Origin of the sequence: Rhizobium sp. SL86 (genome assembly GCF_026672545.1) — a bacterium.
GTDB lineage: Bacteria > Pseudomonadota > Alphaproteobacteria > Rhizobiales > Rhizobiaceae > Neorhizobium.
Genome location: NZ_JAPPRJ010000001.1, coordinates 1737309 through 1852651, shown reverse-complemented (window position 1 = coordinate 1852651; position 115343 = coordinate 1737309). Strand labels below are relative to the sequence as shown.

Genomic DNA, 115343 nt, shown 5'->3' with positions numbered 1-115343 from the left:
CGATACCGAAACCGGCCGGCAGATCGCCGATCTTCTGTTTTCCAAACAGAAGGAACGCGGCACGACGCTGCTGCTCGTGACCCATGACAACGGGCTCGCCGCGCGCTGCTCGCGCCAGATCCGCGTCCGCTCCGGCGAGATTGCCGATGACAGCGCCACGAAACCTGCGCCGAAAGCGGCTCTGGCATGAGCGCCGTCGTTCCGCGCCTTGCCATTGCGCTGCGGCTCGCCCTTCGCGAACTGCGCGGCGGTTTGTCTGGCTTTTACATCTTCCTGGCCTGTATCGCGCTCGGAACCGGTGCGATTGCCGCCGTCAATTCCGTGTCGCGCGCCATCACCGGTGCCATTGCCTCGCAGGGTCAAACGCTGCTGTCAGCCGACGTGCGCTTCGAACTCGACAACCGCGAGGCCACGGCCGAAGAACTGGCCTATCTGCGCAGCCTCGGCCAGGTATCCGTCACCACCGGCCTTAGATCCATGGTCCGGGTGCCGGACGGATCGCAGCAGACGCTGGTGGAGGTGAAGGCCGCCGATTCCGCCTATCCTCTGTATGGTGCCGTCACCACGGAGCCGCAGCAACCGCTGACCGAGATGATGGCCGAAGACAACGGTGTCTATGGCGCCGTGGCGGCGCCTCTGCTGCTGGAGCGGCTTGGCATCCCGGTCGGTAGCGAACTTCTACTCGGCAATGCGCGGCTGAAGATCACCGGCACGCTCGTCAGCGAACCCGACGCGATTTCGGAAGGTTTCGGCTTTGCGCCGCGCCTGCTGATGAGCCGCGACGCCCTGCGGGCCTCCGGCCTCATCCAGACGGGCAGCCTGGTGGAACATGCCTACAAGATCAAGCTCGACGACCCGCTGGCACGCCGCACGCTGGCGGCTTCCGCCAACAAACAGTTCCCTTCGGCCGGATGGTCGATCCGCACCGCTGATCGCGCGGCCCCTTCGCTCACCGAAAATGTCGACCGATTCTCGCAGTTCCTGACGCTGGTCGGCCTGACCGCGCTGATCGTCGGTGGGGTGGGTGTGGCCAATGCCGTCCGGGCTTTCCTGGATTCCAAACGCACGACGATCGCGACCTTCAAATGCCTTGGCGCACCCGCCTTCGTCGTCACGATGATCTATCTCTTCCAGATCCTGCTGATCGGCGGCGTCGGCATTCTCTTCGGATTGGTGATCGGCGCCATTGCCCCGTTCGTCGCTCTCGGTTTCCTGCAGGGGGTGCTTCCGGTACCGGCAGAGGTGACCTTCTATCCGTCGGCGCTTGGCCTTGCCGCGCTGTTCGGCATCCTGACCACCTTCGCCTTCGCGATCCTGCCGCTCGGCCATGCGCGCGAAGTGCCGGCAACCGCTCTTTTTCGCGAACAGAGCTTTGACCAGACCCGTCTGCCCTCCTGGCCTTATCTGTTGGCTGGCGGCGGCGCGCTGGCGGCGCTTGCAGCGCTCGCCATCTTCTCCGCTGAGGAGCGCTTCATCGCGGTCGTCTTCCTCGCCTCGGTGGCCGGTGCCTTTGTTCTGCTGCGTCTCGTTGCGGCGGGAATATCCGCGCTCGCCCGGCGCAGCCCTCGCGTGAACTCGCCCGCCCTGCGGCTTGCGATCGGCAACATCCATCGTCCCGGCGCCCTCACCTCCTCTGTGGTTCTCTCGCTCGGGCTGGGGCTTGCCCTGCTCGTCACGCTCGCGCTGATCGACGGCAATCTGCGCCGTCAGCTGACCGGGACGATGATGCAGAACGCGCCGAACTTCTTCTTCGTCGATATTCAAAGCAACGAGCGTGAAGGCTTCACCGATGTCGTTCGGCGCTCCTCGCCGGAGGGCACGATCAATCTGGTGCCGATGCTGCGGGGCCGCATCATTGCCTTCAACGGACAGGACGTGACGCAGATGAACGTGCCGCCCGGCGGACGCTGGGTCCTGCGCGGCGATCGGGGCATCACCTACGAGGAAAAAATCCCGGAAAACGCCAAGGTGACCGAGGGAGAATGGTGGCCGGAAAACTACAGCGGCGAACCGCTGGTGTCCTTCTCGGCCGAGGAGGCCGGAGAACTCGGACTGAAGATCGGCGACACCGTGACGGTCAATGTGCTCGGCCGCAACATCACCGCCCGCATTGCCAATTTCCGTGACATCGAGTGGGAATCGCTGTCGATCAACTTCGTCATGGTGTTTTCGCCCAACACCTTCCGGGGTGCGCCACATGCCTGGCTTGCCACGCTGACGGATGCGAACGCGACACCGGCACAGGAAGGCGAGATCCTGAGGGCCGTCACCAACGCCTACCCGACGATCACGACGGTCCGCGTGAAGGATGCCCTCGATATTGCCGAACAGCTCGTCGGGCAGCTGGCAACCGCAATCCGTGCCGCCGCCGCGGTGGCCCTGGTGGCCTCCATCCTCGTTTTGTCGGGCGCGCTGGCCGCCGGCAATCGGGCGCGCACCCATGACGCGGTGATCCTCAAGACGCTGGGCGGCACCCGTGCCATGCTGATCCGCGCCTTCAGCTACGAATACCTGATCCTGGGACTGGCGACCGCGATCTTTGCGCTGGTCGCCGGGGGTATCGCGGCCTGGTTCGTCGTCAGCCGCATCATGAACCTGCAGGCGAGCTTCATGCCGGATGTGGCGGGAGGAACGATTGTCATCGCCCTGGTGCTGACCGTCGGCATCGGCCTCCTCGGAACCTGGCGCATCCTCGGACAGAAGGCGGCACCCGTCCTGCGCGAACTGTGAGGTACAGGCCCAATCCCTTGCGGGGCCTGCAGGAACCGCCAGCATTAAATCTTTGTCACCTTGTCGATTCGCACGCGATTCGGGCCATTGCTACTTGAAGCCGTGGATATGACGGCGCATATTCAAGGCATGCTTGCTGAGGCTCCGCAGCGGCGCCAGGGCCAATCGGGCTCGACACCGTAGCAACATCGGAGCTTTGAGAGGACACCATGTCTGACCGCTTTAACTACCAGACGCGCGCCCAGACCGGCGCGATGATCGATGAAGGCCTGCGCACTTACATGCTGAAGGTCTATAACCTGATGGCGCTCGGTCTTGCCATCACCGGCCTTGCCGCCTTCGGCACCTGGCAGCTTGCCGTCGAGGGTGGACAGCTGACTGCATTCGGCACGGCGCTTTATGCGAGCCCGCTGAAGTGGGTGGTCATGCTCGCCCCGCTCGCGATGGTCTTTTTCCTGAGCTTCCGGATCAACCGCATGTCGGTCTCCGCCGCGCAGACGACCTTCTGGGTTTATGCCGCGCTGATGGGCCTGTCGCTGTCGTCGATCTTCCTGGTCTTTACCGGCCAGAGCATCGTGCAGACCTTCTTCGTGACGGCCGCCTCCTTCGGCGCTCTGTCGCTCTACGGCTACACGACGAAGCGTGACCTGACGGCCATGGGCTCGTTCATGATCATGGGTCTCTTCGGCCTGATCATCGCCTCGATCGTCAACATCTTCCTCGCCTCCTCGGCTCTTGGTTTTGCCATCTCCGTGCTCGGCGTACTGATCTTCGCAGGCCTCACCGCCTACGACACGCAGAAGATCAAGGAAATGTACTATGACGGCGACGATGCTGCCGTGATGGGCCGCAAGGCAATCATGGGCGCGCTGACGCTGTACCTCGATTTCGTCAACCTGTTCATGTTCATGCTGCAGTTCCTCGGCAACCGCAACAACTGAACCGGACGACAGACTCCACATGGAAAGGCGGCTCTCGGGCCGCCTTTTTTCATTGCATCCGAACTGCGCCGCCAATTGCAGCAATCACGGGATTGTCATCCGGGCAATCGAGGCATAGCTTCTGCCATCCTCTGATTTGACGCGCAAACCTCCATGACATTCCTTCTGCGCGACGCAACCGCGTCGGACCTTCCAGCCATCACCCAAATCTACCGCGACAGCGTTCTTACCGGCACAGCAAGTTATGAGCTTGATCCGCCGGACGAAGCCGAGATGCGCGCCCGCTTCGAGGCCATCCGCTCCAAGCACTATCCCTACATTGCCGCGGTTGGCATGGATGGCACGCTTCTTGGTTATGCCTATGCCTCGGCTTTTCGCACACGGCCGGCCTATCGCTGGCTGGTGGAGGATTCGATCTATCTTGCGCCCGAGGCGCGCGGACGCGGGATCGGCAAGGCTCTGCTGAATGAACTGGTAACCCGCTGCACGACGGCGGGATTTCGCCAGATGGTGGCGGTGATCGGCGGCGCCAGCGAGGCGTCCTGCGCCCTGCATGCAGCACTCGGTTTCCGTATGGTCGGCACCATGACCGGCACCGGCTTCAAACATCAACGCTGGCTGGATACGGTCTTTATGCAGCGTGAGCTTGGTGAGGGCAACACGACACCACCGGGCGAACTCGCCGCAGACAAGGCGATGACCGGCTGACGGTACGCCCCGAAGAACGACCGCTCACTCAACGAGCTTCAGGACCTTGTCGAAAACCTTAAGCACCTGCGGCAGTTCGTGGCCACGCTTGAGGATCATGCCATGTGTGTTGAGCACGCTGTAGGCGCCCTGTTTGGCGGCAAGCTTCGGGTTCTTTTCGATGCGGTAGAGCGGCATTTCGCCCGACCGCTTGAAGATGGAAAACACCGCCTTGTCCTTCAGGTGGTCGATGGCGTAGTCCTTCCACTCGCCCTCCCCCACCATGCGACCATAGATCCTGAGGATCGCATCCAGCTCACGGCGATGGAAGGTGACGGGGATCGGATCGAGGTTCTGTCGGTATTGACCGAGATCGACGACAACGTTTCCCGAGGACGTACCCGGCGCGTTTAAATCCGGCTGATCAGTCATCAAAGCTCCCAAGCCTTGTAACACTTCCATGACAGTGTGCCCGACTGGGGGCAAAATGCAAGCGACGAAGGTGAAACGCCGGAAGGTTCGGGACGCTCCCGAGAGGGCGGTATATAAATCCGACAATCTTTCCGGTTTTTGCCCGAATTCGAACAAACAGGCGCCGGATTCGCAGGGCAGTCTCGGGACATCCAGTTGGCGCACCGCGCCAGACCGGTCCGGCCCTTGGCGTTGACCTTACCCCCAGCCCCCATCGCCGAGGGTCGGACCTTTCATTCTCAGATCAATCATGCCGCTTGCGGCCGGCCATCACCAACGTGGCGCCGAGAATGGCTGCCGGCTCGCCCTTGGGGCTCGAGGTCTGCAGAAGAACGGCACACCCGTCCTTCTTGGAGCGGCCGAGGGTCTTCGCGGGAAGAGTGATCTTCTGCGGTGTCCCATCCCACATACCGACGGTCTGCACGTCGTAGACGCTGTGCCAGTATTCCATGGTGCGGCCGCTGTTTTCCCCGCGCTGCACCTCCACCTCTTCCTTCTTGGTGAAGTAGGCGATGACGATATCCGCACGCCCCTGGCCGGCCCCGATGTCGATCACCATCTGGTCGTCCTGCATGCTGATGCCGACCGGCACCGTCATGCCTTCACCCTTGTCGGTGAGATCCTGCACCAGCATGTTGATGGCGGGCAGATCCATGCCCTTCACATGCTGGCGGCCATTGATGATGGCCTGCGGAGTATAAACACCACTGCGGCCCATCGAATGCGCATAACCATACTGGCGTTCGGTATTTTCCTTCGAACTCAGCGTGTCCGTCCAGCCCAGATAGTTCCAGTAATCGACGTGATAGGACAACGCCACCACATCGCCCTGCTGCACGAGTTTCTTCAGCGCCGCATCCGCCGGCGGGCAGGAGGAACACCCTTGCGAGGTAAACAGCTCAACGACGCCCTTCGGCGACCGGACATCCCCTGCCCATGCGTTGCCGCAGAACATCAGGGCCATCAGTAGCAAGGGGCCACATCGGGCTGGCAGCAGGTGGGAATTTCCGAGGAACATCACAAGTCTTCATTGCACGAGGCGATTTGGATCGGGATCAACCTAACCCGTCCCGGTCATCAATCGGAAGTCACAAGCGGGTGAGACCCGACCGGCGGCAAACTTGCGCATAAAAAAGCCGCCGGGCAAGTCTGCCCGGCGGCTCCACAATCAGTTTTTCACAAATCAGGCAGCGAGATCGCGCAGAACGGTCTGCAGGATGCCGCCATTGTTCATGTAGATCACTTCATCCAGCGTATCGATGCGGCAAAGGATCTTGATCTCCTTCACCGAACCGTCGGCATAGGTGATCTTGGCAGTCTTCCATTCGCGCGGCTTGATCTCGCCATCCAGGCCTTCGATGGTGACGGTCTCGTCACCCTTCAGGTCCAGGCTCTGCCAGTTCATGCCGTCCTCGAAGACGAAGGGCACGACGCCCATGCCGACGAGGTTCGAACGGTGGATACGTTCGAAGGACTGGGCAATGACGGCGCGCACGCCAAGCAGGTTGGTGCCCTTGGCAGCCCAGTCACGCGAGGAGCCGTTGCCATATTCGACGCCGGCGAAGATGACGAGCGGAACGCCCTCGGCCTTGTACTTCATGGCAGCGTCGTAGATCGACATCTCTTCCTTGGACGGATAGTGGACGGTGTAGCCACCTTCCTTGCCGTTCGGGCCGAGCATGAAGTTGCGGATGCGGATATTGGCAAAGGTGCCGCGCATCATCACTTCATGGTTGCCGCGGCGCGTGCCGTACTGGTTGAAGTCGGCAACACCGACGCCATTCTCCATCAGGTAGGCACCGGCAGGCGAAGCCGCCTTGATGGAACCGGCCGGAGAAATGTGGTCGGTGGTGATCTTGTCGCCGAACAGGCCGAGAATGCGGGCGCCTTCGATGTTGGAAACGCCGGAGCCGGTCTTGCCCATGCCCACGAAGTAAGGCGGGTTCTGGACATAGGTCGACTTGTCGTCCCAGGCATAGGTCTGGCCGGCGGGCACCTGCACGGCCTGCCAGTTTGCATCGCCCTTGAACACGTCGGCATACTTCGACTCGTAGAGTTCGCGCGTGACGTATTTCAGGATGAATTCCTGAATTTCGTGCGAGGTCGGCCAGATGTCCTTGAGGAAGACCGGGTTGCCGTCCTGGTCGTTGCCGATCGGCTCCTTGGTCAGGTCCTTCTGCACCGTACCGGCGAGCGCATAAGCGACGACGAGCGGCGGGGATGCCAGGTAGTTGGCCTGGACGTCCGGAGAGATACGGCCTTCGAAGTTACGGTTGCCCGACAGAACGCCAGCGGTGATCAGGCCCTTGTCGTTGATCGTCTTGGAGATCGGTGCCGGCAGCGGACCGGAGTTACCGATGCAGGTGGTGCAGCCGAAGCCAACCAGGTTAAAGCCCAGCGCATCGAGCGAGGTCTGCAGGCCGGACTTGGCAAGGTATTCGCCAACCACCTGTGATCCCGGTGCGAGCGAGGTCTTGACCCAGGGGGCAGACTTCAGACCCTTGGCCACCGCGTTGCGGGCCAGAAGGCCAGCCGCGATCAGGACGCTCGGGTTCGACGTGTTGGTGCAGGACGTGATGGCAGCGATTGCCACGTCACCGTGACCGAGATCGAAGTCGGTACCTTCGACAGCGTAGCGGCTGTTGAGCTGACCCGGCTTCTTGTAGTCGTTTTCGAGAGCGGTGGCGAAGTTCGGCGCAATGGTTTCCAGCGGCAGGCGGCCTTCCGGACGCTTCGGGCCGGCCATCGACGGCACGACGTCACCAAGATCCAGTTCCAGCGTATCGGTGAAGACGAGGTTCGAGCCATCGCCTTCACGCCACATGCCCTGCGCCTTGGAATAGGCTTCGACCAGTGCGATCCGGTCCTTGGTACGGCCGGACATGGTGAGGTAGTTGATGGTTTCGCCATCGACCGGGAAGAAGCCGCAGGTGGCGCCGTATTCCGGACCCATGTTGCCGATGGTGGCGCGGTCGGCAAGCGACATCGAATCCAGGCCCGGGCCGAAGAATTCGACGAACTTGGAAACGACGCCCTTCTTGCGCAGCATCTGCACAACGGTCAGAACGAGGTCGGTCGCGGTGACGCCTTCCTTCACCTTGCCGGTCAGCTTGAAGCCGATGACTTCCGGCAGCAGCATGGAGACCGGCTGGCCGAGCATGGCGGCTTCGGCTTCGATGCCGCCCACGCCCCAGCCGAGAACGCCGAGACCATTGATCATGGTCGTGTGGCTGTCGGTGCCGACGCAGGTATCCGGATAAGCGATGGTTTCCCCGTCTTCTTCCTTGGTCCAGACGGTCTGGCCGAGGTATTCCAGATTGACCTGGTGACAGATGCCGGTGCCGGGCGGCACGACGCGGAAGTTCTTGAACGCCTGCTGGCCCCATTTCAGGAAGCGGTAACGTTCGCCGTTACGCTCATATTCCAGCTCGACGTTCTTGGCGAAGGCCGTCGGCGTGCCGAATTCGTCAACGATGACCGAGTGGTCGATGACCAGGTCGACGGGGACGAGCGGGTTGATCTTTTCCGGATCACCACCGAGTGCCACCATGGCGTCGCGCATGGCAGCCAGGTCGACAACGGCGGGAACGCCGGTGAAATCCTGCATCAGTACGCGGGCCGGACGATAGGCGATTTCGTTTTCGACCTTGCCCTTGTTGCTCAGCCATTCCGCGACCGCCAGGATGTGCTCCTTGGTGACCGACTGACCGTCTTCGAAACGCAGCAGGTTTTCCAGCAACACCTTCATCGAGAAGGGAAGGTTCGAGACGCCGGGCAGGCCATTGGCCTCGGCCTTCGGGAGGCTGTAGTAAACGTAGTCCTTGCCGTCCACGGTCAACACGGACCGGCAATTAAAGCTGTCGAGAGATTTTGTCACGGAAACAACCCCGCTGATATTAAGAGCCAACACGCGCGTGCGGACGCCTATGCACTACATGCACATCAGGATGCGGGTACGACCATTTCCGCTGTCCGCACGAGAAGAGTGAACTTCAGGTCCGGCGCAAAGTGAAAATCACGCCGGCCGCTGGCGTGGTTGCGAAGCTTATAGATAATTTCTAAGAACTGTTCCAGACCGTGACAGTGCCGTTCGGCAGATTTTTTTGTAGGCTTTCGGCGAATGGCAAACAAAGGCTAACCACATGCGGCTGACCGCCGAACACCTCTCGGCCCGACGCGGCGAGGATCTGATTTTCTCTAACATTTCCTTCGACTTGGAGGCGGGCCAATCGCTCGTGCTGACAGGCCGCAACGGCAGCGGAAAGTCGACCCTTCTGCGGGTCATCGCGGGCCTCATCCGGCCGGCCTCCGGCCGCCTGTCCTGGCATGACGACACCATGCCGGAAAGCCTGCCGCCGGCGGAAGTCAGCCATTATCTTGGCCACCGCAATGCAATGAAACCGGAACTGACGGTTGCAGAGAACCTCGCCTTCTGGCGGGATTTTTTGGGCAGCCGACCGGGCGGCCAGCCTCTTTCAATCGCGGATGCCGCCGAGGCGGTGGAATTGTCCGCCATCCTGCACCTGCCCTTCGGTTATCTTTCCGCCGGCCAGCAACGGCGCATGGCATTCGCCAAGCTTTTGGTCGCCCATCGCCCCATCTGGATCCTCGACGAACCGACAGCCGCCCTCGATGTGGCCGCCGAAGCACTCTTCAGCCGGCTGATTCGCAACCATCTTGAGCAGGGCGGACTGATTCTCGCCGCCACCCACCAGCCGCTCGATTTCGAGGCGAATCACCGGCTGGAGATGAAGGGCTTCGCGTTTGCGGGGATGGAGGGCGAGGCATGATCGCGAGTCGCGCGCATTCAGGGTTCCGCATTGCCCCTCATCTGCCTACCGATATCTTCTCTTCGTTAAGACGAGGCTTGTCGCATTTGAAACAAAACCCCTCCCCAACCCCTCCCCACAAGGGGGAGGGGCTTACCCTGCCACATCGCCACGTCGTGAGGAGGCAGAACGGCTCCGCGCGGTATCTCCCCCCTTGTGGGGGAGATGGCCGGCAGGCCAGAGGGGGTTTTTTTTCCTATGCAATAGCCCTGCCGTCACAACGGGGAGAAGAACCCTTGCCGCAACGGCTCAGTCCCCCCTCTCCCCGCCTGCGGGGAAAAGGCTGGGGTGAGGGGCAAGCAGTCAGAAAGATTCCCGCATGACCGCCCTCCTGCTGCGCGACCTGAAACTCTCCATCCGCGCCGGCGGCGGGGCTTTGATCGGCATCCTGTTTTTCCTGACCGTCGTTGCCGTCATCCCCTTCGGCGTCGGGCCGGACCTCAATCTTCTGGCGCGCATCGGCCCGGCGATCGTCTGGATCGGCGCGCTGCTCGCCGCCCTTCTGGGGCTCGACCGCATGTTCCAGACCGATCGCGACGATGGCTCGCTCGATCTCTTGTTGATGCAGGAACCTCCGCTGGTGTTGACCGTGCTCGTCAAGTGCCTGGCGCACTGGATCGCCAACGTGCTGCCGCTCGTCATCGCCTCGCCGCTGCTCGGCCTGTTCATGAACATGAACGAGGTGGCGATCGGTGCCGCCATGCTGACGCTTTTCGTCGGTTCGCCGGCGCTGACGCTGATCGGCGCGGTCGGGGCGGCAGTTGCCGTCACCCTGCCGCGCGGCGGTCTGCTGGTCTCGATCCTCGTGCTGCCGCTCTGCATTCCGGTGCTGATCTTCGGTGTCAGCGCCACCTATGCGGCGGTGGAAGACCCGGCGCCCTTCCTGCCACCCTTCCTCATTCTCACCGCCATCACGATGTTTTTTGCCGTGCTCGGTCCGGTGGGTGCCGCGCTGGCGTTGCGCAACGCCGGGGATTGACTAGAATCAAGTTCTGGCCGCTGGCCTTGCTTTAGAAGGACGCCATGACCGAAAGCCTTGCCATCCGCAAATTCAGCGACCTTGCCAACCCGACGTGCTTCCTGGCGCTTGCCGAGCGCGTGCTGCCCTGGCTTGCCGCGCTCTGTTGTGTGCTTCTCGCCGTCGGCCTGTTTCTTTCCTTCACCACGGAGGGCGACTACCAGCAGGGTGATACCGTGCGCATCATGTATATCCATGTGCCGGCGGCCTGGCTGTCGATGATGTGTTATTCGGTCATGGCGCTCTCGGCGATCGGCACGCTGGTCTGGCGCCACCCGCTGGCGGATGTCAGCCACAAGGCCGCAGCGCCGCTCGGTGCCGCCTTTACGCTGATCGCGCTGGTGACCGGCTCGCTGTGGGGCAAGCCGATGTGGGGCACCTGGTGGGTGTGGGATGCACGCCTCACCTCCGTCTTTATTCTCTTCCTGATGTATCTCGGCCTGATTGCGCTGAACCGGTCGATGGACGATCCTTCGCGCGCAGCTCGGGTCTCCGCCGTGCTGATCCTCGTCGGTTTCGTCAACATTCCGATCATCAAGTTCTCCGTCGACTGGTGGAACACGCTGCACCAGCCGGCGAGCGTCATCCGCCTCGACGGCCCGACCATCGACCCCGAATTCCTCTGGCCGCTGCTGATCATGGCGGTGGCCTTCACGCTGCTCTTCTTCTGCCTGCACATCATGGCCATGCGCAACGAGATCTGGCGCCGGCGCGTTGCCACCCAGCGCCGGCTTGCCGCCCGCATGGCCGGCCGGGGAGACTGACGATGACCCATGCCTTCTACATTGTGACCGCCTATGCCGTGACGGCCGCCGTCGTCCTGTCCCTCATTGCCTGGACTTTTTTCGATGGCCGCGCCCGCCGCCGCGAACTGGCGGAACTGGACGCAAAGGGCTTGCGCCGACGGGGCACCGCGGCGCCGGGCGGAGCCCCCTCGCCATGACGATCGAGAGCGAGACCCAGCCGAGACGCCGGGCCACCCGCATTCTGGTGCTGATCCCACTTGCTATCTTTGCGGGGTTCGCCGCCATCGCCGGAAAAATGCTCTACGATCAGGATGTGAACGGCCTGGATGTCTCGACCATCCCCTCCGCCCTCATCGGCAAGCCGGCCCCGTCACTGTCGCTACCGCCGCTAGACGGCTCGCAGACACCGGCGCTGACCGACGCTGCCATTCGAGGCAGGCTCACCCTCGTCAACGTTTTTGCCTCCTGGTGCGTGCCCTGCCGCCAGGAGCATCCGCTGCTGACGGAACTGGCAAAAGACCCGCGCCTGACGATCGTCGGCATCAATTACAAGGACCGCAACGACAACGCGCTGCGCTTCCTCGGCGAACTCGGCAATCCTTATGATGCAATCGGCATCGACCCGAACGGCAAGGCGGCGATCGACTGGGGCGTCTACGGCATTCCGGAAAGTTATCTGGTCGGCCCGGACGGAAAAATTCTCTACAAGCGCGTTGGCCCGTTTGACGAGCGAAGCGTCGTGCAGGATCTGCTGCCGGCGATGGAGAAGGCGACGATCAAGCCGTCAAGCTGAGAATCAGCCTGCTTCCCTTGTCTTCGTCTGTGTATCACTGTATGATACCAACAATGGAGGCAGCGAATGATCCGGTCGTTCCGGGACAAGCGCACCGAAGCAGTTGACGCCGGAACCATTCGAAAGGGTTTTCCAGCCGAGCTTGTGCGTCGTGCACAGCAGTTGTTGACCCTGATCGACGCGGCACGGTCTCTGGATGATCTTCGTTCCCCGCCTGGCAATCGACTCGAGAAGTTATCGGGTGATCGCGAAGGCCAGCATTCGGTGCGCATCAACGCCCAGTGGCGGATCTGTTTCATCTGGAAGGACGGCGATGCGGAAGAGGTCGAGATCGTCGATTACCACTGAAGACGATGGATTAAGGCAGGAGGCATAAGATGACGCTCAGCAAGGCGCCAGCCATTCATCCGGGTGAGATTCTCCGAGATCTGTATCTTGAACCCCTGGGCATGTCGCCCTACGCACTTGCCAAGACGCTGAGGGTTCCGCGTACACGCATCGAACGGATCGTGGCGGAGAAGATCGGCATCAGCGCAGATACGGCATTGCGGCTTGCCAAGTTTTTCCGGACGACGCCCGAACTTTGGCTCAATCTTCAGTCCACTTACGACCTCAAGAAACAAAGCGCAGAACTTGGCCCCGAATTGGCGCAGATTCCCGAACTGGGCGAGGCTGCATAGCAGGGATTACAATGCGCCCTGCCACGTCTTGATCGCCTCCACCGGCCAGACCAACATCAGGACGTTGAGCGTGAGATTGTCGCGGATCAGCCAGCCGGTGAAGATTTCAAAGAGGATCGCGACGGTGACCGTCAGCCAGACCGGCATACGGGCGGCAAACAGGAAACCGAGCGCCATGAACACGGTGTCCATCGCCGAATTCAGGATGCTGTCACCTTCGTAGCCGATCGCCATGGTGGCGGAGCGATAGCGGTTGATGATGATCGGTGAGTTTTCGAGAAGCTCCCAAGCCGCCTCGATGAAGGTGGCGAGCGCCAGACGCTTGCCGAACGAGGCCTTGCGCAGCACCAGCCATCCCAGTCCGTAGAACAGGAAACCGTGGATGATGTGGCTGGGCGTGTACCAGTCGGCCAAATGCTGGGAATTGCCCGGCGTGTTCACGCCCGGCTCGAACAGCTTGATGGTGCCGCAGGAGCAGATCCACAGCCGGCCCATCCAATGTTCCGCGATGATCTGCACCAGAAGAATGACGAGGGCGACCGTCAGCCAGAAACGACCGCTGCCGGCGGCACGCGGTTCGGCGGCCAATCTCACTGGCCGTCCTCGTTCTTCTGGTCGAGCGAATGTTTCATGATGAGCGGCATCTGCGCGAGCGTGAAGGCGATGGTGATGGGCATCGTGCCCCAGACCTTGAAATTGATCCAGACGGCATCGGAGAAATTGCGCCACACCACTTCGTTCAGCACGGCGAGGAACAGGAAGAAGATGCCCCAGCGCAGCGTCAGTTTCTTCCAGCCTTCCTCCGTCAGCTGGAAGGCGGCGTTGAAGACGTAGCCAAGCAGCGACTTGCCGAACATCAACCCCACCAGCAGCGACACACCGAAGAGCGTGTTGACGATGGTCGGTTTCATCTTGATGAAGATTTCGTCCTGCAGCCAGATCGACAGCCCACCAAAGATCAGCACGACGATGCCGGAGACAAACGGCATGACCGGCAGGTGCTTGAAGACGATCTTCGAGACGATGAGCGACAGGACGGTGGCCGCCATGAAAAGGCCGGTGGCGACCAACAGCGGCCCACCGAGCACGGACAGCGCCGGAAAGGTCTGCAGCAGCCACTCGCCGCGCAGATTGCCAAAGAAAAAGACCAGCAGCGGGCCGATCTCCAGCGCAAACTTCAGGCCCGGATGCTGTTTTTCCGCGCGGGTCGGCACTGTATCGCTTTCGAGGCTCTGCATGGGCTCTGTCTTATCTTTCCGTTGATCTGTCGCGATGCAAACGCTGTATCTGTGGCATCAATGCGTCACGCCCGCAATCGCGCGGGCAAAATCCTCCGCCTCGAAGGGTTCGAGGTCATCGATCCCCTCGCCGACGCCGATGAAATAGACCGGCAATTTATGTTTGGCGGCGATCGCCACCAGAATGCCGCCGCGCGCCGTGCCATCGAGCTTGGTCATGATCAGGCCTCCGACGCCCGCCACGTTGCGGAAGATCTCGACCTGTTGCAGCGCGTTCTGACCGGTCGTGGCATCGAGCGTCTGCAACACCGTATGCGGGGCATCCGGATCGAGCTTGCCGAGCACGCGGACGATCTTTTCGAGCTCGGCCATCAGCTCGGCCTTGTTCTGCAGACGGCCCGCCGTATCGATGATCAACACGTCGCATTTCTTCTGGCGCGCCTGCTCGAAGGCATCATAGGCAAGCCCCGCCGCATCGGCGCCGAGCTTGGTGCCGATGAACTCGGATTTGGTGCGATCCGCCCAGATCTTCAGCTGCTCGATGGCAGCCGCGCGGAAGGTGTCGCCCGCCGCCAGCATCACCTTGAGGCCGGAGCCCGAGAGCTTGGCCGCCAGTTTGCCGATGGTCGTCGTTTTACCCGTGCCATTGACCCCGACCACCAGGATGACATGCGGCTTGTGGGAAAGATCGAGTTCCAGCGGTTTCGCCACCGGCTTCAGCACCTTGGTGATTTCCGACGCCATGATGCGCGACACGTCTTCGCCGGTCACATCCTTGCCGTAACGCTCGGACGACAGCGTGTCGGTGATGCGCATGGCGGTTTCGACGCCGAGATCCGCCTGGATCAGCAGGTCTTCCAGCTCCTCCAGCGTCGCCTCGTCCAGCTTGCGCTTGGTAAAGAGCGCCGCAATCTGGCCGGTCAGCTGAGCCGAGGTGCGCGAAAGGCCCTGGCGCAGGCGCTGGAACCAGGAGAGTTTCGGCTCCGGCACGGCTTCGACGACCGGCGCCTCGGCCTTGCGAGTGGCGAAACCTTTGGGCAGTGCGGGTTCGGCAACGGGCGACGATGCTTCGGCTGCAGAAGAGGAAACGGCAGCGGACGCCTCACCCCCCTCTGTCCTGCCGGACATCTCCCCCTCAAGGGGGGAGATCGCTTCCGAGTTGCCGGCTTCCCCAACCAAGTCCCGAGCCGAAGAACCTAGCTCTCCCGACTGTGCATCAACAGGCGCAACGTTCGTAAGGGATTGGCCCTCGTGCTGCGAGTCGATCTCCCCCCCTGAGGGGGAGATGCCCGGCAGGGCAGAGGGGGGTATGGCGGGCACATCGACAGAGGTCTCAGCAACAGCCTCTTCTTCCGCCTCGGCCTCCAACAACGACAGAGGAACCATGCCGAGATCACCCGGCATGTCAGCAGGCGCAAGAAGCACAGGCTCCTCATCGTCCAGATCATCATCCGCCGGGCCGCCCGCCGTGTCCATTTCGACATCGGCCACCGGATCGACGGCGGAGACCGGCAAGTCTTCGGAGCGGCCATGCGGCTCGGTCTCGGCAGAAAGCGCAGCGCGTTCTTCCGCGGAAAGCCCTTCCGCCTTCTCGCCCTCCGCCGGCTTGTCCTTGCCGAACGAGAAAACCTTCTTGATGAACCCCAGCGCCATGAATGATCCGTTCCGTCACGCCGCCGCGGCAGCGATGACCTGCATTGTCAGATGTTTGCCATTGTGGCCGGTCACGGTGACCGGCACCAGATCGCGCGGTGAAAGACCGGGAGCCGCGACCAGCGAAAAATTCTCGGTATGGGCAAAGCCGCTCATTTCGACCAGGATCGTCTGCCGTGTGCCGATCATCCGGTCAAGATGGGCCGCAAGCAGCGCCTCTCCCTGAACGCGAAGCCGTGCCGCCCGTTCCTTGACAAGCGCCCGGTCGAGCTGCGGCATCCGCGCCGCCGGTGTTCCCGGTCGCGGGCTGTAAGGAAAGACGTGCAGGAATGACAGACCACATTGTTCGGCGTGCCGCATAGCGTTACCGAACATCTCTTCGGTTTCCGTCGGGAAACCGGCGATCATGTCCGCACCGAAGCTGATGTCTGGCCGAAGCCGGCGCACCTGTTCGACGAAGGAAAGCGCATCGGCGCTCGAATGCCGCCTTTTCATGCGCTTCAGGATCATGTCGTCGCCATGCTGCAGCGACAGGTGCAGATGCGGCATGAACCGCGGCTCGTCGGCCAGAAGATCGAGGAGATGGCGGTCCGCCTCGATGCTGTCGATGGAGGACAGTCGCAGCCGGAGGATCTCCGGCACCTGCTTCAGCAGCGTCTTCGCCAGCAGGCCAAGGGTCGGGGTGCCCGGTAGATCGGCGCCGTAGCTGGTGGCATCGACGCCGGTCAACACGATCTCGCGGTAGCCTGCCGCCACCAGCTTTCGGGCCTGATCGACCACGGCCCCCATCGGCACCGAGCGGGAATTGCCGCGCCCATAGGGAATGATGCAGAAGGTGCAGCGATGGTCGCAGCCGTTCTGCACCTGAATGAAGGCCCGCACATGCCCGTCGATGTGCTTGACCATCTGCGGCGCGGTGGCCTTGACGCTCATGATGTCGTTGACGCGCAGCTTCTCTTCCGCCGAAACCCCGAAATCCGGCAGCGCGCGGTAGGAGGCGCTTTTCAGCTTTTCCTCATTGCCGAGCACCGCATCCACTTCCGGCATCGCGCCAAAAGTTTCGGCCTCCGTCTGCGCTGCGCAGCCCGTCACGATGATGCGTGCATGTGGGTTTTCGCGCCGCGCCCGGCGGATCGCCTGACGCGCCTGACGCACGGCCTCCCCCGTGACCGCGCAGGTATTGACGAGCACGGCATTGTTCAGCCCCGCCTTTTCCGCCTCGGCCCGCATGACTTCGGATTCGTAGGTATTCAGGCGACAGCCGAAGGTGATGATCTCGACGCCGCTCACCGCGCCAGAGCCTCGGCCTCGTTGTCCCGCTCGAAGCGGCCGGACGTCGGATCGAGCCGGCCGGACCATTCCCATTCGGCAGGACCGGTCATGACGACATGGTCATCGGCGCGCCAGTCGATCGAGAGCTTGCCCCGGTTGGGGCTGGAGGCGACGATGATGTCCACCGTACGGCCGGTCCGGCCGGTGCGGGCACCGGAGACGCCAGCCGCACAGGCCGCCGAGCCGCAGGCGAGCGTCAACCCTGCACCGCGTTCCCAGGTGCGCGTCACCATCTCAGTCGGCGAAATCACCTGGGCGAGCGTGATGTTCGCCTTTTCGGGAAACATCGGATGGTTTTCGAGAAGCGGCCCGAACCGCTCCAGCTCGAAGGTCATCGGGTCGCGATCGACCCAGAAGACCGCATGCGGATTGCCCATCGACATGGCCGTGGGCGAATGCAGGATCGGGGCGTCGATCGGGCCGATCTGCAGTTCGATCCGGCTCGTGTCGTAAAACTCTTCCGACAGCGGGATCTTGTCCCAGGCAAAGACGGGCTTGCCCATGTCGACCGAGATCGTGCCATCGGCATGTTCTTCAGCATTCAGGATGCCGGCAATCGTCTGGAAGGTGAAGGCCTTGCGGCCCGTCTCGGCAGCCAGCGCCTGCACCACGCAGCGTGTGCCATTGCCGCAGGCCTGCGCCTTCGTGCCATCGCAGTTGAGGATGTCGATATAGGCATCCGTGCCGGATGCCTTCGGATCGTGGATCGCCATGATCTGGTCGAAACCGGTCGCCGGATCGGCGGCAAGGGCAATGGCCGCATCCGGCGTGACACGATCGGCGCGGCCGCGCATGTCGACGACCAGGATCTTGTTGCCAAGCCCGTTCATCTTCGCGAATTCGACCATCTGCGCCATGCTGGAACCACCTGTCTTGCGGATCAACCGCCGTTTTCAGCCTATATGGCGGAAAATCCCGTCTATTTCCAGTGTGGATGCGGAGCTTGGCCCCTCTCCGCCTCCCCGCACGTTGCAGCGCGGAGAGGGCTCGGATCAACGACAAGGAAGGCTTCTGCTACTTTTCGCGTTTTCGTTGAACGCAGGGTGCCATGACGCACAGCAGTTCGAACAGGATGTTGGCACCGGCAAGCGCCGTCATGCCAGCCAGATCGAAGGGTGGCGCCACCTCCACCACATCGGCACCAACGATATCGACGCCTGCCAGAAGCCGCACAAGCTGCTGCGCCTCGCGGGTGGAAAAACCGCCGATTTCCGGCGTGCCGGTTCCCGGTGCCATCGACGGATCGATGCTGTCGATGTCGAAGGTGACATAGGTTGCGCCGTCACCCACAATGGCGCGCGCTTCCGCCATCACATCGACAGCGCCGCGTTCGACGAATTCTTCCATGTAGATGATGCGGATGCCCTGGCTCTTTGCCCAGTCGTGATCGGTCGTGTCATAGATCGAGCCGCGGATGCCGATCTGCACCATGCGTTTCGGATCCAGAAGTCCTTCCTCGATCGCCCGACGGAAAGGCGTGCCATGTGTATATTTGTTGCCGCCGAAATAGCTGTCATTGGTGTCTGTATGCGCATCGAAATGCACCATGCCGACCGGCCGGGACTTGGCCACGGCCCGTAAAACCGGAAGCGTCGTCAGATGATCACCGCCGACCGAGAGCGGCAGCGCGCCGGCTGAGACGATGGCGGCAATGCCGTCCTCGATCCGCCGCAGGCCATCCATCAGATCGATCGGATTGACCGAGACATCGCCGACATCGGCGACATTCGCAATGGAAAACGGCTCGACGCCCGAAACGTGATGGACGCGGCGGATGAGGCTCGACTGGTTGCGCACCTCGCGCGGTCCGTGGCGGGCGCCTGCCCTGTTCGTCGTGCCGCCATCCCACGGAATGCCGACCAGCGCGATATCCAGGCCCGCAGCAGAGGAGACCGCCGGCAGCCGCATGAAGGTGGAATGGCCGGCAAAGCGGGGAACTTCAGCCGCATCGACGGGCTGATGGAAGGACGCAGTCATGGGAGGCTCCGGATGAGGACAGGCGATTGCCACCGCAGTGCAACAGAACCAGCCGCATCTGTAAATGCCCGATTGCGACGGAGGATGCCGTCAGGCATCCGGCACGTCGAAGACCTCGCCGGGACGCAAGGGCCGGAACCGCTCGGGCTTGATCTTTGCTGCCGTCAAAGCATTACCGAGCGCTGCCAGCGGCTCCTCGATGCCCTCGTCGGTCAGCTTCACAGTGCCCCAGTGATGGCCGATGGCGTAAGAGGCCTTGGCAAGCTGCATACCGGCCACCGCCTCTTCCGGGTTCTGGTGCTGCGCCTTCATGAACCAGCGCGGCTCGTAGGCCCCGATCGGCAGGATCGCCAAACGGAAACCACCATGTTTTTCCGCCGCCTGCGCATAGTTGATGCCCTCATGAAACCCGGTATCGCCGATATGGTAGATCTTGCCGGCATGGGTTTCGATGACGAAGGCAGCCCACAGCGCCATACGACGGTCATTCAGACCGCGCGCCGACCAGTGATGGCAGGGTTCGCAATGCAGCGTGACATTCTTGCCGACATAGGTCTTCGCGCCCCAATCCATAACGGTGATCTGCGGATCATCGAGCTCCGGTCCGAAGATCGCATCATTGCCAAGCGGCGTGATGAACTGCGGGCGATGTATCTCGTGCAGTCTTTTCAAGGTCGCAAGGTCCAGGTGGTCGTAATGGTTGTGCGTGACGATGACGATATCGATCGCCGGCAGATCCTCCAGCCGGATACCGGGTTGGTTGACGCGTTTGGGGCCGGCAAACGAAACCGGACTGGTACGCTCCGACCAGACGGGGTCGGTCAGGATGTTGAGACCCGCCACCTGGATCAACATCGAGGCGTGACCGACCATGGTCACCACAAGCCGGTTTCCCGTCACCCGCTTTTCCGGCACAGCGGTGGGAAACGGGCTCGGATAGGCCTCAGGCCAATCAACGCTCTTGCCGTTGAAGCGCCAGCGCAGGAGGTTCATGAAACCTTTCGGCTCTTCGCCGCCGGGATTAAAGAAACGTGTGCCATCGAAATGATCGGAGACAGGACCCGTATAATATCGATTGGCTGCCATGGCTCTCCCTGCCGCAAGCCCGCCGCCGAAAAGCGCGAGACTGCCGATTGCTGACCATTTCAAGAAGTTGCGACGTTTCATGAGACTTCTATAGGGAGCGATGGGTGTGGCTTCAACCGGCCCTACGCCCACCATCGGCCCGGGGATCAGCCAATCACGCGGGCGTGATGTCCGTTCTGGCAAAATCATCGCCAACAAAGAGCAGTGGCACATTCAGCGCCTTGGCGGTGGCATAGGCGAAACAGTCACCGAAATTCAGGCGGGCGGGATGGCCGGTCGCACGACCATAAAGTTGCGCAGCACGAAGGGCTGCCCCGTGGGCATCCGCAGCAATCGGGACACAGACGGCCCCAATTTCGTCGAGAAATGCAGCGACGATGTCCTGGATCTGCGCGATCAGGTGTGGCGGGGTGGGTACGTTCTCACCGAGAGACGTGATCTTATGCTTGCGGGCCAATGCGACAACCGTCTCGAACACGACAAGCGATGAAAAAAAGAGCGGCCCCTCATGCGTTTCAATTTTTGCCAGAAGCGCCGCCGCGGGAGACTCATCTCCGATGATCGCCACGAGAGCAGAGGCGTCGAGGAACATTACATCTCCCAGCCTTCGTCCATATGCGCCTTGTGGTCATAGGTCGGATCGCCGGGACCGAGTTCGGCAATCGCACGCTGGTACTTGCGGACTCGTTCCGTCAGCGATGCCTTCTCGTTGTCCCGTTTCAGCTCGTTCTCCAGCGCCAGCCGCACGGCGTCGGTCTGGCTCTTTGCACCGACACGCTGCATGAGTTCGTTGGCGAGGGCAATGACTTGCGGATCGCGGATAGAGAGTGTCACGGGGCTCAAACTCCCACCATATGGGGCCATAACGCGCATTCTAACACAGAGAAAACAACGCGACAAAGCATCCAGAACTCGCAAAAACCCTTGTCAGCCTTGACTCCGCCGCCCTCTTCGGGTTTAAGCGGCGCGATCTGCTGAAAGTTGACGAGACTTTAGCCACCGACCGGGACCCGTAAAGGTATAAAGAGATCCCGGAGGTCAACACCCGACAGCGCGTTGCGCCCTCGGGTGCTTTTTGGCTTTGCGTCTTGTTTTCCGGCGGCAGAGAACCGACGTTTCCGGTTTCCCCGGCCAACGTCTAGAAGGAAGAAACGATGTTCGAAAACCTCCAGGACCGCCTTGGTTCCATCTTGAGTGGACTGACCGGCCGTGGCGCGCTCTCCGAGGCGGATGTCTCGGCAGCCCTGCGCGAGGTTCGCCGTGCGCTGCTCGAAGCGGACGTGGCGCTCGAAGTCGTTCGCGCTTTCACCGACCGGGTGCGCGAAAAGGCCGTCGGCGCGGAAGTCCTGAAGTCGATCAAGCCGGGCCAGATGGTCGTCAAGATCGTCCATGACGAACTGATCGAGATGCTCGGCGCCGAAGGCGTGTCCATCGATCTGCATGCGCCGGCCCCCGTCGTCATCATGATGGTCGGCCTGCAGGGCTCGGGCAAGACCACCACCACCGGCAAGATTGCCAAGCGGCTGACGGAGCGGGACCGCAAGAAGGTCCTGATGGCCTCGCTCGACACCCGCCGTCCGGCCGCCCAGGAGCAGCTGCGCCAGCTGGGCCAGCAGACCGGTGTCGATACGCTGCCGATCATTGCCGGCCAGTCCCCGACCGATATCGCCAGCCGCGCCGTGCAGGCGGCAAAGCTCGGCGGCCATGACGTCGTCATCCTAGATACCGCCGGCCGCACGCATATCGACGAGCCGCTGATGGCTGAGATGGCCGAGATCAAGGCCCGTTCGAAGCCGCACGAAATCCTGCTGGTCGCGGACTCGCTGACCGGTCAGGATGCCGTGAACCTTGCCCGCAATTTCGATGAACGCGTCGGCATCACCGGCCTCGTTCTAACCCGCATGGACGGCGATGGCCGCGGCGGTGCAGCCCTTTCGATGCGCGCCGTCACCGGCAAGCCGATCAAGCTGATCGGTGTCGGCGAAAAGATGTCGGAGCTCGAAGAGTTCCACCCGCGCCGCATCGCAGACCGCATCCTCGGCATGGGCGACATTGTTTCGCTCGTCGAAAAGGCGGCGGAAAATATCGACGCCGACAAGGCGCGCGCCATGGCCGAAAAGATGGCCAAGGGCAAGTTCGACCTGAACGACCTCGCCGACCAGCTGCGTCAGATGCAGTCGATGGGCGGCATGGGTGGCATCATGGGCCTGATGCCGGGCATGGGCGGCATGAAGGACAAGCTGGCGGCTGCCGGCCTGAACGACAAGATGTTCGCCCGCCAGATCGCCATCATCCAGTCGATGACCAAGGCCGAGCGCGCCAATCCGGACATCCTCAAGCATTCCCGCAAGAAGCGCATTGCAGCCGGCTCCGGTACGGATGCCGCCGAGATCAACAAGCTCCTGAAAATGCATCGCCAGATGGCCGACATGATGAAAGCCATGGGGGGCAAGGGCAAGGGCGGCATCATGAAACAGATGATGGGCGGTCTTGCCGGCAAGATGGGGCTTGGCGGCATGGGTGGAATGGGCGGCATGCCCGACCTGTCGAAGATGGACCCGAAGCAGCTGGAAGCGCTGGCCAAGCAGGCCGAAGCCGCCGGCCTGAAGCCGGGTTCGATGCCGGGCCTGCCGGGTGGTGGTCTGCCGGGCCTCGGCGGACCGAAGCTGCCGGGTCTCGGCGGTCTTCCGGGCCTGCCCGGCATGCCGAAAAAGAAATAAGTGGGGAGGGGTTAAGGATGATCGATCCGAACGTGAAGGAACAGCTCGGCAAATATCGCCAGTCGATCGACAACATCGATGCGGCGCTCGTGCACATGCTGGCCGAACGGTTTCGCTGCACCAAGGAAGTGGGCATCCTGAAAGCCAAGTTCGATTTGCCGCCGGCAGACCCGGCGCGCGAGGAATACCAGATCGAGCGGCTGCGTCGCCTCGCAAACGACGCCCAGCTCGATCCGGATTTTGCGGAGAAGTTCCTGAACTTCATCATCAAGGAAGTCATCCGCCATCATGAAGCCATTGCCGCCGAACATGGCGGCGTCATCGAAAAGACCGCCTGACGGCGGCCTCAACAACAGCCGGACCGTCGAAGAGGACGGCCTGAACAGAAAACCGAAGGAGTTAGAAATGTCCCTGAAGATCCGTCTCGCCCGTGGTGGTTCCAAGAAGCGCCCGTATTACCACATCGTCGTTGCCGACGCCCGCGCCCCGCGCGATGGCCGTTTCATCGCAACGATCGGTTCCTGGAACCCGATGCTGGCCAAGGACAACGCAGACCGCGTGACGCTCGACGCCGACGCCATCAAGTCCTGGATTGCCAAGGGCGCACAGCCGACCGACCGCGTTCTGCGCTTCATGGCAGAAGCCGGCCTTGCCGAGCGCGACGCCCGCAGCAACCCGACCAAGGCACAGCCGGGCAAGAAGGCCGTTGAGCGCGCCAAGGAAAAGGCCGCCAAGGCTGCCGAAGCCGCTGAAGCTGCTGCTGCAGAATAATCAGCCCGCACACGGCTTTCGATCCTGGAACGGGTGGCATGGCGACATGCCGCCCGTTCTTCTGTTTTCAACTCAACTGTTTTCAAGCCCTGCGATAGACTGTAGAGCATCGGCGAAACCGGAACAGGGAGCGATCATGGCGAAGCTGGAGAACCCGATCCTGATGGCAACGATCGGCGCGGCACAGGGCCTGCGCGGCGAAGTGCGCGTGCGCGCCTTCACGGCCGATCCGCTCGCACTCGGCGACTACGGCAACCTGCACAGCGAAGACGGCCGCACCTTCGAGATCCTCGAACTGCGCGAAGCGAAGAATGTCGTGATCGTCCGGTTCCGCGGCATCAATGATCGCAATGCCGCCGAAGCCCTGAACGGCCTCGAACTCTTCATCGAGCGCGACAACCTGCCCGACGAGGAACTGGACGACGACGAGTTCTATTACGCGGACCTCGAGGGTCTGGAAGCGGTGGATGCCGACGGCAACAGCTACGGACAGGTCAGTGGCGTCTTCGATTTCGGCGCCGGCGACCTTCTCGAACTGAAAGGCGCGGGACGCCGCCCGACGCTTATTCCCTTTTCGGAAGCCGCCGTGCTGGAGATCGATCTGGAAGCCGGCAGGATCGTCGTCGATCCGCTCGCGGCCGGGCTGATCGACCCGCCGGGCGAGGAAACGGGCGAAGCCGGCCCAAAGAGCGACAAGCCGAAACGCAGCCGGAAACCGAAGGGCGAAACGGAGTGAGTGCTGCCGTGCCCTTCCGTGCGACCATCCTGACGCTTTATCCGGACATGTTCCCGGGCCATCTCGGCCATTCGCTGGCCGGCAAGGCCATGGAGCGCGGCGACTGGTCGCTCGATACCGTGCAGATCCGCGATTTTGCGGAAGACCGGCACCGGACGGTGGACGATACGCCGGCCGGTGGCGGCGCCGGCATGGTGCTGAAACCGGATATCCTCGCAAAAGCGATCGATTCCGTCGCGGATGACAACCGCCCCCGCCTGCTGATGAGCCCACGCGGCAAGCCCCTGTCGCAGAAACGCGTGCGCGAACTGGCCGAAGGGAATGGTGTCGTCATCGTCTGCGGCCGCTTCGAGGGCGTCGATCAGCGGGTCATCGATGCACGCCGGCTGGAAGAGGTCTCGATAGGCGACTACATCCTCTCCGGTGGCGAACCGGCGGCCCTCACGCTGCTCGATGCGGTGGTGCGCGTGCTGCCGGGCGTGATGGGCAACAGCGCCTCGGGAACCCACGAAAGTTTCGAGACGGGCCTTCTCGAACATCCGCATTATACGCGGCCGCAGGAATTCGAGGGCATGGTAATCCCCGCCGTCCTGACCTCCGGTAACCATGCGGCGATCGAGAAGTGGCGGCATGACCAAGCGGTGGCGCTGACCAAGGAGCGCCGGCCCGATCTTCTCGCCAGACCAGATTAACCAGTGACGAAGTAATAGATCGTCAGAGCCACACCGACCGCCACCACGATCATCCGCATGATGCCCTGCGGCACCCGGCGGGCGAGCCAGACGCCGGAATAACCGCCGGCGGCAACGGCCGGGATCATGATGATCGCCTCAGGCCAGGCGACAACGCCGCCGCTGACGAAGACGACGATGGCCACGGCGGCAATCACGGTCGCCAAAAGATTTTTCAACGCGTTCAGGTGATGATAGCTGCCGCCCGTCGTGAGGCCGAGCACCGCCAGCATCATGATGCCCATGCCGGCGCCGAAGAAACCGCCATAGATCGATGTGACGAACTGGCCGACGAGGCTGGAGAGGGAACTGGCGGACCGCTCCTCGGAGGCCTTCGGCTTCAGGAATGGACCGGCGGCAAAGATGGCGGTCGCACCGGCCAGCAGCCAGGGCACGAGTGCCCGGAAGGAGGGGTTGTCGAGCGCCAGCAGGATCAGCGCACCGCCCAGACCGCCCAGCGCGGACACAATCGTCAAGGCGATGGCGCTACGCCAACGTTTCGTAATTTCCTGCCGATAGGCGAGCGTCGATGTGATGTAACCGGGAAACTGGACGATCGAGGACGTGGCATTGGCGGAGATCGGCGGAATGCCGGCAAGCGTGAGCGCGCCGAAGGTCAGGAACGTGCCGCCGCCGGCAATCGCATTCACTGCACCCGACAGAAAGCCTGCCGCAAACAGCAGACCGATCATTGCCAATGTCATATGGTGTCCTCCCAAACGCCTGGAAGAGCACATATCGGCCAAGATGATCCGCGACAAGGGTTGAAGAGCCGCATCTTTTCGTCAGATTCGCGGACCGCGCGGGGTGACAAGCGTGACAGTTTCGTGTAATGGCGCACGCGGAAATGGGAAAAACTCCCGTTGACCGAAACAAAGAATGGCGAACCCGCTCCTGCCGAAAAGGCACGTATCCGAGGAAACCCAAGGATTACGACGTTGAGCGCTCTGGCTGTTTCAGAAGAACTCAGAGGTTAACATGACCAACATCATCGCTCAGTTGGAAGCCGAACAGGCTGCCAAGATCGAAGCCAAGCGCAAGCTGCCGGAATTTTCTCCGGGCGACACGCTGCGCGTCAACGTGAAGGTAACGGAAGGCAACCGTACCCGCGTTCAGGCCTATGAAGGCGTCTGCATCGCCCGTTCGGGCGGCGGCATCAACGAAAGCTTCACCGTTCGCAAGATTTCCTACGGCGAAGGCGTCGAGCGCGTATTCCCGATCTTCTCGCCGATGGTCGAGAGCGTCGAAGTCATCCGTCGCGGTAAGGTTCGTCGCGCGAAGCTCTACTACCTGCGCGACCGTCGCGGCAAGTCGGCTCGTATCGTCGAAAACACCAACACCCGCGCCCGCAAGCTCAACGAAGCCGAACGCGCTGCCGCTGCTGAAGAGCGCGCACGTATCGAGGCTGAAAAGGTTGCAGCAGCACAGGCTCTCGCCGCCGAAAAGGCAGCAGCCGAAGCCGCTGAAGCCGCAAAGGCAGCGGAAGCTTCCGCAGAATAAGCATTCCTTCGGGATTGCAGTCAAAGGCGGGCCGAAAAGCCCGCCTTTTTTCATGGTGCCGTCACATCCCGCAGCAGGGCGGGAAGATCGTTCAGGATGGCCGCACGTGCTCTGGCGCTTGGCGAATCCGGCTGTTTCCTTTCGTCCTGGATCAGTTGGGCGAACGCGATTTTGCGGTTCCCCTGTTCCGCGACGCCAACGAACCATCCCCAAGGACGTGCATAGTCAAAATCGCCCGTCGCTGAACGGGGATAGGCCATGCCGGTTTTCCCCTTCACCTGCCAGCCCGGTGCGGAGATCGGAAATGTCTCCATGGACGCGAGCGCCTTTTCCATCGCCTCCGGTTTCACCGGAAGCGTGCGCTTGGCGAGCCTTTGCAGGAACGCCACCTGCTCCTGCGGCGAGATCTTGAGCGAGGACGCAATCCACGCACGATCAAGCCCGTTGTTCTTTGTGGCATCTCCGGAAAAATCGGCGTTCCCATAATCGAAGCTGCGCGCATAATCCGTCAGTGTCTTTTCGCCCAGCGCATGTGTGATGCGCTGCGAGTACCAGACCACGGAATATTTCAGCCACCGCTCGGGATCGGTCGGTCTTTTCCATTCCGCTCCGCCCCAATCGGGATCGCCCTTTTTGAAATCGAACACCGGCTCCTGCGGCGTTTTGAGAAAACCCGAATCGAAACCGATGACGGCCAGCGGGATCTTGAAGGTGGAGGCGGGTGTGACGCGTGTCGCGCAATCCCCCTCCTGTTTCAGCACCTTGCCGCTTCCGGCATCGGCGACCAGGGTGCACACAGTTTTCGCCTGTGCGGGCATGACCGCAGCACTCGTCAGAACTGCGGCCATGGCCAGATGATTACGCATGAATTCGTCGCTCCTCTCATACTTGCAGGCCTGTTTCGCCGGACAAGGTGACGAGAAAGCGACGCAGCATCACATTTTTACGGCGGAATCCCAATGTTCGTCGGCTTTGCCATCGACGATCCGCCAGGTGTCGTACCAGGTGGTCGTGTAGGTTTTCGACGGATCCTTGGGGTCCTTTTCCGTACGCACCGTGGCGACCGTCACGAGATCACCTTCCGCCTGCACGAAAACGACCGGGCTCTTCAGCTTGTCCTGAATGGGCGTCGGCTGGCGTTTCAGCACCTTGGTGAAGAAGTCGATCACGCCCTGCCGACCGGAGGCGGCATTGGGATTGTGCTGAATGTATCGTTCGGTGAGATAATCACCGGCCTTGTCCCAATGATTGGCTTCCAGCAGGTCTCGGAAGATCCCGTAGGCAACCTGCTTGTTGGCGTGCAGCTTCGGATCCGGGCTGGTGAAGAGCGCATCGACATCGGGAGCGGCAACAACGGCTTCCTGGGCAAAGGCAGAGGTTGCACCAAGGGGACCGATCAGTGAGCTTGCGATAACGAATGCGGAAAAAAGGGCCTTCATGGGACATCTCCAGAACGAGGGATGCCGGACGATAGCGGTGTGGGTCGACCGAAGAAAGGAGGCACTTTTAATGCCTATGGTATCCTAGAAGGTACCGACCCCGGCATGCGATGCCGGGGCCTTGAAAACTCAGACGGCGGCGGTTCGCCTGCTGGCCAGCATTCGGCCGACCACGATGACCAGCACGCCTGCAGCCGCCAGACACGCCGCCAGGAAGAACATCGGCGCAATCGTGCTTCCCGTCACGTCGCGGATCCAGGGGACGACGTTCTGTGCCACGAACCCACCGAGATTGCCGACGGAATTGATCGCCGCAATGCCGGCGGCAGCACCCGCCCCCTTCAGGAAACGTCCAGGCAGGCTCCAGAACACCGGCTGGCCGGCAAAGATGCCGGCGGCGGCAATGCACAGAAGCGCGAACTGAATCACCGGTGCCGTAATGACCGCAGACAGCACCAGGCACAGCGCACCGACAAAGGCCGGCCCGAAGATGTAAGGCGTCTTGTACTCCGTGCGATCCGCCATGGTCGGCACGATCCAGAGCGCCAGCGCCACGATCACCCAAGGAATGATGTTGATGAAACCGTTGACGGTGTTCGACACACCAAAACCCTGCACGATGGTGGGCAGCCAGTAGCTCAGCCCGTAGGCCGCCAGCGGAAAGCCGACATAGCACAGAGACATCAAAAGAACGCGGGGATTGACCAGCGCCTTGAAGCCGCTGTCGGCATGTTCGTCCATTCCGGCGTTTTCCGTTGCCAGACGGTCGCGCAGCCATTGTTTCTCGGGCTCGGTCAGGAACTTCGCCTTGTCCGGCGTATCGTCAAGGTAGAAATAGGTGGCGATCCCGGCCAGCACCGCCGGAATGCCCGTGGCGAGAAACACCCATTCCCAGCCGGCAAAGCCGAGAAAACCGTCGAGGTCGAGCAGCATGCCACCGACCGGCGCGCCGATCGCATTGGCGAGCGCGCTGAAGATCATGAACAGCCCCACCATGCGGCCGCGATAGTCCTTCGGGAACCACAGCGTCAGAAGATAGAGCACGCCCGGAAAAAAGCCCGCCTCCGCCACACCCAGGAGGAAACGCAGGATGTAGAACATCGTGGCGCTTTGGGTATAGGCCAGCGCAATGGTGATGATGCCCCAGGTGACCATGATGCGCGCGAACCAGATGCTCGCACCGAAACGATTGAGGAAAAGATTGCTCGGCACCTCGAAGATGAAATAACCGATAAAGAACAAGGAGGCGCCGAGCCCGTAGGCATATTCGCTGAGGCCCAGCGCATCGACCATCTGCAGCTTTGCATAGCTGACGTTTTGCCGGTCGATATAGGCAATGAGATACAAAAAGCCGAGAAATGGCATGAGCCGCCACGTGATCTTGGCGATGAGTGCGCGTTCAGAAACCAAGCCGGTTCCTCCACAAATATAGGTCAGGTCCCCACCCGCTCCGGATGCAAGTAGGGGCCGGCTCTTCCACGGCAAGAGCAGAGACCGGCCTGCCCGCGTTTGTCCGACGCCCGGTGAAGACCTTGCCAAGATCGGTATTTCCGTGACAATCGGCACCGCCACACATTCAGGAGAGATCCATGATTGCCCGCCGCTTGCTGCTTGCCGGCCTTTCCGCGCTGTTCTGCCTGCCCGCCACCGTTTACGCTGCGGGCGCCGGTCTGCCCGACCTGAAGGGACGCCAGATCACCGTCGTGACCGAAAACGCCTATCCACCGCTGCAATTCGTCGACCCGAAGAGCGGCAAGCAGATCGGATGGGAATATGATGCGATGGAGGCGATCGCCAAACGCCTGAACGCCACGATCAACTACCAGAACACCTCCTGGGACGCGATGATCCAGGCGGTCTCCGACGGGCAGTACGACATCGGCATGACCGGCATCACCATCAAGGAAGAGCGCAAGGAGAAGGTGGATTTCTCCGACCCCTACATGCGCTCGCAGCAGTTCATGCTGGTGCGCGGCGACGAGAAACGCTTTTCCGATGCCAAGGGATTTGCGGCGGTCGACGGCGCGCTGATCGGCGCGCAGCCGGGGACCACTCCCTTCTATACCGCCGTCTACGAAGTGCTGGACGGCAACGAACAGAACCCGCGCATCAAGCTGTTCGAAACCTTCGGCGCGACCGTGCAGGCGCTGAAGACCGGTGACGTCGACATGGTGCTGACCGACGGCACCGCCGGCAAGGGTTACGTGGACGCCTCCAATGGCGGGCTGAAGCTGGTGGGTGATCCGCTCGGTTCGGAAGATTTCGGTTTCATCTTCAAGAAGGGGTCGGATCTGGTCGCTCCGGTCAATGCGGCGATCGCGGCCTTGAAAGCGGACGGCACCTTCGAGGCGCTGAACAAGAAATGGTTCCTCGACTACAAGATGGGGCAATGACCCGCGATGGCATCCGCATCGCGCGGTAACGAAAGCCACGATTTTCCCTGGTGGGCCGTGGCCTTCGGGGTGATGATGGCGGTGGTTGCCATCATCATTGCCGTCAACGAACTGTACGGCCAGGTTTTCCTGGTCGTCTCGAAGGGCATCGCCATCACCATCGGCGTGGCGCTCACAGCCTTTGCGCTTGCAACCGCCCTTGGGCTGGCGATCGCGCTGGCGGGCCTTTCCGACCGTCTGTGGCTTCGCCAGGTGGCGCGCTTCTACGTGGAAACCATCCGCGGTATTCCGATCCTGGTTCTGCTGTTCTATGTCGCCTTCGTCGGCGCACCGGCCATTATTGCCGGCTATAATGCCGCCGCTGCATCGCTGATCGAGATGGGTCTCCTGCCGAGCCTGCTGGTGCGCGATTTTTCGCTGATGGGACGGGCGATCATCGCGCTGACGATCGGCTACAGCGCTTTCATCGCTGAAATCTTCCGCGCCGGTTTCCAGTCCGTCGATCAGGGACAGATCGATGCCGCCAAGGCGCTTGGCCTGACGCGTTTCCAGCGGTTCCGGCTCGTCGTCTTCCCGCAGGCGCTGAAGGTGATTTTCCCGCCGCTCTCCAATGATTTCGTCTCGATGGTAAAGGACAGTTCGCTCGTCTCGGTGCTGGGCGTCTCCGACATCACCCAGATGGCCAAGGTCTATGCCTCCGGCTCATTCCGCTTCTTCGAGACCTATTCCATCCTCGCCTATGTCTACCTGATCCTGACGATCGGGCTGTCGATGATCCTGAGGCGCGTGGAAAAGCGCCTCAGGACGACCTCCGGGCGGTAGACCTCAGTATTTTTCCGGTACGTACATTTCGGCCGGCACCGGATGGCGGATGTAATCGGCATTACGGACGCGCGCGGGCAGCTCGATCGGCTCCTTCGGCACGTTCTCGTAGGGGATCTGCGAGAGCAGATGCGCGATCATGTTGAGACGCGCCCGCTTCTTGTCCACCGCCTGCACCACCCACCACGGCGCTTCGGGGATATGGGTGCGCTCCAGCATCTCTTCCTTGGCGCGCGTATAATCCTCCCAGTGAACCCGGCTTTCCAGGTCCATGGGCGAAAGTTTCCACTGCTTCAGCGGATCGTTGATGCGCATGCGGAAACGGAATTCCTGCTCCTCATCGGTGATCGAGAACCAGTATTTCAGCAGGATGATGCCGGACCGCACCAGCATGCGCTCGAATTCCGGCACGTCGCGGAAGAATTCCTCGACCTGTTCCGGCGTGCAGAAGCCCATGACGCGTTCGACGCCGGCGCGGTTGTACCAGGAGCGGTCGAACAACACCATTTCACCGGCCGACGGCAGATGCGGGACATAACGCTGGAAATACCACTGGCTGCGCTCGCGCTCGGTCGGCGCCGGCAGGGCCACGACGCGGGCAACACGCGGGTTGAGCCGCTGGGTGACACGTTTGATCGCCCCGCCCTTGCCGGCGGAATCGCGCCCCTCGAACAGGACCACCACCTTTAACTTCTTGTACTGCACCCAGTCCTGCAGCCGCACCAATTCGTGCTGCAGGCGGAACAGCTCGCGGAAATAGATTTTTCGCTCGAAGCTGGGCTCGGACAATCCCTGGTCGACGAGATTATCGATCCGCTCTTCTTCCAGCTGCAGCTCCAGCTCCTCATCGAAACTGTCGATGATTTCTTCCTTCAGCCGGTCTACATCGTCATGCATCGATGGCGCCATGAAACGTCTCCTCAAGTCTTCCCGATGATGAAACACGACTTGGCGAAATCCGTGTGACAGCAAGACGACAATGCGACAGAGACCACACGGACAGGCTTCGCGTACCGGGTTTCGAGTGATTGCCGCGATGACAAAAAACTGCTAAGCATCGCCCCATGGGATCAAAATTCGGATGCCTCGCGAACCACTACATCGTCCTGCAGGACCATAAGCGTCTGCCGGCTCGATTTTTCGCGCGCATTTCCGGTGCTCTGAACAGCCGACTTCGTTTCGCCTGAGCGTTTCGTCGTGCGGCAGCCGATGCTGCCGAATTCATATCCCGCATTTTCCAAAATCAGATGGATGGCAGCCATGAGCGCACCGCGTACTCTTTACGACAAGATCTGGGACGACCACGTCGTTTCGACGGATGAAACCGGCACCTGTCTTCTCTACATCGATCGTCACCTCGTGCATGAGGTGACGAGCCCGCAGGCCTTCGAAGGTCTGCGTCTGGCCGGCCGCACCGTGCGCGCTCCGCAGAAAACGCTGGCCGTTGTCGACCACAACGTGCCGACCACGCCGGACCGCCATATCGGCATCAAGAACGAGGAAAGCCGCATCCAGGTCGAGGCGCTCGCGCAGAACGCCAAGGATTTCGGCGTCGAATATTATTCGGAAAAGGACAAACGCCAGGGCATCGTCCACATCGTCGGGCCGGAACAGGGTTTCACCCTGCCGGGCATGACGATCGTCTGCGGTGACAGCCACACCTCGACGCATGGCGCGTTTGGCGCTTTGGCCCACGGCATCGGCACGTCCGAAGTCGAGCATGTTCTCGCCACCCAGACGCTGGTGCAGAAAAAGGCCAAGAACATGCTGGTGCGTGTAGATGGCAAGCTGCCGGAGGGCGTCACCGCCAAGGACATCATCCTTGCCATCATCGGCGAGATCGGCACGGCAGGCGGCACCGGCCATGTCATCGAGTTTGCCGGCGAAGCGATCCGTTCGCTCTCCATGGAAGGCCGCATGACGGTCTGCAACATGACGATCGAAGGCGGCGCCCGCGCCGGCCTCATCGCGCCGGACGAAACCACCTTCGACTACATCAAGGACAAGCCGCGCGCGCCGAAGGGCAAGGCCTGGGACATGGCGCTCGACTACTGGAAAACGCTGCATTCGGACGAAGGCGCGCATTACGACCGCGTCGTCGTGCTCGACGCCGCCAACCTGCCGCCGATCGTATCCTGGGGCTCCTCGCCGGAAGACGTGATTTCCGTTCAGGGCACCGTGCCGAACCCGGATGACATCCAGGACGAAACGAAGCGCACCTCCAAGTGGCGTGCGCTGGAGTATATGGGCCTGAAGCCCGGCACCAAGATCACCGATATCGCGGTTGACCGCGTCTTCATCGGCTCCTGCACCAATGGCCGCATCGAGGACCTGCGCGCCGCCGCCAAGGTGGTCGAGGGCCGCAAGGTTGCCGCCACCGTCTCCGCCATGATCGTGCCGGGCTCCGGCATCGTCAAGGAACAGGCAGAAGCCGAAGGTCTCGACAAGATCTTCAAGGATGCCGGTTTCGAATGGCGTGAACCGGGCTGCTCCATGTGCCTGGCCATGAACGACGACCGCCTGAAGCCGGGCGAACGTTGCGCTTCCACCTCCAACCGCAACTTCGAAGGCCGCCAGGGCTACAAGGGCCGCACGCACCTCGTCTCGCCCGCCATGGCCGCAGCGGCCGCCGTTGCCGGCCACTTCGTCGATATCCGCGAGTGGAAATAACCGGTTCGGTTGTTTCTCCAACGCATTCCAGAACGCCGGGTCCGAAAGGGCCCGGCGTTCGTCATTCAGGCAAGACTTACAGAACCCGCACCCGCGTGCCCCTTTCGGATATGCGGCAAAAGCCGCAGCATGTCGCGCAGATGAAGCGCGATGCAGCCGGCGGTCGGCTGGTAACCCGGCTTGATGAGGTGGAAGAAGATCGCCGAGCCGCGATGCCGCTTGCGGCTCGTCACGTTCCAGTCGAGCACGAGGCAGATGTCGTAAAGCCCGTCAGCGCGACACATCTCCTCATGGCTCGGTTTGAACGGGGCGCGCACCAGACGGTTATAGGCGGGGTGTTTCGGCTCATCGCACCAGAGCATGGTTTTCGCCGTCCGGCGAAGAGAAAGCGGGCTTTTGACGGACTTCAGACGGTCGCCACGCACGAAGCCGGAGAGAACCGGCATTGAGGCAATCGGGGTCGCGCCATCGCCCTCGCGCTTGAAGGCGGTGCGGCCTTGGCGACCGATCGCGGCCGGCAGCGTCAGCGGCCCCATGATCACGAAGGCGCGAGAGGAATGTGATGGTGCGGCGCGCACCGTGATCGTCTTTCCCTTGCGCAATGGCCTTGTTCCACCCATTTCTCTCACACGGTTTTGCTCTGGACGCGATTTTATTTGAATTCATAGCACAATCGGACTTAGATCGAAGCGAGGCACCGCGAAAGCGGGCCAAGGAGAAAGGCGAAAAACGGCATGGCAGCGCGCACCGTACTGCTGGTGGATGACGATGATGATCTCCGCGAAACGCTGATGGAACAGCTTTCTCTGTATGAGGAATTCAGCCTGGTGCAGGAGCCGAACGCCACGAAGGCGATGGCGACCGCGAAATCCCGCCAGGTGGATCTGCTGATCATGGATGTCGGTCTGCCGGACATGGATGGCCGCGAGGCCGTGAAGCTGTTGCGCAAGGGCGGGTTCAAGGCACCGATCATCATGCTGACCGGGCATGACACCGATTCCGACACGATCCTTGGCCTGGAAGCCGGCGCGAACGATTATGTCACCAAGCCTTTCCGGTTTGCCGTGCTGCTCGCCCGCATGCGGGCACAACTGCGCCAGTACGAACAGAGCGAAGACGCGACCTTCACCGTCGGACCCTATCTCTTCAAGCCGAGCCAGAAGCTTCTGACCACCGAAGACGGCAAAAAAATCCGCCTGACGGAAAAGGAAGCGGCGATCATCCGTTACCTCTATCGCGCCGGCCAGAAGGTGGTGACCCGCGACGTGCTGCTGGAAGAGGTCTGGGGTTACAATTCGGGCGTCACGACGCATACGCTGGAAACGCATGTCTACCGCCTGCGCCAGAAGATCGAACGTGACCCCTCGAATGCCGAGATCCTGGTGACCGAAAACGGCGGCTACAAGATCGTTCCCTGATAGCGTTCAATGACCGGGCTGCCGGTTTCCCGGCAACCCCCATCCGGCCCCGAGCGGGGCACTCGATAAGGACCCCGCATGGCACTCAGCGACGATATCCGGCTCCTCTCCGCAGTGCCGTTGTTCCAGGGGCTGGACGATGACCAGTTGCGACTGGTGGCGTTCGGAGCGGAGCGGCGGAATGTCGGCAAGGGCCAGGCGCTGTTTCGCGAACACTCGCCTGCCGAATGTGCCTTCGTGGTGGCCCGCGGCCGGTTCGACCTCTACACCGAGGGCCGCGACGGCATCGCGGAACTCGAACGTTCCGTCGGCCCCGGCACGCTTCTGTCCGAACTGGCGCTGGTGACGATGGTGGAACGCAAGTTCACCGCGGTTGCCGCCGATGACGGCGAAGTCTTGCGCATTCCCCGCACCCTCTTCCACCGTCTGCTGGAGGAATATCCGGCGGTCGCCCGACTGCTCGAGGCACGGATCAAGGAAAACCTCGTCAATTTGGCGAAGGCCGCTGCGGCAATGCAGGGACGGTTCGCCTGACGCACGATCGCGCAGGCGAAAACCAGCCCTGGTACGGACAACTCAAGACGCGATCCGCAGGATGACCGTCAGAGTTTGACTGCGGAGTTGCCTCCGTCGGCAAACAGCGCGGAACCGGTCACGAAACTGGATGCGGGTTCGGCCAGGAACAGCGCCGCCTGCGCGATTTCCACGGGTTGCGCGATCCGCTTCATGGCGTGCAATCCGGCAGCCCAGTCCTTTTGCGCCTGGTCGCCGGCCATGCCGGTATCGGTTCCGCCCGGCAGAAGGGCATTGGCCCGGATGTTGCGGGCGCCGTAATCCGCAGCGATCCCCTTTACGAGCCCCATCAACCCGGCCTTGGCGGCCGCGTAGGCGGCCATGCCGGGCAGTCCGACGCTCGTCCCGACAAAGCTGGACGTGAAGATGATCGAGCCACCGCCCCGCTCCAGCATCGCAGGAATCTGATAGCGACTTGCCAGAAACGCAGCGGTCAGATTGGAATTCAGGGTGTGATGCCACTCGTCGGCGTCGATCTCCGCCAGCGGCTTCATCGCGCCGACTGTGCCCGCATTGTTGAAGGCGATATCGACGCCGCCGAAAACATCGGTCGCAACGGCAACCAGTGCCTCGTGCGTCTCGGGCAGGCTGACATCACCCGCAACGAAGCGCACCCTGCCGCCTTCGGACTCGATGTCTTCGGCAATTGTCTTCAGGGCGGGCAGGCCGCGCGCGTTCAGAACAATGCTTGCGCCTTCTGCGGCAAACAACCGTGCTGCCGCCGCGCCAATGCCGGACGATGCGCCGCTGATGATCGCCACCTTGTCTTTCAAACGTCCCATAAGAGCCTCCTTCGGTTCGGGAGGCCGAGACATAAAAAAGCTTTACCGGGATCGACACCCGATTCCTGCGCGTGTCATGCGCCGCGTTCCGCTCACATCCGGAACGTTGCCGTCACCGGCACATGGTCCGACGGGCGGTTCCAGCCGCGGGCTTCCTTCAGGACCTCGATCTTCTCCAGGAGCGGCCCGAGATCGGGTGACGACCAGATATGGTCGAGGCGGCGGCCGCGATCGGCGGCTTCCCAGTCCTTGGCGCGGTAGCTCCACCAGGTGTAGAGCTTTTCCGACGCCGGCACATGCTGGCGCATCAGGTCCAGCCAGCCGCCCTTTTGCATCACTTCGGTCAGGCCTTCGGTCTCCACGGGTGTATGGCTGACGATCTTCAGCATCTGCTTGTGTGACCAGACATCATGCTCCAGCGGCGCGATGTTGAGGTCACCGACCAGGATCGAGGACACGCCGGGCGCCGAGGCCTGCAGAACCTTCATTTCCTCGACGAAATCCAGCTTGTGGCCGAATTTCGGGTTGATGCTGCGATCCGGCTCGTCGCCGCCGGCCGGCACATACAAATTGTGCAGGCGGATGCGCCGTCCGCCCCGTTCGAAAATCGCCGAGATGTGGCGGGCGTCACCCACGCCGCAATAGTCATGCCGGTGGTCTTCCGTCAGCGGCACCTTGGAGAGGATTGCAACGCCGTGATAGCCCTTCTGGCCATGCAGGATGATGTGCTGATAGCCCATGACCTGCAAGGGCTCGAGCGGGAATTCCTCTTCCCGGCACTTGATTTCCTGCAGGCATAAAATGTCCGGCTGTTCGCGGACGATGAACTGCTCGACGATCGGCAGGCGCAGGCGCACCGAGTTGATGTTCCAGGTGGTGATGGAAAAGCGCATGAAAAAACCTCGACGTGATGCGCCGAGGTTTAAAGGCTTTCAGGCTCAAAGGGCAAGCTCAGAACTTGTGCACTTCGTCGTAGGGGATCTTGAAGACCTTTTCGTCGAAGCGAACGCCGTTCTGCACGTTGTAGATCATCACCGAGGTTTCCTTGTTCTGCAGGTCGGTGATCGTCCACTGGCGCAGGTCATAGGTCTTCGGATCGAACATCATGGTGATCGTGCTGTCGCCAAACACCGTCTTGTTGCCCAGCACGATGGTGGTGAGGTCGGATTCCTCTCGCACGCCGCGCACCATGTTGTCGGAGAGATCGATACGGTCGGCCAGGAGCAGGCTGAGCGGCGTCTTCGACAGCGGATAGAGATCCCAGGTTTTCAACTTGAGATTGCCGATCACCACATTGCTGCCGTCAGCGATGACGCGGATCGGCGACGGGTCCTCGAAATTGAAACGCAGCTTGCCCGGCCGTTCGATGAAGAATTTTCCGCCGGTCTGTTCGCCGCGCGGCCCGAACTGCACGAATTCACCCATCATCGTCTTCACCGACGAGAAGTGATCGGCGATCTTCTGGGCGGCGGCACCGGGTGCACCTTGCGCCAGCGCCGGAAATCCGGTCAGGCCGGCTGCGGCAAAGCCTGCAAGCCCCGCCAGAATGCTGCGACGGCTGACGGGAACGGAACGCGAAAGCGTGAGGTCGTTCATGGTTCAATCTCCTTTGGGCTTGCTATGCCCATCAAAGGCGGCGTCTTCGTGACGGAAACGGCAAGAGGCGGTTATCGTTCGATGATATCCGATTCCGTCGGCACGAGGATTTCGCGCTTGCCGGCATGGTTGGCGGGTCCGATGAGACCCTCCTGCTCCATGCGTTCGATCAGCGAAGCCGCACGGTTGTAACCGATGCCGAGCCTGCGCTGGATATAGGACGTGGAGGCCTTGCCGTCACGCAGCACGATCGCCACGGCCTGGTCATACGGATCGTCGGACTCCGACAGGTTGCCGGTGCCGGCGGGACCTGCGCCATCACCGTCCTCGTCATCATCCGCGGTAATCGCCTCGAGATATTGCGGCGCCCCTTGGGTCTTGAGGTAGGCGACGATGTCCTCCACCTCATTGTCGGAGACGAAGGGTCCGTGTACGCGCTGGATGCGTCCGCCGCCGGCCATGTAGAGCATGTCGCCCATACCGAGCAGCTGTTCGGCACCCTGTTCACCGAGGATGGTGCGGCTGTCGATCTTGGAGGTGACCTGGAAGGAAATGCGCGTCGGGAAGTTCGCCTTGATCGTGCCGGTGATGACGTCGACAGACGGACGCTGCGTCGCCATGATGACATGGATGCCGGCGGCACGCGCCATCTGTGCGAGACGCTGCACCGCGCCTTCGATATCCTTGCCGGCCACCATCATCAGGTCGGCCATTTCGTCGATGATGACGACGATATAGGGCATCGGCTGAAGGTCGAATTCTTCGGTCTCGTAGACCGCCTCGCCCGTCTGGCGGTCGAAACCGGTCTGCACGGTGCGGGTCAGCACCTCGCCCTTGGCAAGCGCCTGTTCCACGCGGCTGTTGAAGCCATCGATGTTGCGCACACCGATCTTCGACATCTTCTTGTAACGTTCCTCCATCTCCCGGACCGTCCACTTCAGCGCCACGACAGCCTTCTTCGGGTCCGTGACGACAGGGGACAGGAGATGCGGAATGCCGTCATAGACGGAGAGTTCCAGCATTTTGGGATCGATCATGATCAACCGGCACTTTTCCGGCGACAGCCGGTAGAGCAGCGACAGGATCATGGTGTTGATGGCAACCGACTTACCCGAACCCGTGGTACCGGCGACGAGCAGATGCGGCATCTTGGCAAGATCGGCGATTACCGGCTCGCCGCCGATCGTCTTGCCGAGCGCCATCGCAAGTTTGGCCTTGGTGGTGTCGAAATCGCGGCTGGCGATCAGCTCGCGCAGGAACACCGTCTCGCGCGTCTGGTTCGGCAGCTCGATGCCGATGGCATTGCGGCCGGGCACCACGGCGACACGCGCGGCAATCGCGCTCATCGAACGGGCGATATCATCGGCAAGACCGATCACGCGCGACGACTTGATGCCGGGCGCCGGCTCCAGTTCGTAGAGCGTGACGACCGGGCCGGGGCGAACATGAATGATCTCGCCGCGCACGCCAAAATCCTCCAGCACGCCTTCCAGCATGCGGGCATTCTGTTCCAGCGCATCGGCAGACAGCGTCGCATCGCGGGCAACCTGTCGCGGCTCTGCGAGAAGATGAACGGACGGCAGCTGGAAACCTTCCGGATCGATGAACGATCCCTGCGCCTCGCGTATCACCCGCTGGCCGGGTTTTGGCGCGGAGGCCGGCGCGACAACGCGACCGGAGGCCTTGCCGGCGAGAGAACGTGCACTGCGCGGGGCAACATCGAAGGGCGGTTCATCATCCGACAGAAGACCGCTCGGCAGCGGGGAGCGCGCATCGGCAAGGTCGTCGTCCTCATCCTCGTCATCGTCGCCCAGGCTGAGCGGCGGCGGGGAGAGACGGCGGCGGGCGGCCATCAGATCCGACATCGGGCTGTCGAGGGACGGCTCCAGGCGGCCGGGCTGGCGCACCTTCGCCCTTACCGGCTCGTTCAACGTGCCGAACTCATCCTCGTTGAAATCGTAAGGTTCGTCGTGGTCGTCGCGCAGGGCCGCCTTCGGTTTGATGCGCATCAGGCGGCGAAAACGCGCCTGGGCGATGTACCAGTAATGCGCCAGCGCACCGAGCGCCAGAAGCCCGGCAAAACCGCCGTCATCATCCTCGTCGTCTTCGATCGGAGACGGCTTGGCCTTGCGTCGCATGGGGGCCGGCATCTCGTCCTCGTCATCCGCCTCCTCTTCCAGCTCCTCATTGTTGAGAAGCCCCGCGGCAAACAGCAGGAAGCCGGCGGCGGGGGCAGGCCGAAGACGATGCCCAGAACGATCGCGGCAATGCCCGTGGGGTAACTGCCGATGAACAGGCCAGGAAAACGCAGGATCATGTCGCCGATCACGCCGCCGATGCCGTTCGGGATCGGCCAGGTCGGCGGCGCTGGAAAACAGCCGAGCGTGGCGGAGGCGAGCAACGTGCCGAACAGCCAGGCGCCGAGCCGTGCCGGAAGACGGGTGACCTTGCGCCCGACGATGAGGGCCAGCGCCCAGGACAGCACCGGCAGCAGGGCCACGAGGCCTGCCAGACCGAGAAACTGCATCATCAGATCAGCAAATACGGCACCGGGCTGGCCGAGCACATTGGTCGGCGCATTGTCGGTCGCATAGGAAAGGCTCGGATCCTGCACGTTCCAGGTGGCGAGTGCGGCCACCGCCAGGGCAAGTGCCATAAAGACGGCGAAACCACACAACGCCAGCACCTGACGCAGCGCAAAGGCCACCAGCGCATGGCGGATGGAATGCTGCGCCATGGCGGCCGAAGTGCTTCTACCCATTCTGTTTCAGCCCGAACTTTTCCGTTGATGCCGCGGTATCCACGCAAGGTCGCAAAGACCACGCACAGACACCCATATTGGAAAAGCCTAACCAAACGAGGTTAACGCGGCTTTAACCACGTGCCTGAGGCAAATCTTTACCAGCGATGAAAAAGGCCCGGCATGACAGCCGGGCCCCTCGGGAGGAAATTCGGATGATCGGGGCCGGCAGCCTGCACTGCCGGTTTTGGTCCAGATCAGGAGTGGTAGGCAGCTTCGCCGTGCGAGGCGAGGTCGAGACCTTCGCGCTCGGCTTCAACCGGTACACGCAAGCCGACGATGATGTCGACAACCTTGTACAGGATGAAGGAGCCGATACCGCACCACAGCAGGGTCACGATCACAGCGTAGATCTGCGTCATCACCTGGCCGCCCATCGTGACGCCTTCGGCATAACCGATGCCGCCGAGCGAGGCGGAGGCGAAGACGCCGGTGGCGATGGCGCCGAACAGGCCACCAACACCGTGAACGCCGAAGACGTCAGCCGTGTCGTCGTAGCCGAACTTGTTCTTCACCACGGAGACGAAGAAGTAGCAGAGCGGCGAAACGAGCAGGCCCATGACGATTGCGCCCATCGGACCGGCAATACCGGCAGCTGGCGTGATGGCGACGAGACCGGCGATCATGCCCGACGCTGCGCCCAGCATGGAGGCCTTGCCGCGCGTGAAGGTTTCGACGATCGACCAGGATACAACGGCAGCGGCCGTGGCGATGAAGGTGTTGACGGTTGCGAGCATCGCACCACCGGAGGCTTCCAGGTTGGAACCGGCGTTGAAACCGAACCAGCCAACCCACAGCATGGCAGCACCAACGAGCGTCAGCGTCATGGAGTGCGGAGCCATCATGTCCTTGCCGTAGCCGGTACGCTTGCCGACCATGTAGGCGCCGATCAGGCCGGCAACACCGGCATTGATGTGGACGACGGTACCACCGGCGAAGTCAAGCGCGCCCCAGCCGAAGAGGAGACCGTTTGCGTCCCAGACCATGTGGGCGATCGGGAAATAAACGAAGGTCACCCACAGCAGGCAGAAGAGCACGGCGGCGGAGAACTTGATGCGTTCTGCGAAGGCACCGACGATGAGGGCCGGCGTGATGGCGGCAAAGGTCATCTGGAACAGCATGAAGATGTATTCCGGAATGACAACGCCCGCGCTGAAGGTGGCAGCCGTGCTGTCCTTCGTAACGCCAGCGAGGAACATCTTGGCGGTGCCGCCGAAGAAGGCATTTTCCGAACCGCCGAAGGCGAAGGAATAACCGTAGATGACCCAGACCAGCATGATGCTGGCGCCGATGATCGTGCACTGCATCAGAACCGACAGCATGTTCTTGGCGCGGACCAGACCGCCGTAGAACAGGGCAAGACCCGGGATGAGCATGAACAGGACGAGGATGGTGGACAGGAACATGAAGGCGGTATCGCCCTTGTCCGGCACAGGCGCGGCAGCCGCAGCGGGGGCGGCATCCTGGGCAAAAGCGATGGCCGGAGCCATCACGGCTGCCGAGGCAGCACCCAGGCGTCCGATCATGGACGAGAACTTGGAAAACGACATTGCGGAAAACTCCCCTGATCAGCCGTGCTTAGAGCGCTTCGGTATTGGTTTCGCCGGTACGGATGCGCACGGCCTGCTCGATCGAATAAACGAAGATCTTGCCGTCGCCGATCTGGCCCGTCTTGGCAGCAGAGGCGATGGCATCAACGGCCTTCTCCACCATGTCGGAGCCAACCGCGATCTCGATCTTCAGCTTGGGCAGGAAGCTGACAGCATATTCCGTGCCACGATAGATTTCGGTATGTCCCTTCTGGCGCCCGTAACCCTTTACTTCGGTCACGGTCAGGCCCTGGATGCCGACAGCCGTGAGGGCTTCACGCACCTCATCGAGCTTGAATGGCTTGATAATGGCCATCACGATTTTCATGTGGTTTCCCATCCTTTGTTGTCTCGGCGCGGGGGCCGACTCTCCTGGCCGCTGGCAGATCGGTGAGCAGCGACTAACCTCGTACATTCAAGGGCCGTGCCAGATTCTCGCCACAAAATAAGTTATTGAAAAATAAACGCTATTAACAATGTTACTAACAGAAATGCAAATGGGCGCCATTTAAGCGCCCATTTTATGTGCAATTTTTCAATTTTGCTCAAATCTCAAGCATCTGCACGTTTGCGAATCAATCCCTCCTGAGCGACCGATGCCACCAGTGCGCCGGAGCGGGTATAAAGCGCGCCGCGGGTCATGCCGCGCGCGCCGGATGCGCTCGGACTGTCCTGCGCATAAAGCAGCCAGTCATCAAGGGCACAGGGACGGTGGAACCACATTGCATGGTCGATGCTGGCCGCTTGAACAGCGGGATCAAAGATCGTCGTTCCGTGTGGGTAAAGCGAGGTGTCGAGCAACGTCATGTCGGACAGATAGGCAAGCACCGCCGCCTGGTAATGCCTGTCATCGGGCACGACCCCGGTGGTCCGCACCCAGATCTGTTGCTCCGGCTTCAGTTTCTCCTCGGAGACATAATGCACGAGATTGACCGGCCGGATCTCGACCGGACGTTTCTGCCCCCAGTAACGCTTCACCATCTCCGGCGCATGGGCAAGGAACATCTCCTGGAACTGCTGTTCCGACATCAGTTCCTCGGGCTGCTTGATCTGAGGGATCGTCGTCTGGTGATCGTAACCCGGCTCCTCGATCTGGAACGAGACGGACATGGCGAAGATCGCCTTGCCATGCTGGATCGCCGTTACCCGGCGGGTGGTGAAGCTCGATCCATCCCGCAACCGCTCCACCTGATAGATGATCGGCACCTTCGGGTCGCCCGGCAACAGGAAATAGGCATGCAGCGAATGCACGAAGCGATCGTCGGTTGCCGTCCGTTGCGCCGCCATCAGCGCCTGGGCGATCACCTGCCCGCCGAACACCCGCTGCCAGCCGACCTGCGGGCTGACGCCTCGAAAGAGGTTTTCCTCAAGTCGCTCAAGATCGAGCGTCTCGATCAATTGCTCCATGGGCGAGAACAGTCGGTCGGCCTGCGGCATTTTTAACAAACTCCGGCGGTAGGAAGCGTCTCACCGATGCTCTATATGTCCCAAGGACCATTCTCAAGTGCAGCAGATTTCAAGAATAGCGGGAGACGAGCAATGCTGGATATGGTGATCGTGGGCGGCGGCTATGTCGGCCTGTCCGTGGCCGTGGCGACCAAGCAGGCGGCACCGCACCTGTCGATCGAGGTGATCGAGGCGGCACCCGAGCACGTCTGGGAAAAGGATGAACGCGCCTCGGCGATCATCGCGGCCGCAACCCGCATGCTGGAGGTGATGGGCCTGTGGGACCAGATCCTTGAGGACTCGCAGCCGATCAACCGCATGATCGTGACCGATTCGCGCACCTCCGACCCGGTCCGTCCCGTCTTCCTGACCTTCGACGGAGAGGTGGAAGAAGGCCGCCCCTTCGCCCACATGGTGCCGAACGTCTCGATGGTGCGGGCACTGCGCGGTGCCTGTGAGCGTCTCGGCATCCGGATCCGCCACGGCGTCTCCGCCACCGGCTTTGCCGCCGGCTCCACCGGCGCAACGCTGACGCTCTCCAACGGCGAAGCGCTTGAAAGCCGCCTCGTCGTCGCCTGTGACGGCGTTCGATCGAAATTGCGCGACATGGCCGGCATCAAGACCGTGCGCTGGGATTACGGCCAGTCCGGCATTGTCACCACGGTCGAACACGAACGGTCGCATGAAGGCTGTGCAGAGGAACATTTCCTGCCGTCCGGTCCGTTTGCGATCCTGCCGCTGAAGGGCAACCGTTCTTCGCTGGTCTGGACCGAGCGCACCGAGGACGCCAACCGGCTGGTTGCCTCCGATGACCTGATCTTCGAAGAGGAACTGCAGCGCCGTTTCGGCCACAAGCTGGGTGCCCTGACCGTCGTCGGTTATCGCAAGGCGTTCCCGCTCGGCCTCACCCTGTCGCGCGCCTTCGTGGCACCGCGACTGGCGCTGGCCGGCGATGCGGCGCACGGCGTACATCCGATCTCCGGCCAGGGGCTCAATCTCGGTTTCAAGGATGTTGCGGCGCTGGCCGAAACCGTCGTGGAGGCCGATCGGCTCGGCCTCGATATCGGCGCACTCAACATCCTGGAACGTTACCAGGCCTGGCGCCGCTTCGATACTTTCCGCATGGGCGTGACGACGGACGTGCTGAACCGGCTGTTTTCCAACGACATCACGCCGATCCGCATCGCCCGCGATTTCGGCCTCGGCGTCGTGGAGCGCCTGCCAAAGCTCAAGTCCTATTTCATTGGCGAAGCGGCCGGCACAAAGGCGAAGGACGCACCGCGCCTGCTGCAGGGCCAATCGATCTGAGGAAGACGAGGGAACGCCGGAGAGATCAGTCCTCGATCCGGCGGGCCTCCGATTCGAGCATGATCGGGATGCCGTCGCGGATCGGATAAGCGAGCCGCGCGCTTTCCGAGATCAGCTCGTTTGTCTGCCGGCTGAACACGAGCCGTCCCTTGCCGATCGGGCAGACCAGCAGTTCCAAAAGCTTCGGATCGACCTTGGCAAGCTTCTCGTCCATCACGGGCCTTACTGAAGAATGGTGTCCGAATCGCCAAAACCGCGCGCCAGCACGATTTCGGTGATGGCAATCAGCGTTTCCGAGCGGGTCTTTAAATCCGGGGCTTCGAGAAGCGCCTGCTTTTCCGCCGGCCCGAAAGGCGACATCATCGAAAGAGAATTAACGAGCGTGCGGTTTCCGGCCCTCTCCACCGCCTCCCAGTCTGCCTCCAGCTTGTTTGCATCGAGATAGGCGCGGAAAACGCGCAGGAGTTCGTGGCGGTCGACCGATCCTTCGTCTTCGTCGCCGGAGAGATCCGTCAGAAACGGCATAAAACGGACGGTGCGATAGGGATGCCCCTCGCCGACCTCTTCCATCACCCGGAACCGGCAGACACCGGTGAGCGACGTGATGTAGCGGCCATCGCCGGTTTCCGCAAAGGAGGTGATGCGGCCGATGCAGCCGACGGCGCTCAGCTGCGGGCGTGCATTGTCGCCCGTCTCGTTCAAGGCCGGCTGAACCATGCCGATCAGCCGGGAACCGGCGAGCGCGGCATCGAACATCGCGAGGTAACGCGGTTCGAAGATGTTAAGAGGCAACTGGCCACCCGGCAGCAGCAGGGCGCCGGACAGCGGAAACACAGGAATGCTTTCGGGCAGGTCTTCACGCTTCAGATAACGTGCATTGCCGACTTGCATGATCTCTCTCCACCAGCAGCGCCGCCCTCGGCAGCCTGCCTCTTATGTGGTGTATTGCAAACGGTTCACAAGGCGGTCGATCAGCCCGCCCCGCAATCACCGGAACAGGGTCACGAAAACAGGATGGACGACAACCGGCGCCGCGCCGAGATCGTTGCCGGATCCTTGGGACCCCAGGTCTCGAAGAACTCCAGCAGCTGACGCCGCGCGCCATCGTCGTCGAAGGTACGGTCCTTCTTCATGACCAGCAGAAGATGTTCGGCGGCTTCGTCGCGCTTGCCCTGAACATTCAGGATCTTCGCAAGTTTCATCCGCGCTTCGTGATGATCGGGATTGAGGGCCAGTTCGTGTTCCAGGGCGACGGGATCGCCGAACTTACGCGCCTCTTCGATCTGCTGCAGCTTCAGCGCGATCGCCTGGATCGGCGCCTGGCTGGCAATCTCCTCCGGCAGCGAGTCCAGCATCTGCTTGGCCCGTGCCGTCTCGCCGAGCGCAATCAGGCAATCCATCATGCCGGCCGCGGCCTTGGCGTTTTCCGGATCCGCCTGCAGGATCGCCGCAAACAGCTGTGCCGCGCCATCGGTGTCACCGGCGGCAAGAAGGCCCTGCGCCTCATCGATCGCCGCCTCGATTTCGGCCGCCTGGTCGGCGCCGGCGGGACCCGCGATCTTGTCGATGAACTGGCGGATCTGGCTTTCCGGCACAGCACCCATGAAACCGTCCACCGGACGGCCATTGACGAAGGCGATCACCGCCGGAATGGACTGGATGCCGAGCTGGCCGGGGATCGCCGGATGGTCATCAATGTTGAGCTTGACGAGCTTGACGCGACCCTGGCCCTCATTGACGACCTTTTCCAGCGCCGGTGCCAGCTGTTTGCAGGGCCCGCACCAAGGCGCCCAAAAATCGACGAGAACCGGCTGGCGGCGCGATTCCTCCAGCACATCCTTGGTAAAAGCGGCCGTGGTCGTATCCTTGATCAGCCCGGCTGCGGGAGCCGAAGCCGCGGAACCGGCACCATAGCTCATCGTTCCGCTCATCTGGCCGCCGTAACCGCCGCCATAGGGATTGTTCGTACCGCTCATGGATGTCTCCCGGGACTGCTTCTCGTCATTCTCGTTCAGCGCAAAGATCGTATGTCAGTCCGTGACTTTCAAGACAAGCGGATCATGGCCCGTCGCCTTCAGAAAACGAAGGAGATCGTCCCGACCGATGGATGTGGTGGCGTCGTTCGTCAGCGGATGGCCGTTGATGATCTCGTGGCGCATCAGTTCTTCATCGAGCACGAAGGTGACCTTGCCACCCGTATCGTTGATCGCACCGAAGACCGTGACCGAGCCCGGAACAACACCCAGATATTCCATCATCTTCTCGGGGCTGCCGAAGGAAACGCGGCTGGAGGCGCCGATCAGCTTGTGCACCGTCTTCAGGTCCACCACCGCGCGCTCTTCCACCGTCAGCACGAAGAACTGGTCCTTCTTGTCCTTGACGAAGAGGTTCTTCGTGTGACCGCCGGGGATTTCGTCCCGCAGGCTTTCCGATTCCGAGACGGTGAAGACCGGCGGGTGGTTTTTCGTCGTGTGCGAGACCCCAAGCTCGTCCAGAAACCGGAACAGCTGCACGGCGGTTTTCGGTTGAGACACGGCCGGTGCCGAAAGAGGGGTCGAAAGGGTATCGGTCATGATGGCGTCTGGCACTTTCACAGCTGGCATGCCCATCTGGCATGGTGGTCGGCGAGGTTTGGCAAGGCGGCGATTATAGGGACGGCAAAGCCTGAACCACAAGCCGCAGAACGGCACGCCGTGGCGCAGACACACGGCCTGAAATACCCGCACAAAGACGACCGGACGCGGCGCCGATTGATGGGTTCCAAATTTTAATAAGCAAAAACAATGCACTACGGGAAAAATCCGCGAATTTTGATTTTCGTGTCATTTCCCTGTTGCATTCAAAAATGAGTTAGGCCATATAGCCCCCGTCGCCGCAACGCAGCGACCCACGGTTCAGCTCACTACCCCGAACCGATGGATTGATGAGCGGGTGTAGCTCAGGGGTAGAGCACAACCTTGCCAAGGTTGGGGTCGAGGGTTCGAATCCCTTCGCCCGCTCCAGTTTTCCAAAATCGCTTCATAACGTGAAAACTGAGGACGCCAGTCCGCGTCAACGCTCTTCTAAATTTTCGACAGACCGCACGGGCGCCGAAGCGCCCGCACGACGTTGTGTCACACTCTCAGTCCGGCATTGGTCCGACATAGCGGGACTGCGGACGAATGAGCCGGCCTGTCTGCTCCTGTTCCAGCACATGCGCCGTCCAGCCCGCCATGCGGCCGGCGGCAAAGACATTGGTGAAACTGTCGCGCGGAAAGCCGACCGCTTCCAGCACCAGCGCGGTGTAGAATTCCACATTGGTCTGCAGCGGCCGCAGCGGTTTCTTTTCCTTGAGCAGCGCGAGCGCGGCAGCCTCGACCTTGCCGGCAAAGGCAATGCGGCCAGCCCCATCCTGAAGGGCCGCCACCGCCGCCTTCAGCACATCGGCGCGGGGATCGCGTACCCGATAGATGCGATGGCCGAACCCCATCAGCCGCGCGCCGCGCGCCAGTGCGTCCTCAAGCCAGCCGGTGATGTTTCTCTCGCTGCCGATCGCGTCCAGCATATCGAGTACGGGGCCCGGCGCGCCGCCATGCAGCGGCCCCTTCAAGGCACACAGACCACCAACGACGGACGAAAACATGCCCGCCTTGGTGGAGGCGATCACCCGGGCGGCGAAGGTGGAGGCGTTGAGGCCATGGTCGGAGACCGTCACCAGATAGGTATCGAGTGCGCGCACCTTGTCGGCCGTCGGCGTTTCGTTGCGCAGCATGCAGAGAAAATCCTCCGAATGGCCACGGGTTGCATCGGGCGGCACCGGCGCTAGCCCCTTGGCCTGGCGGATGATCGCCGCGGTGAAGACCGGAACGGCAGCCACGGCGAGCACGGCATGCGGCGCGCGGGCCTCATCCGGTAGTGCTGCGAGAAGCAGCCGCAGAGCCTCAACGGGACTTAAGGCCCGCAGCCCCGGCAATAGCGGCTGCATCAGGGCAAAGGCCTTTTCGCGCGCCTTGCCGAGCGCGGTGCGGATTTCCGGCGCCTCCATCGGCATGGGCAGAAGATCCCGCCACAGTAGCGCGAGCACCTCCTCGAAGGTTGACGCAGCGAGATCCGCGAGCCGATGGCCGGCAATCACAAGCTCCCCCGCCTGCCCATCCACATGGCTGAGCCGGGTTTCGGCGGCAATCACATCATCCAGACCCGGCGCACTGTGCGCTGCAGTCAGCACGGCCGCGGTTGCGGTTTTCGTCATGGCACATCTCCTCAAGACATCCTGAAAGCTTGAGAATGTTGCGATGCATATATATGGTCAATCTTGATTCATTCAATCAATGTCAGATGATCATGAGCCAGACCGACAAGTTCCTCGATGCGGAAGAGGCCGCCGCCGCGCTGGGTATCAACCGGGCGACCCTTTATGCCTATGTCAGCCGCGGCCTCATCCAGGCGACGGGAGCCGGCGACGATCCACGCCGCAGGCTCTACAGTGTCCACGACATCGAGCAACTGAAGAAGCGCAAGAGCGTCGGTCGCCGTCCGAAGGAAGCCGCCGCGACCGCCCTCGACTGGGGACTGCCGGTGATGACCTCGGCGATCACCCTGATCGACCAAGGCAGGCTCATCTATCGTGGTCAGGATGCGTTGCAGCTGGCCGAGACGGCATCGCTGGAAGATGTTGCGCGACTGTTGTGGGACTGCGGACCGGCCAACCCCTTTGAAGACCGCAAGGCGGCAGCCGACCCCTGGGACGCGGCACTGCTTGGTGCCACCACATCCCTGCCCCTGACGGAGCGCTGCCAGGCACTGCTGCCTTTCGTCGCTGCTGGGCGCATGACCGCCTGGCGGCGCGACAGCCGCCGCCTCTGGCCGGGCGCTGCAGCGCTTGTCCGCAGCATGGCCGCCGCCTGTCTTGGCGTGCAACCGGATACGGCACCCCTTCATGCCTTCCTGGCAAAACAGTGGTCGCTCGAGGCACACGGCGCCGATCTTATCCGCCGCGCGCTGGTGCTGCAGGCCGATCACGAGCTGAACGCCTCCGCCTTTGCCGTCAGGGTTGCCGCCTCCACCGGTGCCTCGCTTGGCGCCTGCCTGAATGCTGGTCTTTCGGCGCTGAGCGGTCCCCGTCATGGCGGCATGACAAGCCTCGTTGAACTCCTGTTCGACGAATTGGAGAAAGTGGGCGATGCCGCAGAAGTGGTGGAGGCCCGTCTTCGGCGCGGCGACAGCATTCCGGGCTTCGATCACCCGCTTTATCCGGACGGCGATCCGCGCGCGTACGGCATCCTGCCGCACCTGCCGCAGGAACGTCTGCGCGGCGATCTTCTCACCGTCATGGAAGAGACGGCCGGCCAGCACCCCACCTGCGATGTGGCGCTGGTGGCGCTCAGGCGAAGTCTCGGTCTTCCGCGCGGATCGGCGCTCGCGCTCTTTGCCATCGCCCGCACCGTCGGTTGGATCGCCCATGCCCTGGAGCAGAAGGATGACGAGCGGTTGATCCGCCCCCGCGCCCGTTACATCGGCCCGATGCCGGCCTGATCCAATTTTTTTTGAAAAAATCGTGCGCGCCACGGAATAAGGTGAACCTCTGCTCCGTATATTGGGGCATGAGCGACAAGAAGCATCCTTTTGATGTTCTGAACCAGCTGGCGGCGCTGCGGCGTTACGCCCGTTCGCTCGTCCGCAACCCGGACGATGCGGAAGACCTGGTGCATGATGCGCTCGTCAAGGCCTATGAGCACAAGGGCACCTTCCGTACGGGCGCGAACCTGCGCAACTGGCTGCTGTCCATCGTTCACAACACCCATATCGATCGGTTGCGCAGCCGGCGCTCTTCCGAGGCCCGCAACAAGGCCGCAGCAGAGCTCAGCGACACCGTTCATCTCGCAGATCCGGATCAGTCGATCCGTCTGAAGCAGCTGCGTGAGGCCTTTTTTGCCCTGCCGGACGAGCAGCGCGATGCGCTGCATCTGGTCGCGATCGAAGGCCTCTCCTACCAGGAGGCCGCCGATGCGCTGTCCATCCCGGTCGGCACGCTGATGTCGCGCGTGTCGCGTGCCCGGGCGCGGCTGCGCGAATTCGAAGAAAACGGCCGCCGGCTTCCCGCTGGCAGCGGCCATCTGAAAATCATCGAAGGGGGACGCGATGACACCCGTTGATCCGATCCAGCCCGCGGATGTGGAAGCCTATGTGGACGACCAGCTGGATGCCGGCCGCCGCATCGAGGTGGAAGCCTACCTCTCCGAGAATCCGGATATCGCCGCCCGCGTGATGGCCGATCTCGCGATCAAGGGAGAGCTGAGGCTGGCGCTCGCCGAAGGCCACCAGCGCCACGGCCGACCCGAGACACGCGAAGCCGCCCGCCGCCTGCAGTCGGCGCTGTCCAGGGGGCGCATCTTTCGCTCGTTTCAGAGGCTGGCCGCAACGGTTGCGCTGATCGCCGTCGGCTGGGGGCTCAGCCAGCAGTTGGGGCCATTCACCGTCTCCAAGGTGGAAGCCTCCGTGCCGCCGCCCGCCTTCGTGGAAGAGGCCTTGCGCGCCCATGGCACGTCGGTTCTTCGCCAGACCATGCCGTCGCAGCAGGAATCCTCCGCTTACGATCCGGCGGAAATCCGTTCCGCAACGGCGATCGTCATGCCGGGGATCCCGAAGGACTGGCAGGTCAGCGACGTGCAGGTCTTCCCCTCCGCCTTCGGGCCGAGCGTCGAGATGGCGATCGTTCGCGACAACGATATCCGCCTGTCCCTGTTTGCGGTGCGTCCTGGCAGCTTTGCCGTGCTGCCGGTCTCGCTCGTCAGGCAGGAACAGGTGCAGGCCTCCTACTGGCAGATCGGCGACGTGGCCTATGCGCTTGTCTCCGACACCGAGGATGCCGTGAACCTGAAGGTCGAGGCCGAACAACTGGCCAAGACCCTTTACTGACACGCAAAGACAACAACCCTGTTCACCTGCAAGAGGAGCACATCATGAACCCCCGCTTCGGATACAATCCGGCGATCCAGTCCCAGGCGGCCTTCGATGAAGGCCTGCGCCAGCACATGCTGCGCATCTACAACTACATGGGTCTTGGCCTCGTCATTACCGGCCTCGTCGCCTTCTTCGTCGCATCGACCCCGGCGCTCTACGTGCCGATCTTCTCGACGCCCTTGAAGTGGGTGGTGATGCTGGCCCCGCTCGCCTTCGTCTTCTTCTTCTCGTTCAAGATCCAGACGATGTCCGCCTCCACGGCACAGATGACCTTCTGGGCCTTCTGCGCGGTCATGGGCCTGTCGCTTGCCTCGGTTTTCCTGGTCTTCACCGGCGCCAGCATTGCCCGCACCTTCTTCATCACCGCCACCATGTTCGGCGCCACCAGCCTCTACGGTTATGTCACCAAGCGTGACCTGTCGAAGTTCGGCTCCTTCCTGATGATGGGCCTGATCGGCGTGGTGATCGCTTCGGTCGTCAACATCTTCCTGGGCTCCAGCGCCCTGCAGTTTGCGATCTCGATCATCGGCATCTTCGTCTTCATCGGCCTGACCGCCTGGGACACGCAGAACATCAAGGAACAGTATGCCGAGAACTTTGACCAGGAGAGCCAGCAGAAGCTCGCCGTCTTCGGTGCGCTGTCGCTCTACCTGAACTTCGTCAACATCTTCCAGCTTCTGCTGAGCCTCACTGGCCAGCGCGAAGAATAACCAGTCCAGTCTCATCCAAAGGAGGACATGATCCATGGACTACAACGACCGCCAGGCGATCGAGGGTTTGTTCGGCAAGCTCTCCCACGTGGAGAGCCAGTCGGGCCCACGCGATGCGGAAGCGGATGCCTTCATCCGTGATCGCATCGCCAGCCAGCCGGGTGCACCCTATTTTATGGCGCAGACGATCGTTGTGCAGGAGCAGGCGCTGAACGAGGCACAACGGCGGATCGAGGAACTGGAATACCAGCTGTCCTCCCGCCCGGCCTCCGGCGGCGGCTTCTTCTCCAGCCTGTTCGGCAGCAATTCCCAGCCGGCACGCCCCGCCCCGCGCGGCATGTCGAGCGGCATGTCGAGCGGCATGGCGGGTGGTATGGTGGGTGGTATGGCAACGGGCGCTCCGGCAGCCCAGCCCTCCCAGCCGCAGGCAGGCCCGCGCAATCCCTGGGGCCAGCAGCAGGCGCAGGGTTTTGGCCAGGGTTACGGCCAGCCGGCCCGCGGCGGCGGCTTTCTCGCTGGTGCGGCGCAGACGGCGATGGGTGTTGCCGGCGGCGTCCTGCTCGGCAACGCGATTGCCGGCATGCTCTCGGGTGACGAAGCCCAGGCCGCCGAAGATCCGGGTGCCGCAGACACCGGCGCCGAGGATGCCGGTGCCGATGTAGGCTTCGAAGAAGACATGTTCTGATCTAGGTTGAGCGAGGGCCGTCCGGTCTTCGCGACCGACCCCCATGATCACCGATGCTGCGGCTCCCGAAACATGTTTCGGGAGCCGTTTTGTATCCACCGTAACGAAATGGCCATGTTTTTATGGCATCACCGACATCATGATTGACCAGTCTGAACTCTGTCCGTTTGCCGGGTAAGCGATGGCACTCCTTTCCGAACCATCGACACCGGCGGATGATGCCCCCTCCCCTGATGACGAACGGGCAAAACCGAAAAGTTTTTCAGCGATCCTGCATGATCTCGCCCATGACGATGCGCGCGAGCGCATTCAGGTGGCGGATCTTCTGGCCGCGATGAAGGACCGCGCCTTCGGCGCCCTGATCTTCATCTTTGCCATGCCGAATGTCTTGCCGACCCCGCCGGGGACTTCGGCCATTCTCGGCATTCCGCTGCTGTTTCTCGCCGCGCAGATGGCGCTCGGCCAGACACCGTGGCTGCCGAAGCTGATTGCCGGCCGCTCCATGCTGCGCAGCGATTTTGCGGTGATGGTCGCCAAGGCAAGCCCCTGGATCGCCCGGGCGGAACGCATGCTGAAACCGCGGCTGACGACCCTCTCGACGCCTGCGGCCGAACGGCTGATCGGCTGTTTCTGTCTCGTGCTGGCGCTCGTGCTTGCCATGCCGATCCCGCTTGGCAACATGCTGCCGGCGCTGGCGCTGTGCATCATCGCCTTCGGCATTCTCGAAAGGGACGGCGTCTGGATCAGCATCGGCGTTGCGATCGGCATCGTATCGTTGTTCCTGGTGGCAGGCGTGATCTATGCCATCATCAAGAGCGCGATCTTCGTGCTGGCCCGGGTGTTTGCCTGATCAGAGCGAAAAACCGTTGAGGCGTTCCGCCAGGCGGTCGATGCCCGCCACATCCGCATTGGCAAAGGCAAAGCGCAGATAACTTTCCTGCTCAGCGCCGAAATAACCGCCCGGTATGCAGGAAACACCGGCCTGTCTTGCCAGCGCTTCCGCAACGGTTGCCGATGCGGTTCCGGTAAACGGATGGCGCACAAAGGCGAAATAGGCGCCGACAGCCGCAAGCTGCCAGTCCGGTACTGCCGCCATGACCCGCTTCAGGGCATCAGCCCGCCGCAAAATCTCCTGACGGTTCTCTTCGCGCCAGTCGGAGAGGATCGGCAGCGCCTCGGCAACCGCGGCCTGGGCCGATCGCGGGGCGCAGATCTGCAGATTGTCCATGATCTTCGCAACCTGGGCAATAAAGGCGGGACCGGCCGTGATCGCCCCCAGCCGGTGACCGGGAATGCAGAAACTCTTGGAAAAACTGTAGAGCGAGACGACGAAATCGTCCCAGCCATCCAGACGGAACAGACCATGCGGAGAAGACCCTGCGATGGGCAGGAAATCGCGATAGGTTTCATCGAGGATCAGCCAGATGCCCTTCGCGCGGCAGAGATCGGCAATCGCCGCCAAGAGGTCCGGCGGATAAACGGCGCCCGTTGGGTTGTTCGGCGAGACAAGCGCCAGCGCCTTCACATCCGGCCGCAGCGCCTGCGCGATCGCCTCGACGGTCGGCAGGAAGCCATTTTCCGCCGCACATTCCACGAAGCGGGTGCGGATGCCGAGCATGGCCAGTGTCGTTTCGTGGTTGAAATAATAGGGCTCCGTCATCAGCACCGCATCGCCGGCACCCGCCACGGCCATCGCCGCGCAGATGAAGGCCTGGTTGCAGCCGGAGGTGATGTGGATGTTTTCGGCAACAAGCTCTGCGCCATACACCTCCGACACATGCGCCGCATAGGTTTCGCGCAGTACCCGCTCGCCCTCGATCGGCCCGTAACCCGTATAGGCCTTGGACGAGGCCGCCTTGCCCAAAATCTCCAGCATGGCCGGATGGGCCGGATAACCCGGTACCGCCTGCGACAGATCGATGAGCGGTCCCTTTGCCCCATCATAAGCACGCGCCCAGGCCTGCACGGAGGGCACCGGCGGCGGAGAAATGCGTTCGATGAGCGGATTGAAGGGCGGCGGCGAGAACATCATCAGGAATGACCGGAAAATCCAAAACTCGCGTGACTAACGGTGGACGTCCGGCAATTGTCAATTGATTTCCGGCAAGCGCTCGACGGATACTGCGCAAACCGAGGGCAGGCTGATGGCATGCACAATACGCATGCAGGACCCTGCGGCATGGCAGATGGAGCACAGACATGGGTTTCGACGCGGAAAAACTGGCGGCCTTGCGGGCCAAATACAGCGAGAGCGCTGGCGGCGAGATCTTCGATCCGGCCTTTGCCAAAGTGGGCGAAAAGATCTTCAAGAACGGCACACGGGCTGCCCCCTATGCCGGCGTTCCGACCTTCCTCTCTGCTCCTTACCTGCCTGTTGAGGCCGACAATCCCGATTTCGAGGACCTGCAGGTGGCGATCACCGGCGTTCCGATGGATCTCGGCGTGACCAACCGGCCGGGCTCGCGTTTTGGACCGCGGGCGCTGCGCGCCATCGACCGCATAGGCCCTTACAATCATGTTCTGGCTTGCGCCCCGGTGCATGAACTGCGCGTGGCCGACATCGGCGACGTGCCCTTCCGCAGCCGCTACCGGCTGGAAATGAGCCATGACGACATCGAAAAGCGATTCAACCAGATCGTCGATGCCGGCATCATCCCGCTCGCCGTTGGCGGCGACCATTCGATCACCCATCCGATCATGAAGGCGGTCGGCAAGAAGGCGCCGCTCGGCATGATCCATATCGACGCCCATTGCGATACCAGCGGTTCCTTCGACCAGACGAAGTTCCACCATGGCGGCCCCTTTCGCAACGCCGTCCTGGACGGCGTGCTGGACCCGACCCGCACGATCCAGATCGGCATTCGTGGCTCGGCCGAATATCTCTGGGAGTTCTCCTATGAGAGCGGCATGACGGTGATCCACGCCGAGGAGGTGACGGGGCTCGGCATTCCGGCCATCATCGAAAAAGCCAAGGCGATTGTGGGCGACGGCCCAACCTATCTCTCCTTCGATATCGACAGCCTGGACCCGGCCTTCGCCCCCGGCACCGGCACGCCGGAAGTGGGCGGCCTGACCACCCGCGAGGTGCTGGAACTGATCCGCGGCTTCAAGGGCATCAACCTGGTCGGCGCCGATGTGGTGGAGGTAGCGCCGCAATACGATTCGACGCACAACACCGCCCATGCCGGCGCGCAGGTGCTGTTCGAACTCTTGAGCCTGATGGTGTTCAGCCCCGCCATCCGCGGCAGGGACTGAGATATTCCCCCTCCTGTCCGTGAACCGGGCAGGAGGTCTTTAGCCGGCTCAGCTGCGGGAGAACACGTAGTCCGTTTCCTGGCGCAGAACCTCGCCGGGACGCAAGACAGCACTCGGGAAACCCTCGTGATTGATGGCATCCGGCCAGATCTGCGTTTCCAGGCAGAGCCCCGCATAGGGACCGTAGAGCTTGCCCGACAGACCCGGCACCGTCGGCTTCAGCTTGAAGCCGCAATAGAGCTGCACGCCGGGCTCGGTGGTGCGCACCTCCAGCGAGACACCGGAATTGACGCTGCGCACCAGAGCCACCGACCGCTTGGCGACACGCTCGTTCGACAGGCAATAATTGTGGTCGAAGTCCACCTGAGCACCCTCCGCATCGCTGCGGCGCATCGGCCCCAACTGGCGAAGATCCATCGGCGTGCCGGCCACGGCAATCTCCTTGCCGGTCGGCACCTGGTATTCGTCGAGTTCCAGATAATGATCGGCAGCAATCATGATGTCGTGGCCGAGAATGTCCTCGCGGCCATCGAGGTTGAAATAGGTGTGCTGGCAGATATTGGCGAGCGTGGGCTGATCCGTCACGCTCTCGTAGATGACGTTCAGAACGCCGTCATCCTTCAGCTCATAGGTCGCCGTCACCGCGCAATTGCCGGGATAACCGCCACGACCGTCCGGGTCGGTCACCTGCAGGATGACCTTGTTCTCGGCATGCGCGATGATGGTCCAGTTGGTCTTGCCGAGTCCGTCGCTGCCGCCATGCAGATGCGTGTTGCCGTTCTGGTTGAGGTCGAGCTGGTAGGCCTTGCCGTCCAACGTGAACTGGCCCTTGCCGATGCGGTTGGCAACCCGGCCGGGTGTCGCACCGAAATAGGAAGAGTATTTCGGATAGTCTTCGAATGTGTCGAAGCCCAGCACCAGCGGCGCCTCATGGCCGTCAAGGCGCAGGTCCTGGATCACCGCGCCCCAGGTCATGACATGTGCGGTCAATCCGCCGCCGGAAATCTTCACCCGGTAAACGGTTTCGCCCTTGGCAGTGGTGCCGAAGATTTCGCCCTGCGTCGTCATGGCTGATGTCCTGTCCTTGCGTGTCTTGAGGGCGCAAACTGCGCGATTCCACCCGGTTAATCAATCCGCCCCGACACGCTCAGCGCGAAAGGGCGCGGGTTGCCTGCTCAAGCCCTTCGAGCGTCAGCGGGTACATGCGGCCCTCCAGCAATTGCTGCATCAGAACGGCGGAATGGGTATAATCCCAATGGACCTGCGGCACCGGATTGATCCAGGCCACGCGCTGGAAATGCTCGGCCATCCGGCGCATCCACAGCGCCCCCGGCTCCTTGTTCCAGTGCTCCACGGACCCGCCGACATGGGTGATCTCATAGGGGCTCATCGTCGCGTCACCCACGAAGATCACCTTGTAATCCGACCCGTAGCTGCGCAGCAGATCCTGGACGGCGAACCGTTCCGAACGGCGGCGATTGTCGCGCCACACGCTCTCGTACAGGCAGTTGTGGAAGTAGAAATGTTCGAGATGCCGGAACTCGGCGCGCGCGGCGGAAAACAGTTCCTCGACCACCATCACGTGATCGTCCATCGAGCCGCCGACATCGAAGAACATCAGAAGCTTCACGGCGTTGCGCCGCTCGGGCCGCGTCTGCACGTCGAGATAACCGTGCTCGGCGGTCGAGCGGATGGTACCGGGCAGGTCAAGCTCGTCGGCTGCCCCCTCGCGCACCCAGCGGCGCAGGCGCTTCAGCGCGACCTTGATGTTGCGGGTACCGATCTCGCGGCTGTCGTCGAAATCGCGGAAGTCCCGCCTGTCCCAGACCTTTACCGCCTTGCGGTGGCGGGACCCATCCTGGCCGATGCGGACGCCTTCCGGATTGTAGCCATAGGCGCCGAAGGGGGAGGTTCCGGCCGTGCCGATCCATTTCGAGCCGCCCTGGTGACGACCCTTCTGCTCCTCCAGCCGCTTCTTTAGCGTCTCCATCAGCGCCTCGAAACCGCCGAGCGATTCCACCAGTGCCTTTTCCTCCGGCGTCAGGTGTTTTTCCGCCAGCTTGCGCAGCCATTCCCCGGGCAACGTCTCCACATCGGCGCCATCGGCGGACGACAACGCGGCCAGCCCGCGAAAATGCGAAGCAAACACCTGGTCGAAGCGGTCGATATGCCGCTCGTCCTTCACCAGTGCTGCGCGGGCCAGATAATAGAAGGCCTCCACGTCGAAATCGACCAACCCCGCCTGCATCCCCTCCAGCAGGTCCAGGAATTCCCGCAGCGTGACGGGAATTTTGGCTTCCTTCAATGCGAGGAAAAAGGGGATGAACAAGGCAGCGTCCTTCAGCGGGTTCCGATCTGCTCCAGGTCGTAGGGCGTCGTCTGGTAGATCTCGTTGATCCAGTTTCCGAACAGCAGATGCGCGTGGCTGCGCCAGCGGTTCTGCGGTGGCAGCGTCGCATCATTATGCGGAAAATAGTTGTGCGGCATCTTGATGGGAATACCGGCATTGACGTCGCGGAAATATTCATCCGCCAGCGACGTAGAGTCATATTCCACATGGTTGAACATGTAGAGCCGGTTGCCGCGCTTCTCATGGACGAGGCAGACCCCCATTTCCTCGGATTCCATCAGGATTTCCAGCCCCGGCACCTTTTCGATATCGGCGCGGCGGACCTCCGTCCAGCGCGAGACGGGCACCTGGAAGTCATCGGAAAATCCGTTGAGATAGATCGAGGACGGGCAGAGATTACGGTGGCGATAAACGCCGAACGCCTTTTCCTTCAGCTCGTGTTTCGGCACCTTGTGAAAATGGTAGATGGCGGCCATCGCGCCCCAGCAGACGTTCAGCGTCGAATGGACGTTCGTCTCCGTCCAGTCAAAGATCTGCTGCATCTCGTCCCAGTAGGTCACGTCTTCATATTGCAGCGTCTCGACCGGCGCGCCGGTGATGATGAAGCCGTCGAACTTGCGGTGTTTCACCTCGTCCCAGGTCTCGTAGAAGGACAGAAGATGTTCTTCCGAGGTGTTCTTCGCCTTGTGGCCGCCGACGCGCACCAGCGAAAATTCCACCTGCAGCGGCGAGGCGCCCACCAGGCGCGCCATCTGCACTTCCGTCTTGATCTTGTTCGGCATCAGGTTCAACAGGCCGATCTGCAGCGGACGGATATCCTGCCGCACGGCCATCGTCTCGGTCATCACCCGGACACCCTCGTTCACCAGTGTCTGGAAGGCGGGAAGCGTATCTGGAATCTTGATCGGCATGGCTTGCACTCGACAAAAACAAAAAAACCGGTGGCGATAGATCGCGACCGGTCCGTGGAAGGTTTCTTTCTCTTCTCGCGGCCCTTTAGCGACTTGTTTAACGTGGCTGCAAGCCGGCCGGCCAAATCACCACGATGAGCTGCTTAAATAGGCTCTTCTTCCGTCAAGGTCAATCCGCGACAAGACGCATGATTTAGAGGCAGCTAACGCTCCCGCCGCGCCATAAAGGCCATGCGCTCGAACAGATGCACATCCTGCTCGTTCTTCAACAGCGCGCCATGGAGCTTGGGAAGGGCATTCTTCACGTCAGCGCGCAGATCATCCGGATCGACATCGTCCGAGACCAGCAGGCGGATCCAGTCGAGCGCTTCCGAGGTGGACGGCTTTTTCTTCAGGCCCGGCATCTCGCGGATCTCGTAGAACTGGGTGAGCGCGGCGCTGACCAGCCGCTGTTTGATGCCGGGATAATGCACCTCCACGATGCGCGACAACGTCTCGGCATCGGGAAAACGGATGTAGTGGAAAAAGCACCGGCGCAGGAAAGCGTCCGGCAGTTCCTTCTCGTTGTTGGAGGTGATGATGACGATGGGGCGCACCTTCGCCCGCACCGTCTCTCCGGTCTCGTAGACATGGAATTCCATGCGGTCGAGTTCCTGCAACAGGTCATTGGGAAACTCGATATCGGCCTTGTCGATCTCGTCGATCAGCAACACGACCTTCTTGTCAGACGCAAAAGCCTGCCACAGCTTGCCGCGGCGAATATAATGCGAAACCTCGTTGACGCGCGGATCGCCGAGCTGGCTGTCGCGCAGACGCGAGACCGCGTCATATTCGTAGAGCCCCTGCTGCGCCCTCGTGGTGGATTTGATCGTCCATTCGATCATCTCGAGCCCCAGCGCTGCCGCCACCTGCCGTGCCAGTTCGGTCTTGCCGGTTCCAGGCTCGCCCTTGACCAGAAGAGGCCGCTCCAGGCGGATCGCAGCGTTGACCGCCACCATCAGCTCCTTGTCGGCAATGTAATCGGCCGTGCCCGTAAACTGCATGTCCTGCCCTGATCATCTGGTATCCGTGATGCCTGGAAGGTAAAGAGCCGGGGCCTCTTTCGCAAGCCGCGCGGCAGGCGCCGGACAGGCAGACGCAGAAACCGCGCGCTAAAGATACCGCTTGTGTTCTGCCGGCGTTCTGTCAGGCTGCGAACAGCATCCCCGGATGCTTCGAAGCGCGCTCCGACACCCGGATTGACGACCGGCGCTGGCCACGTTCCGATCTTTCGAACGATTACCGCAGGCAAGCGCGGAGGGATGGATTGCACCGTCCACGCTCCAGCGTCACCGATCGCTGTCGGTGGCGGCGGTCTGATGAGATTTCATTCAAAACACAACGATGCCGGACACGGCAGCCGCTCAGGCTGCTCGAACCGGCCACCAGCAAGGGAGGCCTCCATGGCCAAAGGTCAGGTCCGTTCCAACCGCGAAGCCCGCAAACCGAAAAAGGACAAGGAAAAGCCGTCCACCGCTCCGGTCAGCAGCTTCACCACCCAGATCAAAAGCGCCGAAGCCTCCAGCCCGAAAAAGCGCTGAGCGGCCGCGTGACCACCCGCGCAGACGACCGACCCCGGCGGCCGGTCGCCTTTTGCCGTGTTTTGATCAGCCCTGCCGCTCGATCGGCCTTTTGCTTTTGAGCGAAGATGCGCTAAGGGCAGGGGCATGAACACCTCATCCTTCTCCATCCTTCTGGGCGGCAACCTTGTCCTCACCGAGCGCCTGCAGGCTCTGGTCGAAGGGACACGGGCGATTGCCGCCGACAGCGGCATGCGCCATGCCGCCACGCTCGGCCTTCTGCCGGAACTGTGGGTCGGTGATTTCGACAGCAGCGATGCAAGCCTCGCCGCCCTTTATCCGACGGTGGAGCAGCGCACCTACCCGGCAACCAAGGCGGCAACCGACGGCGAAATCGCCGTGGCCGAAGCCATCGCCCGCGGCGCGACACGGCTGGTCTTTGCCGGCGCACTCGGCGGTGAACGCTCGGATCACGCCCTCCAGCATTATCTGAATGCGCTCGGTCTGGTGGAGGACGGGTTCGAGGTGGTGCTGACATCCGGTGATGAAGAAGCCTATCCCATCGTCGAGGAAAGCCAGCTGGACCTGGAGCTGCCGAAAGGCGCCCTCTTTTCGGTGCTCGGTTTTACCGCGCTGGAAGGGTTGACCATCCGCAACGCCCGTTATCCGCTCACCAATTTTTCGCTGACCTTCGGCTCGTCCCGCACCATATCCAATGTGGCGGAAGGCCCGATCTCGGTCTCGCTGAAACGCGGCCGCGCCATTCTTCTCGCGCGCCCCTATGATTATTCCGGAGCCTGACGGACCATGGCACCTCCCATTCTGAAACTGGACGATATCCGGCTGAGCTTCGGCGGCACGCCGCTTCTGGACGGCGCCAGCCTGCAGGTGGAACCGGGCGACCGGATCTGCCTCGTCGGCCGCAATGGCTCGGGCAAATCGACGCTGATGAAGATCGCCGCCGGCCTGGTGGAAGCGCAGTCCGGCGAAGTGTTCCGGCATCCCTCCTCCACCATCCGCTATCTCGAGCAGGCGCCGGATTTCGCCGGCTTCTCCACCGTGCAGGCCTATGCGGAAGCGGGGCTCGGGCCAGGTGATGATCCCTACCGCGTCACCTATCTGCTCAACCATCTGGGACTGACCGGTGAGGAAGACCCACGCCAGCTTTCCGGGGGCGAGGCACGCCGCGCCGCACTTGCCCGTGTCATGGCCCCCGAGCCGGACATCCTGATGCTGGACGAGCCGACCAACCATCTCGACCTGCCGACCATCGAATGGCTGGAAGGCGAGCTGCAGAAAAGCCGCAGCGCGCTGGTGCTGATCTCGCACGACCGTCGTTTCCTGGAGCGCGTCTCCACCGCCGTCGTCTGGTTGGATCGCGGCCTGTCGCGTCGGCTCGACCGAGGTTTCGGTCATTTCGAGGAATGGCGCGACGAGGTTCTGGAAGCCGAAGAGCTGGAACAGCACAAGCTCGGCAAGCAGATCGAACGGGAAGAGCACTGGCTGCGTTACGGCGTGACGGCGCGGCGCAAGCGCAACATGCGCCGCCTTGGTAACCTGCAGAGCCTGCGCGCCGAATATCGCGGCCATCGCGGCCCGCAGGGCACCATTCAGGCCGCCGTGACCGAAGGCCGGGAAAGCGGCAAGCTGGTGATCGAGGCGGAGGCCATCACCAAGCGCTATGGTGAGCGCCAGATCGTCGCCCCCTTCTCGATTCGAGTACATCGCGGCGATTGTATCGGCCTCGTAGGTCCGAACGGCGCCGGCAAGACGACGCTTCTCAAGATGCTGACCGGCCAGCTGGAGCCGGATAGCGGTTCGATCAAGCTCGGCACCAATCTGGAGATCGCGACGCTCGACCAGAAGCGCGAGGATCTGAACCCGGAGGATACGCTCAGCCATTACCTGACGGACGGGCGCGGCGAAAACCTGCTGGTGAATGGCGAACAGCGCCATGTGGCAGGCTACATGAAGGATTTCCTGTTCCAGCCGGAGCAGATGCGCACCCCGATCAAGAACCTGTCCGGCGGCGAGCGCGCCCGGCTGATCCTCGCCCGGATCATGGCCAAGCCCTCCAACCTCTTGATCCTCGACGAACCGACCAACGATCTCGACATCGAAACGCTCGACCTGCTGCAGGAGATCGTCGCCGGTTACAACGGCACCGTGATCCTCGTCAGCCACGACCGTGATTTCCTCGACCGCACCGTGACCTCGACGCTGGCACCCGCCAACCCGGACGCGCCGGACGGCCGTTGGATCGAATATGCCGGCGGCTATACGGACATGATGGCGCAGCGCAAGGGCGCGCTGGAGGAGAAGCGCCGGGCCGAAAAGGCCAAGGCCGAAGCCTCCCAATCGGCCGCTCAGGCGTCTGCGCCGAAGGCCCAGGCCAAACTCTCCTACAAGCAGAAATTCGCGCTGGAAAACCTGCCGAAGGAAATGGAAAAGGCGGAGAAGGAGATCGCTGCGCGCGAGGCAAAGATGGCCGATCCCAACCTCTTCACCAAGGACCCTGCTGCCTTCAACCGGATCGCCAACGAGCTGGAAAACCTGCGCAACCGGGTGGCCGCCATGGAAGAAGAATGGCTGGAACTGGAGATGCTGCGTGAAGAACTGGAAGGTTAAGCTAACGCAACGTTAATATTAACAATGTGTTAGCAAGACACAAACGCATCTTGTAACGGAACAATTCCGCCTGATCCTCGTTCGACTGACAATCCGGCTCTTTATGAAACAGATGAGGCCGGAGCGTTTCAACAGAGGGCACACCATGTCGGCAAATGTAGCGAGTCGTCGCGTGGAACAGGAAGCCAGGGATCAGCGGGTGCTGATCGTTGAAGATGAGTTTCTGATCGCACTGGATGTGGCAGACGTCGTGGAAGGCATGGGGCTGACGGTCGCCGGCCTTGCCACCGGTCTGCAGAAGGCGCTCGCGATGGCGGCAGATGCCGACATCGCACTGGTGGACGTCAATCTTGCCGATGGCGCCACAGGCCCGACGATCGCGCGGGAGCTCTCCGAGCGGTTCGGCATCACCGTCATCTTCATGACCGCCAATCCGGAACAATTGAAGGGCAAGACAGACTGTTCGCTCGGCGTCCTCACCAAGCCTGTCATGCCACAGGTGATCGAAGAGACGATTGACTATGCGCTGGCGAGCCGCCGGGGCGGCATTGCCGCTGTTCCGCATGGCCTCAAGGTATTTGCACACACGCACCATTGAGCCCGCGCCACGCAAGACGGTGAGCGGGCGCTTGCCAAGCGTGCCCGCCCCCGTTACATCTTTGCCTGCTCTAACGGGGTGCCGCATGTGCGGCTGAGAGGTGTTTCACCAACCCGAAGAACCTGATCCGGTTAGCACCGGCGGAGGGATTAGACGGCTCGAATCAAGCGCCTATTCCCCTTTTTTGGATCAATGAGGAGGCGCTGATGCGCAAACACTTCGCTTTTTCCCTGGCTGCGCTGATGCTCGCGGCCCTTCCCCTGACAGCAACGGCCCAGGACAAGAAGACGCTCACCGTCTACACCTATGAAAGCTTCGTCGCTGAATGGGGTCCGGGCCCCAAGGTCAAGGAAACCTTTGAAAAGACCTGCGATTGTACGCTGAACTTCGTGGCCGTTGCCGATGGCGTGGCGCTGCTGACGCGTCTGAAACTGGAAGGCGCGTCCTCCGATGCGGATTTGGCGCTCGGCCTCGACACCAATCTTATCCAGGAAGCCAAGGATACCGGGCTGTTTGCGCCGCACGGCATCGATACCAGTGCGGCAAAGGTGCCGGGCGGTTTCAAGGATGATGTCTTTGTGCCCTTCGACTACGGCCACTTTGCCGTGATCTATGACAGCGAGACGATCAAGACCCCGCCAAGCAGCATGAAGGATCTGGTGGAGGGCGATCCATCGCAGAAGATCGTCATCCAGGATCCGCGCACCTCCACGCCCGGCCTCGGCCTGCTGTTGTGGGTGAAGTCGGTCTACGGCGACAAGGCGCCGGAGGCCTGGGCCAAGCTCAAAGACCGCATCCTGACGGTGACGCCCGGCTGGTCGGAAGCCTACGGTCTCTTCACCAAGGGCGAAGCGCCGATGGTGCTCTCTTACGTCACCTCGCCCGCCTATCACATGATGGAAGAGAAGACCGAGCGCTACAAGGCGGCGAAATTTTCGGAAGGCCACTATATCCAGATCGAGGTCTCCGGCATGCTGAAGGCCACGAAGAACAAGGCCCTCGCCGAACAATTCCTCGCCTTCACGCTCTCACCGCAGTTCCAGACGATCATTCCGACGACCAATTGGATGATGCCGGCTGCCGCCACCGCCGATCCGCTGCCGGAAGCTTTCGGAAAACTGGTCGAACCGTCGAAGACCTTCCTGATGAGCCCGGAGGATGTGGCAAAGAACCGTCAGGCCTGGATCCGCGAATGGCTGACCGCCATGAGCATGAACTGATCGATAAAGCTCGATCATGCTGACCAGGGCCGAACAGACACGAGGGCTTGCCGCGGGTGCGGCAAGCCTTCTGCTGATCGGGCTTTTCGTCACGCTGCCTACCGCAGCCCTGCTGATGACGGCGCCGGACGGCCTAGGCCAGACGCTGTTTGATGCCTATACGCTCAGTATCCTGCGTTTCACCCTGCTGCAGGCGGTGCTCTCGACGTTTCTGTCGGTCCTCCTTGCGGTGCCCGTCGCGCTATCGCTTGCCCGTCGTTCCCGTTTCCCGGGGCGAATCTGGATCATCCGGCTGATGGCAGTGCCGATGGGCCTGCCCGTTTTGATCGGCGCGCTCGGCCTAATCGGCATCTTCGGGCGTCAGGGACTGCTGAACGATCTGCTCACCTCTGCCGGGCTGCGGAACCCGGTCAGCATCTACGGCCTGACCGGCATTCTGATTGCCCATGTCTTCTTCAACCTGCCGCTTGCCGCGCGCCTGATGTTGGCCGGTCTGGAACGGCTTCCGCCGGAAACCTGGCGGCTGTCGGCGAGCCTCGGCCTGTCCTCCTGGTCCACCTTCCGTTTTGTCGAACGCCCGGCGTTGGCCGCCGTCATTCCCGGCGCGGCAGGGCTCATCTTCATGCTCTGCGCCACCAGCTTCACGCTTGTGCTTGTTCTCGGCGGTGGTCCCGCCGCCACAACGCTCGAGGTGGCGATCTACCAGTCGCTGCGCTTCGACTTCGACCCGCCGCGGGCTGTGATGCTGGCACTGCTGCAGATCGCGCTCACCGCCATCATCCTGCTGGGGCTCGGCCGGTTCGCCACCACTGACCGCTCCGCAGGTGGTGAGGGACGCGCGCCAAAACGGTTCGACGGACGGGATCCGGCGGCGCTCGCCTGGGATACGCTCGTCATCCTGCTCGCCACTCTCTTCCTGCTGCTGCCGCTCGCCTCCATTGTGGTGTCCGGCTGGCGGGCCGATCTGGGGCGGCTCATCACGATGCCGGCCTTCCGTCAGGCGGCACTCACAAGCCTGTCGATCGCCCTGACCGCCGCCCTCCTCTCCCTGCTGATGGCCGGCGGCATCATCAAGGCCAGATCCGCCATTGCCGACAGACGACATCAGTCGAAACACCTCGCTGCCTTTTCGACAGCGCTGGCGACCCTGTCATCGCTGGTGCTCCTGGTCCCCCCGGTGGTGCTTGGAACCGGCTGGTTTTTGCTGATCCGTCCTTTCGGCCAGGTCACATCCTTTGCGCCCTTCCTGATTGCGGCAATCAACGCGCTGATGGCACTGCCCTTTGTGATGCGGGTTCTGGAGCCGGCGGTCGAGACGCATGTTGCCCGTACGCGCCGACTCTCCGCCAGCCTCGGCATCGGCGGGATCTCGCGGTTGCGGCTGATCGATTGGCCGGGTCTGCGCCGACCGCTGTTCATGGCGCTCTCCTTCGCCATGGCGCTGTCGCTCGGCGATCTCGGCGCCGTCGCCCTCTTCGGCTCCAATGATCTGACCACCCTGCCCTGGCTGATCTATAGCCGGCTTGGCAGTTACCGCACACATGATGCGGATGGCCTCGCCTTGATCCTCGGCGTGATCTGCCTGATCCTGACGGCGCTCGGCACCGTCGGACACAAGGAAAAACAATGAAGACCACGCCCGCGGTACAATTGGACACGGTGACCCTGAAGCTTGGCCAGGCAGACTTTTTTTTCGACTGCACGCTTGCGGCAGGACAGGTAACGGCGATCACCGGCCCCTCCGGTTCCGGCAAATCCACCTTTCTCAATCTCGTTGCCGGCTTCGAGACACCGGATGGTGGCAGGATCCTGCTGGAAGGCCGCGATGTCACCGGCAGCCATCCGGGCGAACGACCACTGTCCCTTGTCTTCCAGGACAACAACCTGTTCGCCCATCTCGACCTCTTCACCAATATCGGACTTGGGCTGGATCCCGGACTGAAACTCAGCGCCGCTGAGAGACAGGAGGTCTCGGATGCCCTCGCGCGTGTCGGGCTTGCCGGCTATGAAAAACGCAAACCCGGAACACTCTCCGGCGGAGAACGACAGCGCGCGGCCTTTGCGCGGGCGCTCGTGCGCAAGCGCCCGCTCCTCCTGCTGGACGAACCCTTTGCCGCGCTCGACCCGGCGCTTCGCCTTTCGATGGCCGATCTCCTGGCCGCACTGCACCAGGAAACCCACAACACGATCCTGATCGTCACCCATGACATTGAGGAAGTGCGCCGCCTGGCCGATGAGGTGATCTTCATCGACGCGGGAACGATTCTTTTCCATGGCGAAAAACGGATCTTTCTGACACACAGGGACGATGACGCGATCAGCAAATTTGTCCTGCCTTCATAAAGCGTAAACCGATCCGCCACATTTTGGACGTGTGACAATGGCATGCCGCAGTGCGAAAGTGGGCGGGACGATTGTTTGCCGGAACTGCTGTTCTACTTTAGGGGTGAACAGGGCATAGGCGAGCCAGTGCAGCCATCCGCATGAACCAGACAGGAGACAGCGGCGGGAAGGCATTGGCCGCGCATTGCGCCGGATGGCGGGCTTGGAAGAATGACGGTTCCGAATGAACGGGCGAACATGACAGAACGCAGCGGTAAAGGCCGCAGCTTCACGCTCCGGGCCGGAGAGCCTCGGCGGATCGGCCTGCGTTCCATGGCAGCGCTTCTGGCTGCCGCGACCCTTCTTTCCGGCTGCCAGTCGATCCTGGAACAGACCTATCAGGCGGACATCAAGCCCTCCTCCACGCCACAGATCGTCGAGCAGGTGCAAAAGAACGATCCGCGCGCCCAGATGGGCGCCCGCGAGCACCCGCGCATCGTCGCAAGTTATGGCGGCGAATATCATGATGCGAAGACGGAACGGCTGGTCGCCCGCATCACCGGTGCACTGACCGCCGTTTCGGAAAACCCGAACCAGTCCTATCGCATCACCATCCTGAATTCGCCGGCCATCAACGCCTTCGCCCTGCCGGGCGGTTATCTCTATGTCACCCGCGGCCTCCTGGCGCTTGCCAATGATGCCTCGGAGGTCGCTGCCGTCCTCAGCCACGAGATGGCGCATGTCACCGCCAATCACGGCATCGAGCGACAGAAGCGTGAAGAAGCGGAGGTCATCGCCAGCCGCGTGGTGGCTGAGGTGCTCTCGAGCGATCTCGCCGGCAAGCAGGCGCTTGCCCGCGGCAAACTGCGCCTTGCCGCCTTCTCTCGCCAGCAGGAACTGCAGGCGGATGTGATCGGCGTGCGCATGCTCGGCGAAGCCGGATATGATCCTTATGCGGCGGCCCGGTTCCTGGATTCGATGGCCGCCTATGCGCGCTTTTCCTCGGTCGACCCGGATACCGACCAGAGCCTCGACTTCCTTTCCAGCCACCCCAATGCGCCGCAGCGTGTGGAATTAGCCCGTCAGCATGCCCGTGCCTTCGGCCAGGAAGGAACCGTCGGCGACCGCGGCCGCGACTATTATCTCACCGGCATTGACGGCCTTCTTTATGGCGACAGCCCGGAAGAGGGTTATGTCCGCAACGAGACCTTCATGCATGCGGGGCTGGGCATCCGTTTCGACGTGCCGGAAGGCTTCAGGATCGACAACAAGGTGGAAGCGGTACTGGCGACGGGGCCGGACGAGACGGCGATCCGCTTCGACGGCGTGCAGGCGCCCGACGATGGCAGCCTGTCGAACTATCTGACGAGCGGCTGGGTGGCCGGCCTTCTGCCGGATACGGTGCGTGAAACGACCGTGAACGACATGCCGGCGGCAACCGCCAGAGCCTCCGCCGAGCGCTGGGAATTCGATGTCACGGTCGTGCGTGTGGACAAGCAGATCTTCCGGTTCCTGACCGCCGTGCCGAAGGGCAACACGACACTCGAAGCCACCGCCAATACGCTGAGAGCGAGTTTCCGCCGCATGACGCCGCAGGAAATCAGCCAGATCAAGCCGCTGCGCGTGCGCATCGTCACCGTCGGCGCCAACGACACGATCACAACGCTTGCGGCGCGGATGATGGGAACCGAACGCAAGCTCGATCTCTTCAAGATGATCAATGCGCTTTCAGCCGGCGCCACGTTATCGCCCGGTCAGCGGGTCAAGATTATTTCCGAATAGGCTCCCGCCAGACGACCGGCTTTGAAGCGCTGGCGCGGCCAAGAGGCCGCCTCAGCAGGCGGCCGCCATCTGCGGATTGGTGGTGACCAGTGCGGATTTGAGTTTTTCGATCGCACGGCTTTCGATCTGGCGCACACGCTCCTTGGAAATGCCGAGTTCGGCGCCAAGGGCTTCGAGTGTGGCTCCATCATCGGTCAGGCGGCGGGCGTGGATGATCTTCTTTTCGCGGTCGTTGAGCTTGGTCAGGGCCCCCTGCAGCCATTTCAGCCGGCGTTCGCCGTCAATCATGCCGGACACCTGCTCATCCGGCAGCGGCTCGTTGCTTTCCAGCATGTCGAGGCGCTCGACGCTGTCAGAATCACCTGCAATCGACGGCGCCTGCAGCGAGGCATCATTGGCGGAAAGCCGCGCATCCATGGTCTGGACATCGGCAAGGCTGACACCAAGCGCGGTCGCGATCTCTTCATGAATGGCATGCGGGCTAACCGAGGTATCGCCGCGGGAGAGTTTTGCGCGCAGGCGGCGCAGGTTAAAGAACAGCGCCTTCTGGGCCGAACTCGTGCCGCCCCGGACGATGGACCAGTTGCGCAGGATGTAATCCTGCATCGACGCCCTGATCCACCAGCTGGCATAGGTCGAAAAACGGACATCACGGGCGGGCTCGAACCTTGCCGCCGCTTCCAGCAGCCCTACATACCCTTCCTGTACGAGGTCGCCCATGGGCAGGCCGAAACCGCGGAACTTGGAGGCCATGGCGATCACGAGCCGCATATGCGCCAGCGCGATCTGGTTGCGCGCATCCTGATCCTGATCGTCCTTCCACCGTACGGCCAGGTCGCGTTCTTCCTCGCGCGCCAGATACGGTGCCGACATGGCGATCTTGATCATTGTGCGGTCTGCTGACATGGCGTTCATCGCGCTCTCCATGAGACTGTGTGACCCAACGAAACCGGACGGTCGCAAGACGAACACGGACCTGTGTGGCAGGTCACAGGCGTGGCATCTGGCGGCATTGGTTACGTTCCCCTGACGTTTTTCGTGAAGGGACATGGAGCGACCACATCCCCCTTGCGGCGGCGGGCGAACAGTGTCTCGTGCATCAGCACTTTTCGCCGTACCGGCGGGTCAACGCATCGAGGAGGAAAAAGTTCCAATAAAAAACCCGGCCGAAGCCGGGTTCTTTGAGGAGAGATGACGCTGTCTGCGCTTACGCAGCTTCCTCGTGGGAATCGTCCTCGTCAACAACCTTGCTGCGCTTGGGGCCCTTGGCAAGGTTCGTCTCGACCAGGCGGACAGCCTCGGTTTCCGACATTTTATTGACGGCGGCGATTTCGCGCGCCATGCGGTCGAGCGCTGCTTCATACAGCTGACGCTCGGAATAGGACTGCTCCGGCTGGTTTTCGGCCCGATACAGGTCGCGCACGACTTCTGCAATCGAGATCAGATCGCCGGAATTGATCTTGGCATCATATTCCTGCGCGCGGCGCGACCACATGGTGCGCTTCACGCGGGCCTTGCCCTGAACAACCTTCAGCGCGCGCTCGACGAAATCGGTTTCGGACAGTTTGCGCATGCCGATGCTGACGGCCTTGGCCACCGGCACCTTGAGGCGCATCTTGTCTTTCTCAAAATCGATTACGAACAGTTCGAGCTTCATACCAGCCACTTCCTGTTCCTCAATCGCCGTGATAGTGCCTACACCGTGGGCCGGATACACGATCGATTCGCCGGTCTTGAAGCCGTGGCGTGCCGAAGATTTTTTCTGCTGGGTCGTCATTCGTTTAACAAACTCCCTGTTACGCACCCGGCCATCCGTAGGCCAGGGCCGGGTCAGTCAGGCCCGGATGAGACGGGGGAACCGTCGGGTGACTCCATACTGGTCCGACCAAACGCGCGCGAAAACAACCCCTCTCGCGATTAGCGACGACAAGATCCAAACACTGGCTTTGTCACGGAAACCGCGCTGGGTGTTCTGTTGCTTTCGTGATGTTTTTGGGCACGCGAATGCCGCTTTGTGGAACAGTTCTTATTGTCTACCACAAATATGGGAAGAAATCAATGATTTGCTTTCGCAGATGCACCGACGCAACGGTCGCATCGATGCACAATCATTAAGCAGCAATTAAAGAGACCGTGGTAAGGCGAATCAATCGCCCTTGCCCGGCTCCGGCGAGAAGTACTGTTCGTACTTGTTTTCGACGCCGTCCATTTCCTTGGCTTCCGGCATCGCGTCGCGCTTCACCGTGATGTTCGGCCAGATCTGGGCAAACTCCGAATTGATCTTCAACCACTTGTCGAGGCCCGGCTCCGTATCCGGCTTGATCGCCTCGGCGGGACATTCGGGTTCGCATACGCCACAGTCGATGCACTCGTCCGGATGGATGACGAGGAAGTTCTCGCCTTCATAGAAGCAATCGACGGGGCAGACTTCAACGCAGTCGGTGTACTTGCAGCGGATACAATTGTCGGTCACGACATACGTCATGAGGCACTCCAGTGACGTCTCAGTTGGTCTGCATCGATAACGAAGGACAGATGCCCTCCGGAGCGGGGCCGGACCACGGCGAAACCCAAGCTTTGCAGCACGCACAGCGGATGGACCCCGGCTTTTTCTGGTCCCTAATAGCTTTGCACCGGCATAGCAAGGATAAACAATCCCTCAAATGGCGGCGCAGGAGATCGTTGTGCTAAACGCGCGAAATGCGGCTGATCGGCGCCTCAATCACACTCGCGCACGCGTCGCTGGGCGCGTTCGAAGGGCGTCAACCGCGGCGGCTCGTCCACCGAGAGGTCATCATAAAGACGCCGCGCCTCTTCATAAGGCCCACGCCGCAAACCGCCATCCCTGACGACCACAACGCGGTCGCGGCTCTCCAGTTGCAGGTCAAGTCGATCACCCGGTTTCACCGTGCGGCTCGGCTGGGTCACCAAGTCTCCGTTGACGCGCACCAGACCCGCCTCGACGAGATCCTGGGCCAGCGACCTGGACTTGCACAGGCGCGAAAAGAAAAGCCACTTGTCGATGCGCTGACGCTGATCTCCAGGTGGCTTTTCCGTCATCTCACTTCTTCATCTGCTCCTTAAGAGCAGCGAGCTTGGCGAAGGGCGAATCCGGGTCGATCGGCTTCTCCTTGCGGGGTGGTTTGGCCTCGAACCGAGCGGGCTGCGCCGTTTTGTCGCGGTCCGGCCGCGGCGGACGATCACCGCGGTTGTCCGGACGACGATCACCCCGGTTGTTCGGACGTCCGCCATCACGCTGTCCGTCGCGATTGCCGCCTTCGCGCTTGCCACCATCCCGGTTGCCGCCATCACGATTACCGCCTTCGCGCGGTCCTCGGGCCGCCTGTTCGGAGCGCTCGCCACCACGGCGATTGCCGCCGCGTGCCTCGTCACCCTGGCGATTGCCCTGCGGGCGACGTTCGCCCTGCGGACGCGGCCCACGCTGGTTTTCGCTGCGGCCACCGCCCGGGCGCCACAGAAGAACCGGCTTCGGCTCTTCTGCCGTCTCGGGCTCGGCCGCCACGTCGGCCTCTGCTGCCGTTTCGGCTGCAGGGGTTTCGGCGCTTGCGCCTTCCGGTGCAGCCTGTGCCTCTGCCGTTTCCTGCGGTGCCGGATCGGCATCGTCATCGGCAACCGGTTCGGCTGTGGCCTGTGCCGCATCAGCAGCAGGCGCACTGGTCGCATCCTGGCTCGACAGGAAGGCCTGGGCTTCTTCGGCCTTCACCTGGTCGGCGCGGTAACCGAGACCCTTGAGGATTTCCTCGATATCGTCCGGCGTTGCACCCAGAATCGACAGCATGGCCGTCGTCGTCGTGAAGCGGCGGCCATCATAGGCGCCTTCCGGACGCGGCGACGTGCCAGGCTTCCACTGCAGCAGCGGACGGATGAGATCGGCCAGACGCTCGAGGATATCGACGCGCACGGCACGCTTGCCGAGGAAACGGAAGCCGGCGAGTTTGTAGAAGCTGCGCTCGAAGGTCGGATCCGTCACGACCGAGGTGCGGCCGGCGGCCAGCGCCGGGATCAGTTCGCCGTAACCGGGCTTGTCGAGACCGTCATTCTTCAGTGCCCAGAGGAGCGTGATGAGTTCGGCCGGAGCCGGCTTCAGAAGCGCCGGCATGAAAATATGGTAGGCGCCGAAGCGGACGCCGTAACGGCGCAGCGAGGCGCGGGCGTCCTGGTCCAGCGTCTTGACCTCGTCGGCCACGTCGCGGCGGAAGAGAACGCCGAGGTTTTCGACGATCTGGAAAGCCAGCCCCTTCGCCATGCCCTGCAGGTCTTCGGCGCGCGACAGATCGTCGAGCGGCTTCAGCACGGTTGCAATGTGGTGATTGAGGAAACGCTCGAGCCGTGCAGCAACGTGATCGCGGGCATTGCCGGTCAGCTGCTCATCGGCGAGCAGGATCACCCGCGGATGCATGATATGGTCGGCAGCGGCCAGTTTGGCCACCGGTTCGCCCAGCCAGCGCAGCGAGCCATCGGAGCCGAGCGCCAGATCGTTGTTGCCACAGGCATAGAGGCGCGCGGCCCGCGCCTCGAATTCCAGTGCCAGCGCCTTCTGCGCAGCCGCCTGCACCGCCCGTGCATCCGGACCTTCGGCACCGGAGATGGGCGTGAACCGGAAACCGGCTAATTGACCAACGTGATGCCCCTCGACGAAGACATCCCCATTTACACTGATTTCAGCTTCCAGCATCGCATTCTCTCTCAGGCGCTTCATGAGCACAGATGTCCTGCGATCAACAAAGCGTTTCGTCAACCGTTCATGTAGTGCGTCGGACAACCTGTCTTCGATTTCCCGTGTCTTTTCTTGCCAGTGTGTCGGATGCGCCAGCCAGCCCGGACGATTGGATACATAGGTCCATGTCCGGATCTGGGCGATACGCGCAGAAAGCGTATCGATCTCGCCATCCGTTCTGTCGGCCCGCTGCACCTGCTCGGCCATGAAATTTTCATTCACCGTGCCGAATCGCACCAGATCGAAGAAAAGGGTCGAAATGAGGTCCGCGTGTTGCGCCGGCGTGATCCGTCGGTAATCCGGCAGCGCACAGGCCTCCCACAACCGCTCTACCCGTTCCGGTGTGTTGGCAAGATCGGCCACTTCCGGATAGCGGGACAGATAGTCCAGCGCCTGGCTGTCGGTCGCCGGCAGCGCGCGGGTCAGCCCCTGCACGGTCGGCGCGGCATCGAGGCTTTCGCGCAGGGCGCGGAGCGAGGAATAATCGAGCGCCTTCGAGCGCCACTGCAGAACCTTCACCTGATCGAACTGGTGGCCTTCGATCCGCTCGACCAGTTCCTCATCGAAGGGTTGAACCTGACCGGTTACGCCAAACGTGCCATCCTTGAGGTGGCGCCCCGCACGACCGGCGATCTGGCCGAGTTCGCCGGGGTTCAGATTGCGGAATTGATAGCCGTCAAACTTTCGGTCCTGGGCAAAGGCCACATGGTCGACATCGAGGTTGAGGCCCATACCGATGGCATCAGTCGCCACCAGATACTCCACGTCACCTTCCTGGTAGAGGCCGACCTGCGCATTGCGTGTGCGCGGGCTGAGTGCGCCAAGCACGACGGCCGCGCCACCGCGCTGGCGACGGATCAACTCGGCGATAGCATAGACCTCGTCTGCGGAAAACGCGACGATGGCCGTGCGCTGCGGCAGGCGGGTGATCTTTTTCTGGCCGGCATAGAACAGGGTGGAAAGACGCGGTCGCTCCACCACCGTAATGCCCGGCAGCAGCCGTTCCAGGATCGGCCGCATGGTGCCGGCGCCCAGAAGCAGTGTCTCCTCCCGCCCTCTCAGGTGCAGGATGCGGTCAGTGAAGATGTGCCCGCGCTCCAGATCGCCGGCAAGCTGCACTTCGTCGATCGCCACGAAAGCCGCTTTGGTTTCGCGCGGCATGGCCTCGACGGTACAGACGGAAAAGCGGGCGTTCGGCGGGGTGATCTTTTCTTCGCCGGTCACAAGGGCGACGTGCGAGACGCCAACCTTCTCGACAAGCCGCGTATAGACTTCGCGTGCCAGCAGCCTGAGCGGAAGACCAATAACACCAGAGCCGTGAGCAACCATGCGCTCGATGGCATAATGGGTCTTACCCGTATTGGTGGGGCCGAGGACCGCGGTAACGCCGCGACCACTCAAGATCATGGGCTGGGAATTCAAAGCCTGTATCCGCACATCCTGTCGGGCCGTTGCCGTCCGCAACTGCCATGCGCACACACATGGCGCCCCCGCGCGCGAATGGCAAGCCGTTCCTGCACGCAAATGCGCCAGCCTTTGAAAATACAGCGTTTTATCCGGCAGGTGCCAAACCGCCGCAAGCTTCGGAACAGGTTGAGAACGAATCAGAGACGAATCGCTGACTCAAGGGGATTCAGCTTTTGTTCAGGTCCAGATCTAGAAGATGATGATGAGCACACCACCAGATGAAGAAAATGAGCCTTAAAGCGACGTTCTTCGAATGAAGGTGACGGAAAAACCGAGTCATCGTCGGGAAAAGGAGAGTCAAGAGGCGGTTTGTCTTGAAGTGTGTTGAACACTTTGTGGTTCGCGCGCGAAGCGGATCGGCATCACAAGGAGCGGTTGGCAGAAGGCCAGTCAGAGCCACCGGAACCAAAACCCGGATCTAACGTTCTCGCGGCACGGAAGTCGCCTCGGAAACAAAACAATGCTGGGCACCATCCTCCTTGTCATCCTGATCTTCCTTCTGATCGGCGCTCTGCCGAACTTGGGGGGACAGCCGCGACTGGGGATATGAGCCATCAGGAGGTCTTGGCCTCGTCGTGTTGATATTGATCATTCTGTTTCTGATGGGCAGGATTTAACTTGTGAATATTCGCACATCCAAGGGAAGGAAGTCGGACATGAAAAAGATTTTTGCCGCTGCGGCCATGGTTGCCATGCTCGCCTCATGCACCACCACTGAACGCGGCACGGCGATTGGCGCCGGCACCGGTGCGGTCATCGGCGGTGCTGTCACCAACAGCTGGGGCGGCGCGGCCGTCGGCGCCGTCGCGGGTGGTCTCGTGGGCGCCGCAATCGGCGAATCCCAGAAGAACCCCGGCTACTGCGTCTATCGTGACCGCTATGGCCGCACTTACGAAGCACGCTGCCGCTAACATTAGCGTCAGCCGCCTCGGATAAGGTCATGCCATCGACTGCCGGCGCCTCAGCGCGCCGGCATTTTCATGCGGACTCGTCCGTGCCGTCCGCGGAAATGCCCAGGTTGCGCCTCAGCGCCCGATATTGCGACAACGCGGTATCGGCAAAGGCTTCGGCCCGCGTGGCAGGCAGATCCTCATACCGCGGCAGGTCGGCAAACTGCGCCTGCGTCAGATCGATGCGGCCACCATTCACCCTGTTGTAGAAGTGCATGCCCTCCGGCGTCCGGGTCTTGAGGATCTCGCCGCCGCACAGATCCTGCACCACGAGGCTGGTGACGCCACACTGCCCGCGGGCCGGGTTGTCAGGCGTCCAGAGGGAGGATGTCTCGATCGACCAGGCACGAAAAAGCGCCGAGGCCAAAGCCTCCACGCTTTTCATGTCAGTATCGGTCGCCTCAGGCGAAATATTGTCCGCCATTCGCCGAAATCGTCGAGCCGGTGATGAAACCCGCCTCGTCGGAGGCCAGGAAAACGACGCAGCGCGCAATTTCGTCCGGCTGGCCAAGACGCCCGACCGGAATCAGCGGCAGGATACGCTCGTTCATCACCTTTTCCGGCACCGCCATCACCATTTCGGTCGCGATATAACCCGGGCAGATCGCGTTGACGGTGATGTTCTTCGCGGCCCCCTCCTGCGCGAGCGCCTTGGTGAAGCCGATGTCGCCCGCTTTCGCCGCCGAATAATTGGCCTGCCCCATCTGGCCTTTCTGGCCGTTGATGGAGGAGATGTTGATGATCCGACCGAACGAACGGTCCCGCATCCCGTTCCACACGGGATGGGTCATGTTGAAGAGGCCGGTGAGGTTGGTGTTGATCACCTCGTTCCACTGTCCGGGCGTCATTTTGTGGAACATCGAATCGCGGGTGATGCCGGCATTGTTGACCAGAACATCGACCGGCCCAACCTCCGCCTCGACCTTCGCGATGCCCTCTGCACAGGCCTCGTAGGAGGATACGTCCCACTTGAAGACGGGAATGCCCGTCTCCTCCTGGAAGGCGCGGGCGCGTTCATCATTGCCTGCATAATTTGCAGCCACCGTGTAGCCGGCGGATTTCAGCGCAACCGAAATGGCCGCGCCAATGCCGCGTGTGCCCCCGGAAACCAATGCCACTCTCGTCATGCTGCATTCCCCCCTTTTACACGGAACCGACCGGTCCTTCTTCCTGTGACCGGATGAACGCCTGAACCTTCAACGATACGATCACATGGCCTCGAGGCACATGGCGACACCCATGCCGCCGCCGATGCAAAGCGTGGCGAGACCCTTCTTTGCGCCGCGGCGCTTCATTTCGAACACAAGCGTGTTGAGCACGCGCGCACCGGATGCGCCGATCGGATGGCCGATGGCGATGGCACCGCCGTTGACGTTGACGATCGACGGATCCCAGCCCATGTCCTTGTTGACGGCGCAGGCCTGGGCGGCGAAAGCCTCGTTGGCCTCGACGAGGTCGAGATCGCCGACCGACCAGCCGGCTCTTTCGAGCGCCTTGCGCGACGCCGGGATGGGACCGGTGCCCATGATCTGCGGGTCGACGCCGGCGGTCGCCCAGGAAACGATACGCACCATCGGCGTGATGCCGCGGCGGACGGCTTCCGCTTCGGTCATCAAAACGGCGGCAGCCGCGCCGTCATTGATGCCGGAGGCATTGCCGGCGGTCACAGTACCTTCCTTGTCGAAGGCCGGGCGAAGTTTGGTCATGCTGTCGAGGGTGGCGCCCGCACGGATGTATTCGTCGGCATCCACCGTCACGTCGCCCTTACGTCCCTTGACGATGAAGGGAATGATTTCGTCCTTGAAACGACCGGCCACCTGGGCAGCTTCGGCCTTGTTCTGCGAAGCAACCGCAAATTGATCCTGCTCGTCACGGGAAAGCTGCCACTGACGCGCGATGTTCTCCGCCGTGATGCCCATGTGATACCCGTAGAAGGCGTCCGTCAGGCCATCCTTGATCATCGTGTCGAGCATCTTCATGTCACCCATCTTGGTGCCGTTGCGAAGATGGGCGCAATGCGGCGCCATGGACATGGATTCCTGTCCGCCGGCAACGATGATCTTGGCATCGCCGAGCGCGATCTGCTGCATGCCGAGGGCGACGGCGCGCAGGCCCGAACCGCAGAGCTGGTTGACGCCCCAGGCCGTCGTTTCCTTCGGCGCACCGGCCTTCATCGCGGCCTGGCGGGCTGGGTTCTGGCCCTCGCCGGCCGGCAGCACCTGGCCGAGGATCACCTCGTCCACCTCGGCCGCATCAACGCCGGCACGCTCCAGCGCGCCCTTGATCGCGGCGGCTCCCAATTCATGCGCCGCCACATTGGCGAAGGCTCCGTTGAACGAACCGACGGCCGTGCGGGCGGCGGAGGCAATGACGATCGAAGGCTGGCTCATGGGTGTCTCCTCGATATCCCTGGTTGTTGATGCCGAGACTGTCAAAGCTTTGGCCGCAAGTCAAAGGGGGCGAAAGGATGAATTTGCTGTGATTTGTTAAGTTTGCAATTTTGGCACCACGGCGGGACCGGGCTTCCGCATTGCACAAATCGATTGTCAGTTGAGATTGTTTAAGCGTAAGGTTGGGTAGGGAGAGAAATATCAGCAAAACCATATTGACGGGATTAGGAGGCAATGATGGCGAAGACGGATGGTGAGGTTGTCATTAAAAAATATGCCAACCGCCGCCTCTACAATACAGGCACCAGCACTTACGTGACGCTGGAAGATCTGGCGCAGATGGTCAAAAAGGGCGAAGACTTTGTGGTGCAGGATGCCAAGAGCGGCGACGACATTACACACTCGGTCCTGACCCAGATCATCTTCGAGCAGGAATCGAAAACGGGAAATACCCTGTTGCCGATCTCGTTCCTGCGGCAGCTGATCACCTATTACGGCGACCAGATGCAGATGGTGGTGCCGACCTTCCTCGAGCATTCGATGAAGACCTTCGCCGACCAGCAGGCCCAGATGCGCGAGCAGATGACACGCGCCTTCGGCGAAACACCGCTGACCAAGAACCTGCAGATGCCGATGCAACTCATGGAGGAACAGGTTCGCCGCAATACGGACCTTTTCCGCCAGGCCATGCAGATGTTCTCGCCATTCGGCGCTGCCGGACCGCAGGCGGCCGAAGTGCGAAAGGCACCGGATTCGAAGGATCTTGACGAATTGAAGGAACAGCTGCGGGCATTGCAGACGCGGCTGGACAGCCTCGGCTCCTGATCACGCCAGTCACCACAAGATCGGCAAAGGGTCGCGCAGGCGGCCCTTTTTTATGCGCGGAGCAGCGGTCTTTTTCGATTGGCGCCTGCGCCGGGCAACAAAAAAGGCCGGTCGCAGTGCCGGCCTTCCTCATGCAACAATCCGATGAAGGATTATGCGCTTTCCTTCGGCGTCAGAACCTGGCGACCGCGATACATGCCCGTCTTCAGGTCGATGTGGTGCGGACGGCGCAGTTCGCCGGAGTTCTTGTCTTCGACATAGGTCGGGGTCTTCAGCGCGTCAGCGGAGCGGCGCATACCGCGCTTCGACGGGCTCACTTTTCTCTTCGGTACTGCCATTCTCGTTACTCCAAATAGGCGTGCAAAGCGAAATCCGCGGCCGGCGTCGACCGTACAGGACCTTGCTCGATCTCGGAAATTGCCGCGGCTTATACATGGCAAGAGCGGGTTTGACCAGTCCCCGTGCGGATTTTTTGAAGCAGGCAGCGAATCAGGCTTCATCTGCCGGAACGATCCAGCTTTCCTGAAGTGCCGCCGCCTTCCATTCGATCCAGGCCGGATGAGACTGCACCGCCTTCATATAGGCCAGGGTCTCCTCGTCAAGCGCGAAATCATAAACGTCGAGGCGGTTGACCACAGGCGCATACATGGCATCGGCCGCCGAAAACGCGCCGAACAGGAAGGGACCGCCGGACCGCTGGCGCATGGAGCGCCAGATCTCGGTGATGCGGGCCACATCCGCCATCACGTCGGCACCGATCTCGACCCGGCGCTTCTCCCGCCGCATGTTCATCGGGCAGGCATTGCGCAGCGCGCGAAAGCCGGACAGCATTTCCATGGAGATCGACCGGGCCATGGCACGATCCGCCGGATCATAGGGCCAGATGCCGGCCTCCGGATAGAGTTCGGCCACGTATTCGATGATCGACAGCGATTCCCAGACGTGAAGACTGCCGTGATGCAGCACCGGAACCTTGCCGGTCGGCGAGATCTCGCGGAACTTCGGATTGCTGGCGTCATCATCGAAGGGGATCAGCACCTCTTGGAAGTCGATGCCTGCCGCCTTCAGGGCGATCCAGGGCCGAAACGACCAAGAGGAATAATTCTTGTTGGCGATATAAAGGACAAGCCCGTCCATTCCTCGTCTCCCGCTGAAGGCCTGAGGCGGACGTTAACCGGCCTTCGACATTCTCACCAACGACAAATGCTGACATCAGTCATAAAGACACCTGATGTATTCGCCGGAGCCCCGCGCCCGGCGCTCCACGACGGACGCCAGGCGCTGCAGGCCCCGTCCAGGTTTGCTGGCCACGCGGGTGATGGGATTGGGCAAAGACACTGCAAGCAGTGCCGCCTGCCTGCGGCTGAGCTTCTCGGCGGGGATCCTGAAATGGTGATGCGCGGCCGCCTCAATGCCGTAGATGCCCGGCCCCCATTCGGCGACATTGAGATAAAGCTCCATCATCCGCCGTTTCGACCAGACGAGATCCGCCCACATGGCCAGTGGAATTTCAAGAACCTTGCGCACGAAGGAACGGCTGTTCCAGAGGAAAAGGTTCTTCACCGTTTGCATGGGAATGGTGCTGGCCCCGCGCGTCGATTCCCCGTCGAGGGCGTCCTCCACCACCCCGCGCATCTGCACCCAGTCGACACCGCCATGGAAACAGAACTGGCCGTCTTCCGACATCATCACCGACTGCACCAGCACCGGCGCCATCTCGTCAAGCGAAACCCAGCGGCGATCATAACCCTTGAACGTCGCAAGATCGGCCATCATGAGGGTGGAGGCAGGATGAATGAACGGCAGGGCGTAAAGAAAGACCAGCACGTAAGGCAGGATGAGAAGGCCAGCAAGAACCAGGGCTGCGCGTCTCAGGATAACGGAAACGGATGGGCCGCGCCCCGATCTCGACAAGGGCTCCTCCTCTTCGGGCTGCCGCTCGGGTGTATCGTCCAATTGCCCCACTCGTTTTCGTCACTGCCTGCCGGATATAGCCGCAGGTGCCGATGAAAGCCAGTCTGAGAGCCGGGAAACCTTGGCTTTCCACCAAATCTCCGTTGCCAGACGACCGCCCGCCGTGCCAAGGAACCGACATGATGACGAGCGCTCTTCCCCCCTTCGAGATCCATCTTCGCGCCAGCGCGGAGCGGACGGAACAGCTTCTTTCGACGCTTCTGGGCGACGTGTCGTTGGATGACGAGATCACACGACCCGGCCACCTGATCGCCGCCATGCGCTATGGCACGCTGAACGGCGGCAAGCGGCTGCGGCCCTTCCTGGTGCAGGAAAGTGCCGCCCTCTTCGACGGCTCGCCCACTGCTGCCGCGCGCATCGGTGCGGCTCTCGAATGCCTGCACAGCTATTCCCTCATCCATGACGACCTTCCGGCCATGGACGACGACGACCTGCGCCGCGGCAAACCGACGGTGCACAAGGCCTTCAACGAAGCCACCGCGATCCTCGCCGGCGACAGCCTGCTGACCTACGCCTTCGACATCATCGGCGCGCCGGAAACCGTTCTTGAGGATGACCGTAAAGTGCAGGTGATGCTGGCGCTCGCACGCGCTGCCGGCATCGGCGGCATGGCGGGCGGACAAGCGCTGGATCTGGCTGCGGAAACGACGGTGCCCGACGAGAAGGGTATCGTAACGCTTCAGGCCATGAAGACTGGCGCCCTTCTGCGGTTTGCCTGCGAGATGGGCCCCGTGATTGCCGGCGCCTCTCACGAAGACCGAAAGCGCATGCGCCGCTTCGGCGAAATCATCGGCCTTGCCTTCCAGATCGCCGACGACGTGCTGGATATCACCTCCGACGCCGAAACCATGGGCAAGGCGACCGGCAAGGATGCCGGACGCGGCAAGGCAACGCTCGTTGGCCTGCACGGCCTCGATTGGGCGGAACGACGGCTGGACCAACTGGTTTCGGAGGCGGTCGCCACCCTCTCCCCTTATGGCGAGAAGGCCGCAACGCTGATCGCCACGGCCCGCTATGTCGCCAACCGGACACATTGACGCCCGCAAGGACAAACGCCGTTATCCATCACGGACAGTCGTGCGCCCTATCAATTCTCTTCGCGTGAATGCACAAGCCTTCCCGCCTATACTCCACGCATGCTCGAATCCGTGAGAACCCCATGTCCGAACTGATGCAGAACCTGCCGCAGGTTGCCGCCGCCTACATGCTTTATCTGGTGGCTGTCATCAGCCCCGGCCCGGCGATCATCGCCATCATATCCACTTCGCTCAGCCAGGGGCGTCAGCGCGGCCTTACGATCGCGCTCGGCATCTTTGCCGGATCGTTCACCTGGGCGATGGCCGCAGCGCTTGGCATGGCGGCACTCCTGACCCGCTACGGTCAGGTGCTGGAGATCCTGAAGATTGTCGGCGGGCTTTACCTCATCTATCTGGCCTATAAAGCGTGCCGGGGCGCTCTGCGTCCGACGGTGCAGGGCGATCTCCCCGCCGTCGAGGGAAAAGAGAGCTTCCGCCGCACCTTCCTGACCGGCTATGCCATCCACTTGACGAACCCGAAGGCGGTCTTCGCCTGGGTCGCGATCATCTCGCTCGGCCTTCCCGCCGGCGCCTCGGCGAGCGCGGTCGCGCTCATCGTCGGCGGTTGCCTGGTGACCGGTTTCACGGTGTTCATGGGTTATGCATTGCTGTTTTCGACGAAACGCGCCGCCCGCCTCTATCAGAGCGCCCGCCGACCGCTGGACGCGCTGATGGCCGTGATGTTCGGCGCCGCCGGCGTCAAGATGATCAGCAGCGCGCTGTAACGTCAGCCGAAACGACAAAAGGCGCCGCGGATGCGACGCCTCTTGCTGATGCTTGGCCAGTTCAGGATCAGTTGGTCGTGATCGGCGCGATTGCCACTTCCACGCGGCGGTTTTGCGCACGTCCGTCCGGCGTCGCATTCGACGCGATCGGCTGCGAGGCACCGAAACCGAGCGTCGACATGCGGCGCTGATCCACCCCACGCGATGCGAGATAATTCGCAACGGACGCGGCGCGGCGTTCCGAAAGACCCTGGTTGTGCGCGGCGCTGCCGGTCGAATCCGTATGGCCGTTCACATCTACAAGGGTCCGGTTGAACTTGTTCAGCACCAGCGCCACCGAGTTCAGCGTCGCGTAGAAGCCCGGCAGAACCTGGTCCTGATCGGTCGGGAAGGTGATGTTCGACGGCATGTTGAGGATGATACGGTCGCCGACACGGGTGACGGACACCCCGGTTCCCTGCAGCTGCGCACGCAACTCGGATTCCTGCTGGTCCATGTAGTTGCCGATCGCACCACCGGCGAGCGCACCGACGCCCGCGCCGATCAGGGCCGCATTGCGACGCCCGACGGCGGAATCGCCGATGGCGAGACCCGCCAGCGCGCCAAGGCCGGCGCCGATGGCAGCCCCGCCAGCGGTGTTCGACACCTTCTGCTGGCCGGTATAAGGATCCGTCGTTGTGCAGGCGGACAGATAGGTCGCGCACATGGCGACAATCGCGATTTTCTTCAGCATGGAATCATCATCCCCGTCATTTCGCTCGCCGTTCATTTAGCATGAATTGCGGCAATAGCGAGGTGGCCGACAGCGACTGCGCTTATTCCGCGGCCGTCCTCTGGCCGAAGCGCTTTTCGATATAATCCGCCACCAGCGCCTCGAAATCCCCGGCAATATTGGGACCGCGCAGGGTCAGCGCCTTCTGGCCGTCGATGAAGACGGGAGCGGCCGGTGTCTCACCCGTGCCGGGCAGCGAGATGCCGATATCGGCATGTTTGCTTTCGCCCGGCCCGTTGACGATGCAGCCCATCACCGCGACGTTCAGCGCTTCCACGCCCGGATATTTTTCGCGCCAGACCGGCATGTTCTTGCGGATGTCCTCCTGAATGCGCTGCGCGAGTTCCTGGAAGACGGTGGAGGTGGTGCGTCCGCATCCGGGGCAGGCGGCAACGACCGGGATGAACTGCCGGAAGCCCATGACCTGCAGCAGTTCCTGCGCCACCTGCACCTCGCGGGTGCGGTCGCCGTTCGGCTCCGGCGTCAGCGAGACGCGGATCGTATCGCCGATCCCGTGCTGCAGCACATAACCCATGGCCGCCGACGAGGCGACGATGCCCTTCGAGCCCATGCCGGCTTCGGTCAGTCCGAGATGAAGCGCATGGTCGGAGCGCTCCGCCAGCATGGCGTAGACGGCAATCAGGTCCTGCACCTGGCTCACCTTGGCCGACAGGATGATCCGGTTGCGCGGCAGGCCGATCTCTTCCGCGAGTTCGGCAGACAGCAACGCAGACTGACAGATGGCCTCATGCATGACCTGGCGGGCCGAGAGCGGCGAACCATTCGCCTGGTTCTCGTCCATCAGGCGTGTCAGGAGGTCCTGATCGAGCGAACCCCAGTTGACGCCGATGCGCACCGGCTTGTCATAACGGATCGCCATCTCGACGATCTCGGCGAACTGCTTGTCCTTCTTGTCCTTGAAACCGACATTGCCGGGATTGATGCGGTATTTCGCCAAGGCTTCGGCACAGGCCGGATGATCGGCCAGAAGTTTGTGGCCGATATAGTGGAAATCGCCGACGAGCGGCACATCCATGCCGAGCCTGAGCAACCGCTCGCGGATCTTTGGCACGGCGGCAGCGCTTTCATCGCGATCGACCGTGATGCGCACGATCTCGGAACCTGCCTTGAAGAGCGCCGCCACCTGGGCGACGGTTGCATCCACATCGGCCGTATCGGTGTTCGTCATCGACTGGACGACGACCGGCGCGCCGCCCCCGACAATCACGCCGCCCACATCGACGGCGACCGAGGCACGGCGTGGTTTGGGATCATAATCGGCAGGCATCGGAACTCTCGCAACTGTGGGAGAAAGTGTCCTTCAGGTGGATCAAGCGCGGTGCCTTGTCAACACCTGCGCGAGATCACGTTAATGCGGACCGGCGGCACGGTCGGCATGACGCGCCAGTCCGGAGAGCAAAAGCACCACCAGATGCAGGACCGGCAGGCCGATGAAGATGGCCGCCAGACCGGTATGCTCGGCAATGAAACCGATCGCGGAGGGCGCAACCAGAATGCCGGAATACCCCATTGTCGTGACGACCGAAAGGCCGAGGCCCTGCGCCATGCCCGGCAGGTTACCGGCCGCGGAGAAGGCGATCGGCACCATGTTGGAGATGCCGATGCCGGCAATCGCAAAGCCGATCATCGCCATCACCGGCCCATTCGCCATGCCGGCCGTGGCAAGCCCGATGATCGACATCACCGTGCAGAAGCGCAGCGTATTGACCGCGCCGAACCGGTCGCGCACCAGATCGCCGGCAAAACGCATGGTCGCCATGGTGAGCGAGAAGGCGCCGAAGGCCAGACCCGAGAGTTCCACCGAAGCGCCAAGTTCGTTGCGGAAATAGAGTGCCCCCCAATCGAGCACCGCGCCTTCCGGGATCATGCTGAACAGCGCAACAAGCCCGATCAGCCACGGAAGCGGCGTCATCGGCAGGCGCACCTTCTGTTTCGCCTCCTCCGGATGCGGTTTGTCGGCAACCAGCATCGGCCAGGCAATGGCCACCATGACCGCCGCGAGAACACTGACGAGCAGACCGTGGCCGACCACGCCGAGCCAGGCGATCAACACCCCGCCGCTTGCCGACCCCAGGAGACCGCCGAGGCTCCAGAAGGCATGGCAGGACGACATGATGGAGCGCCGCATCTGCTTTTCCGTCACCACCGCATTGGCGTTCATCGCGACATCCATGGCGCCGATCAGCCCGCCGAACAGAAAGATCGCGATGGCGCCCGTCCAGACGTTGCCGACCAGGCTGAGCAGCAGCAAAGTCGGAAGAACGAGCAGGGCCGTGATCCGCGTCACCCAGGTCGAGCCGAAGCGGGCGATCTGGATGCCGCCGATCGGCATCATGACGATGGAACCGATGCCGAAGACGAGGATCATCAGGCCGAGCGCGCTTTCGCTGAGCGACAGCCTGGCGGCAAATTCCGGAATTTTTGGCGCCCAGGCGCCAATCAGGAAGCCGTTCATCAGGAACATCAGCGCAACGGCCGCACGCTCGCGGGTGATAATGGGGGCGCGATCGACGGCGCCGGTCACGGCAGTATTGTCAGTCATTGTTCTGGTCTCTCCCGGTCTTTCGACCCTCTTGCAGTCCAGCCTCGATGATCTCGCACCCCGCCTCCCTGAGTGGCGCAAGGCGATGCGGATCGACACCTGGTTCGGTGACGAGGCAGTGATATTGGCCGGCAGCGGCCACCGCATAGGGTGCGGCTGCATCGAATTTTTCGCGCGTGGCGGCAACGATGACCCTTCGGCTGCGGGCGGCGATGTATTGCTTGAAGGCAGCATCCTCCAGGCGAAAGGCCGAGAGGCCCCCGTCGACATCGATGCCGCAGGTGCCGATGAAACAAATGTCCGGCCGGATGACCGACATGGCCTCGATTGCCCGCGCGCCGACGGCGCCCCCTACCACGCGGTCGAGGCTGCCGCCGATCAGGATCACCTCAACGAGCGGCTTTTCGGTCAGCACGAGTGCTATGGCGGGAGAATTGGTCACCGCCGTCACCACAAGGTCCTCGTGCACGGCCTCGGCGATCGCAAGATTGGTGCTTCCCGCATCGAAATACACGGTGCAGCGCGGCGGAATAAGCGTGCTGGCCGTTGCGGCCAAGGCCTTCTTCCGCTCCGACGCCACGCCCATGCGCTGGGACAGCGTCGTGGCACCGCGCGAAACCGGAAGCGCACCGCCATACACCCGTTCACACAGGCCGGCATTCGCCATGTCGCGCAAATCGCGGCGGATCGTGTCTTCGGAAATACGAAATTCCGCCGCCAGAGAGGCCGAAAGCACCCGGCCATCCTGTTTCAGACGTCGCAGGATTTCCGCCTGCCTTTCCTGCACCATCAGATCCGTCATGCACGCTCCATCCTGAATAACGCACGACCATGCATAAACATGCATAAACATGCATAAATCGGCAATCAAGACACAAAACGCCTGCCGGTTGTCACGAGACGTGATTGCTCGCGATGCCGTGGCGGCTCCGAGATCGGTGAAAGCAAGGTTTGAGGAAAAAAGGGGGGCGTGACAGAAGCACACCAGGCCGGAAACCGCGAAGCGGTGACGGTGACACGGCCGGCGCGGCCGCTTGGCATGAAGCGGCCGCGGACGGCAACAATCCGCCCGCGGCCATCCAGATCATTCTCAGGCGGTATAGACGATCAGCAGGTCCTTGGCGTCGATCTGGTCGCCGGCCTTCACCAGGACTTCCGAGACCTCACCATCGCGCTCGGCATGCAACGCGGTTTCCATCTTCATCGCTTCGATGGAGAGCAGCACATCGCCTGCCTTGAGCTTCTGGCCGGCCGCCACGAAGACGCGGGAAATAACGCCCGGCATCGGCGCGCCGAGATGCGCGGCATTGCCGGCTTCTGCCTTGCGGCGCGCCACGCTGGAGGCGGCCCGGCTGCGGTCCGGCACCTTGATGCGGCGCGGTTGGCCGTTCAGTTCGAAGAAGACGGTGACGAGGCCCTGTGCATCCGGCGCACTCGCCGCCTGGTTCACCACCACCAGCGTCTTGCCCTTTTCGATATCGGCAAACAGTTCCTCGCCATCCGCCATGCCGTAGAAATAGGCGGGCGTCGGCAGAACAGAGACCGGTCCATAGGTATCGGCGGCCAGCGCGAAGTCGGTGAAGACCTTCGGGTACATCAGGTAGCTGGCGAATTCGAAGTCATCGACGGCACGCCCGAGCTTCTCCTCGATCACCTTACGCTCGGCCGCGAGATCGGCTTCCTTCAACAGTGAGCCGGGACGCTCGGTATAGGGTTTGTCGCCCTTCAGCGCCTTCTTCTGCAGCGCTTCCGGCCAGCCGCCCGGAGGCTGACCGAGATCGCCCTTCAGCATCGAGACGACGGAATCGGGGAAGGCGATGTCCTTGTCGGGGTTTACGACATCGGCGACCGTCAGGTCCTGCGAGACCATCATCAGCGCCATATCGCCGACGACCTTGGACGACGGCGTGACCTTGACGATGTCGCCGAACATCTGGTTGACGTCGGCATAGGTCTGCGCCACTTCGTGCCAGCGGGTTTCGAGCCCCAGAGACCGGGCCTGTTCCTTGAGGTTGGTGAACTGGCCGCCCGGCATTTCATGCAGATAGACTTCCGAAGCCGGCCCCTTGAGATCGCTCTCGAAGGCCGCGTACTGGTGGCGCACCGCTTCCCAATAGAAGGAGATGCGGCGGATCCAGGCGGGGTCGAGGCCCGGATCACGCTCCGTGCCGGACAGCGCTTCCACGATCGAACCGAGGCAGGGCTGCGAGGTGTTGCCGGAGAAGGCGTCCATGGCGGCATCGACCGCATCGACGCCGGCATCGACCGCCGCCAGCACCGTGGCCGCGGCAATGCCGGACGTGTCGTGCGTGTGGAAATGGATCGGCAGGTCAGTCGCCTCGCGCAGCGCCTTGAACAGCACGCGGGCAGCCGCCGGTTTCAGCAGACCAGCCATGTCCTTCACCGCAATGATATGGGCGCCGGCCTTTTCCAGCTCAGCCGCAAGAGCGGTGTAATATTTGAGGTCGTATTTCGGCCGCGCGCTGTTGAGCAGATCACCGGTATAACAAATCGTTGCCTCGCAGAGCTTGTTCTCCTCCTGGATCGCATCCATGGAGACGCGCATGTTGTCGACCCAGTTCAGGCAGTCGAAGACGCGGAACAGGTCGATGCCACCTTTGGCCGCCTGCCGGACGAAATATTTCACCACATTGTCCGGATAGTTGGTGTAGCCGACGCCGTTCGCACCGCGCAGCAGCATCTGCAGCAGGAAGTTTGGCGCGCCCTCGCGGATCAGCGCCAGACGCTCCCACGGATCTTCGGTGAGGAAGCGCATCGAGACGTCGAAGGTGGCCCCGCCCCAGCATTCGAGCGAAAAGAGGTTCGGCAGCGCCCGCGCATAGACCGGCGCGATACGGGCAATGTCGAAGGTGCGCATGCGGGTGGCGAGCAGTGACTGGTGCCCGTCGCGCATGGTCGTATCGGTCAACAGCACCTGCGGCTGCGCCCGCATCCAGGCCGCAAAACCCTTCGGGCCGAGTTCGTCGAGCTTCTGCTTGGTGCCGGCAGGAACCTCACCGTTGATGTAGGGCACCACCGGCTTCGGTGCCTTTTCCGACGGTTTCGGACGCCCCTTGACCTCCGGATGGCCGTTCACCGTGACATCCGCCAGATAGGTGAGCAGCTTGGTGGCACGGTCCTGCCGCTTGACCTGCTGGAACAGCTCCGGCGTCGTGTCGATGAAACGCGTCGTATAGGAATTGTCGCGGAAACTTGGATGGCCAATGATCGCTTCCAGGAAGGTCAGGTTGGTCGCGACACCGCGAATACGGAATTCGCGCAGCGCGCGGTCCATGCGGCTGATCGCCTCCTGCGGCGTGCCGCCCGAGGCCGTCACCTTGACCAGCAGCGGGTCATAATAACGCGTGATGATCGCCCCGGTATAGGCCGTGCCGCCATCGAGGCGAATACCGAAACCGGCCGCCGAACGATAGGCGGTGATGCGGCCGTAATCGGGGATGAAGTTCTGTTCCGGATCTTCCGTCGTGATACGGCACTGCAGCGCATGGCCGTTCAGACGGATGTTCTCCTGTGCCGGAACGCCCGATTCCGGCGTGCCGATCGCCTCGCCTTCGAGGATGTGGATCTGCGCCTTGACGATATCGATGCCGGTGACGACTTCCGTCACCGTATGCTCGACCTGGATGCGTGGGTTCACTTCGATGAAGTAGAATTTGCCCGTATCGGCATCCATCAGATATTCGACGGTACCCGCGCCGATATAGTTCGTTGCCGCCGCGATCTTCAGGGAATAACCGGCCAGTTCCTGGCGTTGTGCCTCCGAAAGATACGGCGCCGGAGCCCGCTCGACGACCTTCTGGTTGCGGCGCTGGATCGAACAGTCACGCTCGAAAAGATGCACGACATTGCCATGCGTATCGCCCAGCACCTGGCTTTCCACGTGGCGGGCACGTTCCACCAGCTTTTCCAGATAGACCTCGTCCTTGCCGAAGGCCGCCATGGCTTCGCGCTTGGCTTCCGTCACCTCCTTGGCAAGATCCTTCGGGTCGCGAATGGCACGCATGCCGCGTCCGCCACCGCCCCACGAGGCTTTTAACATAACCGGGTAGCCAATTTCCTCAGCCATCCTGGCAACGATCGTCATATCATCCGGCAGCGGCTCGGTGGCCGGCACGACAGGAACACCGACGGAAATTGCCAGATTGCGGGCCGCGACCTTGTTGCCGAGCTGGCGCATGGTATCGGCCGTCGGGCCGATGAAGATGATGCCCGCCTCGTTGCAGGCCTCGACGAATTCCGGGCTTTCGGAGAGGAGGCCGTAACCGGGATGGATCGCATCCGCGCCGGAGGCCTTGGCAACCCGGATGACCTCCGGGATCGACAGATAGCTTTCAATCGGCCCGAGATCACGCGCAAGATGGGGCCCGCGTCCAACCTGATAACTTTCGTCCGCCTTGAATCGATGCAGGGAGAGTTTGTCCTCTTCCGCCCAGATCGCTACCGTTTTGATACCCAGTTCATTGGCCGCGCGGAACACGCGAATTGCAATTTCCGACCGGTTGGCGACAAGTATCTTCGATATCTTCAAGACGATCTCCCACTCGCTGAGCGAGGCATGCTGCACCCGCGAAGAAGATCATTAACGGCTTTTTAGCGAAGTGCAATTTCCCGCCGGCACTTCCAATCGAATTTATGTCAGCTTGGTGTCAGGTGATCAGGCCGAGACGGAACGCGATGGCAATGACGTGCTGCCGGTTCTTGGCGTTGAACTTTTCCTGGATGACGTTGATGTACCAGTCGACGGTATGGTTCGAGATGCTGAGTTCCTTGGCGATCTCGTTGGACGTCATGCCATCGGCCAAAAGAATCAGCACTTCCATCTGCCGCTTCGTCAGGTCCGTGTCGAGTGAATCGCACAGTTCGAGTTCCGGGGCCAGGCCCTGCAACTCGAGGAGGCGCCAGAAGATCCGCCGCCCTGCGGTCTCGAACAGGGAGATCTCCACCGGCGAAAGCTCGATTGAGGGACCGCTGATGTTGAGCTGTCCGATCAGACCCGTTTTGCCAAAGATCGGAAAGACATAACCATCCACCATGTTGAACCTCGACGCGTCCTGCAGAAGTTTGAGGACACGTTTGCGATAAGGATCGTCGCGAAAGGCATGGATTGCGTCGCGCCAACGAAAGGGACGCTGGGCGGAGGACAGCATGCGGCGGGCGGGATCGACCAGGCTGTATTTGCGCGTCGCATAAAGCGTCCTCCAGCTCTCCGGCCAGTTGTCCATCAGGAGCATCTCGGAGCGAGTGGAGTCCGCCCGGTGAAACAGCCAGATATCGTAACCGACAAAACCATACGCGCGCAAAAGCTTGTCGAGCTCTGCAGCCACTTCCGCTTGTGTTTTTGCTTCATTGACCAAGACGAGAAGCTGCAGAATCGAGTGAATGTTCACTCATCCCCCCTGCTGTGAATCGTCACAGCTACCAAATAGTTGAACCAAACGATAAAATGCCAATGCCAACCTGCTGAGGTGCGGTTAGCATTTTCTGAATGCTGCAATGCGATTTATAACACAGGGCAATATTCTCCCATGGATTGCAAGAGGGGTCTTACTCACCCCAAGATATAACAGGACGGACGACAGCCGGGCTGCTGGTGTTCACGCTGCATACAGGTCTCACCTGCTAAACGTCCGTGTCCGGAATAACGAGGTAACGTCTTTTGAGTCTGTTTCAGGTCTATGCGCGAGCGCTGAAATATCTGAGCTCCAGCCCCATTCGCGTCACCATGGTGGTGATCGCCAACATCGTTCTGGCGGTCATAACCATCGCGGAGCCCATTCTGTTCGGCCGCATCATCGATGCCCTGTCGGAGGGCGGCGACGTGACCCCCATCCTCATTCTCTGGGGCGGTTTCGGCGTTTTCAACACGATTGCCTATGTGCTGGTGGCCCGCGAGGCGGACCGCCTGGCACATGGCCGCCGCGCAACACTGCTCACGGAAGCCTTTGGCCGGATCATCTCCATGCCACTCGCCTGGCATCACCAGCGTGGTACTTCGAACGCTCTGCACACGCTGTTGCGCGCCAGTGAAACGCTGTTCGGCCTGTGGCTGGAATTCATGCGCACGCACCTCGCTACCATCGTGGCGCTCTCGATGCTGCTGCCGACGGCGCTGTCCATGGACTGGCGCCTGAGTTCGGTGCTGATCGTGCTCGGCGTGATCTACTGGATCATCGGCCGCACGGTGATGAATCGGACGAAGGAAGGCCAAGCCTCGGTCGAAGGGCATTATCATACGGTCTTTTCGCATGTCAGCGACTCGATCAGCAACGTCACGGTGCTGCACAGCTACAACCGCATCGAAGCCGAAACGCGGGCGCTGAAGGGTTTTACCGAGCGCCTGATCGCCGCACAGTTTCCGGTGCTCGACTGGTGGGCGCTCGCCAGCGCGCTCAACCGCATGGCCTCGACCATCTCGATGCTGATCATCCTCGTCATCGGCGTTGTGCTGGTGCGCAACGGCGAGATCAAGGTCGGCGATGTCATCGCCTTTATCGGTTTCGCCAACCTGTTGATCGGTCGCCTCGACCTGTTGCGCCAGTTCGCCACGCAAATCTTCGAGGCTCGCTCCAAACTTGAGGACTTCTTCCGCCTCGAGGATTCGGTCAAGGACCGCGAGGAACCGGTCGGCACCGGTGAACTGGCCAATGTCCGCGGCGAGGTGGAATTTCGCGATGTCTCCTTCGATTTTGCGAATACGACACAGGGCGTGCGCGACGTGTCGTTCACCGCCAAGGCCGGGCAGACGGTCGCGATCGTCGGCCCGACAGGCGCCGGCAAGACAACGCTCATCAACCTCCTACAGCGCGTCTACGATCCGCAGCAGGGAAAGATCCTGATCGACGGCACCGATATTGCCGGTGTGACACGCAAGTCGCTGCGCCACTCGATTGCGACCGTTTTCCAGGATGCCGGCCTCCTCAACCGCTCGATTACCGACAATATTCGCCTCGGTCGCGAGGATGCGACGGACGCGGACGTGCTTGCCGCTGCCGAAGCCGCTGCCGCGACAGAGTTCATCGAAAGCCGTCTTGCCGGTTTCGACACCCATGTCGGCGAGCGCGGCAACCGCCTGTCGGGCGGCGAACGCCAGCGCATCGCGATCGCTCGCGCCATCCTGAAAAACGCGCCGATCCTGGTGCTGGACGAGGCGACGAGCGCGCTCGACGTGGAAACGGAACAGCGGGTGAAGGAAGCCATCGACCGGTTGCGCAAGGACCGCACCACCTTCATCATCGCCCACCGGCTCTCGACCATCCGCGACGCGGATGTGGTGCTCTTCCTCGACCATGGCCGGATCATCGAAAAGGGCACCTATGACGAACTGAGCGCACTCGGCGGCCGTTTTGCCTCGCTGCTGAAGACGAGCGGTATTCTGGCGGATGACGCGAAGGCTGCGCCAGCGGCCCTGCCGCAGCCGGCCTGAGGCGGGCGTACTCACCGGTCATCATCATCGACAAGAGACGAAGGATGCGCAAATGCAGAATTTGCGCATCTTTTTTATGTCGTGCATCCTGCGCCCTCCTGCGAGCTTGACCACGAGCCTCACCGATGCCCTCGAAAGACCTGCTTCACGTCCACATTCGGCCGGCATTGCCTGCGGATTCTCCCGCCCTTCAACAGATCGAGTTTTTCGCCTTCGAGACGCTGAGAATGGCCGGCGCCGCGCATGGCCCGCTGCAGACCAGCAGCGACGAGGAGCTTCAAACCTATCATGACGCAGGTTTTCTTCTTGCTGCCATCACTTCCGATGGAGAGCCCGTCGGTTATGTCGGCGGATATGATGCCGGGCGGTGGCTGCACATCGGCGAGATGGACGTTCATCCGCAATGGCAGAGACAGGGCGTCGGCCGCCGGCTGATGCTGGCGATCCTCGATGAGGCGCGAAAGCACCGCCTGCTTGGCGCAACGCTGACGACGGATCGCCTGGCGCCCTTTAATGCGGCCTTTTACGCATCACTCGGCTTTTCCATCCTGGGGGCGGCAGACCGCTCGCAAAGGCTCGATGCGCTGTTAAAGGCCGAAGCGGCGAAGGGGCTGGACCCCGGTCGCCGTGTCGCGATGCAACTGGAGTTTCAACCGGCCTGAACGGGTAACGATCCAAACAGAACGGCCCGGCTGCACACCTGCAGCCGGGCCATTTTCGTTCAGATCGAGCTACGGAACCGTCAGCCCAGCACAAACCCTTCGTCGGCGGCAACGGCAGAACCGTTGACCGTCACTGTCGCTTCGCCATCGGTCATCGCCACGGCGATCTTGTAGGTCTTGTCGTCCAGCGTCAGTTCGGCAGAGAAACCGTCCCATTCCGCCGGCAGGACCGGACGCACGAAGAGGCGGTTGCCTTCGCGGCGGATGCCGAGAATGCCTTCGACGGCGGCGCGATAGAGCCAGCCGGCCGAGCCCGTGTACCAGGTCCAACCGCCGCGGCCGGTCAGGTCCCCGACGCCATAGACGTCGGCAGCAACAACGTAAGGCTCGACACGGTAGAGATCAGCCGAGGCCTGGTCGAGCGCGTGGTTGACCGGGTTCAATAGCTTGAAGGCCTTCCAGGCATCGTCGCCGCGCTTCAGCGCTGCAAGCGCCAGCACCACCCAGATCGCCGCATGGGTATACTGGCCGCCGTTTTCGCGCACGCCGGGCGGATAGGCCTTGATATAACCCGGGTCCTTCGGCGTGGTGGCAAAAGCCGGCGTGAAGAGGCGGATGAGGCCATCCTTCTCGTCCACCAGTTTCTCCATCACGGCGTTCATCGCCTGCTGCTGACGGGCCGGATCACCCTCGCCGGAGAGCACGCTCCAAGACTGGCCGAGCGAATCGATCGAGCATTCGAGGTTGCCGTTGGCACCCAGCGGACCGCCATCGTCGAAGTAGCCGCGACGATAGTAAGTGCCGTCCCAGCCCGCCGTTTCCAGCGCATGCTTGAGCGAGTCCAGATGCGCAGTCCAGCGTTCGACACGGGCCTGGTCAGCCCGTTCTTCCGCGTAAGGCAGGAAGCGACGCAGCGCTGCCGCCAGAAACCAGCCGAGCCAGACGCTCGTGCCGCGCCCGCCGATGCCGACACGGTTCATGCCGTCGTTCCAGTCGCCGCCGAGGATCAGCGGCAGGCCGTTGGAGCCGGTTCGCTTGATCGCAAGATCGAGCGCGCGGGCCGCATGTTCGTAAAGCGACGCCTGCTCGTCGGAAATCTCCGGTTTGTAGAAGGCATCGTGCTGGCCCGCGGTCAGCATCGGTCCCTGCAGGAAGGGCGTCGTCTCATTCAGGATCGCGCTGTCGCCGGTCGCCTCAATGTACTGGTGCGTCGCATATGCGAGCCACACCACGTCGTCCGAGATAGAAGTGCGCACACCCGCGCCGGTGCCCGGAAGCCACCAATGCTGCACGTCGCCTTCCTTGAACTGGCGGCTGGCGGCATTGACGATCTGGCGGCGGGCGAGATCCGGCTGATGGATCAGGAAAGCGAGCGTATCCTGCAACTGGTCGCGGAAGCCATAAGCACCCGACGACTGGTAGAAGGCAGTGCGCGACATGATGCGGCAGCCGAGCGCCTGATAGGGCAGCCAGCGGTTCACCATCAGGTCCATCGCCTTGTCCGGCGTCGAGATCTGCAGGCGTCCGGTGAACTCCTGCCAGAAATCGTTCGTCGTCTTCAAGACACCGTGGAAGGAAGAAACCTTCACCTCGGCGGCCAGGGCCACAGCTTCGTCGCGCGTCGCGCAATCACCCATGAAGAAGGTCACGACCTTCTCCTCGCCGGCCGACAGTTCGATGTCATAGGCAAGGGCAGCACAAGGCGCGCCATCCGGCTCCAGCGAGCCGTTGAGCGCAGAGCGGTTCATCACCGCCGTCGGTGCGGCAATCGTGCCGAAACGACCGAGGAAGTCGCGCCGGCTGGTGGTGAAGCCCGATGCATCGCCGTCGAGCCCGAAGAAGGCCGTGCGATGGTAATCGATGCTGTACGGGTTCGCCGCAAACAGCGTGCCCGTCGCCTCGTCCCGGCTGCTGAGGATGAAGGCCTGCGTGCGTTGCGGGTTGTTGCCGAGAATCCATTCGGCATAGCCGTAGACACGGTAACGACGCGGTTCGCCGCTGGTGTTCTTTACCGTCAGCTTGGAGAACTTGACCGGTCGGGTGCGATCCACCGTCTGAGTCAGCGTCAGGGTAAGACCGTCCTCCTGCGCCGTGAAGGTGGAATAACCGAGCCCATGACGCGTCTCGAACTGGACGGAGGGACGGCGCGACAGGGCCGCAAACGGGGTCGCAACAGACCCCGTTTCCAGATCCGTCACGTAGAAAGCCTCACCCGGACGGTTGACGACCGGATCGTTCGCCCAGGGCGTCAGCTGATAATCGCGCGAGTTCTGGCTCCAGGTGAAACCTGCGCCTTCCGCCGAAATATGGAAGCCGAACATCTCGTTCGAGATGACGTTGATCCACGGATGCGGCGTGGCGCCACCACCCGCCAGGCGCACGACATATTCGTCGCCATCCTTGGAGAAGCCGCCATAACCGTTCCAGAACTGCAGGTCGCCACCATCGGTCTCGACGGGACGGCCGAAATCGGCGGCCGAGAGAAGCGCACGACGGTCGAGTTCGGTTTCCACGCCGCGCGGGGCGGAGAAGAGCGAAACGGCACGCGCCACCTGGTCTTCGATCTTGCCGTTGCGGGCATGCAGGACGACACGCGAGGCCGCGATAAGCGCCGCCCAGGTGGCATCGTCCATCAGGTCACGGCGCAGCGCAAAGACCTGCTGCCGGCCTTCGGTCTGGCCGAGCCTGCGGATGCTTTCGCTGATCTGGTCGATCGCATGCTGCATGTCCTGCGCATAGGAGGCAGGCTTTTCATTGACGATGGCAAGATCGGCCATGACGCCGCGCGAACGCAGATATTCCTGCGCCGATAGGGCCTCCTTGACGACCTCCATGTCCATTTCGTCATTGATGCGCAGCGTGAAGATCGGCAGGTCGCCGGAGATCGACAGGCCCCAGAGCTGGCGCTGCGAGGCAAGGCCGGCTTCGACCGTGGCCGCATCGGCCCGCAGATGCATGTCCGGATAGACCAGGTAGCGGCCGAGATGCTGGAAGGCGGCGGCCTGCTGCGAGCTGATGCCGATATGGCGCATCTGCACCTGGACGCGCGTCCAGGCTTGCGTCAGTTCCGTCGCAAAGGAATCCGGGTGGCGATAGCGTTCGATCGCCACGTCCAGTTCCTCGCGGCTCGGCGCCGCGATGGTCCAGAAAATCACGCTCACCTTCTTGCCGGCCGGCACGCGCACGACGCGGCGCAGAGACAGGATCGGATCGAGCGTGAAGCCGTCGGTGCCGGAGAGCGTCGCATCCGGATCGAAGGCGGCAGCTTCTGCCAGCGTGCGGCCGCGGCCGAGGAAGCGGCGACGGTCGGTCTCGAACTCGGTCGGGCGCGAGGACCCGGCATTGTCGGCGGCAAGATGCGCAATCTGCATCGCCGGTTCGTTCGGATTGCGCTTGTTGCGCCAGGCGCGGATCACGTCGCCGCGGCGGCCGATCTCGGTGCGCACGAACATGCGCGAGAAGACCGGATGCGCATTGTCGTCATCCTCGTTGGCGATCACCGGCTCCAGATAGGAGGTCACTTCGATGAAGCGGTCTTCCGTTCCGGTATTGAGCAGCGTCAGGCGGCGGCCTTCGGCATCATGTTCGGTGGCGACGATGCATTCGACGCTCGACACCAGCGTGCCAACCGTCTTGTGGAACTCGGCCTTTTCGTCACTGAAGACGGTCTTGACCTTCTCGCCCTCGATGCGGCGCGGTTCCGCGGTGGTCGACCACCATTCGCCGCTTGCCGTATCGCGCAGGAAGATGAAATTGCCCCAGCGGTCTTCGACCGGATCGGGTTTCCAGCGGGTGACGGAAAGACCGTTCCACCGCGAATAACCCGTGCCGGTTGCCGTCATCATGGTCGAATAATGACCGTTCGACAGGAACACCATTTCGCGGTCGCGACCGGCCGGGTCCTGGATCGTGCGGATTTCCGGACGCAGCAGGTCGGCCTGGCCCTTGCCGGGCGTTTCCGGCTCGTATTTCGAGCCCATCACCGGCACTTCGCGCGGCGCCTTTTCCTGCAGCAGCAGTTCAGCGGCTTCCACCACCGGATCGGAATGGAAGAGTTCGCGCAGCTTGCCGTTGTTGACGACGTTGGCGATCGCCGCAATCGACATGCCATGGTGGTGAGCATAATAGTTGAACACCACTGCACAGCGCTTGCCTTCCGGAACGCGGGTCGGCGTGAAGTCGACCGCATCATGGAAGCCGTATTTGCCAAGCGCACCCACGGCGCGCAGCTTCTGCAGGTTCTCGAGCGCTTCCAGCGGCTTGTACTGGCTGGCGAGGATCGAGGCATAGGGCGCGATGACGGCGTTCTGGCCAAGACCACGCTTCAGCCCCAGCGTCGGCACGCCGAAGTTCGTGTACTGGTAGTTCAGGTTATGGTCGCGGGCGTTGAAGGCGGCTTCCGAAATCCCCCAGGGGATGTTCAGACGGCGGCCATGGTTCATCTGCTCCTCGACGATCAGGTTGTTTGTCTGGTTCAGAATGCCGCCCTGACGCTCCTGCATGACGAGCGGCGGCATCAGATATTCGAACATCGAACCCGACCAGGAGATCAGCGCGCCCCGCGCACCGATCGGCACGACCTGACGGCCGAGGCGATACCAGTGTTCAGTCGGCAGATCGCCCTTGGCGATGGCAAAGAGGCTGGTCAGGCGGCATTCCGACGCCAGAAGGTCGTAGCAGGCCTCGTCGAGATCGTTGCTTTCGACGCGGTAGCCGATCGAGAGGAGTCGGCGGTCCTTCCGGTAAAGGAAGGTGAAGTCCATCGAGAAGGCGAGATTGCGGGCACGGTCGCGCAACTGGATCAGGCGCTGGCGCAGCGGCTCGATATTCGTCATGTCGAAGGTGCTGTCGGCGATATGCGCCTCGCAGGCGGCTACCAGCGATTCCGACCAGCGTGTCACTTCCATGCTCTGGGGGCTGCTCACCTCATGGTCGAGGTTGGCGGCCAGCTTCTGGATGTCGCGCGCCAGCACCGCAAGGTTGATGATGCGGATGGAGGCGAATTCGTGCTCGCGCTTGACGGCGGCGAGCGCATTACCGAAACCGATGATGCGTTCTTCCAGGCGGCGGCGCAGCGGACGCACCGTCTTGCGGTCGTCGGGCAGTTCCGAGAGTGCCTCGGACAGGATGCCGGCGACATCGCCGATACCATCAAGATTGGCCTGCAGATGCGCAGATGGCGCTTCCGCCCATTCGCGGCAGGCGGACGAGACTGCAATCAGATGGCCGGCCAGGTTGCCACTGTCGACGGTCGAGACATAACGCGGTCCGAGCGTCAGCAGCGAATCCGTATGGTACCAGTTGAACAGATGGCCGCGATATTTGTCCATCTTCTCGACGGTCGAGATCGTCTGATCCAGCCGGTCGAGCGTTTCCTGGAAGCTGATCCAGCCGAAATGCCGCGCCGAGACGGTGGACAGGATGTAGACGCCGATATTGGTCGGCGAGGTGCGCTTGGCGACAATCGGCTCCGGCTTTTCCTGAAAATTGTCCGGCGGCAGGAAGTGCTGGTCCTCGGTCACGAAGGCTTCGTAATAGCGCCAGGTGCGACGCGAAATCTTGCGAAGCTCGACGGAGACCGCCTCCGGCACGAATAGCCGGTCTTCGGTTTCGGCCGACTGGCTGACATACCAGGCAACGATCGGCGAGAAGACCCACAACAGCACGAAGGGCAGGCCAACGAGGAAGGCATTGTCATCCGGCAGCGCGGCCAACATCAGGCCGAGCACGGCAGCAACCGGCGCATGCCACATGGAGCGATAATAATCCTGCGGGCTCCCCTGCGCCGAGGACTGGATGCTGGCGGCGGTGCGCCATTCCAGCAGAAGCTTGCGGCTGACGAACAGGCGATAGATCGAGCGGACGATCGCATCGAGCATCATGAAGGCCGAGTCGGCGATGAAGACGATGCGGAGCGCAACCTGCGCATTGGCCGAACGCACGTCGGACCACAGCGAATAGAAATGCGCGCGCTGCACGATGTCGGTGGAGCGCGGCAGGATGCCGGTGATCAGCGACAGCGTCGGCGCCACGAACAGCGAGAAGATCAGCAGGATCTGCCAGACCAGCGCACCAAGCGGGTCCATGAAATACCAGCCGAGCACGGAGGAGAAGAACCAGGCGATCGGCGTCAGCGAGCGGCGCAGGTTGTCGACCATCTTCCAGCGGCCAAGCGCGGTGACGCCGCGCATCGGATCGAGGATATAGGGCAGAAGCTGCCAGTCGCCGCGGGCCCAGCGATGCTGGCGCGACACTTCGACCTCGTAGCGCGTCGGGAAGTCTTCGACCAGTTCCACGTCGGTCACCAGCGCGCAGCGGGCGAACGAACCTTCCAGAAGGTCGTGGCTGAGAACGGAGTTTTCTTCGATACGACCGCGCAGGGCCGTCTCGAAGGCATCAACGTGATAGAGACCTTTGCCGGTAAACGTGCCTTCGCCCGTCAGGTCCTGATAGACGTCGGAGACGGTGAAGACGTAAGGGTCGATACCGCGGCTGATCGAATAAACGCGCTGGAAGACAGAGGCGTCCTTGCCGGTCGTCAGCGAAGGGGTGACGCGCGGCTGCAAGAGGCCGTAACCGTTGATCACCCGGCCGCTGTTCACATCGTGTACCGGACGGTTGATCGGATGGTGCAGCTTGCCGACGAGCTTCGTCACCGCATCGCGCATCAAGCGCGTATCGGCGTCGAGCGTCATCACATACTGCACGTTTTCCGGCACCGTATTGGCGCCCGGCATGTAGGTCGTGTCCTTGTCGCCGCGCAAAAGCAGGTTCAGTTCGTGCAGCTTGCCGCGCTTGCGCTCCCAGCCCATCCAGACACCTTCGGACGGGTTGAACAGACGGCGGCGGTGCAGGAGGTAAAACCGGGTCTTGCCGTCATAGGCATAACGGGCGCTGAGCAGCGCCACTTCGCGCCGCGCATATTCGAGAACTTCCAGATCGGCATCCGTCTGTTCGAGCGTGCTGTCCTTCCAGTCGCTGAGGAGCGCAAAGTAGATTTCGCCGCGCGGATTGGCGAGGTAATGCACCTCGATATTGCGGACGAGCTCATCCACCGTGTCGCGATTGGTGATCAGGCAGGGGACGACGACGAGGGTGCGAGCATCTTCCGGGATGCCGTTCTTGAACTCATAGCCCACAAGCCGGGCGGGCTTTACGATATAGGTGACCAGCGTGTTGAAGAGACCCGTGGCACCTTCCGAAGCCGGCAGGGAGAACATCAGCAGGAAAAGCAGGATCACCGGCCAGCTCATGCCGGCATTCGCCAGGAAACCGCCGACGATGGCGAGCGCCAGGAAGGTCAGAAGCAGGACGGGCACGGCCACCGCCAGCCAGTTCATCTTCTGAACGGTGCGAATGGTGCGCTGGGCGATGTTCGGCGTGTAGCCAACCCGCTTTTCCAGTTCCGTCAGATACATGCCCGTCAGGAAGGCACCGACATTGGCCTTGTGCGGATCGGGTTCCGGCGCGCTCTTGGCCTCCTGCGCCAAGGCGATCGCCGCGCGCGCCACGTCGATTTCGCTCTTGCCGCAATAACGGGCGATCTTTTCGATGCGGTTGCGGTAGGAATTGCGCGATCCGAAATCGAGTTCATTGTAGTCGCTCTGCTCGCGCAGAACCTGGTCGACAAGGCAGACCTCTTCGAACCAGACGCTCCATTCCGTGTCGTCGATCTCACGCAGGCTCTTGATGATGTTGCCCATGGTGAGATTGCCGGAGGACAGGCGGTTCTGTTCCGCCATCATCACTTCTTCGGTGTCGGTGCCGGCAGCGTCCAGCCGCGCCTCCAGCCAGGCGATCGCGAAGCTTGGCGATTGCGAGGCATTGCGCAGGCGGTAAAGGAACTGGGTCGAGAAGGTGTTGTCGTCCGTCAGCGGCTCGATCCGCTTCAGGATCTCGGCCGAGGCGGCCTCGTCATTGAGTTTGATGATCTCGTCGGCCGCATCATTGGCCTGCTGGCGCATGCGGCGCGATTTTTCCACGCGAATGGAGATGCGGCGCAGGTTTTCGATCAGCACAAACCGCAGGAAGGACGGCAGAGCCCAGAGTTCGCCGATTTCCAGCGACTGGTGGACCTGGAAACCCTCGGTCATCGCCGTCAGGTTGTCGCGGTTCAGCGTGCTGTGGGTATGCGCCACATAAAGCCAGGCCAGCGCCAGCACCCGCGGCATTTCCTGTCCGCCGATCGTGACCGTCGGCAGTTGCCGGTAGAATTTCTTCGGGAAGTCACGGCGAACTTCCTGGATCGCCTCTTCGACGATGTAGTGGTTGTCGAGCAGCCACTCGGCCGCCGGCGTGATCGTCTGGCCGGCTTCCACGTCCTTCGCGGTCGTCCGGTAGACGCGCAGGATTTCCTTTTCGTTTTCCTTGTGCCGATCGTGGAAACCGAAGGCCATCAGGCCGGGCAGCGTCTGGGCACCGTCCCTCGCCAGGGCCTCACCACAGCTGCGCAGGTCGTCCGCATTAAAATAGGTCGCTCTGATCGCCTCGTTATGGTCGATTTGCTTGCCTTCGGTTTCACGAGAGGTCGCAGCAGGCGTGTTATGAAAAGACATTGGGGCGGCTTCTACGAATGAGTGGCACTGATGTGGGGGACGGACCGGTCGACAAAATCAAACACGGCATGCGGAAAATGGTCGCGAGCACACGTCGCAAGGCGACAGCGGACGGGCCTGCCTGCAGCGGACGGAAATACGAACGGGAGGGCCAGATCTGTCCACATGCTTCTCCAAAACCATGACCGTTCGCCTCTATTCCTCCAGGCATGAATGAAACCTGAACATATTCAGCCATTTGGAATATAGAATACGATGTTTTGATTCTTGGAACGGTATGACCTGAGGAACGGCATCGTCCGTAAAGTCCTCACTGTTCCGATGGTTCCATGACATCAAGATCAATCGCGTTCAAGCGGGATTCTGCGGCAGGCTTAACGCCGCGGCAGACGGGGTAAACGCCAGCAGGAGACCGACATCCGGGTTTGCCGCGTCCCCGGCCAACTGCTATGGCTGGAAGCAAGCCGCTGCATGACTTGCCCCGCTCAGGTATCCAGGAAAACCCATGACGATCCAGTTCTCAAACTACATTCCGGAATTCGTGGCCACCCGACGTTTCCTGCATCAGAATCCTGAACTTGGCCTCTCGGAATTCAAGACATCGGACTATCTGGCCGAGCAGCTGAACGCCCTCGGTTACGAGGTGACGCGCGGTTTTGGCAAGACGGGACTGGTCGCCTCGCTGAAGAATGGAACGAGCGGCCGATCGATCGGCATCCGCGCCGATATCGACGCGCTGCCGATTGCGGAAGAAACGGGCCTGGACTACGCAAGCCAGAATGCCGGCCTGATGCATGCCTGCGGCCATGACGGACATACCGCCATCCTGCTCGGCGCCGCCCGCATCCTTGCGGAGCGCCGCAATTTCGACGGCACGCTGAACCTGATCTTCCAGCCGGCGGAGGAGAACTTTGCCGGCGCCAAACTGATGATCGACGACGGACTGTTCCGGCAGTTCCCATGCGATGCGGTGTTCGGCCTGCACAACGATCCCGGCATTCCGTTCGGCAAGATCGCCGTCCGAGAAGGTGCGATGATGGCGGCCGCCGACGAATGCCTGATCACCATCAACGGACGCGGCGGGCACGGCGCCGAACCACAGGACGCCAGCGATCCGATCGTCTGTGGGGCCAGCATCATCATGGCACTTCAAACCATCGTCTCGCGCAACCTGCATGCCATGGACCAGGCGGTGATCACCGTCGGCGCCTTTAACGCCGGCAAGGCGAGCAACGTCATCCCTGAGCGAGCGGAGATGGCAGTGACCGTCCGCTCCTTCGACCAGACGGTACGCGATACGCTGGAAAAGCGGATTCGCGAGGTAGCCGAAGGCCAGGCCGCCAGCTACGGCATGAGCGTGTCGATCTCCTACGAGCGGGGCTATGAGCCGACCATCAACCACAAGGCCGAGACGGACTTCGTGCGCGAGGTGGCAGGGCGTGTCGTCGGCAGCGACAACGTCTTCGATCTCGCTCGCCCTTCGATGGGAAGCGAGGACTTCGCCTTCATGCTCAAGGAATGCCCCGGCAGCTATTTCCTCCTCGGCACCGGCCGGACCGACAACGATCCGCCGCTGCACCATCCCCGTTTCGATTTCAACGACGATGCCCTGCCGATCGGCGTCGGCATGTGGGTCGAGATCGCGGAAACCTATCTGAAGGCACCTTGATCTGCCTTGAGCGACCGATTCGGCGCACCAAATCTCCCTTTTTCGGAAACAAATCGGGCTTCTGCAATTTTAGCTTGAATCGCCGCAGGAATTGGCGTGATTTGCACCACTCAAGAACGCACTGACCGACGGGGAGGTAGGGATGGCCGATATTGATGCAATCGTTGTCGGCGCGGGCGTTGTCGGGCTTGCCTGCGCGCGCGAACTGGCGCTGGCCGGGCAGTCGGTACTGGTTCTGGAGGCCGACAGCGCCATCGGCACCGGCACCTCGTCACGCAACAGCGAGGTGATCCATGCAGGCCTCTATTACCCGTCCGGCAGCCTGAAGGCAAAACTGTGTGTCGAAGGGCGCAACAAGCTTTACGATTATTGTGAGCAGCACGGCGTCCTGCACCGGCGTTGCGGCAAGCTGATCGTTGCGACAATAGCCGATGAAATCCCGCGGCTGGAGGACCTGCAGCAGAAGGGCCGCGCAAACGGTTGCACGGACCTGCAGCTCATCTCCGGCGACGAGGCAAGACGGCTGGAGCCCGCCCTCTCCTGTGTGGCGGCCCTTCTGTCCCCCTCCACCGGTATCATCGACAGCCATGGCTACATGCTGGCCCTGAGGGGCGATCTGGAGGAAGCGGGTGGAGCAATCGCCTTTCGTGCACCAATGATCTCGGCCCGTCATGCGGAGGATGGCTTCATCGTTTCGGCCGGTGGCAGTGATCCGCTCGACATCTCCTGCTCGCTGCTCGTCAATGCCGGCGGACTGCATGCGTCCGAGGTCGCGGCCAGCATCGAGCCTCTGGCGCAGGCAAAGGTCCCGCAGACCCGGTATGCCAAGGGCAATTATTTCATGCTGGCCGGGCGCGCACCCTTTTCGCACCTCATCTACCCGGCACCGCACGCCCATGGTCTGGGTGTCCATCTGACCATGGATCTCGGCGGACAGGCCCGCTTCGGCCCGGATGTCGAGTGGGTGGATCGGATCGGTTACACCGTTGATCCCGCCCGGGTTGCGGGTTTCACCGACGCGATACGCCGCTACTGGCCCGAGATGCCGGAAGATGCTCTCATTCCCGGTTACGCCGGAATTCGCCCGAAGATCTGCGGCCCGGACGATCCGGCAGCCGATTTCCGCATCGACGGGCCGGACGTGCACGGTCTTGCCGGTCTCGTGAACCTGTTCGGCATCGAAAGCCCGGGATTGACGGCATCGCTGGCCATCGCACGCGAGACGGTGGACCGCCTGCTGCCCGAACGCCGCGTGGCGCTGGCGGCGTGAAGAAAAGAGATCCCGCACGGGAGCGCTTTCAGGGAGAAACGACGTCGCCGGCCGTCTTGAGAAGAGCCTTGATCGGCAGGTGATCGGAGGCGACGCGTGCAAGTGCGCTATCATGCGCTCTCACCTCGCCCACCAGTCCCGGTCGATTGCTCATGATCCGGTCGAGCGCCAGCACCGGCAGACGCGATGGGAAACTTGGTACGGCGGGCGGCATGCCGCGGAAGATCGCACCAAGCGAGTTCAGCGACGAGCGGTCGCCGAGGCGCCACTCGTTGAGATCACCCATCAGGAGCGTCGGTTGCTCCTCCCGCCCGCCAAGAATATCGAGGATCATGCGCGCCTGCTGCTGGCGGGACCGGTTGAGAAGCCCGAGATGGGCAGCAATGACCCGAAGCGGCGAACCATCACGCAGTTCCAGTTCCGTCATCAGCGCGCCGCGCGGCTCGAGCCCGGGCAGTTTCAGCTGATGCACATCACGCACCACCCCTTCGCGGATGAACAGCACATTGCCGTGCCAGCCATGCGCCTTCGAAACTCCGGAAACCGGCACCGGCACCAGCCCTGTCTCACGCTCCATCCAGGCGAGATCCAGGAGACCGCGCCGTTCGCCGAAACGTGTATCGGCCTCCTGCAAAGCCAGAAGATCCGGCGCCATCTCACGGATCACCTGGGCGATGCGGTCGGGATCAAAGCGCCCGTCGACGCCGACACATTTGTGGACATTGTAGGAGGCGACCAGCAAGGCCCCATCCTCCCGCGCGCCCGTCTCCTCGGTGCCGAGACCCCGCCGTTTGCGGTTGCGTATGGACGCCAGGATGCTTGCAGGAAGATTGGGCTTATTGCCCCGGATTGCAGGACGGGTCGGATCAGAAACCATACAGCGAGTATAGCGCATCAGTCGGCCGCTTCCAGAGAAAGAGCTCAGAGATAGGGTGATCCGAGCCACAGAACCCGCTCGAACAGCCGCACCAGGAAAGGCCGCGCCCGAAGGGCCGGCAGCGTTACCTCATCGGCGAGCGCCAGCACCTGCGAGATCCGCTTTTCGACGATGGAGGCAAAGGCGATGTCGAACACCTCGACATCCACCTCGAAGTTCAGCCTGAGCGACCGCGGGTCCATGTTGGAGGAGCCGATATAGGTCCAGCGGCCGTCGATCACCATCAGTTTCGAATGGTTAAAGGGCCCATCCGCGCGCCAGATGCGGCACCCGCCCTTCAGGATCTGATCGAACTGGGCAGTCATGGCCCGGTCGACCAGCGTCAGGTTGTTCGAAGCCGGCACGATGATATCCACATCCACCCCGCGCCGCGCCGCCGTGGCCAGCGCGCTGATCAACTCCCTGTCCGGCAGGAAATAGGGCGACACGATCCGGATGGACGAGCGGGCAACCGAAAACGCCCCCATCAGGATCTTGTGGTTGGTCTCGACGCTTTTGTCCGGCCCGGACGCCACGATGCGGGCAAGCATCGGATCGTCCGGCAGGCTTTCCGGTGGTTCGATCTGCCAGGCATCGCCGACCAGAAGCTCGCCGCTGGCAAAATTCCAGTCTTCGGCCGCCACCGCAAAGAGATCGGCCACCAGCGGCCCCTTCAGACGGAAATGCGTGTCGATAGAACAGGCCTCGCCTTCGAACTCGCGGGAAAAAGCCTCGCGGATGTTCATGCCGCCGGTGAAGGCCAGCGTCCCGTCCACGATCATGATCTTCCGGTGGGTTCTCAGATTGGCATAGGGCAGCCTGAGGCCCATGATGACATTGCCGTTGAAGACATTGACCGTCACACCGCCCTCGCGCAGCATGCCGAGTACGCTCGGCACCGAATAACGGGCGCCCACGGCATCGATCAGCACGCGCACCTCGACACCGCGAAGAACGGCCTGGGAGAGCGCCTCGACAAACCGGCAGCCGATGCGATCGCGGTCGAAGATATAGGTTTCGAGCAGGATGCTGCGCTGAGCTGTGGTGATGGCCTCAAGCATCGCCCGGAAGGTCGCATCTCCCCCATCCAGCAGATCGATCTGATTGCCGGAGGTGATGCTCCAGCGCGACACCCGGTCACCCAGCGTCTTCATCGCCAGAAAACGGCGGCCGAATTCGCTCGCCACCCGGTCGTTCCCCGCGTCGAAGGAGGCCGCGTGCGGACCAAACGCCTTGTTCTTCAGGTTGCGCTGATTGAACACCGCTTTCCGGCGAATGCGGTTGATGCCGGCAATCAGATAAAGAAGCGCGCCGACGATGGGAGAGAGCAGGATGACGCCCACCCAGCCGATGGCCGAGCGCACCTCTTCCTTCGTCATGGCGACATGAATGGCAGCTGTCGCGCCCATGAGGACCGACAGAACGAAAACGATGTGCGGCCAGTAGGGCGATAGGAGATCCAGCATCCGCACAGATATAGGCGATGGATCGAAAGCTGCAATTGCCTGACTGTCCGGGGAACCGATGCGGTGTGCCACGCGACAAAAGCAACCAACAGCAGAGGTGGCCTCAAGGTTTCGTGCCGAGAATATTTATTTAGAAAGTAATAACCATAAATGTGCAAACTAAAAAAGTAATGACTATCAGCTTTTCCTAACATTTAAACCGGAGTCATTTCATGACGGTCGCAAGGAAATATCTGTCCAGCCAAGCAGTTCCGGCGACACCCCGGTCGATGAGGGTCATCACCGACAGCATCAGCACCGATCTGCAGCATTTCAGCGCCGACAACACCCATGTCGTGAAGCAAATCAAGCTTCTGGCCATCAACGCGCTCATCGAGGCGGCACGGGCGGGTGAAACCGGCAAGGGTTTTGCCGTGGTGGCGAACGAGGTGCAGCGCCTGGCACAGCTCGCCACAGACATTGCAAGCCGTTTCGAAAGCAATGTTCTCGGTCGGATCGGCTTGAGCCGCAGCATGGCGGAAACGCTGGTCACCGAGATGGAAGGCGTGCGGCTGACGGATCTTGCCCAGACGCTCGTCCAGCTGATCGTCCGCAACCTCTTCGAGCGCACCGCCGACGTGCGCTGGTGGGCAACCGATTCAGCCCTTTGGGACGCGCTGCAGGATCCGACGGTGCAGAAGGCGGAGTTTGCCGCAAGCCGCCTCGGCGTCATCAACCGCTTTTACACCGTCTACCATGATCTGGTGATGACCGATCTGTCCGGCCGCATCGTGGCCACGGCCAACCCAAAACACCAGCGTCGCCTGCTGGGCCAGTCTCTGGCGGGTGATCCGTGGTTCCAGGCGGCAAGCCGCTGCGCCTCGGGTGACGATTACATCGTCGACGAAGTCAAAGCGAGCCCGCTGCATGAAGGACACCACGTGCTGGTTTATGCCACCGGGATCCGCGAGGGTGGCAAGGTGGATGGCCGGCTGATCGGCACGCTCGGCGTCTATTTCGACTGGCAGAACCAGGGCCATTCCATCGTCGAGAAGGAGGCCAATCTGCCGGCGCAGCAGGTGGAGCGCACGACCGTCATGCTGCTGGACGAGAAGGCGCGCGTGATCGCCTGCAACCGGCCGGAGCGCCTCTTCACCCATTTTGCGCTGAAGGTGGACGGTGGCCAGCAGAAGGGCTGTTATTACAATGACCAGGGCGCCATCGTCGCCTTTGCCCGCACCCTGGGTTACGAGGATTACGACGGCCTCGGCTGGTACGGTGTCGTGGTGCAGGAAACCGAAAACGACGAGGCGATCCGCAGCCAGCTGGACCTGCGGACGCCCCGAGCATCTGAAACGAAGATTTGAGCCGGGTCAGCCGGCCCGGCGACGCCCGCCCATGGCCTCGACCGGCGGCTCGGTGCCGGCGGGGATCGGACTGCGATAGGCCTGGCCCTTCAGCCGGCGCTTGAGATCGGCCCAGGCCGATTCCCGCAGCTGATCGCTCTGCAGTGCCGCAAGTCCCGTGGCCGCCATGGCCTTGGCGGTCGAGATCATGCCCTTGTGGGCAATACCGCTTTTACCCTGCGCCACCACCTGCCAGGTGTGCAGCTGTGTCCCGATCGCAAGCGTAGGCCCGTAGGCCTGCACGGTCGGCACCACCCAGCTGACATCGGCGACATCCGTCGAGCCGCCCATCTGGCGCACCTCGTTATGCGCGGGCAGGATGAAATCGGCGAGCGGCACGTCTCGCTCTTCCAGTCTTTCCTGCGCCCAGCTGGCGGCAATGTCTTCCGGGCTCAACGTCGCACGGATCGCCTCGGCAAAGGCGATATCCTCGCGGTCGAACTCCGGCGGGCCCATGCTCTGCCAGACATCCTGCATCACATCCATCAGCGGCGTATTGACGATCAGGTTGGAGACGCCCGAGAGGATCGTGTGTTCCACCTTCGTCTCGGTCATCAGCGCGGCGCCTTCCGCCACCTTCTTCACCCGCTCGATCAGCGAGAAAAGCCCGGCAAGCTCCGGCGCGCGTACCACATAGCGCACCTTGGCATGCGCCTGCACGACGTTCGGGGAAATGCCGCCGGCATCGAGCAGCGCATAATGGATGCGGCACTCCTGGTGCATGTGTTCGCGCAGATAGTTGACGCCGACATTCATCAGTTCCACCGCATCAAGCGCGCTGCGGCCAAGCTCGGGGCTGGCGGCGGCATGCGAGGAACGGCCGGTAAAGGTGAAGTCTATGCGGCAGTTGGCAAGCGAGGTTTCGCGCTGCACGCCGGCAAAATTGCTCGGATGCCAGCAGATGGCGATATCGACATCCTCGAAGGCGCCGGAGCGCACCATGAAGGCCTTTGCCGCACCGCCCTCTTCCGCCGGGCAGCCGTAATAGCGCACGCGGCCGGGCGTGCCGGTCGCCTCCAGCCAATCCTTCAGCGCGGTCGCTGCCAGAAGCGAGGCGGAGCCGAGGAGATTGTGCCCGCAACCATGGCCGTTGGCGCCGGCCGTCAGCGGCTCGTGCCGGGCAACACCGGCCTGCTGGCTGAGACCCGCCAGCGCATCATATTCGCCGAGAAAGGCAATCACCGGCCCCCCCTCGCCTGCCTCGCCGATCAGCGCCGTCGGAATGTCGGCGACGTTTTCGCTAATGCGAAACCCTTGCGTCTCCAGCATTTCCCGGTGGGCGGCGGCCGATTCCTCTTCCATGTAGCAGGTTTCCGGCGTTGCCCAGACCCGGTCCGCCAACTCCGTGAACACCTCCCTCTTTCTGTCGACGGCATCGAAGATTTGCGGAAGGTTGCTGTTTGCGGACATTGGTTTCACCTGCATGCGACAATTCAAGACTGGCCGACCCTATCCCAGCATCGCCAGAATGCAAATCTTTCCTGCAGCCTTCAAACGTGCCAAATTTCTGAGCAGAGCGTCTCTTCCAGCCGATTCCACTCGTCCGGTCGTGGCAGGCCGATGCGCAAGGTATCCGGCCGCTCGGCAAAGCGCCGCACCAGAATGCCGGCCTCACCCAGATGCCGGAACAGCCGCTCGGCGCGTTCATTCCGCACGTATCGGAACAGTGATGTCCCGCCAGCAACCGCCAGTCCGGCAGTGGCCAAAAGCCGATCAAGCTCGCCGGCCTCCCGGTCGAGCCGCTGGCGCATCTCCTGCTGCCACGCAGTATCAGAGAGCGCTGCAAGCCCGATCGCCAGCGTCGGACCGGGAATGACCCAGGGCCCGAGCCGCGCCGAAAGCCGCGCGGCAACCGGTATGCTCGCTACGGCGAAGCCGAGCCGCACGCCGGCAAGACCGTAGAACTTGCCGAACGAGCGGAGCACCGCGAGCCCATCGTGAACACTGTCCGCGACGGAGGCACCCGGCGCCAGCACGTCCACGAAGGCCTCGTCCACCACGAGCAATCCGCCCTTGCCCGCGAGATGCCGGCCAAGCATCAGGAGTTCGTCGCGTCCAATCAGCCGTCCGTCCGGATTGTTGGGATTGACGACGATCGCCAGATCCGCCGTAAAAAGATCCGCCACCTCCTGCGTCTCGCGGACGGCAAAACCTGCAAGCTGCGCCATCTGCGCATGTTCGGCATAGGTAGGCGACAGAATGGCCGCGGTCTTTCCTTCTGGCGAAAACGTGCCAAACCGGGCCTCGATCAACAACGGCAGCAGGATCTGCGTACCGGCGGCGGCCGCGAGATGATCTGCCGAAGATGCGCCATACACCTTCGCAGCACATCTCTTCAGGCGCGTTAGATCCTCCGGCTCCGGCAGGCGGGAAAAGGCATCGGCAGGCAATGGTGGAACCGGATAGGCATGCGGATTGATTCCGGTGGAAAGGTCGATCCACGGCCGCGGCGCTGCCGGAAACAGGCTTTCCGCCCGTCTCAGGTTGCCGCCATGCTCGATTCTGTGCATGACAGGCGCCATCTGCCCCTCTTGTCTCTCTTTGGTCCCGTCCATGGCCTTCTCTCTCGCCTTCCTTGCGCTCGTTATTGAACGGCTTGTCGGTTATCCGCAATGGCTCGTGGATCGGATTGGCCATCCGGTCATATGGATCGGGACGCTGATCGACCGGCTGGAACGGCGACTGAACCGGCTGGACCTGGATTTTGCCACACGCCGGCGAAACGGCGTAATCGCCTTTGTGCTGCTGATTCTGGCGACGCTCACCGCGTCCGTCGTCATCGAGCGTTCCGTGCTCTGGTTGCCTTTCGGCCTCATCGTACTCGCCGTGCTCTCTTCCAGCCTCCTGGCCCAGAAAAGCCTGGAAAGCCACGTCCGTGCCGTGGCCGAGGGGCTGGAAACCGGCGGATTGGAGGCGGGCCGCAAGGCCGTCTCCATGATTGTCGGACGTGATCCGGACCAGTTGGACGAAGCGGGCGTGAGCCGGGCCGCGATCGAAAGCCTCGCCGAAAACTTCTCCGATGGCATCACGGCGCCGGCCCTCTGGCTGGGACTCCTCGGCCTGCCGGGTGCCGCGCTCTACAAGGCGACGAACACCGCCGACAGCATGATCGGCCACAAGAACGCCCGCTACGGCGCCTTCGGCTGGGCCGCGGCGAGATTCGATGATCTCGTCAACCTGCCAGCCTCGCGGCTGACCGCACTGCTCTTCGTCGCTGCCGCCTGCCTGGTGCCCGGCGCCTCGCCGCGCAATGCCTGGGTCGCCGTGCGCCGCGATGCGGGCAAGCACAAGTCGCCGAACGCCGGCTGGCCTGAGGCCGCCATGGCCGGCGCCTTGGGGCTCGGCCTTGCCGGGCCGCGCGTCTATAGCGGGGTCCTGGTGCAGGATCACGTTATGGGCGAAGGGGGACGCCGGGAGGCGACGGCCGCCGATATTCGCCGGGCGCTCAGCCTCTCACGGGTGGCAGACCTGCTGCTGATCGTGCTGTTCGGCCTGCTGGCGGACGGCTTTATCGCGCTATGGTAAGCAACCGGTCGAGATCGAGATGGCGCTCGAGATGCGCCGCCAGCCGGTCGAGCACCTCTTCCACGCCCTGCTCGTAGTCGAGCCGCGAGACCTCGCCGCCGAGCCGCGTCAGCCAGGCGGAGCGCTGCCGGTCATCGGCAAACAGGCCGTGCACATAGGTGCCGGAAACGAGGCCCGAGACGGAGACCGCCCCTTCCGCCCGCCCGGCTATGATCGCGAAGGACCGGGCGCAATCCGACCCGGACGTTTCTCCGACATGCATTTCATAGCCGGCAAAGGAACTTCCGTCCGACGTCTCACCCGTGACCGCCTCCAGGTGCTTGTCGCCCGTCAGCCGCGTCTGAACATCCAGGAGCCCGAGCCCCGCTTCGACGGCACCGGCCGGGCCCTCGATCCCGTCCGGGTCTGCCACGCTCTTTCCCAGCATCTGATAGCCGCCACAAAGGCCGAGCACCGGTTTTCCGCGGCGCAGATGCGCGGCGATATCGATATCGAAGCCGGCGCCCTTCAGCGCCCTGAGGTCGGCAATCGTCG

Annotated in this window: 106 protein-coding genes, 1 tRNA gene, 2 pseudogenes and 2 riboswitches (2 of these 111 cut by a window edge); of the genes and pseudogenes, 50 read left to right on the top strand and 59 right to left on the bottom strand. The window is 62.1% G+C overall.

Going from position 1 to position 115343, the window contains the following annotated elements; all coding sequences use genetic code 11:
* The 4 genes from OU993_RS09180 to OU993_RS09165 form a co-directional block, all read left to right on the top strand.
* A protein-coding gene (locus tag OU993_RS09180; RefSeq protein ID WP_268156384.1) for an ABC transporter ATP-binding protein crosses the window boundary here: on the top strand, positions 1-190 show its 3' portion. 521 nt of this gene lie to the left of the window's left edge; 190 of the gene's 711 nt are visible here — the last part of the coding sequence; its start codon lies beyond the left edge, outside the window; it ends in the stop codon at positions 188-190.
* Positions 187-2730: an ABC transporter permease gene (locus tag OU993_RS09175; RefSeq protein ID WP_268156382.1), complete on the top strand. Its 2544-nt coding sequence runs from the start codon at positions 187-189 to the stop codon at positions 2728-2730. Before OU993_RS09180 ends, OU993_RS09175 begins: the two co-directional genes overlap by 4 nt.
* A gap of 209 nt (positions 2731-2939) precedes the next feature.
* Entirely contained in the window at positions 2940-3671 is a 732-nt protein-coding gene (locus OU993_RS09170; RefSeq protein ID WP_268156380.1) for a Bax inhibitor-1/YccA family protein, read from the top strand.
* A 153-nt stretch (positions 3672-3824) separates the two neighbouring features.
* Positions 3825-4379 carry a GNAT family N-acetyltransferase gene (locus OU993_RS09165; protein ID WP_268156378.1) on the top strand — a complete coding sequence of 185 codons (555 nt, stop codon included), beginning with the start codon at positions 3825-3827 and terminating at the stop codon, positions 4377-4379.
* A 24-nt stretch (positions 4380-4403) separates the two neighbouring features.
* On the opposite strand, the gene OU993_RS09160 is transcribed toward OU993_RS09165, so the two are convergent.
* The 3 genes from OU993_RS09160 to acnA all read right to left on the bottom strand — a co-directional run bounded on the left by OU993_RS09160 (position 4404) and on the right by acnA (position 8706).
* Positions 4404-4790 (bottom strand): DUF2794 domain-containing protein, encoded by a 387-nt coding sequence (locus OU993_RS09160; RefSeq protein ID WP_268156376.1) that lies wholly within the window; start codon positions 4788-4790, stop codon positions 4404-4406.
* 283 nt (positions 4791-5073) lie between these two features.
* Positions 5074-5793, bottom strand: coding sequence for a DUF1223 domain-containing protein (locus OU993_RS09155; RefSeq protein WP_268157619.1), 720 nt, complete (start codon positions 5791-5793; stop codon positions 5074-5076).
* 219 nt (positions 5794-6012) lie between these two features.
* Entirely contained in the window at positions 6013-8706 is a 2694-nt protein-coding gene (gene acnA, locus OU993_RS09150; RefSeq protein ID WP_268156374.1) for an aconitate hydratase AcnA, read from the bottom strand.
* 265 nt (positions 8707-8971) lie between these two features.
* Between acnA and ccmA the strand changes: the two genes are divergently transcribed.
* The 7 genes from ccmA (at position 8972) to OU993_RS09115 (ending at position 12895) form a co-directional block, all read left to right on the top strand.
* Positions 8972-9619 carry a heme ABC exporter ATP-binding protein CcmA gene (gene ccmA, locus OU993_RS09145; RefSeq protein ID WP_268156372.1) on the top strand — a complete coding sequence of 216 codons (648 nt, stop codon included), beginning with the start codon at positions 8972-8974 and terminating at the stop codon, positions 9617-9619.
* Between the two features lie 358 nt (positions 9620-9977).
* The gene (ccmB, locus tag OU993_RS09140; protein WP_268156370.1) at positions 9978-10637 is read left to right on the top strand and encodes a heme exporter protein CcmB; all 660 of its coding nucleotides are present in this window, start codon (positions 9978-9980) and stop codon (positions 10635-10637) included.
* 44 nt (positions 10638-10681) lie between these two features.
* Positions 10682-11440, top strand: a complete 759-nt coding sequence (locus tag OU993_RS09135) for a heme ABC transporter permease (protein ID WP_268156368.1) — start codon at positions 10682-10684, stop codon at positions 11438-11440.
* A gap of 2 nt (positions 11441-11442) precedes the next feature.
* The gene (ccmD, locus tag OU993_RS09130) at positions 11443-11619 is read left to right on the top strand and encodes a heme exporter protein CcmD (protein ID WP_268156366.1); all 177 of its coding nucleotides are present in this window, start codon (positions 11443-11445) and stop codon (positions 11617-11619) included.
* On the top strand, positions 11616-12215 hold the full coding sequence (locus tag OU993_RS09125; protein WP_268156364.1) for a DsbE family thiol:disulfide interchange protein: 600 nt from the start codon (positions 11616-11618) through the stop codon (positions 12213-12215). Before ccmD ends, OU993_RS09125 begins: the two co-directional genes overlap by 4 nt.
* A gap of 66 nt (positions 12216-12281) precedes the next feature.
* A complete protein-coding gene (locus tag OU993_RS09120) occupies positions 12282-12563 on the top strand; it encodes a type II toxin-antitoxin system RelE/ParE family toxin (RefSeq protein ID WP_268156362.1) in 282 nt (93 codons plus the stop codon).
* A gap of 29 nt (positions 12564-12592) precedes the next feature.
* A complete protein-coding gene (locus tag OU993_RS09115) occupies positions 12593-12895 on the top strand; it encodes a HigA family addiction module antitoxin (protein ID WP_268156360.1) in 303 nt (100 codons plus the stop codon).
* Positions 12896-12901: 6 nt separating this feature from the next.
* Here OU993_RS09115 and OU993_RS09110 read toward each other — a convergent pair whose 3' ends face one another.
* The 9 genes from OU993_RS09110 to OU993_RS09070 all read right to left on the bottom strand — a co-directional run bounded on the left by OU993_RS09110 (position 12902) and on the right by OU993_RS09070 (position 21015).
* Entirely contained in the window at positions 12902-13483 is a 582-nt protein-coding gene (locus OU993_RS09110) for a DUF2585 domain-containing protein (RefSeq protein WP_268156358.1), read from the bottom strand.
* Positions 13484-13485: 2 nt separating this feature from the next.
* The gene (locus tag OU993_RS09105) at positions 13486-14133 is read right to left on the bottom strand and encodes a septation protein A (RefSeq protein ID WP_268156356.1); all 648 of its coding nucleotides are present in this window, start codon (positions 14131-14133) and stop codon (positions 13486-13488) included.
* Positions 14134-14190: 57 nt separating this feature from the next.
* The gene (gene ftsY / locus OU993_RS09100; RefSeq protein WP_268156354.1) at positions 14191-15786 is read right to left on the bottom strand and encodes a signal recognition particle-docking protein FtsY; all 1596 of its coding nucleotides are present in this window, start codon (positions 15784-15786) and stop codon (positions 14191-14193) included.
* A gap of 15 nt (positions 15787-15801) precedes the next feature.
* Positions 15802-17076, bottom strand: coding sequence for a tRNA (N(6)-L-threonylcarbamoyladenosine(37)-C(2))-methylthiotransferase MtaB (mtaB, locus tag OU993_RS09095; protein WP_268156352.1), 1275 nt, complete (start codon positions 17074-17076; stop codon positions 15802-15804).
* Positions 17073-17975: a diaminopimelate epimerase gene (dapF, locus tag OU993_RS09090; RefSeq protein ID WP_268156350.1), complete on the bottom strand. Its 903-nt coding sequence runs from the start codon at positions 17973-17975 to the stop codon at positions 17073-17075. The genes mtaB and dapF overlap by 4 nt, the downstream gene beginning before the upstream one ends.
* 157 nt (positions 17976-18132) lie before the next feature.
* The gene (gene speB / locus OU993_RS09085; RefSeq protein ID WP_268156348.1) at positions 18133-19095 is read right to left on the bottom strand and encodes an agmatinase; all 963 of its coding nucleotides are present in this window, start codon (positions 19093-19095) and stop codon (positions 18133-18135) included.
* Positions 19096-19185: 90 nt separating this feature from the next.
* Positions 19186-20262: an MBL fold metallo-hydrolase gene (locus OU993_RS09080; protein WP_268156346.1), complete on the bottom strand. Its 1077-nt coding sequence runs from the start codon at positions 20260-20262 to the stop codon at positions 19186-19188.
* A gap of 73 nt (positions 20263-20335) precedes the next feature.
* Positions 20336-20773: a type II toxin-antitoxin system VapC family toxin gene (locus OU993_RS09075; protein WP_268156344.1), complete on the bottom strand. Its 438-nt coding sequence runs from the start codon at positions 20771-20773 to the stop codon at positions 20336-20338.
* Positions 20773-21015, bottom strand: a complete 243-nt coding sequence (locus OU993_RS09070) for a type II toxin-antitoxin system VapB family antitoxin (RefSeq protein ID WP_268156342.1) — start codon at positions 21013-21015, stop codon at positions 20773-20775. Before OU993_RS09070 ends, OU993_RS09075 begins: the two co-directional genes overlap by 1 nt.
* Positions 21016-21335: 320 nt before the next feature.
* On the opposite strand from OU993_RS09070, the gene ffh reads away from it, so the two are divergent.
* The 5 genes from ffh to trmD all read left to right on the top strand — a co-directional run bounded on the left by ffh (position 21336) and on the right by trmD (position 25100).
* Positions 21336-22901: a signal recognition particle protein gene (gene ffh / locus OU993_RS09065; protein ID WP_268156340.1), complete on the top strand. Its 1566-nt coding sequence runs from the start codon at positions 21336-21338 to the stop codon at positions 22899-22901.
* Between the two features lie 17 nt (positions 22902-22918).
* Positions 22919-23239, top strand: a complete 321-nt coding sequence (locus OU993_RS09060) for a chorismate mutase (protein WP_268156338.1) — start codon at positions 22919-22921, stop codon at positions 23237-23239.
* Between the two features lie 67 nt (positions 23240-23306).
* Entirely contained in the window at positions 23307-23672 is a 366-nt protein-coding gene (gene rpsP / locus OU993_RS09055) for a 30S ribosomal protein S16 (protein WP_268156336.1), read from the top strand.
* 136 nt (positions 23673-23808) lie between these two features.
* The gene (gene rimM / locus OU993_RS09050; protein WP_268156334.1) at positions 23809-24408 is read left to right on the top strand and encodes a ribosome maturation factor RimM; all 600 of its coding nucleotides are present in this window, start codon (positions 23809-23811) and stop codon (positions 24406-24408) included.
* An 8-nt stretch (positions 24409-24416) separates the two neighbouring features.
* Positions 24417-25100 (top strand): tRNA (guanosine(37)-N1)-methyltransferase TrmD, encoded by a 684-nt coding sequence (trmD, locus tag OU993_RS09045; protein ID WP_268157617.1) that lies wholly within the window; start codon positions 24417-24419, stop codon positions 25098-25100.
* On the opposite strand, the gene OU993_RS09040 is transcribed toward trmD, so the two are convergent.
* Positions 25097-25843, bottom strand: coding sequence for a sulfite exporter TauE/SafE family protein (locus tag OU993_RS09040; protein ID WP_268156332.1), 747 nt, complete (start codon positions 25841-25843; stop codon positions 25097-25099). The genes trmD and OU993_RS09040 overlap by 4 nt on opposite strands.
* Positions 25844-26117: 274 nt before the next feature.
* Between OU993_RS09040 and rplS the strand changes: the two genes are divergently transcribed.
* A complete protein-coding gene (gene rplS, locus OU993_RS09035) occupies positions 26118-26639 on the top strand; it encodes a 50S ribosomal protein L19 (RefSeq protein ID WP_268156330.1) in 522 nt (173 codons plus the stop codon).
* Positions 26640-26689: 50 nt separating this feature from the next.
* Here rplS and blaOXA read toward each other — a convergent pair whose 3' ends face one another.
* The 3 genes from blaOXA to OU993_RS09020 form a co-directional block, all read right to left on the bottom strand.
* Positions 26690-27505: a class D beta-lactamase gene (gene blaOXA / locus OU993_RS09030; protein ID WP_268156328.1), complete on the bottom strand. Its 816-nt coding sequence runs from the start codon at positions 27503-27505 to the stop codon at positions 26690-26692.
* A gap of 69 nt (positions 27506-27574) precedes the next feature.
* The gene (locus OU993_RS09025) at positions 27575-28078 is read right to left on the bottom strand and encodes a nuclear transport factor 2 family protein (RefSeq protein WP_268156326.1); all 504 of its coding nucleotides are present in this window, start codon (positions 28076-28078) and stop codon (positions 27575-27577) included.
* Between the two features lie 129 nt (positions 28079-28207).
* Positions 28208-29488, bottom strand: a complete 1281-nt coding sequence (locus tag OU993_RS09020; protein WP_268156324.1) for an MFS transporter — start codon at positions 29486-29488, stop codon at positions 28208-28210.
* A gap of 179 nt (positions 29489-29667) precedes the next feature.
* On the opposite strand from OU993_RS09020, the gene OU993_RS09015 reads away from it, so the two are divergent.
* On the top strand, positions 29668-30471 hold the full coding sequence (locus OU993_RS09015) for a transporter substrate-binding domain-containing protein (protein ID WP_268156322.1): 804 nt from the start codon (positions 29668-29670) through the stop codon (positions 30469-30471).
* Positions 30472-30477: 6 nt separating this feature from the next.
* Positions 30478-31293, top strand: coding sequence for an amino acid ABC transporter permease (locus tag OU993_RS09010; RefSeq protein WP_268156320.1), 816 nt, complete (start codon positions 30478-30480; stop codon positions 31291-31293).
* Between the two features lie 3 nt (positions 31294-31296).
* Here the strand turns inward: OU993_RS09010 and ppk2 are convergent, their stop codons facing one another.
* Complete coding sequence (ppk2, locus tag OU993_RS09005; protein WP_268156318.1) at positions 31297-32202, bottom strand: polyphosphate kinase 2; 906 nt, start codon at positions 32200-32202, stop codon at positions 31297-31299.
* Positions 32203-32363: 161 nt separating this feature from the next.
* Positions 32364-32555, bottom strand: coding sequence for a hypothetical protein (locus OU993_RS09000; protein ID WP_268157712.1), 192 nt, complete (start codon positions 32553-32555; stop codon positions 32364-32366).
* Here OU993_RS09000 and leuC point away from each other — a divergent pair.
* Positions 32554-33963 (top strand): 3-isopropylmalate dehydratase large subunit, encoded by a 1410-nt coding sequence (gene leuC, locus OU993_RS08995; RefSeq protein WP_268156316.1) that lies wholly within the window; start codon positions 32554-32556, stop codon positions 33961-33963. The genes OU993_RS09000 and leuC overlap by 2 nt on opposite strands.
* Positions 33964-34028: 65 nt before the next feature.
* Here the strand turns inward: leuC and OU993_RS08990 are convergent, their stop codons facing one another.
* Entirely contained in the window at positions 34029-34583 is a 555-nt protein-coding gene (locus OU993_RS08990; protein ID WP_442792893.1) for a L,D-transpeptidase family protein, read from the bottom strand.
* Between the two features lie 114 nt (positions 34584-34697).
* On the opposite strand from OU993_RS08990, the gene OU993_RS08985 reads away from it, so the two are divergent.
* Positions 34698-35381 (top strand): response regulator transcription factor, encoded by a 684-nt coding sequence (locus tag OU993_RS08985; RefSeq protein WP_268156315.1) that lies wholly within the window; start codon positions 34698-34700, stop codon positions 35379-35381.
* A gap of 78 nt (positions 35382-35459) precedes the next feature.
* On the top strand, positions 35460-35915 hold the full coding sequence (locus tag OU993_RS08980) for a cyclic nucleotide-binding domain-containing protein (protein ID WP_268156313.1): 456 nt from the start codon (positions 35460-35462) through the stop codon (positions 35913-35915).
* A 68-nt stretch (positions 35916-35983) separates the two neighbouring features.
* On the opposite strand, the gene OU993_RS08975 is transcribed toward OU993_RS08980, so the two are convergent.
* The 7 genes and pseudogenes from OU993_RS08975 to tesB form a co-directional block, all read right to left on the bottom strand.
* On the bottom strand, positions 35984-36736 hold the full coding sequence (locus tag OU993_RS08975; RefSeq protein ID WP_268156311.1) for an SDR family oxidoreductase: 753 nt from the start codon (positions 36734-36736) through the stop codon (positions 35984-35986).
* Between the two features lie 92 nt (positions 36737-36828).
* Positions 36829-37629 (bottom strand): exodeoxyribonuclease III, encoded by an 801-nt coding sequence (locus OU993_RS08970; RefSeq protein WP_268156309.1) that lies wholly within the window; start codon positions 37627-37629, stop codon positions 36829-36831.
* A 58-nt stretch (positions 37630-37687) separates the two neighbouring features.
* The gene (locus OU993_RS08965) at positions 37688-38332 is read right to left on the bottom strand and encodes an outer membrane lipoprotein carrier protein LolA (protein ID WP_268156307.1); all 645 of its coding nucleotides are present in this window, start codon (positions 38330-38332) and stop codon (positions 37688-37690) included.
* A gap of 71 nt (positions 38333-38403) precedes the next feature.
* Positions 38404-41093 (bottom strand): annotated as a pseudogene (locus OU993_RS08960) (DNA translocase FtsK 4TM domain-containing protein).
* A 236-nt stretch (positions 41094-41329) separates the two neighbouring features.
* A complete protein-coding gene (locus tag OU993_RS08955) occupies positions 41330-42682 on the bottom strand; it encodes an ammonium transporter (protein ID WP_268156305.1) in 1353 nt (450 codons plus the stop codon).
* A gap of 28 nt (positions 42683-42710) precedes the next feature.
* Positions 42711-43061 carry a P-II family nitrogen regulator gene (locus OU993_RS08950; RefSeq protein ID WP_326493829.1) on the bottom strand — a complete coding sequence of 117 codons (351 nt, stop codon included), beginning with the start codon at positions 43059-43061 and terminating at the stop codon, positions 42711-42713.
* 212 nt (positions 43062-43273) lie between these two features.
* A complete protein-coding gene (gene tesB, locus OU993_RS08945) occupies positions 43274-44158 on the bottom strand; it encodes an acyl-CoA thioesterase II (protein ID WP_268156302.1) in 885 nt (294 codons plus the stop codon).
* A 102-nt stretch (positions 44159-44260) separates the two neighbouring features.
* On the opposite strand from tesB, the gene OU993_RS08940 reads away from it, so the two are divergent.
* A complete protein-coding gene (locus OU993_RS08940) occupies positions 44261-45475 on the top strand; it encodes a ubiquinone biosynthesis hydroxylase (RefSeq protein WP_442792892.1) in 1215 nt (404 codons plus the stop codon).
* 25 nt (positions 45476-45500) lie between these two features.
* On the opposite strand, the gene OU993_RS08935 is transcribed toward OU993_RS08940, so the two are convergent.
* From OU993_RS08935 to OU993_RS08920, 4 genes are all read right to left on the bottom strand, one after another.
* A complete protein-coding gene (locus tag OU993_RS08935; RefSeq protein ID WP_268156301.1) occupies positions 45501-45689 on the bottom strand; it encodes a Trm112 family protein in 189 nt (62 codons plus the stop codon).
* A gap of 8 nt (positions 45690-45697) precedes the next feature.
* Positions 45698-46366, bottom strand: a complete 669-nt coding sequence (locus tag OU993_RS08930) for an LON peptidase substrate-binding domain-containing protein (protein ID WP_268156300.1) — start codon at positions 46364-46366, stop codon at positions 45698-45700.
* A 110-nt stretch (positions 46367-46476) separates the two neighbouring features.
* The gene (gene trxA, locus OU993_RS08925) at positions 46477-47451 is read right to left on the bottom strand and encodes a thioredoxin (protein ID WP_268156298.1); all 975 of its coding nucleotides are present in this window, start codon (positions 47449-47451) and stop codon (positions 46477-46479) included.
* A gap of 54 nt (positions 47452-47505) precedes the next feature.
* Positions 47506-48048 (bottom strand): prolyl-tRNA synthetase associated domain-containing protein, encoded by a 543-nt coding sequence (locus OU993_RS08920; RefSeq protein WP_268156296.1) that lies wholly within the window; start codon positions 48046-48048, stop codon positions 47506-47508.
* 354 nt (positions 48049-48402) lie between these two features.
* Here OU993_RS08920 and OU993_RS08915 point away from each other — a divergent pair.
* A tRNA-Gly gene (locus tag OU993_RS08915) sits at positions 48403-48477 on the top strand.
* A 119-nt stretch (positions 48478-48596) separates the two neighbouring features.
* Here OU993_RS08915 and OU993_RS08910 read toward each other — a convergent pair.
* Positions 48597-49706 (bottom strand): citrate synthase/methylcitrate synthase, encoded by a 1110-nt coding sequence (locus OU993_RS08910; protein WP_268156294.1) that lies wholly within the window; start codon positions 49704-49706, stop codon positions 48597-48599.
* Positions 49707-49798: 92 nt separating this feature from the next.
* Between OU993_RS08910 and OU993_RS08905 the strand changes: the two genes are divergently transcribed.
* From OU993_RS08905 to OU993_RS08880, 6 genes are all read left to right on the top strand, one after another.
* Positions 49799-50989: a citrate synthase family protein gene (locus OU993_RS08905; RefSeq protein ID WP_268156293.1), complete on the top strand. Its 1191-nt coding sequence runs from the start codon at positions 49799-49801 to the stop codon at positions 50987-50989.
* A 68-nt stretch (positions 50990-51057) separates the two neighbouring features.
* The gene (locus tag OU993_RS08900) at positions 51058-51609 is read left to right on the top strand and encodes a sigma-70 family RNA polymerase sigma factor (RefSeq protein ID WP_268156291.1); all 552 of its coding nucleotides are present in this window, start codon (positions 51058-51060) and stop codon (positions 51607-51609) included.
* Positions 51596-52372, top strand: coding sequence for an anti-sigma factor family protein (locus OU993_RS08895; protein WP_268156289.1), 777 nt, complete (start codon positions 51596-51598; stop codon positions 52370-52372). Before OU993_RS08900 ends, OU993_RS08895 begins: the two co-directional genes overlap by 14 nt.
* A 44-nt stretch (positions 52373-52416) precedes the next feature.
* A complete protein-coding gene (locus tag OU993_RS08890; RefSeq protein ID WP_268156287.1) occupies positions 52417-53127 on the top strand; it encodes a Bax inhibitor-1/YccA family protein in 711 nt (236 codons plus the stop codon).
* A 34-nt stretch (positions 53128-53161) separates the two neighbouring features.
* Complete coding sequence (locus OU993_RS08885) at positions 53162-53812, top strand: DUF2076 domain-containing protein (protein ID WP_268156285.1); 651 nt, start codon at positions 53162-53164, stop codon at positions 53810-53812.
* Positions 53813-53993: 181 nt separating this feature from the next.
* Positions 53994-54662 (top strand): exopolysaccharide biosynthesis protein, encoded by a 669-nt coding sequence (locus OU993_RS08880; protein WP_268156283.1) that lies wholly within the window; start codon positions 53994-53996, stop codon positions 54660-54662.
* Here the strand turns inward: OU993_RS08880 and OU993_RS08875 are convergent, their stop codons facing one another.
* Positions 54663-55841 carry an aminotransferase gene (locus tag OU993_RS08875; protein WP_268157611.1) on the bottom strand — a complete coding sequence of 393 codons (1179 nt, stop codon included), beginning with the start codon at positions 55839-55841 and terminating at the stop codon, positions 54663-54665.
* Between the two features lie 170 nt (positions 55842-56011).
* Here OU993_RS08875 and speB (OU993_RS08870) point away from each other — a divergent pair, with 170 nt between their 5' ends.
* A complete protein-coding gene (speB, locus tag OU993_RS08870) occupies positions 56012-57067 on the top strand; it encodes an agmatinase (RefSeq protein ID WP_268156282.1) in 1056 nt (351 codons plus the stop codon).
* Positions 57068-57115: 48 nt separating this feature from the next.
* On the opposite strand, the gene OU993_RS08865 is transcribed toward speB (OU993_RS08870), so the two are convergent.
* From OU993_RS08865 to OU993_RS08850, 4 genes are all read right to left on the bottom strand, one after another.
* Positions 57116-58135, bottom strand: coding sequence for an aldose epimerase family protein (locus tag OU993_RS08865; RefSeq protein ID WP_268156280.1), 1020 nt, complete (start codon positions 58133-58135; stop codon positions 57116-57118).
* 79 nt (positions 58136-58214) lie between these two features.
* Complete coding sequence (locus tag OU993_RS08860; protein WP_268156277.1) at positions 58215-59396, bottom strand: vWA domain-containing protein; 1182 nt, start codon at positions 59394-59396, stop codon at positions 58215-58217.
* 11 nt (positions 59397-59407) lie between these two features.
* A complete protein-coding gene (gene metA / locus OU993_RS08855; protein ID WP_268156274.1) occupies positions 59408-60328 on the bottom strand; it encodes a homoserine O-acetyltransferase MetA in 921 nt (306 codons plus the stop codon).
* Positions 60329-60393: 65 nt separating this feature from the next.
* Positions 60394-60471, bottom strand: a riboswitch (SAM riboswitch).
* Between the two features lie 60 nt (positions 60472-60531).
* On the bottom strand, positions 60532-61371 hold the full coding sequence (locus tag OU993_RS08850) for an AAA family ATPase (RefSeq protein WP_268156272.1): 840 nt from the start codon (positions 61369-61371) through the stop codon (positions 60532-60534).
* Between the two features lie 399 nt (positions 61372-61770).
* Here OU993_RS08850 and OU993_RS08845 point away from each other — a divergent pair, with 399 nt between their 5' ends.
* The 8 genes from OU993_RS08845 to OU993_RS08810 all read left to right on the top strand — a co-directional run bounded on the left by OU993_RS08845 (position 61771) and on the right by OU993_RS08810 (position 70437).
* Positions 61771-61908 (top strand): hypothetical protein, encoded by a 138-nt coding sequence (locus tag OU993_RS08845; RefSeq protein WP_268156270.1) that lies wholly within the window; start codon positions 61771-61773, stop codon positions 61906-61908.
* Between the two features lie 126 nt (positions 61909-62034).
* Positions 62035-62688: a thiamine diphosphokinase gene (locus OU993_RS08840; protein WP_268156268.1), complete on the top strand. Its 654-nt coding sequence runs from the start codon at positions 62035-62037 to the stop codon at positions 62686-62688.
* A 6-nt stretch (positions 62689-62694) separates the two neighbouring features.
* A complete protein-coding gene (locus tag OU993_RS08835) occupies positions 62695-64515 on the top strand; it encodes an ABC-F family ATP-binding cassette domain-containing protein (protein WP_268156266.1) in 1821 nt (606 codons plus the stop codon).
* A 145-nt stretch (positions 64516-64660) separates the two neighbouring features.
* Positions 64661-65113: a response regulator gene (locus tag OU993_RS08830; protein ID WP_268156264.1), complete on the top strand. Its 453-nt coding sequence runs from the start codon at positions 64661-64663 to the stop codon at positions 65111-65113.
* A gap of 64 nt (positions 65114-65177) precedes the next feature.
* Positions 65178-65279, top strand: a riboswitch (TPP riboswitch).
* Positions 65280-65319: 40 nt separating this feature from the next.
* A complete protein-coding gene (gene thiB, locus OU993_RS08825; RefSeq protein WP_442792891.1) occupies positions 65320-66333 on the top strand; it encodes a thiamine ABC transporter substrate binding subunit in 1014 nt (337 codons plus the stop codon).
* A 16-nt stretch (positions 66334-66349) separates the two neighbouring features.
* Positions 66350-67963, top strand: coding sequence for a thiamine/thiamine pyrophosphate ABC transporter permease (gene thiP / locus OU993_RS08820; protein WP_268156263.1), 1614 nt, complete (start codon positions 66350-66352; stop codon positions 67961-67963).
* Positions 67960-68676, top strand: a complete 717-nt coding sequence (locus OU993_RS08815; protein WP_268156261.1) for a thiamine ABC transporter ATP-binding protein — start codon at positions 67960-67962, stop codon at positions 68674-68676. The genes thiP and OU993_RS08815 overlap by 4 nt, the downstream gene beginning before the upstream one ends.
* A gap of 312 nt (positions 68677-68988) precedes the next feature.
* Positions 68989-70437, top strand: a complete 1449-nt coding sequence (locus OU993_RS08810; protein ID WP_268157608.1) for a M48 family metalloprotease — start codon at positions 68989-68991, stop codon at positions 70435-70437.
* A gap of 51 nt (positions 70438-70488) precedes the next feature.
* Here the strand turns inward: OU993_RS08810 and OU993_RS08805 are convergent, their stop codons facing one another.
* The 5 genes from OU993_RS08805 to OU993_RS08785 form a co-directional block, all read right to left on the bottom strand.
* Positions 70489-71352 (bottom strand): RNA polymerase factor sigma-32, encoded by an 864-nt coding sequence (locus OU993_RS08805; RefSeq protein WP_268156259.1) that lies wholly within the window; start codon positions 71350-71352, stop codon positions 70489-70491.
* A 292-nt stretch (positions 71353-71644) separates the two neighbouring features.
* Positions 71645-72214, bottom strand: a complete 570-nt coding sequence (locus tag OU993_RS08800; protein WP_268156257.1) for a CarD family transcriptional regulator — start codon at positions 72212-72214, stop codon at positions 71645-71647.
* A 369-nt stretch (positions 72215-72583) separates the two neighbouring features.
* Positions 72584-72922, bottom strand: coding sequence for a ferredoxin FdxA (gene fdxA / locus OU993_RS08795; protein WP_268156255.1), 339 nt, complete (start codon positions 72920-72922; stop codon positions 72584-72586).
* Positions 72923-73155: 233 nt separating this feature from the next.
* Positions 73156-73497, bottom strand: coding sequence for an RNA-binding S4 domain-containing protein (locus OU993_RS08790; protein ID WP_268156253.1), 342 nt, complete (start codon positions 73495-73497; stop codon positions 73156-73158).
* Position 73498: 1 nt separating this feature from the next.
* Positions 73499-76582, bottom strand: a complete 3084-nt coding sequence (locus OU993_RS08785; RefSeq protein WP_268157607.1) for a helicase-related protein — start codon at positions 76580-76582, stop codon at positions 73499-73501.
* A 520-nt stretch (positions 76583-77102) separates the two neighbouring features.
* On the opposite strand from OU993_RS08785, the pseudogene OU993_RS08780 reads away from it, so the two are divergent.
* A pseudogene (locus OU993_RS08780) lies at positions 77103-77259 on the top strand (DUF3309 domain-containing protein).
* A gap of 39 nt (positions 77260-77298) precedes the next feature.
* Entirely contained in the window at positions 77299-77553 is a 255-nt protein-coding gene (locus OU993_RS08775) for a YMGG-like glycine zipper-containing protein (protein WP_165216865.1), read from the top strand.
* Between the two features lie 67 nt (positions 77554-77620).
* Here the strand turns inward: OU993_RS08775 and OU993_RS08770 are convergent, their stop codons facing one another.
* The 3 genes from OU993_RS08770 to OU993_RS08760 form a co-directional block, all read right to left on the bottom strand.
* Positions 77621-78016: a YunG family protein gene (locus tag OU993_RS08770; protein ID WP_268156250.1), complete on the bottom strand. Its 396-nt coding sequence runs from the start codon at positions 78014-78016 to the stop codon at positions 77621-77623.
* Complete coding sequence (locus OU993_RS08765) at positions 77994-78719, bottom strand: beta-ketoacyl-ACP reductase (protein ID WP_268156248.1); 726 nt, start codon at positions 78717-78719, stop codon at positions 77994-77996. The genes OU993_RS08770 and OU993_RS08765 overlap by 23 nt, the downstream gene beginning before the upstream one ends.
* An 81-nt stretch (positions 78720-78800) precedes the next feature.
* Positions 78801-79982, bottom strand: a complete 1182-nt coding sequence (locus OU993_RS08760; RefSeq protein WP_268156247.1) for an acetyl-CoA C-acetyltransferase — start codon at positions 79980-79982, stop codon at positions 78801-78803.
* Between the two features lie 237 nt (positions 79983-80219).
* Between OU993_RS08760 and phaR the strand changes: the two genes are divergently transcribed.
* The gene (gene phaR, locus OU993_RS08755; RefSeq protein ID WP_268156246.1) at positions 80220-80807 is read left to right on the top strand and encodes a polyhydroxyalkanoate synthesis repressor PhaR; all 588 of its coding nucleotides are present in this window, start codon (positions 80220-80222) and stop codon (positions 80805-80807) included.
* 152 nt (positions 80808-80959) lie between these two features.
* On the opposite strand, the gene rpmF is transcribed toward phaR, so the two are convergent.
* The 3 genes from rpmF to OU993_RS08740 all read right to left on the bottom strand — a co-directional run bounded on the left by rpmF (position 80960) and on the right by OU993_RS08740 (position 82685).
* Positions 80960-81145 (bottom strand): 50S ribosomal protein L32, encoded by a 186-nt coding sequence (gene rpmF, locus OU993_RS08750; protein WP_092999643.1) that lies wholly within the window; start codon positions 81143-81145, stop codon positions 80960-80962.
* Positions 81146-81296: 151 nt separating this feature from the next.
* A complete protein-coding gene (locus OU993_RS08745) occupies positions 81297-81944 on the bottom strand; it encodes a glutathione S-transferase family protein (RefSeq protein ID WP_268156240.1) in 648 nt (215 codons plus the stop codon).
* A gap of 75 nt (positions 81945-82019) precedes the next feature.
* Positions 82020-82685, bottom strand: coding sequence for a biosynthetic peptidoglycan transglycosylase (locus tag OU993_RS08740; protein WP_268157605.1), 666 nt, complete (start codon positions 82683-82685; stop codon positions 82020-82022).
* Between the two features lie 218 nt (positions 82686-82903).
* Here OU993_RS08740 and OU993_RS08735 point away from each other — a divergent pair, with 218 nt between their 5' ends.
* Both OU993_RS08735 and OU993_RS08730 read left to right on the top strand, forming a co-directional pair.
* Positions 82904-83818 carry a polyprenyl synthetase family protein gene (locus OU993_RS08735; RefSeq protein ID WP_268157603.1) on the top strand — a complete coding sequence of 305 codons (915 nt, stop codon included), beginning with the start codon at positions 82904-82906 and terminating at the stop codon, positions 83816-83818.
* A 122-nt stretch (positions 83819-83940) separates the two neighbouring features.
* Positions 83941-84582 carry a LysE family translocator gene (locus OU993_RS08730; protein WP_268156238.1) on the top strand — a complete coding sequence of 214 codons (642 nt, stop codon included), beginning with the start codon at positions 83941-83943 and terminating at the stop codon, positions 84580-84582.
* 67 nt (positions 84583-84649) lie between these two features.
* On the opposite strand, the gene OU993_RS08725 is transcribed toward OU993_RS08730, so the two are convergent.
* From OU993_RS08725 to OU993_RS08700, 6 genes are all read right to left on the bottom strand, one after another.
* Positions 84650-85315, bottom strand: coding sequence for an OmpA family protein (locus tag OU993_RS08725; protein ID WP_268156236.1), 666 nt, complete (start codon positions 85313-85315; stop codon positions 84650-84652).
* 82 nt (positions 85316-85397) lie between these two features.
* Positions 85398-86642 carry a flavodoxin-dependent (E)-4-hydroxy-3-methylbut-2-enyl-diphosphate synthase gene (gene ispG, locus OU993_RS08720; protein WP_268156234.1) on the bottom strand — a complete coding sequence of 415 codons (1245 nt, stop codon included), beginning with the start codon at positions 86640-86642 and terminating at the stop codon, positions 85398-85400.
* A gap of 81 nt (positions 86643-86723) precedes the next feature.
* The gene (locus OU993_RS08715; RefSeq protein WP_442792890.1) at positions 86724-87917 is read right to left on the bottom strand and encodes an MFS transporter; all 1194 of its coding nucleotides are present in this window, start codon (positions 87915-87917) and stop codon (positions 86724-86726) included.
* Positions 87910-88719: a DeoR/GlpR family DNA-binding transcription regulator gene (locus OU993_RS08710; RefSeq protein WP_268156232.1), complete on the bottom strand. Its 810-nt coding sequence runs from the start codon at positions 88717-88719 to the stop codon at positions 87910-87912. The genes OU993_RS08715 and OU993_RS08710 overlap by 8 nt, the downstream gene beginning before the upstream one ends.
* Positions 88720-89007: 288 nt before the next feature.
* Positions 89008-92466, bottom strand: coding sequence for a pyruvate carboxylase (gene pyc / locus OU993_RS08705; protein ID WP_268156230.1), 3459 nt, complete (start codon positions 92464-92466; stop codon positions 89008-89010).
* 118 nt (positions 92467-92584) lie between these two features.
* Entirely contained in the window at positions 92585-93325 is a 741-nt protein-coding gene (locus OU993_RS08700; protein WP_268156228.1) for a helix-turn-helix transcriptional regulator, read from the bottom strand.
* Positions 93326-93594: 269 nt separating this feature from the next.
* Between OU993_RS08700 and OU993_RS08695 the strand changes: the two genes are divergently transcribed.
* Together OU993_RS08695 and OU993_RS08690 are read left to right on the top strand one after the other, a co-directional pair.
* On the top strand, positions 93595-95361 hold the full coding sequence (locus OU993_RS08695; RefSeq protein WP_268156227.1) for a glucan ABC transporter ATP-binding protein/ permease: 1767 nt from the start codon (positions 93595-93597) through the stop codon (positions 95359-95361).
* Positions 95362-95486: 125 nt separating this feature from the next.
* The gene (locus OU993_RS08690) at positions 95487-96023 is read left to right on the top strand and encodes a GNAT family N-acetyltransferase (protein ID WP_268156225.1); all 537 of its coding nucleotides are present in this window, start codon (positions 95487-95489) and stop codon (positions 96021-96023) included.
* Between the two features lie 80 nt (positions 96024-96103).
* On the opposite strand, the gene OU993_RS08685 is transcribed toward OU993_RS08690, so the two are convergent.
* Complete coding sequence (locus OU993_RS08685) at positions 96104-104578, bottom strand: GH36-type glycosyl hydrolase domain-containing protein (protein WP_268156224.1); 8475 nt, start codon at positions 104576-104578, stop codon at positions 96104-96106.
* A gap of 505 nt (positions 104579-105083) precedes the next feature.
* On the opposite strand from OU993_RS08685, the gene OU993_RS08680 reads away from it, so the two are divergent.
* Positions 105084-106247: a M20 aminoacylase family protein gene (locus OU993_RS08680; RefSeq protein ID WP_268156222.1), complete on the top strand. Its 1164-nt coding sequence runs from the start codon at positions 105084-105086 to the stop codon at positions 106245-106247.
* A 142-nt stretch (positions 106248-106389) separates the two neighbouring features.
* The gene (locus tag OU993_RS08675; RefSeq protein WP_268156221.1) at positions 106390-107517 is read left to right on the top strand and encodes an NAD(P)/FAD-dependent oxidoreductase; all 1128 of its coding nucleotides are present in this window, start codon (positions 106390-106392) and stop codon (positions 107515-107517) included.
* Between the two features lie 28 nt (positions 107518-107545).
* On the opposite strand, the gene OU993_RS08670 is transcribed toward OU993_RS08675, so the two are convergent.
* Both OU993_RS08670 and cls read right to left on the bottom strand, forming a co-directional pair.
* The gene (locus tag OU993_RS08670) at positions 107546-108367 is read right to left on the bottom strand and encodes an endonuclease/exonuclease/phosphatase family protein (RefSeq protein ID WP_268157601.1); all 822 of its coding nucleotides are present in this window, start codon (positions 108365-108367) and stop codon (positions 107546-107548) included.
* Between the two features lie 71 nt (positions 108368-108438).
* Positions 108439-109899 (bottom strand): cardiolipin synthase, encoded by a 1461-nt coding sequence (gene cls, locus OU993_RS08665; protein ID WP_268156220.1) that lies wholly within the window; start codon positions 109897-109899, stop codon positions 108439-108441.
* A gap of 212 nt (positions 109900-110111) precedes the next feature.
* On the opposite strand from cls, the gene OU993_RS08660 reads away from it, so the two are divergent.
* On the top strand, positions 110112-111245 hold the full coding sequence (locus OU993_RS08660) for a methyl-accepting chemotaxis protein (RefSeq protein ID WP_268156219.1): 1134 nt from the start codon (positions 110112-110114) through the stop codon (positions 111243-111245).
* A 6-nt stretch (positions 111246-111251) separates the two neighbouring features.
* Here the strand turns inward: OU993_RS08660 and OU993_RS08655 are convergent, their stop codons facing one another.
* The gene (locus OU993_RS08655) at positions 111252-112694 is read right to left on the bottom strand and encodes a M20 family metallopeptidase (RefSeq protein ID WP_268156217.1); all 1443 of its coding nucleotides are present in this window, start codon (positions 112692-112694) and stop codon (positions 111252-111254) included.
* A gap of 80 nt (positions 112695-112774) precedes the next feature.
* Complete coding sequence (cobD, locus tag OU993_RS08650) at positions 112775-113794, bottom strand: threonine-phosphate decarboxylase CobD (protein WP_268156215.1); 1020 nt, start codon at positions 113792-113794, stop codon at positions 112775-112777.
* Positions 113795-113837: 43 nt separating this feature from the next.
* Here cobD and cbiB point away from each other — a divergent pair, with 43 nt between their 5' ends.
* The gene (gene cbiB, locus OU993_RS08645) at positions 113838-114809 is read left to right on the top strand and encodes an adenosylcobinamide-phosphate synthase CbiB (RefSeq protein WP_268156213.1); all 972 of its coding nucleotides are present in this window, start codon (positions 113838-113840) and stop codon (positions 114807-114809) included.
* Here the strand turns inward: cbiB and OU993_RS08640 are convergent.
* Positions 114793-115343, bottom strand: the end of a protein-coding gene (locus OU993_RS08640; protein ID WP_268156211.1) for a cobyric acid synthase. It continues 919 nt past the right edge of the window; the window shows 551 of its 1470 coding nt (coding positions 920-1470); its start codon lies beyond the right edge, outside the window; it ends in the stop codon at positions 114793-114795. The genes cbiB and OU993_RS08640 overlap by 17 nt on opposite strands.

Excerpts from the sequence above, each read along its gene's own strand:
- OU993_RS09155 (WP_268157619.1), bottom strand. The coding sequence starts at position 5,793 with ATGGCCCTGATGTTCTGCGGCAACGCATGGGCAGGGGATGTCCGGTCG.
- OU993_RS09105 (WP_268156356.1), bottom strand. The coding sequence starts at position 14,133 with ATGCAGAGCCTCGAAAGCGATACAGTGCCGACCCGCGCGGAAAAACAG.
- OU993_RS08905 (WP_268156293.1), top strand. The coding sequence starts at position 49,799 with ATGAGCCAGACCGACAAGTTCCTCGATGCGGAAGAGGCCGCCGCCGCG.
- OU993_RS08680 (WP_268156222.1), top strand. The coding sequence starts at position 105,084 with ATGACGATCCAGTTCTCAAACTACATTCCGGAATTCGTGGCCACCCGA.
- OU993_RS08845 (WP_268156270.1), top strand. The coding sequence starts at position 61,771 with ATGGCCAAAGGTCAGGTCCGTTCCAACCGCGAAGCCCGCAAACCGAAA.
- OU993_RS08885 (WP_268156285.1), top strand. The coding sequence starts at position 53,162 with ATGGACTACAACGACCGCCAGGCGATCGAGGGTTTGTTCGGCAAGCTC.
- trxA (WP_268156298.1), bottom strand. The coding sequence starts at position 47,451 with ATGAGCGGTACGAACAATCCCTATGGCGGCGGTTACGGCGGCCAGATG.
- OU993_RS08865 (WP_268156280.1), bottom strand. The coding sequence starts at position 58,135 with ATGACGACGCAGGGCGAAATCTTCGGCACCACTGCCAAGGGCGAAACC.
- OU993_RS08840 (WP_268156268.1), top strand. The coding sequence starts at position 62,035 with ATGAACACCTCATCCTTCTCCATCCTTCTGGGCGGCAACCTTGTCCTC.
- OU993_RS09160 (WP_268156376.1), bottom strand. The coding sequence starts at position 4,790 with ATGACTGATCAGCCGGATTTAAACGCGCCGGGTACGTCCTCGGGAAAC.
- speB (WP_268156282.1), top strand. The coding sequence starts at position 56,012 with ATGGGTTTCGACGCGGAAAAACTGGCGGCCTTGCGGGCCAAATACAGC.
- OU993_RS08835 (WP_268156266.1), top strand. The coding sequence starts at position 62,695 with ATGGCACCTCCCATTCTGAAACTGGACGATATCCGGCTGAGCTTCGGC.
- OU993_RS09000 (WP_268157712.1), bottom strand. The coding sequence starts at position 32,555 with ATGGCTGCCATCCATCTGATTTTGGAAAATGCGGGATATGAATTCGGC.
- tesB (WP_268156302.1), bottom strand. The coding sequence starts at position 44,158 with ATGCCGCAGGCCGACCGACTGTTCTCGCCCATGGAGCAATTGATCGAG.
- OU993_RS09010 (WP_268156320.1), top strand. The coding sequence starts at position 30,478 with ATGGCATCCGCATCGCGCGGTAACGAAAGCCACGATTTTCCCTGGTGG.
- OU993_RS08735 (WP_268157603.1), top strand. The coding sequence starts at position 82,904 with ATGACGAGCGCTCTTCCCCCCTTCGAGATCCATCTTCGCGCCAGCGCG.
- OU993_RS08710 (WP_268156232.1), bottom strand. The coding sequence starts at position 88,719 with ATGACGGATCTGATGGTGCAGGAAAGGCAGGCGGAAATCCTGCGACGT.
- thiP (WP_268156263.1), top strand. The coding sequence starts at position 66,350 with ATGCTGACCAGGGCCGAACAGACACGAGGGCTTGCCGCGGGTGCGGCA.
- OU993_RS08965 (WP_268156307.1), bottom strand. The coding sequence starts at position 38,332 with ATGAACGACCTCACGCTTTCGCGTTCCGTTCCCGTCAGCCGTCGCAGC.
- OU993_RS08935 (WP_268156301.1), bottom strand. The coding sequence starts at position 45,689 with ATGGACGAGAAGCTTGCCAAGGTCGATCCGAAGCTTTTGGAACTGCTG.
- ccmD (WP_268156366.1), top strand. The coding sequence starts at position 11,443 with ATGACCCATGCCTTCTACATTGTGACCGCCTATGCCGTGACGGCCGCC.
- OU993_RS08815 (WP_268156261.1), top strand. The coding sequence starts at position 67,960 with ATGAAGACCACGCCCGCGGTACAATTGGACACGGTGACCCTGAAGCTT.
- rplS (WP_268156330.1), top strand. The coding sequence starts at position 26,118 with ATGACCAACATCATCGCTCAGTTGGAAGCCGAACAGGCTGCCAAGATC.
- OU993_RS08685 (WP_268156224.1), bottom strand. The coding sequence starts at position 104,578 with ATGTCTTTTCATAACACGCCTGCTGCGACCTCTCGTGAAACCGAAGGC.
- OU993_RS08975 (WP_268156311.1), bottom strand. The coding sequence starts at position 36,736 with ATGGGACGTTTGAAAGACAAGGTGGCGATCATCAGCGGCGCATCGTCC.
- OU993_RS09120 (WP_268156362.1), top strand. The coding sequence starts at position 12,282 with ATGATCCGGTCGTTCCGGGACAAGCGCACCGAAGCAGTTGACGCCGGA.
- OU993_RS08790 (WP_268156253.1), bottom strand. The coding sequence starts at position 73,497 with ATGACGGAAAAGCCACCTGGAGATCAGCGTCAGCGCATCGACAAGTGG.
- ffh (WP_268156340.1), top strand. The coding sequence starts at position 21,336 with ATGTTCGAAAACCTCCAGGACCGCCTTGGTTCCATCTTGAGTGGACTG.
- OU993_RS08675 (WP_268156221.1), top strand. The coding sequence starts at position 106,390 with ATGGCCGATATTGATGCAATCGTTGTCGGCGCGGGCGTTGTCGGGCTT.
- OU993_RS09175 (WP_268156382.1), top strand. The coding sequence starts at position 187 with ATGAGCGCCGTCGTTCCGCGCCTTGCCATTGCGCTGCGGCTCGCCCTT.
- OU993_RS08660 (WP_268156219.1), top strand. The coding sequence starts at position 110,112 with ATGACGGTCGCAAGGAAATATCTGTCCAGCCAAGCAGTTCCGGCGACA.
- OU993_RS08730 (WP_268156238.1), top strand. The coding sequence starts at position 83,941 with ATGTCCGAACTGATGCAGAACCTGCCGCAGGTTGCCGCCGCCTACATG.
- OU993_RS08805 (WP_268156259.1), bottom strand. The coding sequence starts at position 71,352 with ATGAACGCCATGTCAGCAGACCGCACAATGATCAAGATCGCCATGTCG.
- OU993_RS08910 (WP_268156294.1), bottom strand. The coding sequence starts at position 49,706 with ATGACGAAAACCGCAACCGCGGCCGTGCTGACTGCAGCGCACAGTGCG.
- OU993_RS08850 (WP_268156272.1), bottom strand. The coding sequence starts at position 61,371 with ATGCAGTTTACGGGCACGGCCGATTACATTGCCGACAAGGAGCTGATG.
- OU993_RS08900 (WP_268156291.1), top strand. The coding sequence starts at position 51,058 with ATGAGCGACAAGAAGCATCCTTTTGATGTTCTGAACCAGCTGGCGGCG.
- OU993_RS08775 (WP_165216865.1), top strand. The coding sequence starts at position 77,299 with ATGAAAAAGATTTTTGCCGCTGCGGCCATGGTTGCCATGCTCGCCTCA.
- OU993_RS09040 (WP_268156332.1), bottom strand. The coding sequence starts at position 25,843 with ATGACATTGGCAATGATCGGTCTGCTGTTTGCGGCAGGCTTTCTGTCG.
- OU993_RS08880 (WP_268156283.1), top strand. The coding sequence starts at position 53,994 with ATGGCACTCCTTTCCGAACCATCGACACCGGCGGATGATGCCCCCTCC.
- OU993_RS08830 (WP_268156264.1), top strand. The coding sequence starts at position 64,661 with ATGTCGGCAAATGTAGCGAGTCGTCGCGTGGAACAGGAAGCCAGGGAT.
- OU993_RS08690 (WP_268156225.1), top strand. The coding sequence starts at position 95,487 with ATGCCCTCGAAAGACCTGCTTCACGTCCACATTCGGCCGGCATTGCCT.
- ppk2 (WP_268156318.1), bottom strand. The coding sequence starts at position 32,202 with ATGGCGCCATCGATGCATGACGATGTAGACCGGCTGAAGGAAGAAATC.
- blaOXA (WP_268156328.1), bottom strand. The coding sequence starts at position 27,505 with ATGCGTAATCATCTGGCCATGGCCGCAGTTCTGACGAGTGCTGCGGTC.
- OU993_RS08980 (WP_268156313.1), top strand. The coding sequence starts at position 35,460 with ATGGCACTCAGCGACGATATCCGGCTCCTCTCCGCAGTGCCGTTGTTC.
- OU993_RS08950 (WP_326493829.1), bottom strand. The coding sequence starts at position 43,061 with ATGGGAAACCACATGAAAATCGTGATGGCCATTATCAAGCCATTCAAG.
- thiB (WP_442792891.1), top strand. The coding sequence starts at position 65,320 with ATGCGCAAACACTTCGCTTTTTCCCTGGCTGCGCTGATGCTCGCGGCC.
- OU993_RS08715 (WP_442792890.1), bottom strand. The coding sequence starts at position 87,917 with ATGACTGACAATACTGCCGTGACCGGCGCCGTCGATCGCGCCCCCATT.
- rpsP (WP_268156336.1), top strand. The coding sequence starts at position 23,307 with ATGTCCCTGAAGATCCGTCTCGCCCGTGGTGGTTCCAAGAAGCGCCCG.
- metA (WP_268156274.1), bottom strand. The coding sequence starts at position 60,328 with ATGCCGATCAAGATTCCAGATACGCTTCCCGCCTTCCAGACACTGGTG.
- OU993_RS09015 (WP_268156322.1), top strand. The coding sequence starts at position 29,668 with ATGATTGCCCGCCGCTTGCTGCTTGCCGGCCTTTCCGCGCTGTTCTGC.
- OU993_RS08890 (WP_268156287.1), top strand. The coding sequence starts at position 52,417 with ATGAACCCCCGCTTCGGATACAATCCGGCGATCCAGTCCCAGGCGGCC.
- OU993_RS08770 (WP_268156250.1), bottom strand. The coding sequence starts at position 78,016 with ATGGCGGACAATATTTCGCCTGAGGCGACCGATACTGACATGAAAAGC.
- OU993_RS08985 (WP_268156315.1), top strand. The coding sequence starts at position 34,698 with ATGGCAGCGCGCACCGTACTGCTGGTGGATGACGATGATGATCTCCGC.
- OU993_RS09125 (WP_268156364.1), top strand. The coding sequence starts at position 11,616 with ATGACGATCGAGAGCGAGACCCAGCCGAGACGCCGGGCCACCCGCATT.
- OU993_RS08895 (WP_268156289.1), top strand. The coding sequence starts at position 51,596 with ATGACACCCGTTGATCCGATCCAGCCCGCGGATGTGGAAGCCTATGTG.
- OU993_RS09075 (WP_268156344.1), bottom strand. The coding sequence starts at position 20,773 with ATGTTCCTCGACGCCTCTGCTCTCGTGGCGATCATCGGAGATGAGTCT.
- cls (WP_268156220.1), bottom strand. The coding sequence starts at position 109,899 with ATGCTGGATCTCCTATCGCCCTACTGGCCGCACATCGTTTTCGTTCTG.
- speB (WP_268156348.1), bottom strand. The coding sequence starts at position 19,095 with ATGACTGCGTCCTTCCATCAGCCCGTCGATGCGGCTGAAGTTCCCCGC.
- cobD (WP_268156215.1), bottom strand. The coding sequence starts at position 113,794 with ATGCACAGAATCGAGCATGGCGGCAACCTGAGACGGGCGGAAAGCCTG.
- phaR (WP_268156246.1), top strand. The coding sequence starts at position 80,220 with ATGGCGAAGACGGATGGTGAGGTTGTCATTAAAAAATATGCCAACCGC.
- OU993_RS08930 (WP_268156300.1), bottom strand. The coding sequence starts at position 46,366 with ATGCAAGTCGGCAATGCACGTTATCTGAAGCGTGAAGACCTGCCCGAA.
- ispG (WP_268156234.1), bottom strand. The coding sequence starts at position 86,642 with ATGCCTGCCGATTATGATCCCAAACCACGCCGTGCCTCGGTCGCCGTC.
- ccmA (WP_268156372.1), top strand. The coding sequence starts at position 8,972 with ATGCGGCTGACCGCCGAACACCTCTCGGCCCGACGCGGCGAGGATCTG.
- OU993_RS09115 (WP_268156360.1), top strand. The coding sequence starts at position 12,593 with ATGACGCTCAGCAAGGCGCCAGCCATTCATCCGGGTGAGATTCTCCGA.
- OU993_RS09165 (WP_268156378.1), top strand. The coding sequence starts at position 3,825 with ATGACATTCCTTCTGCGCGACGCAACCGCGTCGGACCTTCCAGCCATC.
- OU993_RS08725 (WP_268156236.1), bottom strand. The coding sequence starts at position 85,315 with ATGCTGAAGAAAATCGCGATTGTCGCCATGTGCGCGACCTATCTGTCC.
- rpmF (WP_092999643.1), bottom strand. The coding sequence starts at position 81,145 with ATGGCAGTACCGAAGAGAAAAGTGAGCCCGTCGAAGCGCGGTATGCGC.
- OU993_RS08990 (WP_442792893.1), bottom strand. The coding sequence starts at position 34,583 with ATGGGTGGAACAAGGCCATTGCGCAAGGGAAAGACGATCACGGTGCGC.
- OU993_RS08875 (WP_268157611.1), bottom strand. The coding sequence starts at position 55,841 with ATGTTCTCGCCGCCGCCCTTCAATCCGCTCATCGAACGCATTTCTCCG.
- OU993_RS08785 (WP_268157607.1), bottom strand. The coding sequence starts at position 76,582 with ATGATCTTGAGTGGTCGCGGCGTTACCGCGGTCCTCGGCCCCACCAAT.
- OU993_RS08800 (WP_268156257.1), bottom strand. The coding sequence starts at position 72,214 with ATGACGACCCAGCAGAAAAAATCTTCGGCACGCCACGGCTTCAAGACC.
- OU993_RS08765 (WP_268156248.1), bottom strand. The coding sequence starts at position 78,719 with ATGACGAGAGTGGCATTGGTTTCCGGGGGCACACGCGGCATTGGCGCG.
- OU993_RS08970 (WP_268156309.1), bottom strand. The coding sequence starts at position 37,629 with ATGCGCTTTTCCATCACCACCTGGAACATCAACTCGGTGCGCCTGCGC.
- leuC (WP_268156316.1), top strand. The coding sequence starts at position 32,554 with ATGAGCGCACCGCGTACTCTTTACGACAAGATCTGGGACGACCACGTC.
- ccmB (WP_268156370.1), top strand. The coding sequence starts at position 9,978 with ATGACCGCCCTCCTGCTGCGCGACCTGAAACTCTCCATCCGCGCCGGC.
- OU993_RS09060 (WP_268156338.1), top strand. The coding sequence starts at position 22,919 with ATGATCGATCCGAACGTGAAGGAACAGCTCGGCAAATATCGCCAGTCG.
- fdxA (WP_268156255.1), bottom strand. The coding sequence starts at position 72,922 with ATGACGTATGTCGTGACCGACAATTGTATCCGCTGCAAGTACACCGAC.
- OU993_RS09135 (WP_268156368.1), top strand. The coding sequence starts at position 10,682 with ATGACCGAAAGCCTTGCCATCCGCAAATTCAGCGACCTTGCCAACCCG.
- OU993_RS09025 (WP_268156326.1), bottom strand. The coding sequence starts at position 28,078 with ATGAAGGCCCTTTTTTCCGCATTCGTTATCGCAAGCTCACTGATCGGT.
- OU993_RS08955 (WP_268156305.1), bottom strand. The coding sequence starts at position 42,682 with ATGTCGTTTTCCAAGTTCTCGTCCATGATCGGACGCCTGGGTGCTGCC.
- ftsY (WP_268156354.1), bottom strand. The coding sequence starts at position 15,786 with ATGGCGCTGGGGTTCATCAAGAAGGTTTTCTCGTTCGGCAAGGACAAG.
- OU993_RS08655 (WP_268156217.1), bottom strand. The coding sequence starts at position 112,694 with ATGTCCGCAAACAGCAACCTTCCGCAAATCTTCGATGCCGTCGACAGA.
- OU993_RS08745 (WP_268156240.1), bottom strand. The coding sequence starts at position 81,944 with ATGGACGGGCTTGTCCTTTATATCGCCAACAAGAATTATTCCTCTTGG.
- cbiB (WP_268156213.1), top strand. The coding sequence starts at position 113,838 with ATGGCCTTCTCTCTCGCCTTCCTTGCGCTCGTTATTGAACGGCTTGTC.
- rimM (WP_268156334.1), top strand. The coding sequence starts at position 23,809 with ATGGCGAAGCTGGAGAACCCGATCCTGATGGCAACGATCGGCGCGGCA.
- OU993_RS09080 (WP_268156346.1), bottom strand. The coding sequence starts at position 20,262 with ATGAAACGTCGCAACTTCTTGAAATGGTCAGCAATCGGCAGTCTCGCG.
- OU993_RS08810 (WP_268157608.1), top strand. The coding sequence starts at position 68,989 with ATGGCAGCGCTTCTGGCTGCCGCGACCCTTCTTTCCGGCTGCCAGTCG.
- OU993_RS08920 (WP_268156296.1), bottom strand. The coding sequence starts at position 48,048 with ATGACCGATACCCTTTCGACCCCTCTTTCGGCACCGGCCGTGTCTCAA.
- OU993_RS08940 (WP_442792892.1), top strand. The coding sequence starts at position 44,261 with ATGCTGGATATGGTGATCGTGGGCGGCGGCTATGTCGGCCTGTCCGTG.
- dapF (WP_268156350.1), bottom strand. The coding sequence starts at position 17,975 with ATGGCGCAGATGGTCGAATTCGCGAAGATGAACGGGCTTGGCAACAAG.
- OU993_RS08760 (WP_268156247.1), bottom strand. The coding sequence starts at position 79,982 with ATGAGCCAGCCTTCGATCGTCATTGCCTCCGCCGCCCGCACGGCCGTC.
- OU993_RS09170 (WP_268156380.1), top strand. The coding sequence starts at position 2,940 with ATGTCTGACCGCTTTAACTACCAGACGCGCGCCCAGACCGGCGCGATG.